Origin of the sequence: Pseudomonas sp. NPDC096917 (assembly GCF_044762555.1) — a bacterium.
In the GTDB taxonomy this organism is placed as follows: domain Bacteria; phylum Pseudomonadota; class Gammaproteobacteria; order Pseudomonadales; family Pseudomonadaceae; genus Aquipseudomonas.
Map to the genome: position 1 here is coordinate 364,897 of NZ_JBIWEO010000002.1, position 84,340 is coordinate 449,236.

Sequence of the window (84,340 nt, forward strand, 5' to 3'; positions counted from 1 at the left end):
TTCATATCCGCAATTAGAAGGTCAACGTACAGAACCTCAGGATGTTCCTTAAGGAACGCGTTCGCTTCATTCAGCTGAACGGCACGCGGGGGTACCGACATGATGCAACACCTTTGTTGTTAAAAATATCAATCATTGAGCGCTACGGGTTTCAGTCAACCCGAACGGCATTCCGAAGTCAAGCAGCCTCTTTTTTGCCCTAAAAAAGCGCTGAAAGGGCATTTTTGACGCATTTTAGGGCGAATTTCGCCCTTAGAACGTTGTAGCACCCGCAGGCTTGAGCGGGGCGTGTTGTATTTTTTACGGGGGTGTTGTGTAAAAAAATGAACGAGGCTAAGCTCGATTCAAACCCATAACAGCAATAATACCGGGGTGTTACATGTCACGCCTGCCGTTAATCGGCGTCACCGCCTGCACCAAGCAGATCGGTTTGCATCCTTATCACATCACTGGCGATAAGTACGTGCGAGCAGTCGCGGTGGCCGCCAAAGGCTTGCCTCTGATCCTTGCGTCACTGGCGGAACTGATTGATCCGACCGATATTCTGGACAGTCTGGACGGCCTGCTTTTTACCGGGTCACCCTCCAATATCGAACCTCATTTGTATCACGGCCCCGCCAGCGCGCCTGGCACCCTGCATGACCCTGACCGTGATCGCACCACCCTCCCCCTGATTCGAGCCGCACTGGCGGCGGGCGTTCCGGTGCTGGGCATTTGCCGGGGCTTTCAAGAATTAAATGTAGCCCTGGGTGGCTCACTTCACCAGAAACTGCACGAAGTCGAAGGCTTTATCGAGCACCGCGAAGACCCCAGCGCCCCCGTCCAAGTGCAGTATGGCCCAAGCCACACCGTGCACGTTCAGCCGGGCGGTGTGTTGGCAGCCTTGGGCTTGCCGAAGGCGTTCGAGGTCAACTCGATTCACACCCAGGGCGTTGATCAATTGGCCCCGGGGCTGCGGGTTGAAGCGCTTGCGCCGGACGGCTTGGTCGAGGCGGTTTCGGTGCAAGGCGGCAAGGCTTTTGCTTTAGCTGTTCAATGGCACCCTGAATGGCAGGTAAGCTCTAACCCGAATTACCTCGCCATCTTCCAGGCATTTGGAGATGCCTGCAGACGGCGCGCAACACAACGCGACGCCGATGCGTCAGAAAACGCCTGACTTATTCAAGTCAGGAAACTCAGCCCAGAGGCATTTATGAGTAACAACCTCGACCAGCTCACCGATTGGTTGAAAGACCACAAGATCACAGAAGTCGAATGCATGATCGCCGATCTTACCGGGATTACACGCGGGAAGATTTCGCCGACCAACAAGTTCATTGCCGAAAAAGGCATGCGCCTGCCCGAGAGCGTATTGCTGCAGACCGTTACGGGCGACTACGTCGAAGACGACATCTATTACGAACTCCTCGATCCGGCAGACATCGACATGGTCTGCCGTCCCGACCAGAACGCAGTATTTCTCGTGCCGTGGGCCATCGAGCCAACCGCTCAGGTGATTCACGACACCTACGACAAGCAGGGCAACCCGATTGAGTTGTCGCCGCGCAACGTGCTTAAAAAGGTCCTCAAACTCTATGCCGACCACGGCTGGCAGCCGATCGTGGCACCAGAAATGGAGTTTTACCTGACCAAGCGCAGCGACGACCCGGATTACCCGCTGCAGCCGCCGGTGGGCCGCTCCGGCCGCCCGGAAACTGGCCGCCAGTCGTTCTCTATTGAAGCCGCCAACGAATTCGATCCGCTGTTTGAAGACGTTTACGACTGGTGCGAGCTGCAAGAACTGGATCTGGACACCCTTATCCATGAAGACGGCACGGCGCAGATGGAAATCAACTTCCGTCACGGCGACGCCCTGTCGCTGGCTGACCAGATTCTGGTGTTCAAACGCACCATGCGTGAAGCCGCGCTCAAGCATGACGTCGCCGCAACGTTCATGGCTAAACCCATGACCGGCGAGCCAGGCAGTGCGATGCATTTGCACCAGAGCATCATCGACATCGAAACCGGCAAAAACGTCTTCTCGAATGAAGACGGCACCATGAGCCAGCTGTTCCTTAATCACATCGGCGGCCTGCAGAAGTTCATTCCCGAACTGCTGCCTCTGTTTGCACCGAACGTGAACTCTTTCCGCCGCTTCCTGCCCGACACCTCAGCGCCGGTAAACGTGGAATGGGGCGAAGAGAACCGCACCGTGGGCTTGCGTGTGCCCGATGCTGGCCCGCAAAACCGCCGAGTCGAGAACCGCTTGCCGGGCGCCGACGCCAACCCGTACCTGGCCATTGCTGCCAGCCTGCTGTGTGGCTACATCGGCATGGTCGAAGGCATCAACCCAAGCGCGCCGGTAGTGGGCCGCGGATATGAGCGCCGCAACCTGCGCCTGCCGCTGACCATTGAAGACGCGCTGGAGCGGATGGAAAACAGCAAGACCGTCGAGAAATACCTCGGTACCAAGTTCATCACCGGCTACGTGGCTGTAAAACGTGCCGAACATGAAAACTTCAAGCGCGTCATCAGTTCGTGGGAGCGGGAATTCCTGCTATTCGCCGTCTGACACGTCGGGTGTCGCTGCACCGGGAGCGGCGACACCCCAACTGAATAAAGGAGAGCTGTATGACTAGCAAAACCCCGCAAACCCTCGAATGGCAACAACTGAGCAACGACCATCACCTGGCACCGTTCAGCGACTTCAAACAATTGAAAGAAGTCGGCCCACGCATCATCACTCACGCCAAAGGCGTGTACCTGTGGGACAGCGAAGGACACAAGATTCTCGATGGTATGGCTGGCCTGTGGTGTGTGGCCATTGGTTATGGACGTGACGAGCTGGCCGACGCCGCCAGCAAGCAAATGCGCGAACTGCCGTACTACAACCTGTTTTTCATGACCGCCCACCCGCCGGTTCTTGAGCTGTCCAAAGTCATCGCCGAGATCGCGCCAGAGGGCATGAACCACGTGTTCTTCACCGGCTCCGGCTCTGAAGGCAACGACACGATGCTGCGCATGGTTCGCCACTATTGGGCGATCAAAGGCCAGCCGAACAAGAAAGTCATCATCAGCCGCAAAAACGGTTACCACGGTTCGACCGTGGCCGGCGCCAGCCTGGGCGGCATGACCTATATGCACGAACAGGGCGACTTGCCGATTCCAGGCATCACGCACATCGCGCAGCCGTACTGGTTTGCTGAAGGCGGCGATATGACGCCGGAAGAGTTCGGCATCTTCGCGGCCAATCAGCTGGAAGAACGCATTCTGGAAATCGGCGTCGACAATGTGGGTGCCTTCATTGCCGAGCCGATTCAAGGCGCCGGTGGCGTCATTATTCCGCCCGACACCTACTGGCCGCGTATCAAAGAGATCCTGGCCAAGTACGACATTTTGTTCGTGGCCGATGAAGTGATCTGTGGTTTTGGTCGCACCGGGCAGTGGTTCGGCAGCGATTTCTACGACCTCAAGCCAGACATGATGACCATCGCCAAGGGCCTGACCTCGGGTTACATCCCCATGGGTGGCCTGATCGTGCGCGACGAAGTCGTGGCAGTGCTCAATGAAGGCGGTGATTTCAACCACGGCTTCACCTATTCCGGTCACCCGGTAGCGGCCGCCGTAGCGCTGGAAAACATCCGCATTCTGCGCGAAGAAAAAATTATCGAGAACGCGCACAACGAAACGGCACCGTATTTGCAAAAGCGTTTACGCGAACTGAACGATCACCCGTTGGTGGGCGAAGTACGCGGTGTGGGTCTGTTGGGTGCCATTGAACTGGTGCAGGACAAAGCCACTCGCAAACGTTATGAAGGCCGTGGTGTCGGCATGATCTGCCGCCAGTTCTGCTTTGATAACGGCCTGATCATGCGCGCCGTCGGCGACACCATGATCATCGCGCCACCGCTGGTGATCAGCAAAGACGAGATCGATGAGCTGGTGACCAAGGCTCGCAAGTGCCTGGATCTGACTTTGGAAGCACTGCAAAGTTGACTGCTAGGCTCTGAGCGCAAGACAACTGCAATTTTAATGTAGGCAATAGTGCTTGGAGCCTTAGGAATCAAGGCTCTTCCCTTGAAAGCCTGCCCCGGATCTTGCCAGACTAGCCGCCGGCTTTGGTTACCCTGACAACAGGTCACTGAATCGGTGGTTTAAAAGAACAATTGGAGCATTACAGATGAAGGCATCAGGTTTTAAAAAAGCGGGCATGACCCTTCTCGCCCTGTCCTTGATGGGTGTGATGGCCGGGGCAGCACAGGCAGCCGATAAAGTGCTGCACATTTACAACTGGTCCGATTACATCGCACCCGATACCGTCAAAAAGTTTGAAGACAAGACAGGTATCAAAGTGGTTTACGACGTGTTCGACAGCAACGAGACCCTTGAGGCCAAATTGCTCGCGGGCAAGTCCGGCTACGACATCGTCGTGCCGTCCAACAACTTCCTGGCCAAGCAGATCAAGGCCGGGGTTTACCAGGAGCTGGACAAGTCCAAGCTGCCTAACTGGAAAAACCTCGATCCTGCGTTGCTCAAAGCCGTTGGCGATGCCAGTGACCCAGGCAACAAATATGCGTTCCCGTACATGTGGGGCACCATTGGCATCGGCTACAACCCTGAAAAGGTCAAAGCCGCTCTGGGTGTCGACAAAATCGATTCCTGGGACGTGCTGTTCAAGCCAGAAAACGCTGAGAAGCTGAAAAGCTGTGGCATCAGTGTTCTCGACTCGCCGACCGAAATGCTGCCTGTAGCGCTGCATTACCTGGGTTACCCGACCAATTCGCAAGACAAAAAACAACTGGCTGAAGCCGAAGCGCTGTTCCTTAAAGTTCGCCCTTCGATTGCCTACTTCCACTCCTCCAAATACATCTCTGACCTGGCCAACGGCAACATCTGCGTCGCTGTGGGTTACTCGGGCGACCTGGAGCAATCCATCACCCGCGCTAAAGAAGCCGGTGACAAGGTCAAACTCAAGTACACCATCCCTAAAGAAGGTGCGGGTAGCTTCTACGACATGGTCGCCATCCCTAAAGATGCCGAAAACGTCGAGGCGGCTTACGCCTGGATGAACTACCTGATGGAACCAGAGGTGATGGCTGAAATCACTAACAGCGTGCGTTTCCCGAACGGTAACAAGGCTGCAACACCACTGGTGAATAAAGACATCTCGGGCGATCCGAGCATTTATCCACCAGATGACGTCAAAGAGCACTTGTACGCGATCAGTGACCTGCCGCCAGCCACTTTGCGCTTGTTGACCCGCAGCTGGACCAAAATCAAGTCCGGTAAGTAACGGGCTGTAGTCGCTGCCGAAGGCTGCGAAGGGTTGCGCAGTAATCCGCTTCTTGAAGTCCCCACGGACCTCATCGCAGCCTGCGCCAGCGACTACACAATTGGGGCTAGACCGATAAAAATCCGGGTTTTAAGGCAATAAATCGCAGAAAACTTTGCTGTGCAGGTTCATCGAGGGTAAGTTGCGCGCCGGTTTTGTCTTTGGCGGCTCAACTGCCGTGTGACGCGGGCCACTGAGGCCCAACTATTTAGAGGACCACCACGTGTCTATATCTTTGTTTCGCAAGACCTTGATGGTCGGAGCGGGTTTGACGCTTGCCGTCAGCGTACAAGCGGCACCTACCGTACACATTTACAATTGGTCGGACTACATCGCACCGAACACCCTGACGGACTTTGAAAAGGCCACCGGGATCAAACCGGTGTATGACGTGTTCGACTCCAACGAGACTCTGGAAGGCAAGCTGCTGGCTGGCCGTACCGGTTATGACGTGGTCGTTCCGTCTAACCACTTCCTGGGCAAACAGATCAAAGCGGGCGCGTTTCAAAAGCTCGACAAGTCGCAGCTGCCCAACTATTCCAACCTGGACCCTGCCTTGCTCAAGCGCCTTGAGCAAAACGATCCGGGCAACCTGTATGCCGTGCCGTACCTGTGGGGCACCAATGGCATCGGTTACAACGTCGACAAGGTCAAGGAAGTCCTTGGCGTCGACAAAATCGATTCTTGGGACGTGGTTTTCAAACCCGAGAACATGAAAAAGCTGACCCAATGTGGTGTGGCCTTCCTGGATTCGGCCGATGAAATGATGCCGACCGTGCTCAATTATCTGGGCCTGAATGCCAACAGCACCAACCCGAAAGACTACAAAAAAGCTGAAGAAACCCTGTTGTCGGTGCGTCCTTACGTCACCTACTTCCACTCTTCCAAATACATCTCCGACCTCGCCAACGGCAACATCTGCGTAGCGATCGGTTTCTCGGGTGATGTGTTCCAGGCCAAGGCACGTGCCGCCGACGCTAAAAAGGGCGTCAACATCGCCTACACCGTTCCCAAGGAAGGCGGCGCCCTCTGGTTTGACATGCTGGCGATTCCAAAAGACTCCAGCAACGTCAAGCAAGCCCACGCCTTCATCAACTACCTGCTCCAGCCTGAAGTGATCGCTCAGGTCAGTGATTATGTTGGCTATGCCAACCCCAATCCTGCGTCCGACAAGGTGATGGAAGAGTCCATTCGTAACGACGAATCGGTTTACCCAACCCAGGCGGTGCTGGACAAGACTTACGTTTCGACCGAACTACCCCCGAACATCCAGCGTCTGATGACGCGTTCGTGGACCAAGGTCAAGACGGGTAAATAGCTCGCAAGACCACCTATCCAAGGCCTGAGCATCTTGTTCAGGCTGCTAAATTTGTTGGGAGTTTCGTAAATGGCTGTTGCCTCCGGCGCCTATAAGAAAGCCCTCGAGGGCGACCAGACACCTAAACAGGTGCTGGTCAAAATCGACCGGGTCACGAAAAAATTCGACGAGACGATTGCCGTGGACGATGTGTCCCTGGAAATCAACAAAGGCGAAATCTTCGCCTTGCTCGGCGGATCGGGATCGGGCAAATCCACCTTGCTGCGCATGCTCGCCGGTTTCGAGCGCCCAACAGAAGGTCGTATTTTCCTGGATGGCGTAGACATCACAGACCTGCCGCCCTACGAGCGGCCGATCAACATGATGTTTCAGTCCTACGCCTTGTTCCCGCACATGACCGTGGCTCAAAACATCGCTTTCGGCCTCAAGCAGGACAAAATGTCCAACGCCGAGATCGATGCCCGCGTGGGCGAAATGCTCAAGCTGGTGCACATGACCCAGTACGCCAAGCGTAAGCCGCATCAATTGTCTGGCGGTCAGCGCCAGCGTGTGGCCTTGGCCCGTTCGCTGGCCAAACGCCCTAAATTGCTGCTGCTCGACGAGCCGATGGGAGCACTGGACAAAAAACTGCGCTCGCAGATGCAACTCGAACTGGTGGAAATCATCGAGCGCGTTGGCGTGACCTGCGTCATGGTGACCCACGATCAGGAAGAGGCCATGACCATGGCCCAACGCATCGCAATCATGCACCTGGGCTGGATCGCCCAGATCGGCAGCCCGATCGACATCTACGAAACCCCGGTCAGCCGACTGGTGTGTGAGTTCATCGGCAACGTCAACCTGTTCGAAGGTGAAGTGGTCGACGACGCCGAAGGTTACGCGCGCATCAAATGCCCGGAGCTGGAGAACGACATTTACGTCGGTCACGGCGTGACCACCTCGGTGGAAGACAAGCACACCACCTACGCGATTCGGCCGGAAAAAATGCTGGTCACCACCGAAAAGCCGACCTACGAATACAACTGGTCGCGCGGCAAGGTGCACGACATCGCCTACCTGGGCGGGCACTCGGTGTTCTACGTTGAATTGCCTGGCGGCAAGTTGGTGCAGTCGTTCGTGGCCAACGCCGAACGCCGGGGCGCACGTCCGACCTGGGACGATGAAGTCTACGTGTGGTGGGAAGACGACAGCGGCGTGGTACTGCGCTCATGAACATGCGAAAACTTAAACGCCGACTGCAACGAATAACCCCCGGTGGTCGCCATATGGTCATCGGGATTCCATTCCTGTGGCTGTTTCTGTTTTTCATGCTGCCGTTCTTCATCGTTCTGAAGATCAGCTTTGCTGAGGCAGACGTCGCGATTCCGCCTTACACCGAGATCTATAGCTACGTTGACCAGAAAATTCAGCTGCTGCTGAACCTGGGCAACTACGCCATGCTGGGCGACGATGAGTTGTACATCGCCGCTTACCTGGGCTCGCTGAAAATGGCCTTCTTCAGCACGCTGTTGTGCCTACTGATCGGTTATCCGATGGCCTACGCCATCGCCAATGCGCGCAAAGAGATGCAGACCGTCCTGGTGCTGCTGATCATGATGCCGACCTGGACCGCGATCCTGATCCGCGTTTACGCGTGGATGGGCATCCTCAGCAACAACGGCTTGCTCAATGGTTTCTTGATGTCGATGGGGTGGATCGACCAACCCTTGCAGATCCTCAATACCAACATCGCGGTGTACATCGGCGTCGTGTATTCGTACCTGCCGTTTATGATCCTGCCGCTGTACGCCAACCTGGTAAAACACGACCACAGTTTGCTGGAAGCCGCGTCTGACCTGGGTTCGAGCACCTTCAACAGCTTCTGGAAAATCACCGTTCCGCTGTCCAAAAACGGCATCATCGCCGGCTGCATGCTGGTGTTTATCCCGGTGGTCGGTGAGTTTGTGATCCCGGAACTGCTGGGCGGCCCGGAAACCCTGATGATCGGTAAAGTGTTGTGGCAAGAGTTCTTCAACAACCGTGACTGGCCGGTAGCCTCGGCGCTTGCCGTGGTCATGCTGGCAATCCTGATCGTGCCCATCATTCTGTTCAACCGCAGCCAGGCTAAAGAGCTGGAGGGCAAGATATGAACCGCATCCGTTTCTCTAGCTTTATGTTGGTGGCGGGGTTGTTGTTCATCTACCTGCCGATGCTGATCCTGGTGATCTACTCTTTCAACGCCTCCAAACTGGTGACGGTATGGGGCGGCTGGTCGCTGAAGTGGTACACCGGCTTGCTCGACAACACCCAACTGATGGGCTCGGTCATGCGCTCGCTGGAAATTGCCTGCTACACGGCGATTGCAGCGGTCGCACTGGGCACCTTGGCGGCGTTCGTGCTGACGCGCATCAGCCACTTCAAGGGCCGTACGCTGTTCGGCGGCCTCGTGACCGCGCCGCTGGTTATGCCTGAGGTGATCACCGGTCTTTCGCTGTTGCTGCTGTTCGTGGCCATGGCGCAGATGATTGGCTGGCCGCAAGAACGCGGCATCGTCACCATCTGGATCGCCCACACCACGTTCTGTGCGGCCTACGTAGCAGTCGTAGTCTCGGCACGTCTGCGTGAGCTGGATCTGTCGATTGAAGAAGCGGCCATGGACCTGGGCGCCAAACCCTGGAAAGTGTTCTTTCTGATCACCATCCCGATGATTGCCCCATCGCTGGCGGCAGGCGCCATGATGTCCTTTGCCCTGTCGCTGGACGATCTGGTACTGGCCAGCTTCGTGTCCGGCCCGGGATCCACCACCTTGCCGATGGAAGTGTTCTCGGCGGTACGTCTGGGGGTTAAACCCGAGATCAACGCCGTGGCCAGCCTGATCCTGCTGGCGGTGTCGTTGGTGACCTTCCTGGTCTGGTTCTTCAGCCGCCGTGCCGAAGAACACCGCAAAAAGGCCATCCAGCAAGCCATCGAAGAATCGGCGGCCGAGTCTTGGAAGCAACCTGATTTAGGCCGTCCAAAGTCGCCTAACGCGGTTTAAGACAGCGCGAAAAAAAACCTCGCCTCCTGTGACAGGGGGTGAGGTTTTTTTTCGTCGTTAGAAACCTTGTCGCTGCTGCCGAGGGCTGCGATAAGGGCGCAGGGCCTTCAAGTCACAGCCTGTGCAAGCGCAGAGAGGGCTTAGTTGGCTAGGGTTTGGCCACTTTCCACGCGCCATCCATTTTGCCTTCGCCGGTCATGTCGCCCGCTTTCTTGTCCATGACAAAGGTGTACAGCGGCTTACCGTCATGTGCCCACTGTTTGGAACCATCGTCGCGTGTCACGATGCTCCACTTGCCCATATCTTTATGGTCACCTTGCACCATCAACGGCGGCCAGTTCGTGGCGCACTTGTCATTACACATCGATTTGCCGCCCGCATCCTTGGCAAAGGTGTAGAGCGTCATACCGTTGTGGTCAACGAGCATCCCGTCCTTGGTCATCGCTGGATCAGCCGCAAATGCCAGCCCCGGCAGAGCCAGTGCGGCAGCGACCAGCAATGCTTTGAGGGAAAAACTACTGTGAGTCATGGGAATCGTCCTTTTTGTGGTTGTACGATTTGAACTCAAAGCGTAGTTCACTATGCTGCCAAGCGTATTCCCCCTCAAAGCTGTCACACGACTGCAATAATTCCGTTATCTAATGCGCCACAAGACAGTTAAATGACACGAGGGTTACGGCATGGTTGGCAGGAGCATTTTGATCGTTGATGACGAGGCCCCGATCCGCGAGATGATCGCCGTGGCCTTGGAGATGGCTGGTTATGACTGCCTTGAAGCCGATAATGCCCAGGACGCCCATGCCATTATCGTGGACCGTAAACCTGACCTGATTCTGCTCGACTGGATGCTGCCCGGCGGCACGTCGGGTATCGAATTGGCCCGGCGCCTCAAACGCGAAGAGCTGACCAACGATATTCCGATCATCATGCTCACCGCCAAAGGCGAAGAGGACAATAAGATCCAGGGTCTGGAAGTGGGTGCCGATGATTACATCACCAAGCCTTTTTCGCCGCGTGAACTGGTGGCCCGCCTCAAGGCCGTCTTGCGCCGCGCAGGCCCGGCCGATAACGAATCACCAATTGAAATCGGCGGCTTGCTGCTCGACCCGATCAGCCACCGCGTGACCATCGACGGCACCCCGGCTGAAATGGGTCCGACCGAATATCGCCTGCTGCAATTCTTCATGACCCACCAAGAACGCGCGTATACCCGCGGCCAACTGCTGGATCAGGTATGGGGCGGCAACGTGTACGTCGAAGAACGTACCGTGGACGTGCACATCCGCCGCCTGCGCAAAGCACTCGGCGAGGCTTACGAAAATCTGGTACAAACCGTGCGCGGCACCGGCTACCGGTTTTCCACAAAAGCATAAGAGCAGCTGCAAGCTACCCGCTTCAGGCCGCGAGTTTGAAACCACTCGGCCTTTAACTTGGCGCTTGAAGCTTGCAACTTGCCGCTCACAACAGGACGTGTGACTTTGAATCAAAACTGGCATGGCACTCTGATTCGTCATTTGTTGCTGTTGATTACCGGCTGTCTGTTAGTCGGGCTGATCAGTGGTGACTACGGCTGGAGTCTGGCCGCTGGCCTTGGCCTCTATCTGGGCTGGACCCTCAAACAATTGCTGCGTCTGCACGATTGGCTGCGCCATCACAAACCCGATGAAGCGCCACCGGATGGTTATGGATTGTGGGGCGAGGTGTTCGACAGCATCTATAACCTGCAACGCCGCGACCTGCGGGTACGCGGGCGCCTGCAAGCGGTGATTGATCGGGTGCAAGAGTCGACGGCCGCGCTCAAGGACGCTGTGGTCATGCTCGACAGCGATGGCAACCTCGAATGGTGGAACCGCGCCGCAGAGACCTTGTTGGGGCTCAAGACGCCACAAGACAGTGGCCAGCCGGTCACCAACCTGGTGCGCCATCCACGCTTCAAGGAATACTTCGAAAACAACAACTACAACGAGCCGCTGGACATTCCTTCGCCGGTCAACGATCACCTGCGCATCCAGCTCTACATCACCCGCTATGGCAATAACGAGCACCTGATGCTGGTGCGCGACGTCACGCGCCTCCACCAACTGGAACAAATGCGCAAAGACTTCATCGCCAACGTATCCCACGAGCTGCGCACGCCATTGACCGTGATCTGCGGCTATCTGGAGACCCTGCTCGATAACGTCGAAGAGGTGAACCCGCGCTGGAAACGCCCGCTGTCGCAAATGCAGCAACAGGGCGAACGCATGCAGACGCTGCTCAACGACCTGCTGCTACTGGCCAAGCTCGAAGCCACCGACTACCCCTCAGACAACCAGCCGGTGGCCATTGACGTCTTGCTACGCTCGATCAAGAGCGACGCACTGGCGTTGTCCGGACAGCGTAACCAGACCATCACCCTCGACCTTGAAACTGATGTCGCGCTCAAGGGCAGTGAAGCCGAGTTGCGCAGTGCGTTTTCCAATCTGGTGTTCAACGCCGTTAAATACACCCCTGACGGTGGCTCTATTCGTATTCGCTGGTGGGCAGACCACTTGGGTGCGCACCTGAGCGTGCAGGATTCCGGCGTCGGCATTGACAACAAACACCTGCCGCGCCTGACCGAGCGCTTCTATCGCGTCGACTCCAGCCGCAACGCCAACACCGGCGGCACCGGGCTGGGGCTGGCCATTGTCAAACACGTGCTGCTTCGGCACCGGGGGCATCTGGAGATCAGCAGCGTACTGGGACATGGCAGCACCTTTACCTGCCAGTTCGCCCCGGTCCAGGTCATAAAAGCCAACACCCGGGCGTCGATCAGCTGACACATGCGGCAACAGCCCACTAGGCAAGTGCCGCGTCAGCCGCTACATTGCTCGGCCGGGGCCTGTTTTTACAGGCCTCGAAACCCTCCACTATTTGAAATAACGGAACCCGTAAAACTCCATCATGGACCCTTCCCCTGGCTTGACCCTCGCAACACTCTTTGCCGACTTCGGCATGATTCTTTTTGCTCTGATCCTGGTGTTGCTCAACGGTTTTTTCGTTGCGGCTGAATTTGCCATGGTCAAACTGCGCTCGACCCGCGTTGAGGCCATCGCAGACGTGAACGGTTGGCGCGGTCAGATCCTGCGCACCGTGCACAGCCAACTCGACGCTTACCTGTCCGCCTGCCAGCTGGGTATTACGCTGGCCTCTCTGGGCCTGGGCTGGGTCGGCGAGCCGGCGTTCGCGCACGTGCTGGAGCCGCTGCTCGGTGCCCTGGGCGTTCAGTCGCCTGAAGTGATCAAAGGCGTGTCGTTCTTTACCGCCTTCTTCATCATTTCCTACCTGCACATCGTGGTGGGCGAACTGGCCCCGAAATCGTGGGCCATCCGCAAACCCGAGACGCTGTCCCTGTGGACTGCCGTGCCGCTGTACCTGTTCTACTGGGCCATGTACCCGGCGATTTACCTGCTCAATGCCAGCGCCAACACCATCTTGCGTATTGCTGGCCAAGGCGAGCCCGGCGCTCATCACGATCACGCCTACAGCCGCGAAGAACTCAAGCTGATCCTGCACTCCAGCCGTGGTCAGGACCCGAGTGACCAAGGCATGCGCGTACTGGCCTCGGCCGTCGAAATGGGCGAGTTGGAAGTGGTCGACTGGGCGAACTCGCGCGAAGACCTAGTGACCCTGGACTCCAAGGCCCCGCTCAAGGAAATCCTGGCGCTGTTCCGTCGTCACAAGTTCAGCCGCTACCCGGTCTACGACGCCGAGACCAACACCTTCCTGGGGCTGTTGCACATCAAGGACTTGCTGCTTGAGCTGGCGGATCTCGAACACTTGCCAGAAACCTTCAACCTTGAAGAACTGACCCGTCCGCTGGAGCGTGTATCGCGCCACATGCCGCTGTCGCAGTTGCTGGAGCAGTTCCGTAAAGGCGGCGCGCACTTTGCGCTGGTCGAAGAAGCCGACGGCAAAGTGGTCGGCTACCTGACCATGGAAGACGTGCTCGAAGTACTGGTGGGCGATATTCAGGACGAACACCGCAAGGCTGAGCGCGGCATCCTCTCGTACCAGCCCGGCAAACTGCTGGTGCGTGGCGACACGCCGCTGTTCAAGATCGAACGCCTGCTGGGCGTCGACCTGGACCACGTCGAAGCTGAAACCATTGCGGGCCTGATCTACGACACCCTCAAGCGCGTGCCCGAAGAAGAAGAGCAACTGGAAGTCGAAGGCCTGCGCATCAACATCAAAAAGATGAAAGGCCCGAAAATCGTCTTGGCCAAAGTGCTTAAGCTCGATTAATGCTGTGGGAGCTGCCGCAGGCTGCGATCTTTTGATTTTCAAGGTCAAAAGCGCGCAGCCTTCGCCAGCTCCCACGCTATTTTCAACCCTGCCCCCTCAGATTTTCCCCCGGCGAAAGCTGGCTGAAAGCATTCCCCTCTAGCATCCCGTCACCCCCGGCATTAGACCGGCTGGCATGACCGCCATACGCGGCCAGTGCCTTGTGCACAACAATAAAAATGGTGATTGTTATGATGCTGACCTTCCTTGGCTTTGCCATGGTCATTACGTTCATGTACTTGATCATGACCAAGCGCTTGTCTGCCCTGATCGCGCTGATTCTTGTCCCTATCCTGTTTGCAATTTTCGGTGGCTTTGCCACAGAAATCGGCCCGATGATGCTCGCCGGCATCACCAAACTCGCCCCCACAGGCGTGATGCTGATGTTCGCCATCCTCTACTTCGCCCTGATGATCGACTCCGGGCTGTTTGACCCCGCCGTGCGCAAGATCCTCAAGCTGGTCAAAGGCGACCCGCTAAAAGTGTCGGTCGGTACCGCCGTACTGGCGCTGGTGGTGTCTCTGGACGGCGACGGCGCAACCACCTACATGATTTGCGTGGCGGCCATGCTGCCGCTCTACAGCCGCATCGGCATGAGCCCGCGGATCATGGCTGGCTTGATCATTCTGGCTGGCGGCGTGATGAACATGACCCCGTGGGGCGGTCCGACGGCACGCGCTGCCAGTGCGCTGCATGTCGACCCTTCCGACATCTTTGTGCCGATGATCCCGGCCATGCTGGCCGGAGTGCTGGCGATTCTGGCGATTGCCTGGTTTTACGGCAAACGTGAGCGTGCCCGTCTGGGTGAGCTGCACCTGCAAGGCGACGAAATCGACCACAGCGAGATCAGCGTGTCGCAGTTCCCGGACGCCCGCCGTCCTAAACTGATCTGGTTCAACGGGGCGCTGACCTTACTGCTGATGATCGCCCTGATCGCCGGCCTGCTGCCATTGCCGGTGCTGTTCATGGTCGCGTTCAGCATCGCCATGATCGTCAACTACCCGTGCCTGCAGCAGCAAAAAGACCGCATTGCAGCCCATGCGGGCAGCGTGTTGGCAGTGGTCGGGTTGATCTTCGCAGCGGGTATTTTCACCGGCATTCTGTCCGGCACGGGCATGGTCGATGCCATGTCGAAAAGCTTGCTGGGCGTAATCCCGCCTGCCCTGGGCCCTTATCTGGCAGGGATTACAGCGCTGGTGAGCATGCCGTTCACTTTCTTCATGTCTAACGACGCGTTCTACTACGGCGTATTGCCGGTACTGGCCGAAGCGGCCAGCCACTACGGCATTACAGCCGTTGAAATGGCCCGCGCCTCGATTGTTGGTCAGCCGGTCCACTTGCTCAGCCCGCTGGTGCCATCGACCTACTTGCTGGTGGCTTTGGCCGGAATCGAGTTTGGCGAACACCAGCGCTTCACCCTCAAATGGGCGATTCTGGTGTGCCTGTGCATCCTGGTCGCGGCGCTGGTGCTGGGCACCTTCCCGCTGTACAGCACCGTATAAAACACCCTTGCTCGTGGGAGGTGCCGCAGGCTGCGATCTTTTGAACGTCAACGTCTAAAAATCGCAGCCTGCGGCCAGCTCCCACGAGGCCGTGTTCGGATCAAGTGTTTCAACGCTGCACGAGCTATGCGATGCTGGCGCTCTGCTCAATTTCCGTCTACAGATTAAGAAACATCTGTAAGAACGACCTGCAGCTATTTGATCCTTCGGAATTTCCAATACAGGGAGCCAGCATGCTGACCCTGCTCAATCTGCTTTCCGCCGTGACCTTGCTTATTTGGGGCACGCACATCGTACGAACCGGCATCTTGCGGGTCTACGGCACCCACCTGCGTCATGTCATCGGGCAGAACGTGTCCAAACGCATGCTGGCCTTTGTCGCCGGTATTGTGGTCACGGCCATGGTGCAGAGCAGCAACGCCACCGCCATGCTCGTCACCTCTTTTGTTGGCCAGGGATTGATGGCGCTCACGCCTGCGTTGGCGACCATGCTGGGGGCCGACGTCGGCACCGCACTGATGGCCCGCGTTCTGACCTTCGATTTATCGTGGCTGTCACCGCTGCTGATTTTTCTCGGTGTGATCTTCTTTCTGTCGCGCAAACAAACCCGTGCGGGGCAACTGGGCCGGGTCGGGATTGGCCTGGGGCTGATTATTCTGGCGCTGCAACTGATCGTCGAAGCCGCCGCGCCCATCACCCATGCCCAAGGCGTGAAAGTGATTTTTGCCTCGCTGACCGGCGACCTGCTGCTCGATGCCTTGGTCGGCGCACTCTTTGCGATGGTCTCGTACTCAAGCCTGGCCGCCGTACTGTTGACCGCGACTCTGGCCGGCGCCGGAGTGATCAGCTTGCCGGTAGCGATTGGCCTGGTGATCGGCGCCAACATCGGCAGCGGCGTGCTGGCGTTTCTCAGTACCAGCATGCAGAACGCCGCCGGCCGCCAAGTGGCATTGGGTAGCCTGCTGTACAAACTGATTGGTCTGGTGTTGATCATGCCCGTGCTCACGCCGCTGGTGCACTGGATGGACAACCTCAGCTACAGCCCCCAAGAACTGGTGATCGGCTTCCACTTGCTCTACAACACCGCCCGCTGCTTTTTGCTGTTACCCACTGTTGGCCCTATGGCCCGGCTGTGCGCCTGGCTGCTGCCCGAGCGCGAACTCGCCAACGCCAGCGTAAAACCTCGCCACCTCGACCCGGCAGCACTGGACACACCCAGCCTGGCACTGACCAATGCCGTGCGTGAAACCCTGCGCATTGGCGACCTCATCGACACCATGCTGGTCAACATGCTCGACGTGTTGCGCGGCAAACAAACGTCCATGACCCAGCAAATGCGCACCCTCAGCGATGACGTCGAAGTGCTGTACAGCGCGGTCAAACTGTACCTGGCGCAAATGCCTCGCGAAGACCTGGGCGAGCACGACAGTCGGCGCTGGGCAGAAATCATTGAGCTGGCGATCAACCTCAAACTCGCCAGCGACCTGATCGAACGCATGCTGCGCAAAGTCCAGCAGCAAAAAACCTCACAGCGCCGTTCGTTTTCAGAGACCGGGCTGGAAGAACTGGTAGGCCTGCAAACTCAGCTGATCGAGAACTTGCGCTTGGGTCTGACAGTCTTCTTAAACGCTGACCCGGAAAGCGCACGCCAATTGCTTCGTGAGAAACGCCGCTTTCGTGCTCAGGAAAGGCGGCTGGCCCACAACCACGTGAAACGCCTGCAACTCAAAATCACCCAAAGTATCGAAACCAGCTCCATGCACCTTGAGCTGATTGCCGACATGCAGCGCCTGAACTCACTGTTTTGCGGCAGCGCCTACGTGGTGCTGGAAAACACCGACACCGGCGCTCTGGAACCCGATGAAAGCATCGACACTGTGCATTCGCCTTGAACGTTGCACGCTGGGCTGGTGTCAGTCTGTAAACAGCGTCTAACCTGCACAGGCTGGATCAGGGATTCGGGGATTAAGGGACTTTTTATGCGTTGCCTGCTGTTCATCTGCTGGCTGCTTGGTGCAGCTCAGAGCTTTGCCCTCGACCGCTACAGCGTTGAGGGGTACCAACTGCCAAATGGCCTGCAACTGATCCTCAAGCCCGGCTATGAACACGGCCATGTGTCCATTCGCTTAGTGGTCGGCGTGGGCCTGGATGACTTCAGCTGTGCCGACCAACAACTGCCACATCTGCTGGAACACCTGTTGTTCAGCGGCATTGACGACACCGGCGAAGGCGGCCTGGAGGCGCGCATGCAGGCCTTGGGTGGCGAGTGGAACGCCTACACCAGCAACGCCGACACCACGTTTGTGATCGAAGCACCGGCGAAGAACCAGCGCAAAATCCTCGACCTGCTGCTGAGCCTGCTGACCCGCACGCAACTGACCGAACAGCGCATCAGTGAAGCCAAGCAAGTGGTTGAGCGCGAAGACGGCGGCCATTACTCGCACTTGCAACGCTGGCTCGACCGTCAGGATCTGGGCCACAGCGCCAGCAACCAATTGGCCGTTGAATTGGGCCTTAAATGCGCTGAACGTGCCGAGGTGCATGCGCTCACCCGCCAACAACTCGAAGCCGTGCGCAGCACCTGGTACGCCCCCAACAACATGACCCTGATTGTGGTCGGCGACCTTGACCGTTTGCTGCCCGCTTATCTGGAGCGAACTTATGGCGCACTCGAGCCGGTTGAGCCCAGCGAGCACATCCCGTTGCCGGACATCGAAGCCAAAGCGGATACCGAACGCACCCTGGTGCGTGGTGTGGTCGGCGACACCGCCAAACTGCACTGGCTGTTGCCGGAACCGGTGATCGACGACCAGAGCGATGAAACCTGGGACCTGCTGCGTGATTACCTGGAATGGTCGTTGTACAGCGAACTGCGGCTCAAGCACGGTGTGTCGTACGGGCCGTGGGCCGAGCGCGAAGTGTTTGGCGGTGTCGGCTTTTTAAGCCTGAATGCCGACCTCGCCCGCGATGATGTGTCCAAGGCCCGGCAGGTCATGGCACAACTCAAGGCGCAATTAGTCAAGAATGGCCTCGACCCAGAAGTCTTTGTGCGCCTCAAAAATGCGGCCGTGGTGCGCCAGGCCTGGGCCGTCCAGGGCAACAGTGCGTTAGCCGACTACTACTGGAGCGCCTTGGGCGACTACGACAAAGGCCGCTTCGCCGACCCGTCCAGGCGCTTACAAGCCGTGACGCTTAAGCAAGCCAATGCCGCACTGCGCCAATTGTTCGCCGAGCCGGGCTACATGCGCATCGAAAAGCCCTTGTTCAGCTACAACACCCTGAGCGTAGCGATTGGCGTCGCGCTGGGCGTCATATTACTGATTGCACTGGGCTGGCGAGTCTGGCGTCGGCGTTAAGCTTTAATTGGCCGAGTCTGAAACTGTTTGATACCGTAAAATCATTGCCAATTCGCGGCTGATCGATCAGCCGCCAGCGTGCGGAGAATTCATCGTGAGTGATCGTTCCAATCCTTGGCAATTGCAGACCATCGTCAGCCAGTTGCGCACCGCCCGTAATCAATGGCGTGCGCAAAACGGGCGTGTCAGCGGTGAGTTGGGAGGCCGTGAGCTGCCGTCACGTGCCGCGATGGCCGAGATTCTTGAAGCCCTGTGCGGCGCCTTGTTTCCGATGCGTCTGGGCCCGGTCGACCTTCGCGAAGAGAGCGAAGACTTCTATGTCGGCCACACGTTGGACGTTGCACTTAACGCGCTGCTGGCTCAGGCACGGCTGGAGCTGCGCTATGCCGCGCGCCAGGCGGGCCTGCCGGATGACGGCGTCGATGCCACGGCAACCATCCTGATCCAGGACTTTGCTCTGGCGTTGCCACGCCTGCGTAGCATCCTCGACACCGACGTACTGGCCGCTTACCACGGCGACCCGGCGGCGCGCAGTGTTGATGAAGTCTTGCTGTGCTACCCGGGCATTCTGGCGGTGATCCATCACCGACTGGCGCATCACATGTACCGTGCCGGATTGCCATTGCTGGCGCGCATCAGCGCTGAAATCGCGCACTCATCCACGGGTATCGACATCCACCCCGGCGCGCAGATTGGCCGCAGCTTCTTCATCGACCATGGAACCGGTGTCGTAATTGGTGAAACCGCGATCATCGGCGAACGTGTGCGTATCTACCAGGCAGTGACCTTGGGAGCCAAACGCTTCCCGGCAGACGAATCAGGCCAACTGCAAAAAGGCCACCCGCGCCATCCGATTGTTGAAGACGACGTGGTGATCTATGCCGGGGCGACCATTCTGGGGCGCATCACCATCGGCAAGGGTTCGACCATCGGCGGGAATGTCTGGCTGACACGCAGCGTGCCAGCGGGTTGCAACCTGACCCAGGCCAACCTGCAACACGATGACGGAGCGCAGAAGTAAGACCGCGTGAAACGCTGGCCCTCTCCCCAAACCCTCCCGCAGAGAGAGGGCCAGGGTGAGGGGCTTTTGATTTTCAGCGGGCCTTGCGCACGCCTTCTGCCAGTGCCGCGCACAAGCTCAGCACGCCATCCACTGCCTGCTCAGGCGTGGCCGCATTTTCAATCTTGTCGATCAACGCCGACCCCACCACCACGCCATCCGCCAAACGGGCAATGGCCGCGGCTTGCTCAGGGGTACGAATTCCGAAGCCGACGCTGATCGGCAAGTCGGTGTGACGGCGCAGGCGCGCAATCGCTTCGCTCACTTGTTCGGTGGTCGCAGAACCGGCACCGGTCACGCCAGCCACCGATACGTAGTACACGAAGCCCGAGCTGCCATTGAGCACTTTGGGCAGGCGCACGTCGTCGGTGGTCGGGGTGGTCAGGCGGATAAAGTCCAGGCCCGCCGCCTGCGCCGGGTCGCACAGTTCTGAGTTGTGCTCAGGTGGCATGTCGACCACGATCAAGCCGTCCACGCCCGCTGCCTTGGCTTCAACGATGAAGGCCGGCACACCGTAACGGTGGATCGGGTTGAAGTAGCCCATGAGCACCAGCGGCGTGTCGTTGTTGCCTTCACGGAACTCGCGGACCATTTGCAGGGTTTTCGCCAGATCCTGCTTGCCAGCCAGCGCACGAATGTTGGCCAACTGAATCGCCGGACCATCCGCCATCGGGTCGGTGAAAGGCATGCCCAACTCAATCACGTCAGCGCCAGCGGCAGGCAGGCCCTTGAGGATCGCCAGCGAGGTGGCGTAGTCCGGATCACCGGCGGTGACGAACGTGACCAGCGCTGCGCGGTTCTGTTCTTTGAGTTCGGTAAAACGTGTTTGCAGGCGGCTCATCAGTGTTTCTCCTGCTGGGACTGTTCGAGGTGATGCATCACAGTTTGCATGTCTTTGTCGCCTCGGCCAGACAGGTTGACCACCATCAGGTGATCGGCTGGCAGGGTGGGTGCACGTTTGAAAACCTCGGCCAGCGCGTGGGCGGTTTCAAGGGCCGGGATGATGCCTTCTAGGCGGCAGCATTTGTGGAACGCAATGAGGGCTTCTTCGTCAGTCACCGAGGTGTACTCAACCCGACCAATGTCGTGCAACCACGCGTGTTCCGGACCAATACCGGGGTAGTCCAGGCCCGCCGAGATGGAGTGGGCGTCGATGATCTGGCCATCGTTGTCTTGCAGCAGGAAAGTGCGGTTGCCGTGCAACACACCCGGCACGCCGCCGTTGAGGCTGGCCGCGTGTTTGCCGGTTTCAATGCCGTAACCAGCCGCTTCAACGCCGATGATTTGAACGCGGGTGTCATCCAGAAACGGGTGGAACAGGCCCATCGCGTTGGAACCACCGCCGATGCACGCTACCAGGCTGTCCGGCAGGCGGCCTTCCTGGGCGAGCATCTGATCACGGGTTTCCTTGCCGATCACGGCCTGGAAATCGCGCACCATCGCTGGGTAAGGGTGTGGCCCGGCCACGGTGCCGATCAGGTAGAAAGTGCTGTCGACATTGGTCACCCAGTCGCGCAACGCTTCGTTCATCGCGTCCTTGAGGGTGCCCGTGCCGGACACGACCGGGATCACTTCGGCGCCCAGCAGTTTCATGCGGAACACGTTGGCCTGTTGGCGCTCGATGTCGGTGGTGCCCATGTAGATCACGCATTGCAGGCCAAAACGCGCCGCCACGGTGGCAGTGGCCACGCCGTGCATGCCCGCGCCGGTCTCGGCGATGATGCGTTTTTTGCCCATGCGCCGCGCCAGCAGGATCTGGCCGATGCAGTTGTTGATCTTGTGCGCGCCGGTGTGGTTCAGCTCTTCGCGCTTGAGGTAGATCTTGGCGCCGCCACAGAACTCGGTCAGGCGTTCAGCGAAGTACAGCGGGCTTGGACGACCCACGTAGTCGCGCTGGAAGTAAGCCAGTTCTTTGATGAACTCAGGATCGGTCTTGGCCAGTTCGTACTCACGGTCCAGTTCCAGGATCAGTGGCATCAGGGTTTCAGCGACGTAGCGGCCGCCAAATGAGCCGAACAGGCCGCTGTCGTCAGGGCCGTTACGCAATGTGGATTGAGTCATGTGACGCTCCAGATAAAGAGGTGCGAAGGTCGATGGGCCTGACTCTACGCGTGACAGCGCAGGATTAAAACCGATAAGATCGCCGCAACCTGTCAGGAAAACTCACAGATACCATGAGCCGCGACCTCCCCCCTCTGAACGCCCTGCGCGCGTTCGAAGCCACCGCCCGCCTGAACAGCGTCAGCCAGGCGGCTGAGCAGCTTAACGTCACCCACGGCGCCGTTAGTCGGCAACTAAAAGTGCTGGAGGAACATTTGGGCGTGAGTCTCTTCGTCAAGGAAGGTCGCGGCCTGAAGCTTACAGAGGCCGGTATTCGCCTGCGCGATGCCAGCGGTGAAGCCTTCGACCGCTTGCGCAACGTGTGCACTGAACTCACGCAAAGCCATATCGACGCGCCCTTTGTGCTCGGCTGTTCGGGCAGTTTGCTGGCGCGCTGGTTTATTCCGCGTCTGGGCCGTTTAAATGCCGACTTGCCAGACCTGCGCCTGCACCTGTCGGCCGGTGAAGGTGACCTGGACCCGCGCCGCCCAGGGTTAGACGCCCTGCTGGTATTTGCCGAGCCGCCATGGCCAGCCGACATGCACGTATACGAATTAGCCAGCGAGCGCATCGGGCCGGTGCTAAGCCCGCGTTACGAGCATTACCCACGCTTGAGTCAGGCGCCCGTCAGCGCCCTGCTGGAGGAGCCTTTACTGCACACCACCTCGCGCCCACAGGCGTGGCCGAGCTGGGCACAGCAAAACGCTATCGATGCCAGGGATTTGAAATATGGGCAGGGCTTTGAGCATTTGTATTACTTGCTCGAAGCGGCGGTGGCGGGATTGGGTGTGGCGATTGCCCCCGAGCCGTTGGTGGCTGAAGACCTGCGGGCCGGACGCCTGGCTGCGCCGTGGGGCTTCAAGGAAACCCCGGCACAGCTGGCGTTATGGCTGCCCAAGCGCGCCGCAGACGGGCGCGCTCGGCAACTGGCGCAATGGCTCAAGGCTGAGCTTGCGCGTGGCGCGGTTTAATGGCCGCGTTTGCACAGTAAAAAGGCTGCCAACAGACCCAGCGCGCCAATCGCAACACCTGCCGTGGCATACGGATGCTCTTGAGCATAATCACGGGTTGCAATCGCGGTTTCGCGAGTTTTGTCTTTCACCTCTTCGTACGCGTCACTGAGCAGGTGACGCGAGTGCTTCAGTGCGTTCTCAGCGTTATTTTTGAGGGCACCAAGGGTTTTCTTGGACTCGTCTGAAGCGTCGTGCTTAAGGCTTTCCAGAGACTTGAGCAGGCTCTCGATCTCTGCTTCCATGCTTTGCAATGAGGCTTTACGTAGGGAATTGCTAGCCATTTAGGGCTCTCCTGCATTGATGAGTGAGGGTGCGTGTTAAGTCCGACTCCGGCGTTTCCCAAAAGTGCAAAAAACCTGAACTTTTCCTTTAGAACAGCCCACGAAGTATTCAGCAGATTCGCTGCTAGGCTTTGATCTACGACAAAAGGAGAACGTTATGTCTGACCATCACACCTACAAGAAGATTGAACTCGTAGGCTCGTCCCCGAGCAGCATAGAAGACGCCATCGCGAATGCACTGGCCGAAGCCCACAAAAGCATCAAGCACTTGGAATGGTTCGAAGTCATCGACACCCGCGGGCACATCAAAGACGGCAAGGTGGCGCACTATCAGGTCACGCTCAAGGTCGGTTTCCGGATCGCCAGCAGCTAAGGCACAAAAAGTCTTTTTGAACTTACGGGCTGGCCGTTTGCCATAAAGTCCGCTACACCGTCTGGGTGCGACGTGGTCAAGCGTGTCGCACCCTTTTTGTTTTGATCTGGGGATCTGACCGATGAAAAAGATTTTAGTGGCTGTAGGTTTACTGAGTCTCGCAGGCACTGCCTTCGCAGCGGGCAAGCCTTGCGAGGAACTGAAAAGCGAAATCGCCGCAAAGATTGATGCCAAGGGCGTCCCGCATTACTCGCTGGAAGTGGTCGATAAAGGCACTTCATCAGGCACCCAAGTGGTGGGCACCTGTGAAGGCGGCACCAAAGAAATCGTCTACAAGCGCGGCTGATTGCAGCGCTCTCATCGCTGGCAAGCCAACGCTCCCACAAGGTTCATGCAACGCTGTGGGAGCTGGCGTGCCAGCGATGGTTTGCGTTACGCCTCTTTCATCACCTGAGACAGCAGTTCGTAGGAGTGAATGCGGTCTGCATGCTCATACAGGTCACAGGTGAAGATCAGCTCATCGGCTTGAGTCTGCTCCACCAGCACTTGCAGTTTGGCGCGGATTTTCTCCGGGCTGCCGACCATCGCCAGGCCCAAAAAGCTCATCACCGCTTCTTTCTCGTGCGCCAGCCACAGCCCGTCCATGGTCTTGACCGGTGCGCGCTGCACCAGGCTTTGCCCACGCATCAAGGCCAAAATTCGTTGCAACACGGAAGTGGACAGGTATTGAGCCTGCTCATCGGTGTCGGCCGCAACCAATGGCACACCCAGCATCACGTACGGCTTGTCGAGTACTGCAGAAGGCTTGAAGTGATTGCGGTACACGCGGATCGCTTCGTGCATCAAGCGCGGGGCGAAATGTGAGGCGAAGGCATACGGTAAGCCACGCTCTCCGGCCAGTTGTGCACTGAACAAACTGGAACCCAGCAACCATACCGGTACATTGGTGCCTGTGCCGGGCATGGCGATGACGCGTTGATCCGGGGTGCGCGGGCCCAAATAGCGCACTAACTCGGCCACGTCTTGCGGGAAGTCATCGGCGCTGCCCGAGCGCTCACGGCGCAGGGCGCGGGCGGTCATCTGGTCGGAACCCGGCGCCCGGCCAAGGCCCAGGTCGATTCGCCCCGGATAGAGACTCTCGAGCGTACCGAACTGCTCGGCAATCACCAGCGGGGCATGATTGGGCAGCATCACCCCACCCGAACCGACGCGAATCGTCGACGTACCACCGGCCAGATAGCCGATCAATACCGCAGTGGCAGAACTGGCAATGCCGTCCATGTTGTGGTGTTCAGCCACCCAAAAGCGGTTATAGCCAAACTTTTCTACGTGTTGGGCCAAATCCAGCGAATTGTGCAACGACTGGGCCGCGCTGCCATCTTCGCGCACAGGCACCAGGTCGAGGGTCGAGAATTTGACATCAGACAAGCGTTTCATCAGCCGGCTACTCCAAGTGGGATGCAGGTTCAGGCACTCGCCAAAAACCCGCCAGTGATTACAGCAATATGGGCATATACCCGAGTTTCAATGGCACCAATGATTTGGGCTACTAAAAAGTGCGATTTGTCCGACAGGATGAACTTTATGCAGCCGTCTACTCTCACAACTCTCAACAAGGCGTGAAACCTTCACGCCGTTTTCAGGAGGCACGCATGAGTATTAAAAAGAAAGCATCGGCTCATTGGGCAGGCGACCTTAAGACCGGCATTGGCTCCATCTCTACCGAGACCGGCGTACTGCGCGAAGCCCCGTATGGCTTCAAGGCACGCTTTGAAGGCGGCAAGGGTACCAACCCTGAAGAGCTGATCGGTGCCGCACATGCCGGGTGTTTTTCCATGGCGCTGTCGATGATCCTGGGTGATGCCGGGCTCAAAGCTGAGAGCATCGACACCACCGCAGAGGTCACGCTGGATCAGGTAGACGGCGGTTTTGCGATCACGGCAGTGCATCTGGTCCTAAAAGCCAAAGTGCCGGGCGCAACCCAGGAACAATTCACAGAGCTGACCACAAAGGCCAAAGAAGGCTGCCCGGTGTCCAAGGTGCTGAACGCTAAAATCACCCTCGACGCGACCTTGGTGGCGTAATTGAAGTAACCGCACGCCCCGTTCACGACGAGCGGGGTGGCGTTGGCCCGGACAGTTCGCAGATCACACACCCTGTGATCGAATGATCGCCAGTGGCGTCAGACCATGACTTTGCGTACTGAATGAAGGGAGTCTCATCATGAAACGTTTTGCTCTAGCGGTTATCGCCTGCGCCCTCACCACGTCGGTGCTGGCCGCACCCAAGCCTTGCGAAGAGTTGAAGGCTGAAATCGAAACCAAGATTCAGGCCAACAACGTGTCGTCTTACACGCTCGAAATCGTGACCAATGACGAAGTCCACGACCAGAATCTAGTCGTTGGCTCGTGCGAAAACGGCACCAAAAAGATCATTTACCAGAAAAACGACACCTGAGTTTCAAGGCAGGCAGTTCACCAGTCGCTCCTCGGCCAACACCTTGCCTTCGGCGTTATAGAGCCGGGCGTAGGCGTTAAAGCCCAGCGAGCGCGCCTGCAACCGGTAGCGTTGGCCGGGCTGGAAGTCTGCGTAGTTGACTGATAGATAGCACAGCCGTTCTTGCGGCTCGCTGAACATCCCCATCCCGCCGATAAATACCTCGTAATCGAAGCGCACCATCAACTCGTGACTGCCCGGCGTCACCTGAAAATAGCGGCCGTCGTTCAGGCGCTGGTTATCCAGGCGCTCAGCCATAATCAATTTTCCGGTTTGAGTGTCGAGGTCGATCCACGCCATTTTTGGATCGTGTTGCGGCAATGGCGTGCTAGCGCAAGCGCTCAACAGACAGGCCATCAGTAACAGCAGGGACGTGCGCATGATGAAGTTCCACAAAGGGATGAAGCATAAGCATAGCGCCACACAGCCCGTGGGCGCTGGCGAAGGCTGCGATCTTTTGATCTGAGGGTTGTGTAAAAGGTCAAAAGATCGCAGCCTTCGCCAGCTTCCACTGGACCGCCCTATGCCGCTGATGACCCGTTGTCTGCTCACCCTCTTGATGTTGGCGCTGCTCAATGGCTGCTCAAGTGCACGCTATTACTCGCAACTGGCCACAGGCCAGTTGCAGTTGCTACAGGCACGCGAACCCGTGGCCAAGGTGATGGCGGACCCGCAACGCGACCCTGTGCTGCGCGAACATCTGGCCAAGTCGCAGGCCGCACGCACCTTCGCCAGCCAGCATTTGCTGTTGCCCGAGAACCCAAGCTATCGCCGGTATGCCGACCTTAAACGGCCCTACGTGGTGTGGAATGTATTTGCCACGCCTGAGTTTTCTCTTAACCCGGTCACGTATTGCTTTCCGGTTGCCGGGTGCGTGGCCTACCGAGGTTATTACGCACAGGGCGGCGCCCGCGGCGATGCTGCGCTCAAGCGCGAGCAAGGCCTGGATGTCTTTGTCAGCGGGGTTGAGGCCTATTCCACCTTGGGCTGGTTTGACGACCCGATCCTCAACAGCATGTTGCATTGGGGAGATGAGCGACTGGCCACGCTGATTTTTCATGAACTGGCGCATCAGCGCTTTTACGTGAAGGACGACTCCGAGTTCAATGAGTCATTCGCCAGCTTTGTGGAGCAGGAAGGCACCCGCCAGTGGCGCGCTTACCAAGGCTTGCCGCCTGCCAGTGTCGATGGCCTGGTGCAACGCGATCAGTTTATTGCCTTGGTGCTGAACACCCGCCAGCGCCTGCAACAGCTATACGCGCAGCCTTTGGTGGCGACGCAAATGCGTCAGCGCAAGGCGGCAGAGTTTGATCGAATGCGCCGCGAATACCGTGAGCTTCGAGACCAGCAATGGGCCGGAAACAATCGCTATGACGCGTGGGTAAACTCGCCAATCAACAACGCCAAGCTGCTGCCCTTCGGTTTGTATGACCAGTGGGTGCCTGCTTTTGCAGCGTTGTTTAAAGACTCCAACGGTGATTGGGCCGTGTTTTATACCCACGTAGAATGCTTGGGCAAACTCGCGCCGCCCCTACGTAAAGCGGCGTTGCAAGAGTGGGCCGATCGAGCTTTGAAAGCTTAAGCGCGTGAGCCCCTGACCGGGGTCAAGGGCACCTGCGGGAAGGCTGCGAAATGTCAGGCCTTGCCCGAGATCCAGTTTTTCACCACACAAGTAGCAAACGGGCTGGTACTGCAAGCGCCACGGCTCAAGGCTGTGCGCAGTGCAGGGATGTCCGCGTCCATCATGTATTTGGCGCCATCCTTGAAATGAGTGCTCTGGCCGAAACCGCCCTGAGTCATTTCTTTGAGGGCATCTTCTTTGCTCCAACCCTCTACCACCACGCGGTACATCGCAGACATCAAGCCGGTGCGATCCGAACCGTGTTTGCAGTGCATCAACACCGGGCCTTGGGCTTGCGCGGTCTGAATCGCGCGCAGGGCAGCCAGCACGTCTGTGTCATCCACATGGTTGGTGCGGTACGGCAGTTGTATTTGCGTGACACCTGGGGTTTTCAACCAAGTGTTATCGGCTTCCGGCAAAAAATTGATCACGGTGGCGATGTGAAGCTTTTCCAGCAACGGCTGGGCTGCGGTGTCAGGCAAGGCGCTGCGATACAGCGTGGGCGACATTTGATACAGGTTGTACTGCGCATCAACAGGCTGGGCCCATTGCGCCGGGCGTGCCACAGAAAGGTCATCGGCCTGAGCCTGAGGCAGCGCGAAGGCAGCCAGTAATGTCAGGCACAGGGCAGGAAAAAACCGGGCTTTGGGCATGTCAGTTCGACCATTTGGACAGAGTTTCAGGATGTCGCGTCAGGTTGGGTTAAGACGGATCAAAACTGTGTGAGCCAATTGTCAAAAATTCGTGATGTGTCAACCAGAACATCGCCTCCGGGTGCGACAAAATTACGCATGAATCGATTCAGCTAAGCACCTGACCTGCTAGTATTTGTAACCTCTGATTGCTGCTCCCTATTTTTTAGGTCATCTGCGACGCTGGTCGCTGCCAAAACGAAAGTTGCCACTGAGCAACTGCTACCCGTGAATGTCTGAAGAGGTGCCCCTCCCATGTCTGAGCAAGACAACCCGCGGCGTGAGTTTCTGCGCAAAACCCTGACCCTGATTCCGGTGGTTACCGTGGCCAGCACTGGCCTCGGCGGTTCTGTGCTGATGGCCACACCGGCTGCGGCCGCCCCTGGCGCGGCTGAACCAGCGGGGCACACGTCTTCCCCTGCCGTACTCTATGAGCCGACGTATTTCACCGCCGAAGAATGGGCATTCTTGAACGCCGCTGTGGCGCGTCTGATCCCTGCAGACGAACAAGGTCCTGGCGCCCTGGAAGCGGGCGTTCCGGAATACATCGACCGTCAAATGCACACCCCATACGCCAGCGGCGCACTGTGGTTCATGCAAGGCCCATTCAATGCGCACGCTGCGCCCGAGATGGGCTGGCAGAGCAAACTGGTGCCAAAACAGATCTACCGCCTGGGCATTGCTGCCACGCAGGCGCTGTGCAAAAAACGCTATAACTCAACATTTGCTGAGCTAGACAGCGCTACCCGAGACGAAGTGCTCAAACAACTGGAAGCGGGCACCCCACAATTCGAGAACGTGCCGGCCAAGATGTTTTTCAGTTTCTTGCTGCAAAACACCAAGGAAGGGTTCTTCTGCGACCCGATCCATGGTGGCAACAAAGGCATGGTTGGCTGGACCATGATCGGCTTTCCCGGCGCACGCGCCGACTTCATGGACTGGGTTGAACGCAACGAGCAATACCCCTTCCCGGCAGTTTCCATCCGCGGCGAAAGGGCTTGAGCATGTCGACCGTTATGAAAAAAGTAGATGCAGTGATCGTTGGTTTCGGCTGGACCGGCGCGATCATGGCAAAAGAGCTGACCGAAGCCGGTCTGAATGTTGTAGCCCTTGAACGCGGCCCCATGCAGGACACCAACCCAGACGGTAACTATCCACAGGTCATCGACGAACTCACCTACAGCGTGCGCAAAAAGCTCTTTCAAGACGTATCGAAAGAAACCGTGACCATTCGCCACAGCGTCAATGACGTTGCCTTGCCCAATCGCCAACTGGGCGCCTTCTTGCCTGGCAACGGCGTGGGCGGCGCAGGTTTGCACTGGTCGGGCGTACATTTTCGGGTTGATCCGATAGAGCTACGTATTCGCAGCCATTACGAAGAGCGCTACGGCAAAAACTTTATCCCCAAGGACATGACGATCCAGGACTTCGGCGTGAGCTATGAAGAGCTGGAGCCGTTCTTTGATTACGCTGAAAAAGTCTTTGGCACCTCGGGTCAGGCCTGGACCGTCAACGGTCAATTGGTCGGCGAAGGCCGTGGCGGCAACCCATACGCACCCGATCGCTCCAACCACTTCCCGCTGGAGTCGCAGAAGAACACCGTGTCGGCACAGTTGTTTCAGAAGGCCGCCAATGAGGTGGGCTACAAGCCCTACAACCTGCCGTCCGCCAACACGTCGGGGCCCTACACCAACCCGTATGGCGCGCAAATGGGGCCGTGCAACTTCTGCGGTTTTTGCAGCGGCTATGTCTGCTACATGTATTCCAAAGCCTCGCCCAACGTGAACATCTTGCCGGCACTCAAACCGTTACCGAACTTTGAGCTGCGGCCCGATGCCCACGTAATTCGGGTCAATCTGGACAGCACCAAAACCAAAGCCACCGGTGTGACGTACATCGATGCGCTGGGCCGTGAAATCGAACAACCGGCTGACTTGGTGATTTTGGGGGCGTTCCAGTTCCACAACGTGCGTCTGATGCTGCTTTCGGGCATCGGCAAGCCGTACGACCCGAAAACGGGCGAAGGCGTGGTCGGCAAGAACTTCGCGTACCAGAACATGGGCACTATCAAGGCCTATTTCGACAAAGAAGTACACACCAACAACTTTATCGGCGCAGGCGGGAATGGCGTGGCGATTGATGATTTCAACGCCGACAACTTTGACCACGGGCCGCATGGCTTTGTGGGTGGCTCGCCGATGTGGGTCAACCAGGCGGGCAGCCGCCCGATTGCCGGCACTTCCAACCCGCCCGGCACACCGGCCTGGGGCAGCGCCTGGAAAAAAGCCACGGCCGATTACTACACCCACCAAGTGTCGATGGACGCCCACGGCGCGCATCAATCCTACCGGGGCAACTACCTGGATCTCGACCCTGTGTATCGCGATGCCTACGGCCAGCCGCTATTGCGCATGACCTTCGACTGGCAAGAAAACGACATCAAGATGAACCGCTTCATGATGGAAAAAATGAGCAAGATCGCCGAAGCGATGAGCCCCAAGGCTATTGCCCTGATGGGTAAAAAAGTCGGCGAGCATTTCAACACCGCGTCCTACCAGACCACTCACCTCAATGGCGGCGCAATCATGGGCACCGACCCTAAGACCAGTGCGCTGAACCGTTACTTGCAATCGTGGGACGTGCACAACGTGTTTGTGCCTGGAGCGTCAGCTTTCCCGCAAGGCTTGGGTTACAACCCGACCGGTCTTGTGGCTGCGTTGACCTACTGGTCGGCGAGAGCGATCCGCGAGCAGTACCTGAAAAACCCCGGGCCACTGGTTCAGGCATAAGGAGCGATGACCATGAAAGCAGTTGTTATCGCGACCCTGAGCTTGCTGGGCAGCTTTTCGGTGGTGGCCGCCCAAATCGATCAGCCTGCATTGATCAAACAAGGCGAATACCTGGCGCGGGCCGGTGACTGTGTGGCGTGTCACACGGCCAAGGACGGCAAACCGTTTGCCGGGGGCCTGGCGATGGAAACCCCGATCGGCATGATTTACTCGACCAACATCACGCCGGACCCAACCGGGATCGGTGCCTACAGCTTTGACGATTTCGACAAGGCCGTGCGTCATGGCGTGGCCAAGAACGGCAACACGCTGTACCCGGCCATGCCGTACCCGTCATACGCGCGGGTCAACCAGGCCGATATGCAGGCGCTGTATGCCTACTTCATGCAAGGGGTTAAGCCGGTCGCTCAAGAGAATAAAGCGGTCGATATTGCGTGGCCGTTGAGCATGCGCTGGCCGTTGGCGATGTGGCGCTGGACGTTTGCCCCCGCGGTGGCCGACTTTACACCCGTGCCGGGACAAAACCCGGTGGTGAGTCGCGGCGCCTACCTGGTCGAAGGCCTTGGGCATTGCGGCGCCTGCCACACGCCACGGGGGCTGACCCTGCAGGAAAAAGCGCTGAGTGCGACTGACGGCAGCACATTTCTGTCGGGCAGCGCGCCGCTGGAAGGCTGGATCGCGAAGAACTTGCGCGGCGACCACAAGGACGGGCTGGGCAGTTGGAGCGAAGAACAACTTGTGCAGTTTCTCAAGACCGGCCGCAGTGATCGCAGCGCCGTGTTCGGCGGCATGAGCGATGTGATCGTGCATAGCATGCAATACATGTCCGACGCTGATTTGACGGCCATCGCTCGCTACCTGAAGACGTTGCCAGCGGTCGACTCGACCGACACACCGCATCAATACGACCCGGCGGTCGCCGACGCCCTGTGGAACGGTGACGACAGCAAGCGCGGCGCGGCGGTGTATATCGACAACTGCGCGGCCTGCCATCGCACGGATGGTCACGGCTACACCCGCGTATTCCCGGCGTTGGCGGGCAACCCTGTGTTGCAGTCAGATGACCCGACGTCGCTGATTCATATCGTGCTCAACGGCGGGACATTGCCCGCGACGCAGACCGCGCCATCGACCTTTACCATGCCGGGATTTGACTGGCGACTGTCGGATCAGGAAGTGGCCGATGTGGTCAATTTCGTTCGCACCAGTTGGGGCAATAACGGGGCTGACGTGAAGCCTGCGGATGTGAAGGAGTTGCGCACTAAGGATTAAGAACCCTCAAGCCCTCAGCCTCTGCCGGAGGGTGAGGGCGTTTTTGATTTGGCCCTTACGGACTGTGGGTAGCGTCCATCTGCAACCACTTCTCGGACAAGGCGGCCAACCGACCGTCCGCCTTGATCCGCTGCAACGCCTTGTCCAGGCTAGCCCGGAACGCCGGATTGCCCTTCTGAAAAGGAATCGCCAATGGCAATACCGCACTGGGCGTTTCTACTTCCTCAACCGGCAATGGTTTTTCCACCACCACCAACGGCTGATGTTCGACAAACTGATTGCTCTGGGCTACGCCTAAAAGCTGACCCTTGAATGTTTCAAGGCTGTTGACCGGACGCGGCTCTTCTCGTTGCAAGAGCAACTGTGCAGGTGCATAAGAATAAGGTTCGCTGAAATCGAACCGATTCTGAAGTTCGGGAGTCAAAGCGATGTGATTGATTGCAACGTCGTACTTGCCGCTTTCAACCCCCGGCAATACGTCGTTGCTGTCCGTGACGAGGATGGACGGATGCACCTCCAGCTCCTGAGCCAGCAACTCGCCCAGCTCGACGTCAAAACCGGTTAAATGCCCGTCTTGCTTGAAGCTGAAAGGCGGTAAGTTGCCCTCAAGAGCGATGCGCAACTCACCACGGTCGTTAACGTCATCAATCAGTTCGGCGTGAACAATAGGACTCGCCAATGGCAATAGAAGTATCAGGCCCGGAAAAAAACGCATGGTCACTCCTTTGATCTTGTTGCAAGCGATTCGCAATTGGCGTCCGCTTTGCTTTATGTTGGTCAGTTGCGGCGTTGGACAGCAAATCATCTGAAAGTTGTCGTAACCCCACAGAATTAGCGAAAAAACTGGAGAAAAAATGAAAACCCTACTGTCTCGTGTTGCGTTGGCTTCTGTGTTGATGGGTGCTTCGGTGATGGCCTTTGCTGCCACTCCAGCCCCCGAAGGCGCAAAAGTGTCCATTATTTCCCCCGCAGATGGCGCCACTGTGGATAAAACCTTCACCGTAAAGTTCGGCATTGAAGGCATCGACCTCAAGCCCGCCGGCGATGTCTCCCCGCATTCTGGCCACCACCACTTGTTGATCGACGTCGACCAGCCGATTGCGCCGGGCCAGGTCATTCCGGCAGATGCTCAACACGTGCATTTCGGTAAGGCGCAAACCGAAACCGAACTCACCCTGACGCCAGGCAAACATACCTTGCAATTGGAACTGGGTGACACAGGCCACATGGCGTTTGACCCGGTGATCGTGTCGAAGAAAATCACGGTGAATGTGAAGTAAGTTTTAAAGGCATAAAAAAGGGAGACCCGAGGGTCTCCCTTTTTATTCACGCCTGTCTTAGAACAAGACGCGGCAACGGATAGTACCGTTGATGGTTTGCAGCTTCGCCTGCGCCAGGTCGGAAGACTCGGCGTCGACGTCGATCACGACATAACCCACTTTGTCGTTGGTTTGCAGGAACTGACCGGAGATGTTGATCCCGTTTTCGGCGAAGACCTTGTTGATCTCGCTCATCACACCCGGAATGTTCTCGTGGATGTGCAGCAAACGGTGCTTGCCAGGGTGAGCCGGCAAGGCCACTTCCGGGAAGTTCACGGACGATACCGAAGTCCCGTTGTCGCTGTACTTGACCAGCTTCTCTGCCACTTCCAGGCCAATGTTGGCTTGGGCTTCAGCAGTAGAACCGCCGATGTGCGGGGTCAGGATCACGTTGTCCAGGCCACGCAGCGGGCTTTCAAACACGTCGTCGTTGGAACGCGGCTCAACCGGGAACACGTCGATAGCGGCGCCGATCAGGTGCTTGTCCTTGATCGCGTCAGCCAGGGCGTCCAGTTCAACCACGGTGCCACGTGCGGCGTTGATCAGAATGCCGCCCTTCTTGATGGCGCGGATTTCTTTCTCGCCGATCATCCATTGGGTGGCTGCGGTTTCAGGTACGTGCAACGTCACGATGTCGGACATGCCCAACAGGTCGTGCAAGTTGGCGACTTGAGTCGCGTTGCCCAATGGCAGTTTGGTCACGGTGTCATAAAAGAACACCTGCATGCCCAGACCTTCAGCCAGTACCGACAACTGAGTACCGATCGAACCGTAACCGACGATGCCCAGCTTCTTGCCGCGAATTTCGAAGGAGTTGGCCGCACTTTTGATCCAGCCACCACGGTGGCAGGAAGCGTTCTTCTCAGGGATGCCACGCAGCAACAGGATCGCTTCAGCCAGCACTAACTCGGCCACCGAACGGGTGTTGGAGTAGGGGGCGTTGAATACAGCGATACCGCGTTCGCGAGCGGCGTTGAGATCGACCTGGTTGGTGCCTATGCAGAAACAACCAACAGCGACCAGTTTCTTGGCGCAGTCGAACACTTCTTCGGTCAGCTGGGTACGAGAACGGATGCCGATAAAGTGGGCATCAGCGATCTTTTCCTTCAGCTGGGCTTCAGGCAAGGAGCTGGTGATGTACTCGATACTGGTGTAACCAGCAGACTTCAGTACTTCAACAGCCGATGGGTGGACGCCTTCTAAAAGAAGGAACTTGATCTTGCTCTTATCGAGAGAAGTCTTGCTCATCTGCGTAAACCTGTGTCCCAGAGAAAAAATGGCAGGGAATGGACAGCCTGAGCTGACCTGGCCGGCGTGAAGACCGGCACCGAGAATCGTCCTACGGCTCGATTCTACGGGGGGGTCGTATGCTAGCATAAGCGCCCCGCTAAACACCCATTCCTGCGACGTGAAGCGTTCTCAGGATGACCATGAATTGTTCGAGAGTTCTGTTGATGACCCATCCTGCCGTGATTGATGAGCTGAAGACCCTGGTTGAGCCTGGCAAGGTTTTGACCGACGCCGACTCCCTTAATACTTATGGCAAGGACTGGACCAAACACTTCGCCCCTGCCCCGATTGCCATCGTGTTCCCGAAAACCACTGAACAAGTGCAAGCCATCGTGCTGTGGGCCAACACCCATAAGGTCGCGCTGGTGCCATCGGGTGGCCGTACCGGCCTGTCGGCGGCGGCCGTGGCGGCGAATGGCGAAGTGGTGGTGTCATTCGACTACATGAACCAGGTGTTGGACATCAACCTCACGGACCGCACCGTGGTCTGCCAGCCGGGCGTGGTCACGGAGCACCTGCAAAATCTGGCCGAAGAAAACGGCCTGTACTACCCGGTGGACTTCGCCTCGGCCGGGTCTAGCCAGATTGGCGGCAACATCGGCACCAACGCCGGCGGGATCAAGGTGATTCGCTACGGCATGACCCGCAACTGGGTCGCGGGCATGAAAGTCGTGACCGGCAAGGGCGACGTGCTGGAGCTGAACAAAGACCTGATCAAAAACGCTACCGGCTATGACATGCGCCAGTTGTTTATCGGCGCAGAAGGCACGCTGGGCTTTGTGGTTGAGGCCACCATGCGCCTGGATCGCGCGCCGAAAAACCTGACGGCGATGGTGCTGGGCACGGCCGACTTCGACTCGATCATGCCGGTGCTGCACGCGTTCCAGAACAAGCTTGATCTGACGGCGTTTGAGTTCTTCTCCGACAAGGCGCTGACCAAAGTCATGGGCCGTGGCGACGTGCCTTCTCCGTTTGAGACCGACTGCCCGTTCTACGCGCTGCTCGAATTTGAAGCGACCACTGAAGAGGTGGCCACTGCAGCGCTGGAAACCTTCGAGCACTGCGTGGAACAAGGTTGGGTGCTGGATGGCGTGATGAGCCAGAGCGAAACCCAGCTGCAAAACCTGTGGAAACTGCGCGAATACATCTCCGAGACCATTTCGCACTGGACGCCGTACAAAAACGACATCTCAGTCACCGTGTCGAAAGTGCCAGCCTTCTTGAAAGAAATTGACGCGATCGTCGGCGAACACTACCCGGACTTCGAAATTGTCTGGTTCGGCCACATTGGCGACGGCAACCTGCACTTGAACATCCTCAAGCCGGACACCCTGAGCAAGGACGAGTTCTTCGCCAAGTGCGCGACGGTCAACAAGTGGGTGTTCGAGACGGTTCAAAAGTACAACGGCTCGATCTCTGCCGAGCATGGCGTGGGCATGACCAAGCGCGATTACTTGACCTACAGCCGTTCGCCGGTTGAGATTGAATACATGAAAGCGCTCAAGGCCGTGTTCGACCCGAACGGCATCATGAACCCAGGCAAGATTTTTGCGGTTTAAGTAACGCCACAACCTTTGCAGGAGCGAGCTTGCTCGCGATCTTTTGACTGTTAAAAGATCGCGAGCAAGCTCGCTCCTGCAGAAAACATGAGCAACTCACAGCGGAGTCGATCCATGAGCTATCAGCACCAATATGTCGACGGTACCCGGATTCACTTTCCTATCGGCAAAGTGGTGTGCATCGGCCGTAACTACGCCGAGCATGCAAAAGAGCTGGATAACCCGATCCCGTCTGAACCGCTGCTGTTTATCAAGCCCGGCAGTTGCGTGGTAACAGCTGAAGGCGGTTTTGCGATTCCGACCGAGCGCGGCTCGGTGCATTACGAAGCAGAAATCTCGGTGCTGATCGGCAAACCGCTGTCGAACAACCCAAGCGCCGAAGAAGTGCTGGACGCCATTTCCGGCTTCGCTCCCGGGCTGGACCTGACCCTGCGTGACAAGCAAGCCGAACTCAAGGCCAAAGGTTTGCCGTGGGAAATCGCCAAGTCGTTCGACGGCGCCTGCGTCCTCGCGCCGTTCGTGCCGAGCTGCACGTTCACCGATCTGGCCGACATTGGCATTCGCCTGACCATCAACGGTGAAGTGCGTCAGGACGGCACTAGCGTCCTGATGCTCAACCCGATTGTGCCGATGATTCAGCACATGGCGGCGTGTTTCTCGCTGCAAGCGGGCGACGTCATCATGACCGGCACCCCGGCCGGTGTTGGCCCGCTGAACGTGGGCGACAAGCTGGTGCTGGAACTGCCAGGCGTGAGCCGCTTCGAAAGCAGCGTGCGCTAACGCTGAACGGCACAAAACCTGTGGGAGCTGGCCGGTATTTCAGAGGTACCGAGTGGCTATCATCGCTGGCGAGCCAGCTCCCACAGGATGCAATCAACCCAGACGCCAGCCTCGGTAAAACGCTATTCTGTCCGGGATTTTTCCTACGCAGAATGTGAACCGCCGAATGCCAAACTGGAACCACTACGTACAGCGCATCCTTGAGCTGATGAAGCGCTATCCAGGGCTGATCGCACTGTTCGGTTTTTGCTCGGGCGTGGGCAGTTTTATTCTGGTGGACCGCCAACAAGGCATGGCCCGCTGGATCGCCGTGATCCTGCTGGTGAGCTGGGTCTGGCTGATGCTCGAAAACACCCTGACCCAATGGTTCGCCCGGGTGTTCAAACGCGAAATCCCCCCGCCTCTGCTGCGTTATGCAACGCAGATGATCCATCAAGAAAGCCTGTTTTTCGTCCTGCCCTTCTTCTTTGTCACCACCACCTGGAACAGCGGCCAACTGGTGTTTACCGGCCTGCTCGGTGCCGCCGCGCTGGTGACGATCACCGACCCGCTGTATTACAAGTGGCTGGCCCCACGGCGCTGGCTGTACTTGGGCATGCACACGCTGGCCTTGTTCGCGGCGCTGCTGACAGCACTGCCGATCATCCTCAACCTGACCACCGCCGAGAGCTACAAACTGGCGCTGGGTACCGCTGTGCTGCTTTCCATCCCCAGCATGGCGGTCAGCCTGCCGCTGAAAACCTGGCGCGGCTGGCTGATACTGCCACTGATCGTCCTCGCGCTCGGCGGCACGGGCTGGCTGCTGCGCTCGTGGGTGCCCCCCGCGACGCTGTGGATGACCGAAGTGGCGGTGACGACTCAGTTGCAAGACCGCACACCAGGCGAGAGCATCGAGCAGATCAGCGTCAATCAATTGCGTAGCAATGGGCTGTATGCCTACACCTCAATCAATGCCCCGCGTGGCCTGAACGAGCGGATTTACCACGTTTGGAAACTCAATGGTCGAGAGGTTGATCGCATTGCCCTGGATATTCGCGGCGGGCGCAAGGAGGGCTACCGGGCCTGGACCCACAAGCTGAACTTCCCGCCCAATTCGGTCGGACGCTGGCAAGTGCAGGTACTGACCGAGGACGGACAAATGATTGGTGTGCTGCGCTTCGAAGTGACTGACACCCATCAAGCCCCCGCGAGCGATGTGCAGGCAAACTGAAACACCTTTACAAGATTGTGCTATTACATAAGGTCTGCGTTTAAGCGTATTGAGCATGGAGCCTACGACTATCACTGCCATTGCGGGCGATGCCCAACTAGATACGTCAAGCAATCCGACGCGGCTGAGAATCAGTGGCGAGTGGACGCTGGCCAACTATGCCCGGCTAAAACTGCTCACCGAACAGCTTGCGGGCAAGTACGACGCGGGCACCCACATTGACCTCGATGACGTCTCGCGGCTCGACACCGCAGGCGCGTCGCTGCTGGTCGAGCTACTGGGCGCCGAACGCGTCGCTCAACTGGCCAACTGCGCAACCAAACTCCCCGCCGCTGATCGCGCCTTGCTGCAAACCGTTTATTCCTCCATGCGCGATTTCTGTGTGCCGGTGAAAGCCGTCGAAGTGAACCTGGGCATCCAATTGCTGAGCCGCATCGGTTGCTCGGTCGACAAGTTATGGCAAGACACCCTGCAACTGCTGGGGTTTATCGGGGTGATCCTGCAAACCCTGGCCCGCAATTTCTTTCGCCCCAAACAATGGCGCATCACCCCGGTGGTGGCCCAAATCGAGCAAATCGGCCTTAACGCCGCGCCCATTGTGGCTCTGCTGACCTTCATGGTGGGCGCCGTGGTGGCGTTTTTGGGGGCTACGGTACTGGCCAACTTTGGCGCAGGTATTTACACCGTCGACTTGGTGGCATTTTCATTTCTGCGTGAGTTTGGCGTGTTGCTCACCGCCATTCTGATGGCGGGCCGTACGGCCAGTTCCTTTACCGCCCAGATCGGTTCAATGAAGGCCAACGAAGAAATCGATGCAATCCGAACGCTGGGCCTCGACCCGATGGATTTGCTGGTATTGCCACGGGTGCTGGCCCTCTTGATCGCCCTGCCGCTGCTAACCTTTGTCGCCATGATGGCCGGTATTCTCGGTGGCGCTGTGGTGTGCGTGGTATCCATCGGCATTTCCCCGGACATGTTTATTTCGATGCTGCACTCTGACATCGGGGTCAAAAACTTTCTGGTGGGCATGGTCAAAGCGCCTTTCTTTGCCTTTCTGATCGCGGCTGTCGGCTGCCTTGAGGGCTTTAAAGTCAGCGGCAGCGCCGAGTCAGTGGGCGCACACACCACCTCCAGCGTGGTGCAGTCGATCTTTATCGTGATCCTCCTCGACGCGGTGGCCGCATTGTTCTTTATGGAGATGGGCTGGTGAGTACTCCTGCGAAGACGCCCCGCGAGGCGGTGATCGAAGTACGCGGCCTGTGTAATCGCTTTGGCAGCCAAAGCGTGCACGAGAACCTCGACCTGGACGTGTACAAAGGTGAAATTCTCGGCGTGGTCGGCGGTTCTGGCACGGGTAAATCGGTGCTGTTGCGCAGCATTGTCGGCCTGCGTCGACCCAGTGAAGGCGAAGTGCGGGTATTTGGCAAAGACTTGCTTAGCCTGCATGAAGCCGAGCGTTCGCTGATTGAACGGCGCTTTGGCGTGCTGTTTCAGAAAGGCGCTCTGTTTTCTTCGCTGACGGTGACAGAGAACATCGCCCTGCCCTTGATCGAGCACGCCGGGCTAAGCCGCCCCGACGCCGAGCACCTGGCGTGCGTCAAGCTGGCACTGGCTGGGCTGCCACTGTCTGCCGCCGACAAATACCCGTCTTCGTTATCCGGCGGGATGATCAAGCGCGCCGCACTGGCCCGTGCGCTGGCCCTGGACCCGGATATTCTGTTTCTTGACGAACCCACTGCCGGGCTCGACCCGATTGGCGCAGCGGCGTTCGACCAACTGATTCTGACCCTGCGTGATGCGTTGGGTTTGAGCGTGTTTCTGGTCACCCATGACCTCGACACCCTGTACACCATCACTGATCGGGTGGCGGTGTTATCGCAAAAACGGGTGTTGGTGGCAGCGCCTATCACCGAAGTCGAAGACTTCGACGACCCGTGGATTCATGAGTATTTCCATGGCCCCCGTGGCCGCGCCGCGTATGAAGCGGCAACCCAGCGTAAGGAGCAATAACATGGAAACCCGTGCCCATCATGTGTTGATCGGCCTGCTCAGCGTATTGGTCGTCGCCGGGGCCATGCTTTTTGGCCTGTGGCTGGCCAAATCGAGCATGGACAACACGTTCAAGGACTACGAAGTGGTGTTCAACGAGGCAGTCAGTGGCTTGTCCAAGGGCAGCTCGGTGCAATACAACGGGATCAAGGTCGGTGACGTGATCGAGTTACGTCTGGACGACAAAGACCCGCGTCGCGTGCTGGCGCGTATTCGCCTCGCGGCGGGCACACCGGTCAAGGTCGACACCAAGGCCAAGCTCGCGCTGACCGGCGTGACAGGCACCTCGATCATCCAGCTCAGTGGCGGTGACCCAAACAGCCCGATGCTCACCGGTAAAGACGGCAAGCTGCCGGTGATTGTGGCCGCGCCCTCCCCGATTGCCCGGTTGCTGACCGATGGCAACGACATGCTGGCCAACATCAACATACTGCTGCACAACGCGAACCGGCTGTTCTCCCATGAGAACGTCGACCGTGTGAGCAAAACCCTGGATAACCTCGAGCAAACCACCACGGCGATTTCCAGCCAGCGTGGAGACATTGCCCAAACCCTCAAGCAGTTGTCACAGGTGGGCAAACAGGCCTCCGCAACGCTTGAGCAAACCACGGCACTGATGCGCAATGCCAATGGCTTGCTCAATGACCAGGGCAAGCAAATGTTCGCCAGCGCCGAGCAAGCCATGAAGTCGCTGGAGCACAGCACTGCGACCATCAACACCTTGATCAACAACAACCAGGACTCGCTCAACAGCGGGCTGCAAGGGCTTAATCAGTTAGGCCCTGCGGTCAATGAGCTGCGCGAAACCCTCGGCACGCTGCGGGGCATTTCGCGGCGTCTGGAAGCCAACCCGAGCGGTTACTTGCTGGGCCGCGAGCAGAACAAGGAATTCACGCCATGACCCGTACTTATCGCCTGGCAGGCTCCCTCTTCCTGGCCGCCAGCCTGAGCCTGATCAGCGCTTGCTCGATTTTGCCCAAGCCTGAGGTCGTTGATGTGTATCGGTTGCCTGATGCCCAAACGCCAATTGCTGCCAGCCAAGGCGCGCCAGTGACGTGGTCATTGCGTCTGGACAAGCCAATGGCCAGCAACGCACTCAACAGCCAGAACATTGCCGTGATACCCGAGGGCAACCTGATCAGTAACTACAAAGGGGCACGCTGGAGCGACCCGGCCCCGGCCCTGCTGCGCAATCGGTTGCTGGATGCCTTCTTGCAAGACGGTCGAGTCAAGGCCTTGAGCACCGACGACAGCAACTTGCAGTCCGATTACGAGTTAGGCGGCGAGCTGTTAGCGTTCCAGACCCATTACAACGGCAAAAGCCCTGAAGTCATCGTGCAATACAATGCCCGACTGGTGCGCACCAGCGACCAACGGATCATTGGCTCCAGGCGCTTCGAAGTTCGCCAGCCGCTGACGAATCCAATGGTGCCGGCGGTTGTGGCAGGGTTTGGACAAGCGACTGACACCCTGATGCCGCACGTGGTGCAGTGGGTGGTGCAACAAGGGCAGGCGCAACGCTGAAGAGGGATGACTGATACCTCACGCAGGCTGCGATCGTTTGGTCTTTAAAAGATCGCAGCCTGCGCCAGCTCCCTCGCGAGTACGGTGATGTGGCGTGTTAACCGAAGAACCAGTAGCACACGCCAATCGCCGCCACCACGCCTGTAAACTCCGCCAACAAGGCGCAGCCCACGGCATGCCGGGCACGCTGGATACCGACCGCACCGAAGTACACCGCCAGCACGTAGAACGTGGTTTCAGTACTGCCTTGCACGGTCGCTGCAACCAGCGCCGGGAAGCTGTCCACGCCCTGGTTCTGCATGGTTTCAATGAGCAATGCCCGCGCCGCACTGCCGGAGAACGGCTTGACCATCGCGGTCGGCAGCGCATCCACAAAACGCGTGTCCCAGCCCAGCCACTCGACCACATGGCGAATGCCGTCCAAACCAAAGTCCAGCGCGCCCGAGGCCCGCAGCACGCCGACCGCGCATAGCATCGCCACCAGGTACGGCAGCAGGTTCTTGGCCACGTCGAAGCCTTCTTTGGCCCCTTCGACGAACGCTTCGTAGACTTTGACCTTGCGCAGCGCTCCGATCACCAGAAACAGCATGATCAGTCCAAATAACGTCAAGTTGCCGAGGATTGACGACAAGCTGGCCAACGCCGTAGCCGACAAGGTTGCCAGCAACGCCATGAACCCGCCCAGAACCAGCGCACCCGGTATCAGATAGGCCAGCACCACCGGGTCCCACAGCCGCAGACGCTGCATAAAGGCCACCGAGAGCAGCCCCATCACGGTCGAGGCACTGGTCGCCAGCAAGATCGGCAGGAACACCAGCGTCGGGTCGGCCGCCCCTTGCTGGGCGCGGTACATAAAGATGGTTACGGGCAACAGGGTCAACGAGGAGGCGTTAAGCACCAGAAACAGGATTTGCGCATTGCTCGCGCTGGTCGGGCTGGGATTGAGCTCTTGCAGTGCACGCATGGCCTTGAGGCCAATCGGCGTGGCGGCATTGTCCAGCCCCAGGCCGTTGGCAGCGAAGTTCAGGGTGATAAAGCCGAGCGCCGGGTGACCCGCTGGCACTTGCGGCATCAAGCGCTTGAACAGCGGTCCCAGCGCCTTGCCCAGCCAGTCGACAATGCCGGCTTTCTCGGCAATACGCAGAAAGCCCAGCCACAAGGTCAGGGTGCCGAACAGCAGAATCATCACTTCGACCGACAGCTTGGCCATGGCGAAGATGCTTTCAACGATGGCTGCGAAGATCCCGGCATTGCCACCCACCAGCCATTGGGCGAGGGCCGACACGGCTGCGACAACGAAAAAGCTGAGCCATAGGCCGTTAAGCATCAGAAAACTCCCGGAATAGACGGCGAATGATAACGGCCAGACCCCAGAAACAACAAACCCCGGACACGTCCGGGGTTTGTGGGAGTAACGCTGCCTGAATCAGGGGGTTAGCCTTTAGGCAGAGCATCCTTGCTGCGCCAGTGCGGCAGAGAGTTCCAGTAGCGCTCACCCTTGGCCTGGTCGTACATGCCTTCCCAGCGCGAGATCACCAGCACCGCCAACGCGTTACCAATCACGTTCAGCGCGGTTCGTGCCATGTCCATCACGCGGTCAACACCTGCGATGAAGGCCAGACCTTCCAACGGGATACCCACGCTGCCCAAGGTGGCCAGCAGCACCACGAAGGACACGCCCGGTACACCGGCGATACCTTTGGAGGTAACCATCAGGGTCAGTACCAGCAGCAGTTGCTGGCTGATCGACAGGTCAATGCCGTACAGCTGGGCAATGAAGATGGCCGCGATGCTTTGGTACAGGGTCGAACCGTCAAGGTTGAACGAGTAACCGGTTGGCACCACAAAGCTGCAAATTGCTTTCGGGCAGCCGTAGGCTTCCATCTTCTCGATCACGCGCGGCAGCACGGTTTCGGAGCTGGCGGTGGAGTAAGCCAGGACCAGCTCATCTTTGAAGATGCGCATCAGCTTGATCACCGAGAAGCCGAACAGCTTGGCGATCAGGCCCAGTACCGCGAAGGCAAAGAAGAGGATGGCCGCGTAAACCAGAATCACCAGCTTGGCCAGTGGCACCAGCGAGGCAAAACCGAAGTTGGCAACCGTCACTGCGATCAGCGCAAACACCCCGATTGGTGCGTAGTTCATGATCATGTGAGTGACTTTGAACATCGACTCGGACACGCCCTGGAAGGTTTTCACCAACGGGTCGCGCAGTTCGGCATTCAGGCTCGACAAGCCGAGACCGAAGAGTACCGAGAAGAAGATGATCGGCAGCATCTCACCGCGCGCCATGGCCGCGAAGATGTTGGACGGGATCAGGTTGAGGATGGTTTCGATGAACGCATGTTCATGCTGAACTTCAGCGGCCGTGGCTTGATATTTGGAAATATCAACCGTACCGAGCGTGCTCATGTCGATCCCGGCGCCCGGATGGAACACGTTGGCCAGTACCAGACCGACCAAAATCGCGATGGTGGTAACCACCTCGAAGTAAATGATTGTTTTAAAACCGATGCGACCGAGTTTCTTCGCATCCCCCACGCCTGCAATCCCGACAACCAGTGATGAAATCACGATTGGGATTACGATCATCTTGATCAGACGGATAAAGATATCGCCAGCAGGTTGCAGAACGTTACTGATCCACCAGGCCTTTTCAGCGCTGAAATGGTTGAGCAGTGCTCCGATTGCAATCCCGAGGACCAGACCGATTAGGATCTGCCAGGCGAGGCTAAGTTTTGCCTTCTTCATGTCATTACCCTTACTTCAAGTGGACTCGGGCACAGGTTCGGACTAGAGCGCTGAAAAGCGCAAAAAACCGAACCTGTACCCCCGTAGAAGGTCGCCCAAATCGAGCCCAAGAGGCTCTTTGGCAGGCGAAAAAAGGCGCAACTATTCCCATGCATGGCGTAACCGTCTAATGCCGTAAACGCCTACCCTATGCCGAATCGGCATGCGTTTTGTCGGACAAGACATCAAAAACCAGAGGGGGTGTAGTGACAGAATAGACGACATAACCGCCGTAGACAGGCTGTTTCAAGGTCTTTTTGGGGCAGAAGAAGGGTCAGAAACGGCGCAGATATTTAAGAAATATCCCACAACACAAATCGGAAATTGCGAAGCAATCATTTTGCCTGCAGTCGATATACGGTCGACGTTTAAGAGGGGGGTTCAGGCCACAAACTTTTGAAAAAAATGAACGGTAATAAGCAATTACCGACGAAAGGAGGTTATGCAACAAACAGACAATTGATCATTTTGTAGCCGCTGCCGCAGGCTGCGAAGCGGCTACAGGTTTGAATCCCATCAACCTCGACCGCGACGACCGAAGATGAAGGACACAATGAACATCACCAAAAACACGACAAAGAGGATCTTGGCGATGCCGGTGGCGGTGCCTGCGATACCACCGAAGCCCAGAACAGCAGCGATGATGGCGATAATCAGGAAGGTAACTGCCCAGCTCAACATGGTGAATCTCCTTATTACTGTCTGAAAGGGTGAAGCCGTTTTTCTAATCAAGGCCCGGCAAGGGCCTCAAAGTTGTGAACACTTAAAACACCCAACGTTCCGGTGCCGGTTGGGAATGTGCAATTTGGGTGTCTTCTGCCGCAGTAAGGTCATAGCGGCCAGTCATTTGGCTTGAGCTCTGCAGGCTGGAGCGAATCGCGCCGAAGTGCTGCTGTTGCGTCACGACATGCTGAACCGGCGTTGCCACCGGTTGCTGCATCTGTTCCCAACGCCCCCATTGTTGACCACCAATCAGCGTGACCACGAGCGCAAGGCTGGCGAACAGGCCTTGCTGCAGGTTCAGAGATGAAACACGCATGCTGGCGAAACCTTGACGATTCATGCTCAAACTCCTGCCACTGGGTGGTCGTTTGGGTGAGGACTGCTGCACGCCCGGCTGGCTGTGCGACTTAGATACAGGAGATATTGCAGGCTGCATGCCAGCTTTCATATTTCAATTTAAACCTTATAAATCAACGACTTGGATACACTCTAAAAACTCACTAACACGCAGATTGCACGATACGTGCGAGCCTCACCGTGCGTTCTGCACGATCGATCAAAGCACTGTAGAGTGGTTTCTTGGCGAACCAGGCCCAAACGTCCACGACGAGAAATAATAAGCACGAGAGAACTTCGATTAATCTGGATTAAATCCATTAAAATCAGATGGTTACGGAAATAACGACGAAGCTTTCCTACTCGCCTCAGAATCATTAGTGAATAATCATGCAACTTGCCCGATGATTGCGACACTAACCAAGACACTCATAAAGGAGCGCCAGATATGGAATCAGCCAAAGATCAACAGGGCCGCATTCTGCTGGTCGACGATGAGTCCGCGATCTTGCGCACTTTCCGGTATTGCCTCGAAGACGAAGGCTATACCGTCGCTACTGCCAACAGCGCGGCTCAAGCCGATGCCTTGCTGCAACGCCAAGTCTTCGACTTGTGCTTTCTGGACCTGCGCCTAGGCGAGGACAATGGCCTGGACGTGCTGGCCCAAATGCGTATTCAAGCGCCCTGGATGCGGGTCGTTATCGTGACCGCACACTCCGCCGTCGACACCGCGGTGGATGCTATTCAAGCCGGTGCGGCTGACTATCTGGTCAAACCGTGCAGCCCGGACCAACTGCGTCTGGCGACCGCCAAACAACTGGAAGTACGCCAACTGTCGGCCCGACTCGAGGCACTCGAGGGCGAAGTACGCAAGCCCAAAGACGGTCTCGACTCTCATAGCCCAGCGATGATGGCGGTGCTGGAAACCGCCCGCCAAGTGGCAGGCACTGACGCCAACATCCTTATTCTCGGCGAATCGGGTACCGGCAAAGGCGAGCTGTCACAGGCGATTCATGGCTGGAGCAAACGGGCCAAAAAGTCCTGTGTGACCATTAACTGCCCCTCGCTGACGGCAGAGCTGATGGAAAGCGAGCTCTTCGGCCACACCCGCGGCGCGTTTACCGGTGCCAGTGAAAGCACCTTGGGCCGGGTCAGCCAGGCCGACGGCGGAACGCTGTTTCTGGATGAGATCGGCGACTTCCCGCTGGCCCTGCAGCCTAAGCTGCTGCGCTTTATTCAGGACAAAGCCTACGAGCGCGTTGGTGACCCGGTGACACGCCGTGCGGATGTGCGGATTCTGGCCGCCACCAACCTCAATCTTGAAGACATGGTCCGCGATGGGCGCTTTCGCGAGGACTTGCTCTACCGTCTGAATGTCATCACCTTGCACTTGCCGCCGTTGCGCGAGCGCAGCGAAGATATCCTCACCCTGGCTGATCGCTTTCTGGCCCGCTTCGTTAAAGAGTACGCGCGCCCTGCCCGCGGCTTTAGCCAGGAGGCGCGTCTGGCGCTGTCAAACTACCGATGGCCGGGGAACATTCGTGAGCTGCGCAACGTGGTTGAACGCGCGAGTATCATTTGTCCGCAGGAAGTGGTCGAAGTCAGCCACCTGGGCATGGCTGAGCAAACCGTCACGAACGCCCCGCGCATTGGTGCCGCACTGAGCCTGGACCAGTTGGAAAAAGCCCACATCGGCGCAGTTCTGGCCACCAGCGACACCCTGGATCAAGCAGCAAAAACCCTCGGCATTGATGCATCGACGCTCTATCGCAAGCGCAAGCAGTACAACCTGTGAGCCCTATCTGATGAAACTGGCTATCAAGCTGCGCACCCGGTTGTTCCTCAGCATTTCGGCATTGATCACCGTCGCGCTGCTCGGGCTGTTGCTCGGCGTCGTCAGCGTGATGCAAATGGCCAAATCCCAGGAAGCGCTGATCCGCAACAACTTCATCACCCTCGATCTGGGCCTCAAACTGCGCCAGACCTTGGGTGACCAACTGATCCTGATGCTGCGCAATCAGCAAGACCCCAAAGCACTGGAGGCATCCGCACAGGCGTACCTCAAGCTGCTCGATGAAGGCATGCAGCATGAACGCAATAACAACCTGCAAAATGGTTTTGCCCAAGCGCGTAAAGACTACGAACTTTTTTTAGACGCGTTCAAACAAGCCCATGCCCATTCGCTTGATCTGAGCACTGACAAGACACTCGCCGACCGTTTCAACCAATTGCGCAATGGCCTGATCAGCGAGCATCGCGAGGCGCTCGACAACATTTATACCGCGCAAGCTGCCGCCCGTGATCGGGCCATCATCATCGCCTCGCTGCTGGGGTTAGTCGGGCTGGCGGTGTTGATTATCGGCTTTATTACAGCCCACGGGATTGCCCGTCGATTTGGTGCCCCGATCGAAGCGTTGGCCAAGGCCGCCGACAATATCGGCAAAGGGAACTTTGAAGTGGTGTTGCCGCTGTCATCCGCTACCGAGATGAACCTGCTGACGCGCCGTTTCGGGATCATGGCCGAAGCCCTGCGCCAGCATCAGGCAACCAATATCGACGAGCTGCTGGCCGGCCAACAACGGCTCCAAGCAGTGCTCGACAGTATTGATGACGGCTTGCTGATGATCGACCAGCAGGGCCGCCTTGAGCATTTAAATCCCGTCGCTCAACGCCAGTTGGGCTGGAACGAAGCGAAACTAGGTCAGCCGCTGGGTGCAGCGATGGAACGCCCTGAGCTCGACCAGCAATTGCTCACGGTGCTGCGTGGCGGCAACCTTGATCGCGCCCCCGAAGACTTGAGCGTCGACATTGAAGGCGAAACCCGCCTGCTGACTTATAGCCTGACGCCCGTGAGCCAGCCCAAAGGACCGATTTTGGGCGCGGTGATGGTGCTGCATGACGTGACCGAACAGCGGGCCTTTGAACGCGTGCGCAGCGAGTTTGTGTTGCGCGCCTCCCATGAGTTGCGGACCCCGGTCACCGGTATGCACATGGCGTTCGGCTTATTTCTGGAACGTGCACGCTTTGACCCGCAATCACGCGAAACCGACTTGCTGAACACCGTCCACGAAGAAATGCAGCGGCTGATGCAGTTGATCAATGACCTGCTCAATTTCTCGCGTTATCAGAACGGCATGCAAAAGCTGACGCTGGCCCCGTGCGATCTTGAGCAGATGCTTGAACAGGCACGCGCTCGTTTTGCAGAGCGAGCTGGCGCTAAAAATATCGAATTGATGATCGACCTCCAGTCGCCACTGCCAAGCCTCAATGCCGATCAGGCCCAATTGGAGCGCGTGCTGGATAACCTGCTGGGCAATGCCTTGCGCCATACCGCCAGTGGCGGGCTGATCCGCCTGCAAGCTCGGCGCCATGGAGAACGGATCATTATCAGCATCGAAGACAATGGCGAAGGCATTGCCTATGGCCAGCAGGGCCGTATTTTCGAGCCCTTTGTGCAAGTGGGCCGCAAAAAGGGTGGGGCCGGCCTTGGGCTGGCGTTGTGCAAGGAGATTGTGCAACTGCATGGCGGCCGTATCGGCGTGTATTCACGCCCCGGGCAGGGCACGCAGTTCTATATGGCGTTGCCGTTGTAGGCGCTGGCAAAGGCTGCGACCTGTCGCGGCTAACTCGGCGTCAGAGGCACCGCCATACTTGCGCCCCGCTATTTCTGTGTATTGAGCACTTTCAATATGGCCGCGGTTTCAGCATCGGGCGTGCCGTCGAAACGCGATGGACGGAAGTGCATCTGAAAGGCCGCCAATACATGGCGCGTAGCAACGTCGAGTTCGCCCGTTTGTGGCGTCTCGTACCCCAGCAACGCTAGCTGCTGCTGAAACCAGGTGATGCTCGGCAGGCCGTTGGCAAACTGTGCCTGCTCATGCGCAACAGCCTGAGCGTTGGGCCAGATACCGAAGCCTGCTTCAGCCAAGCGTTTCCAGGGGAACAATGGGCCTGGATCAAGTTTGCGAAGGGGCGCAATGTCGCTATGGCCGATGATGTTGTGCGGGTCGATCTTGTAGCGCGTCGAAATATCTTTGAGCAGCGCGATCACTGACTGGATCTGTCCTTCGGTGTAGGGATACCAGACACGCCCGGTCGGGGTATCACGGAAGCCCGGATTAACGATTTCTATGCCAATTGAGCTTGAGTTGAGCCAGGTGCGGCCTTTCCATTGGCTTTCACCGGCATGCCACGCACGCTGGTTTTCATCGACCAGCTTGTAGATAGTCGGCGGGGTATCACCAATCAGGTAATGGCTGCTGACAGGCCCGCTGGTCAATAACTGCAGCGAGCGTTCAAGCGAGGTAGAGGTGTAGTGCAGCACCACAAACTGCACGCGACTGTCATGGTTGACCGAAGGATGGCGGGTGTCCATGCGCAAACCGTTGGCACAACCAGCCAGCAGTGCAAGAGACAAAACAAGCATAGAAAATTTCATGGGCAGCGATCGCACAAAAGCAATTAATGCGCCAGCATACCTTACTGTCCCTGCCTGTATCAGAACGTAACCTCTGTCTCACGGGGTGGGTTGACCCATGTTGTAAATGGATGGAAACGCCTATAGGCACCGCCCACCTATAACTGCCGAACGACACCAACGCGCACTGACACTTAAACACGGCTGCACTCTATTCGGTTTCGGCCATTATGTTTAGCTCGGTACAACGCTTCGTCTGCCCGCTTAAGTACATGCTCGCTGCGATCTGCAAGTTTGAATGGCGCCAGACCAATAGAGCAGGTGAGCGTCACAGGCTCGCCCTTGAAATGGAAAGGGCAGGCCGCGATGGCCGCTCGCAGTTTTTCGAGCAACTGCAAACCCGCTGCCAAGGTTGTATTGGGAACTAACACAACAAACTCTTCCCCCCCAAATCGGGCGATGAAGTCATTGGGCCGCAAGTGTTTGCGAAGTTGCGCGGCCACAATTTTGAGCACTTTGTCGCCCGCCAGATGGCCATAGCCATCATTGATGCGCTTGAAGTGATCGAGGTCGAGCATGGCTATCAGCAACGGATTGCCGTGGGCTTGCCACTGTTGAACTTCAATCGCCAGCCGTTCGCCCCAGGCCGCCCGATTGGGCAAGCCGGTCAACGGATCGATCAGCGCTTTGAGACGCTGCTCTTCAAGGTGCTCGCGGTAGTTCTGGGCTTCCTGCTCCATGACGGCCACACGCTCGGCCAACCCCTGGAGGTGGCTGGAAAGTTCTTGCTCACGAGCATCACGCTGTTGCTGATGCTCGTTCATCGTGCCCAGCAAACCTTCAAGGCGGGCTTCAAGGATGTGCTTGAGGCTGTTGAGGTCGACGGCGTCCTGCACACTGCTCTGCAAGCCATCAACGTGCTCGCGCAATTGGCTGTCCAGCTGCGCCGCAGCCGATCGCCCTTGGGTATGGCCATCACTGGCGGCCTGCAGGTTGTTTTGAAACGATTCGAGCCGCTCATTGAGCTGTTTGAGGTAAGTCTCAAACTCTTGCTGGCCGCCGTCGGTGATGGCCAGCATCAAAACAGCCAGATCGTCGAGAATCGGCAGTAATTCGTACCAGTTCAGACCTTTTTCGAGACGACGACGCATGGCCTCGGCTTGTGGCTGATGATGTTCGGGCAACGACAGATCGTTCAGCAAACCCAGCAAGGTCGATTCAATGTGCTCCGCGACCGAGCTGTAGGTGGGCTCGGGGCTTTCCGGGAGGGCATACACCGTATCGACTGCCACCGCCGGTTCAGGCTCGGCCTCTGGCTCCCTGTCGGGCTCAGACTGTTCAGGCGCCTCCCGTTCCGACTCAGGCGCCGGATCGGGTTGATCCTGACGCGTTTTTTCAGCGTCCACCAACGCCACCACCGACTCAAGGGCGCCACTTGAGGTCTCTTCAGTGAGCAAGTCGGGCGCAGCCGCTAAGGGCGCCTCGGGAGCCTCTTGATCAGGAACGGGCGGTGCATCAATGGCTTGAGGACAAGGCGCTGCAACCGGCTTCGATGCAACCAAGGGCGCCGCAACGTTAGGTGCCGGGGCAGGGAGCTGTGCCTCGCTGGCTTGCGAGGTGGCCTTGTCGGCATCTTGAGCGCCAAACAGCCGCTGCAAAAGGTTCGGTTTCGGCGGCTCGGCTTCATTGAGCTGGGGCGCCAGTGCAAGGCCCTGCAAGTTGCTCAGCTCACTCAGCAACAACGGTATTTCGCGGGCCTGGGTCACTCGGTTATCGAGCTGCCTGGCGAATGTTTTCAGCGCCTTGCTGACTTCGCGCGGCTGGGGCAGGGCTTGCAGTTGGGTGACCAGCGCATTGAGCGCAACACTCATTTGATCAATGCGCGTTTCGCGGCGCTGTTCGGAATCGAGTACGGCTTTTTCGAGCCGAGGCAGCAAGGCCGCCAAGGCCGCGTCCATGTCATCGGTGCGCACCGCCTCGCGCATTTCTTTCATGCACTGGTCAACGGTTCGGTCCGTGCCTTCTGCCGCCAAAGTGCTACGCACCAGTGCGCGACGTAACAAGTCGAGACGGACGTTCCAGCGGCGTTCGAGCTTGTCTTGCTGCTCAACACGCTTTAGATATTTCTCTTTCCAGCGTTTGGCATCGTCAGCAGTCATGCCAGTGGCTCACCCGCAGAACTCAACACAGGCAATGAGTCAACACCGACAGAGCCCGGCAAGCGGATTTCAACCGCCACCGGCAAGTGATCAGAAATAGGCTGATCCAGCACTTGTACACGCTCAAGGGTCAGGCCCGGGCTGAGCAAAATATGATCAAGGCAACGCTGCGGGCGCCAGCTGGGGAAGGTCGCTTCCATTTGTGGCGCCAGCAAACCGAGGTCTCGCAGAGGCGAGGCCTGCAACAGGTCGTTGGCGTGGGTGTTCATGTCGCCCATCAACACCTGATGCTGATAGCCGCCAATCAATTCGCGAATGTACGCCAACTGCAGGGTGCGGGTTTTCGTGCCTAAGGCCAGGTGCATGACCACCACGACCAGCGCATCGGGGCCCTCCCCGAAGCGCACTAAAATTGCGCCACGACCCGCTGGGCCGGGCAAGGGGTGATCTTCAATCGCCGTTGGACGCAAGCGGCTGAGCACGCCATTGCTGTGCTGGGCCAGACGACCAAGGTTGCGATTGAGTTGTTGATACCAGTAAGGGAATTCGCCCTGCTGGGCCAGGTATTTGACCTGATTGACGTAGCCGGAGCGGAGGCTGCCGCCATCAACTTCCTGTAACGCGACCAGATCGAAGTCGCTCAACAAGTCGCCAATTTTCTCCAGGTTACCTGCCCGCCCTTTGTGTGGCAGCAGGTGCTGCCAGCTGCGGGTCAGGTAATGACGGTAACTGTGCGTGCTGTTACCAACCTGGATATTGAAACTGAGCAAACGCAAACGCCGATCATCCGGCAGGCCACTGGCCGCCACATGATCTTCGTTGACCTGCGCTTCGTGCAGGCCAACTATTCGTTCGCTCTTCCAACGCCGCATGGGAAGGGGCCGCCGCTTAGTTTTTAACTGCCGGCGCCGCTTTTTCTTCTGCTCGCTCTTTGGCGATCAGTTGGTCAGCGACGTTCAAAGCTTGCTCAGGGCCGCCTGTTGAGCCGATGTCGAAGCGGTACTTGCCATTAACAATCATGGTCGGTACGCCTGAAATCTCGTACTTCTTGGCCAGTTCTTTAGCCTTGACGATCTGGCCTTTAATGGCGAAGGAGTCGAAGGTTTGCAGGAACTTGTCTTTATCTACGCCCAAAGTGGCCACGAAATCAGCCATGTCTTGTTTGTCAGTCAGACGCTTACCTTCTTTCTGGATGGCGTTGAAGAACGCTGCGTGAACCTTGTTTTCCACGCCCATGGCATCCAGGGTCAGGAACAATTGACCGTGCGCATCCCATGGACCGCCAAACATGGCTGGCATACGGACAAAATGCACATCGGCAGGCAGCTTCTCTACCCATGGATTGATCACAGGCTCAAACGCATAGCAATGCGGGCAGCCGTACCAGAACATCTCAACGACTTCGATCTTGCCAGGCACCGCAACCGGAACAGGGTTTGACAGTTCTACATAGGTCTTGCCGGCTTCCAGCGGTACATCAGCAGCTTGAGCCGTCATGCCAAACAGAGTGGCAGTAACGAGAGCGGCGCTGAGAATCAGATTACGCATGCTTTACTCCTGGACAAATAAGGTCGCCTGACGTGACCTGCGTTCAGACAGATCCGTGGGGCTTTGAGTTCGGTAGTGTAGCGGCAGATAGCATGAAAAAGGGCAGCCTCGGCTGCCCGTTCACACTTACATTCAAAGATTAAACGATTGTTAACGTCAACCGCCCCCGGCAAGACTGTTGGCGCCGACGGCACACCTTCTAGTGCAAGCCTTGAATATAGCTGGCCAGGGCCTTGATGTCCTTGTTGCTCAGCTTGGCGGCAATACCGCGCATGATCATCGAGTCGCCGTCGTTGGTACGTGCGCCTTCACGGAAATCAGTAAGCTGTTTCTCAATGTAACTGGCGTGTTGGCCACCCAGATGCGGGAAGCCGGCAGCGGCCAGGCCCTGCCCATCGGGTGAGTGACAGCCGGTGCAGGCCGGCATGCCTTTTGACAGGTCACCGCCACGAAACAGCGCCTCCCCGCGGGCAACCAGTGCAGGGTCAGCAGCACCGACGGAGCTCTTTTGGCTGGAATAGTAAGCGGCGATATCCGCGAGGTCCTGATCGTTCAGGTTGGCCAGCAAACCGGTCATTTCAAGAACCTGGCGCTTGCCGTCCTTGATTTCATGCAGTTGCTTGAGCAGGTAGCGATCACCTTGCCCGGCCAATTTGGGGAAGTTAGGGGCCATGCTATTGCCGTCTGGACCGTGACAAGCGCCACATACAGCGGTTTTTGCCTGACCTGCTGCGGCATCACCTACAACGGTGGTGCCTGCGGCCTGAGCGATACCACTAACGCCCAAGGTCAACAGCAGACTCACGAATAGTTTGTTCATCAGCTAATCCAACTACGGCTAAGGGTTAAGAGTTATGGCCGGGCTTACTCATTCATCCACTGGATGGTTGGCTGGTAATCCTCGACACTGCAGTCCGTGCACACACCACGCGGCGGCATCGCCTTTACACCCTGGGCCACGTGTTGCACCAACGCCTGCTTAACTTACCCATGGCCTTTACACCCGATTTCGGTGTTATGAATCGCTGACCTTCATGGCAGGCAATACAAACGCGGTTGTACACGGCCTCCGGATCCTGTGTAGCCTGAACGCTGTTCAAGCGGCATCAAGACACCGCAAGCAGCCATCTCGTCATAAAACGATTCTTTCAGGGTTGGAGCTTGTTGCGTTCTAATGCGCAACCTAGGTCTACAGCTCCCGCGTACTTCGTCCTACGCTGGGACAAAGCACACACAAAATCTGCGGCATTATATACTGGCGCCACTGAAACGGAAACGACACGCTCGCCGCGTCCATTCCTGACGCCGCTCACATCGGATATCCCATGCAACTCAAGAACCCCATTCTCGGTCTGTGCCAACAGGCTACCTTCATGCTCAGCGCTGCCAAAGTTGACCAATGCCCCGATGACGAAGGCTTTGAAGTCGCCTTCGCCGGGCGCTCCAACGCTGGCAAGTCCAGCGCACTCAACACGTTGACTCACGCCAGCCTGGCCCGCACGTCGAAAACACCAGGCCGTACTCAACTGCTGAACTTCTTTCAATTGGACGAAGATCGTCGCCTGGTCGACCTGCCGGGTTATGGCTACGCGAAGGTGCCGATCCCGCTGAAAATGCACTGGCAGCGTCACCTCGAAGCTTATTTCGGCAGCCGCGAAAGCCTCAAAGGCGTGATTTTGATGATGGATATTCGTCATCCAATGACCGATTTCGACGTATTAATGCTCGACTGGACCGTCTCCAGCGGCATGCCGATGCATATTTTGCTGACCAAGGCCGACAAACTGACGTACGGCGCAGCCAAGAACACGCTGCTCAAAATCCAGGCTGAAATTCGCAAGAAGTGGGGTGATAGCGTCACCATCCAACTGTTCTCCACCCCTAAACGCTTGGGCCTGGAAGAGGCGTACACCGTGCTGGCTCGCTGGCTGGAACTGCCGAACAAAGGCGAAGAAGAAAGCACCGAGTCATAAATCGCAGGCAAAAAAAACCCCGGACTTCGTATGGGGGAGGGAAGTTCGGGGTTCAAGTACTGGACCGCTAGGGCGGGGCCCAGAATTCTGCCAACACTTAACACAACAATAGGAGCATTGAAGGGCTTTACCTAAGCCATTCAAGTTATCTGAGTCGTGTCAGACAGAATTAGTTCCTGGGCCCTAAAACTATTTAGAACAAACCCCGCCTGCGGCAGTGGCTACAGACTTGCATTAGTGCGCCTCGTCCCAGTTATTGCCCACGCCCACTTCGACCACCAGCGGTACATCAAGCTTGGCCGCCTCACTCATGTGCACACGCAGTTCGTCACGCACCAGGTCCACCAGGTCTTCACGCACCTCCAGCACCAATTCGTCGTGTACCTGAAGGATGACACGCGCATCGAGGCCTGAAGCCGTCAACCAGTTATCCACAGCCACCATGGCTTTCTTGATGATGTCTGCCGCGGTGCCCTGCATCGGGGCGTTGATCGCCGTACGTTCTGCGCCTTTGCGCAACGCGGGGTTTTTCGCATTGATCTCCGGCAGGTACAGACGGCGACCGAAAATAGTCTCGACATACCCTTGTTCAGCCGCCTGGGCGCGTGTGCGCTCCATGTAGTCCAGCACGCCCGGATAACGCGCAAAGTAGCGGTCGATATAGGCTTGCGACTGCTTGCGGTCCACGCCAATCTGCTTGGCCAAGCCAAAAGCACTCATGCCATAGATCAACCCGAAGTTGATCGCCTTGGCGCTGCGACGCTGGTCGGTCGTGACGTCGCCCAGTTCGACGCCAAATACCTCGGCTGCCGTGGCGCTGTGCACGTCCAGGTCATTGCGGAAGGCGTTCAGCAGCCCTTCGTCCTTGGCCAGGTGCGCCATGATCCGCAGTTCGATCTGCGAGTAGTCCGCCGCCAACAGTTTGTAGCCTTTAGGCGCCACGAATGCCTGACGGATCCGACGGCCTTCGGCGGTGCGAATCGGGATGTTCTGCAGGTTTGGATCGCTGGACGACAAACGTCCGGTCGCCGTAACGGCCTGGTGGTAAGACGTGTGAATACGCCCGGTGCGCGGGTTGATCTGCTCTGGCAAACGGTCGGTGTAGGTGCTTTTCAGCTTGCTCATCGAACGGTACTGCATCAGCACTTTTGGCAGCGGGAAATCCTGCTCAGCCAATTCAGCCAACACGGCCTCGGCGGTCGAAGCCTGACCTTTGGCGGTTTTGCTGATGACCGGCAGACCGAGTTTTTCGTACAGGATCACGCCCAGTTGCTTAGGTGAGCTGAGGTTGAATTCCTCACCAGCGATAGCAAAAGCCTCGCGTTCAAGGGCAACCATCTTGTCGCCCAGCTCAACGCTCTGTACGCCCAGCAGCTTGGCGTCCACCAGAGCACCTTGGCGCTCAATGCGTGCCAGAACCGGCACCAGCGGGATTTCAATGTCCGTCAGCACGCTGTTCAGGCTTGGAATCGCTTGCAGCTTTTGGTGCAGCACATGGTGCAAACGCAGGGTCACATCAGCGTCTTGCGCTGCGTACGGCCCGGCCTGCTCCAGCGAGATCTGGTCAAATGTCAGCTGTTTGACGCCTTTGCCGGCTATATCCTGAAAACTGGTGGTGCTGTGACCTAAGTATTTGAGCGCCAGGCTGTCCATGTCATGGCGGGTGGCCGTGGAATCGAGTACGTAGGACTCCAGCATGGTGTCGAAAGCAACACCTTGCACCATGATGCCGTTGGTCTGATCGCCGCCGATGGCACAGTTGGCCAGAATGTTGATGTCGAACTTGGCGTGCTGACCGACTTTGGCCTTGTTCGGATCTTCGAGCAGCGGCTTGAGCGCTCGCAGCACCGTGTCGCGGTCCAGTTGTTCCGGCACGCCCATGTAGGAATGGGTCAACGGTATGTAGGCCGCTTCGCCGGGCTTGACCGCAAATGACACCCCCACCAATTGCGCCTGCTGCGCATCCAGACCGGTGGTTTCCGTGTCAAAGGCTATCAGCTCGGCGTCGTTGAGCTTTTTCAGCCATACGTCAAAACGGGCTTGATCGAGGATGGTTTCGTACTGCTGCTCTTCGGTCGGCGCCGGCGGCTCTTCATGCACGATCACCTGACCGGCGCGTTTGGCTTCACGCTCGACTTCAGCGATCCAGCTTTTGAACTCCAGCTCGGTGTACAGCTCCATCAGCTTTTCGCAGTCAGGCGCTTTGAGGTGCAGGTCTTCCAGACCGATATCCAACGGCACATCGACTTTGATCGTGGCCAGTTGGTAGGACAAAAACGCCATTTCTCGGTGTTCTTCGAGCTTCGCGGGCAGGTTTTTAGCGCCGCGAATCGGCAAGGTCGGCACGATGTCGAGCTTTTCATACAGGTCGACCAGACCGCCGCCTACGCCAACCAACAAACCAGAAGCGGTTTTCGGACCGATGCCCGGAACGCCAGGGATGTTGTCGGACGAGTCGCCCATCAGCGCGAGGTAATCGATGATCTGCTCGGGCGAGACGCCAAATTTCTCTTTGACGCCTTCGACGTCCATCGCGCTGCCGGTCATGGTATTGACCAGCGTGATGTGGCCATCGACCAGTTGCGCCATGTCTTTATCGCCAGTCGAGATGACCACTGGTCGGTTCGCAGCAGCGCTGCTACGCGCCAATGTGCCGATCACATCGTCTGCTTCAACGCCTTCGACGCACAATAAAGGGAAGCCCAGGGCGATCACACTGGCGTGCAGCGGCTCGATTTGCACCCGCATGTCATCGGGCATGCTCGGGCGGTTGGCCTTGTATTCGGCGTACATGTCATCGCGGAATGTCCCGCCCTTGGCGTCGAAAACCACCGCAAACGGGCTGTCCGGGTACTGTTTTCGCAGACTCTTCAGCATGTTCAACACACCCTTCACGGCGCCAGTTGGCAGGCCCTTGGAGGTAGTCAGCGGTGGCAGCGCATGGAAAGCGCGGTACAGATATGAAGAACCGTCCACCAGGACGAGGGGAGCTTGGCTCATGAGCAGGATCAACCTTTTCGGCGAGTCCGGCGCTAGAATGTCCGGACCAATGACGACAAAGGGACAAGGTTATCATGCGCACACTCAATCGCCTGTTGCTGACCGGCTTGTTTGCAATCACTCCGCTGGTAACCTTTGCGGCTGACAGCTCACCTACCGGTGATCCAGAAGTAACCATTCGCACGGAAGGCGATAAAACCATTCAGGAATACCGTCAAAACGGGTTCCTCTATGCCATCAAGGTGACCCCAAAAGGAGCGCCGCCGTACTTTTTAGTACGTGCTGATGGCACTGATGCCAATTTCATCCGTTCCGACCAGCCGGATATGCTGATTCCTTCGTGGAAAATCTTCGAATGGAAATAGCGTCTTAACTTTAATTGGCGCCGCCTCGGCGGCGCCCGCACTGGCAATTTAAACAATGTCTGTATTCACCCCACTGACTCGCCCGGAGCTGGAGACTTTTCTTGCGCCTTACGAACTCGGCCGTTTGCTCGATTTCCAGGGGATTGCCGCGGGTAGCGAAAACACCAACTATTTCATCAGCCTGGAACAGGGCGAGTTTGTCCTGACCTTGGTTGAACGCGGCCCAATTAAAGAAATGCCCTTCTTTATCGAGCTGCTTGATGTGCTACACGACGCTGACCTGCCGGTGCCTTTCGCCCTGCGCACCGTCGACGGCCAAGCCCTGCGCGAACTCAAAGGCAAGCCAGCCCTGCTGCAACCGCGCCTGGCCGGCAAGCACATTCGTGAAGCCAATGCCCAGCATTGCGCGCAGGTCGGCGAATTACTGGGCCACTTGCATGTCGCCACACGTGACAACGTGCTGGAACGCAAGACGGATCGCGGCCTGGACTGGATGCTGGCGGAAGGGCCAACATTAATGGCCGGGTTGTCGCCTGATGCGGCCAATTTGCTGCAAAAGGCTCTGGATGAAATCACCGCACTCAAGGCGCAGATTCTGACGCTGCCTCGGGCTAACCTGCATGGCGACCTGTTTCGCGATAACGCGATGTTCGAAGGCACGCACCTGACGGGGCTGATCGATTTTTACAACGCCTGCTCCGGTCCAATGCTGTACGACGTGGCCATTGCCCTGAACGACTGGTGCGCTGACGAAGAGGGCCAGCTTGACGGCCCGCGTGCCCGTGCACTGCTGGGTGCGTACGCCGCCCTGCGCCCCTTTACCGCCAGCGAAGCCGAGTTGTGGCCGACCCTGCTGCGGGTAGCCTGCGTACGGTTTTGGTTGTCGCGCTTGATTGCAGCCCATACGTTTGCGGGCCAGGACGTGTTGATCCATGATCCGGGTGAGTTCGAACGCCGCTTGGCATTGCGCCAAAGCATCAGCGTCCAACTGCCGTTCGCGCTGTAACCCCATGCTCTATAGCCGCTGCTGCAGGCGGCGATAAGGGCCGCACGACCTTCGCTGTCCACTTAGAAGCGGGGTCGCTGCGAGACCCATCGCAGCCTGCGGCAGCCGCCACAGTGTTGTATTACAAACTCTCCAGGCACCCCGCCAGGTCATTGCCCAGTTTTTCCAGCAACTGCTCGTAACCCTGCGCTGTCGCTTGGGTAAAGCCGCCCAATGCATCCAACTCAGCCAGTTTGACCGGCAAACCCGCAGTCAGCGTTTGCGCCAGGCGCGGGCGCAGCGGTGGATCGCTGAATACACAGGTCTTGCCCACTTCCTGCAAGCGCTGGCGCATTGCCGCAACGTGCTGGGCACCCGGCTGGACTTCTGATGCCACGCTGAACACGCCCGTGTGCTTAAGGCCGTAAGCGCTTTCGAAGTAGTCGTAGCCTTCATGGAACACAAAGAACGGCTTGCCCGCAATCGCCGCCATACGCGTTTTGAGGCGCGCATCCAACGCATCCAGACGCTCATTGAAGGCCTTGAGGTTGCTTTGGTATTTCGGCGCATTGGCCGGGTCTTTCTCACTCAAATCTGTCGCCATTTTTTCTGCGATCACCCGAGCGTTCTCAGGCGCCAGCCACAAGTGCGCATCCAACGTGCCGGGTCGATGATCGTGATCATGTTCGGCGGCATCGTCCGCGTCATGGGAATGACTGTCCTGGGTGAAATGGCGCAGCTTCAAACCCGGCAGGGTTTGCACGGCCACTGAAGGCAAGGTGCGGGTTTTAATCACCCGCGGCAGAAAACCTTCCATGTCCGGGCCGATCCAGTACAACAAGTCCGCAGACTGAACGCGCCGTACGTCGGAAGGGCGCAACGCATAGTTATGCGGCGAAGCATTCGGCGGTAGAAGCACCTCGGGCTGGCCCACGCCGTCCTGTACGGCTGCGGCAATGAGCTGCAAAGGCTTGATACTGGTCAGCACGTTGACCTCGGCCTGAGCCGGGCCAATCACCAACAAACTGGCAGACAAAGCAATAAAAATCGCAAAAATACGGGGCACGATGAGCACTCAGGGTGGCTTAAACGGGTAACATAATAACGTCTCTCTCGGAAATCGTCGCCGCCCATGCCTATAACACCGCTTGCCAGCCGTCCCCATGACCACTCCCATTGTGTCCACAGCGCGCTCTCTGAGGCCGATGTCTTGTGCGCGCAGAAGGGCTTGCGCCTCACGGCCTTGCGTCGTCGGGTACTTGAGTTGGTGTGGCAAAGCCACAAGCCGCTGGGCGCTTATGACATTCTGGCCGTGCTCAGCGAGCAAGATGGCCGCCGCGCCGCGCCACCGACTGTTTACCGGGCACTGGACTTCCTGCTCGACAACGGCCTGGTGCACCGCATTGCCTCGCTCAACGCCTTTATCGGATGCAGCCATCCCGAACACGCGCATCAGGGCCAGTTCCTGATCTGCCGCAACTGCCACGCGGCCATTGAGCTTGAACAAAAAATCATCAGCGATGCAATTATCAGCAGCGCTCAGGACGTGGGCTTTACTGTTGAAGGGCAAACCGTCGAAGTCGTCGGGTTGTGTTCGGGTTGCCGGGAGGCTTGATGAGCACTGCACTGATTCGTCTTAGCGAGGTCTGCGTGACCTTTGCCGGGCAAAACGTGCTCGACAACATAGAGCTGAACGTTGAGCCGGGCCAAATCGTGACCCTGATCGGCCCCAACGGCGCGGGCAAAACCACGCTGGTCAAGGCGGTACTCGGCCTGCTCAAGCCCACCAGCGGCAGCGTATGGCGCAAACCCAAGCTGCGTGTGGGCTACATGCCGCAAAAACTGCACGTTGATCCAACGCTGCCGCTCTCGGTACTGCGCTTTCTGCGCTTGGTGCCGGGTGTGGACCGGGTCCAAGCCCTCGCGGCACTGAAGGAAGTCGGCGCCGAAAAAGTCATCGACAGTCCGGTGCAAAGTGTTTCTGGCGGCGAAATGCAGCGTGTCCTGCTGGCCCGCGCCCTGCTGCGTAAACCCGAGTTGCTGGTCCTCGATGAGCCGGTGCAAGGCGTGGACGTGGCGGGTCAGGCCGAGCTCTACAGCTTGATCACCCGCCTGCGCGACCGTCACGGCTGCGGCGTGCTGATGGTGTCCCACGATTTGCATCTGGTCATGAGCACCACCGATCAGGTGGTCTGCCTCAATCGCCATGTGTGCTGTTCGGGTCACCCGGAGCAGGTCAGCGGCGATCCGGCATTCGTCGAACTATTCGGTAAAAACGCACAAAGCCTGGCGATTTATCACCACCATCACGACCACGCCCATGATTTGCATGGCTCGGTGGTCAGCGAAGACGCCCCCGCGGCGCACGCCCACGTTCATGGAGAAGGCTGCAAGCATGGCTGATTTTCTGTTTTACGCCCTGCTGGCAGGTCTTTCTTTGGCGGTGGTTGCAGGGCCTTTGGGTTCGTTTGTGGTGTGGCGAAGAATGGCTTATTTCGGCGATACCTTGTCCCACGCCGCCTTGCTCGGCGTGGCGATGGGCTTCTTGCTGGATGTCAGTCCGACCATTGCCGTGACCGTGGGCTGCCTGTTGCTGGCGATGCTTCTGGTCATGCTGCAACAACGCCAGCCACTGGCTTCCGACACACTGCTCGGAATTCTCGCACCCAGCACCTTGTCCCTCGGGCTGGTGGTACTAAGCTTCATGCATGAAGTGCGAATCGACCTGATGGCCTACTTGTTTGGCGATCTGTTGGCGATCAGCCCGACTGACTTGATGTGGATCATGGGCGGCAGCGCTGTGGTTCTGGCATTGTTGGTGGCGCTGTGGAGGCCGCTGCTGGCGATTACGGTGCATGAAGAGCTGGCCACCGTCGAAGGATTGCCGGTTGCGGCGCTGCGTATGACGTTGATGCTGTTGATCGCCATAGTGATTGCGGTAGCGATGAAGATTGTCGGCGTGCTGCTGATAACCTCACTGCTGATCATCCCCGCAGCTGCCGCTCAACGCCACGCCCGCTCCCCGGAGCAAATGGCCTTGGGGGCGACGTTGCTGGGAATGCTGGCCGTGTGTGGTGGTCTGGCGCTGTCTTGGTTCAAAGACACGCCTGCCGGACCGTCGATTGTGGTGTGTGCCGCTGCACTGTTTCTGCTGAGTTTTGTTCTGCCCCGTCGAGGGGTGTAGACTTGCTCGTTTTTTGCGCACTTAGAGAGCCGCAGGAATGAAGCTGTTTAACTCCCGTTATTTGCTCCTGGCCGCAGTTTGCTTGCTGCTGGGCGCCTGCCAAAGCACATCTTCGGTCAACAATGAAGTCGACCAGACGCGTGCGGCGGCCATTGCACAGCTGGAGCAAAACCTGGCCAGCAGCGAACTCGCGACCGCCGAAGATGAATTGGCCGCCTTGCAGGCTCAGACGCCAGATGACCCGCAATTGGTGCAGTACCAGCGCCAATTGGCTGAGGCCTACCTGCAACGCAGCCAGATTGTGCTGCAAAAGGGCGATGTCAACGCAGCCGCTACGGCGCTGAGCCGTGCCCGCGCCCTGATGCCTAAAGCGCCAGCCCTGACAGGCGGCGTCAACAGCGCCATCGCTCAGGCACGCAAAGCCGAACTGGAGAAAGCCGAGGAGGCGCTGAAAGCGGCTGAAGCCCGCCCCGCAGCCAAGGTCATTGATCCGACAGCGGAACACACCACCGTTACGCTCAACATCACCGATATGACGAAACTTCGTCATCAACTGGATTTGATCGCGCACGACATCGTCAATTATCAGTGCGCCGTGATCCTGCAGGTTCCACGCACAGCCGATTACCCGTGGCTGTCCACATTGGTGAGCAAGCGCGTCAAAAAGCTCGACCCAGGGTTTGACTTGAGCCTGGAGCGGCAACTGATTCGCCGTGTACCTGCACAAATCGTATTGATTCCGAGCAAGCCGCAATAATCAGACGCAAGCTGCGATAAGTGAGTGATGCTCCCTATCGCAGCCTGATTCAACGATGACTCGTCTAGCCCCGCATTAAGCCGGAATAGCCTTAGCCTTGGTCTCCCGCGCCCACACTCGGTGCTGGGCGATGGCCGCAAAGAACGCCTTCAACTCCTTGGCGTCTTTAAGCACCAACAGCCCTTCATCACCTTGCAGATGCAGAACATCCAGCAACCCTTTCGCTTCGCCGTGAAGCGCAATCGCCTTGAGGTGCTTATAGGCTTCAAGCACGTAATGCAGGGCGACCCCATCGCCGCTCAACGCCTTGATCGACGCAGCCCCACCCGGTACAAAAACAGCATCAAAGATCACCGATGGCATGCCTTCCATTGAGGCATCCACTGGCAATGACTTCCCGTCGGCCGTTTTCACCGGCGCTGAGGTTGGCCCCAACAACTTGGCATGGGCACCCGCGGCCTCAAGCGCCTGCTTGAGCTCATCGATCGCCTTACCATCAACGCCATCCGCGGCCAGAATGGCCACTTTGCGCGTCTTGATGTCGCCTGGCAGCAAATTAGCCTGACTCAAAGCTGGCGACTGACTGACACTGGTTTTGCGTGCCGGCACAGTGCCTGCCTTAGGCACAGGCAGCCCCAGGTTGGTGGCCACGCGCTTGGCCAGCTCCAGGTCGATATTGGCCAGAATCTCATTCACCTGCCGCGCCCGAATATGTTCACGCTCAACCTTGCCCAACTCAAAGCTGTAGGCAGCGATGATGTGCTCTTGCTCATGCTTGCTCATGCTGTGGAAAAACAGCCTGGCTTGAGAAAAGTGGTCGCTGAATGAATCACTGCGCTGACGTATCTTGTTGGCGTCAATGCGCTCCGGATAAGACTCAAAACCGCCGTCTTTAGCCGCAGGCGGGGTCTCTTTCGGCCAGCCACCGTCGATAGAGTTGGGCTCGTAAGAAGCTCGGCCCTTATGAATAGTGCTGCGATGCTGGGCATCGCGCTGGTTATTGTGAAACGGCGCCACCGGGCGGTTGATCGCAATTTCATGAAAGTTCGGACCACCCAATCTGCTGATTTGAGTGTCGGTGTATGAAAACAGACGACCTTGCAGGAGTGGATCGTTAGAAAAGTCGATACCCGGCACGATATGCCCTGGGCAGAAAGCGACTTGCTCAGTCTCGGCGAAGAAGTTATCAGGATTGCGATTGAGCACCATCTTGCCCAGCGGGGTGATCGGCACCAGTTCTTCCGGGATCAGCTTGGTGGGGTCAAGAATATCGAACTCAAATTTATGCTCGTCTTCTTCCGAGATAATCTGCACCCCGAACTCCCATTCAGGGTAATCGCCTGTTTCAATCGATTCCCACAGATCACGGCGATGGTAATCAGTGTCTTTGCCCGCCAGCTTTTGCGCTTCATCCCACACCAGAGAGCAGGTACCTACACTCGGACGCCAGTGAAACTTAACAAAGTTGGACTTGCCCTCAGCGTTGATCAAGCGAAAGGTATGCACCCCAAAACCTTGCATGCTGCGCAGGCTTTTCGGTATGGCGCGGTCAGACATGGCCCAAATGACCATGTGCGCAGACTCTGGCACCAGCGAAACAAAGTCCCAGAAGGTGTCATGGGCCGAACCGCCTGTAGGTATTTCGTTGTGAGGTTCGGGCTTAACCGCGTGAACGAAGTCAGGAAACTTGATCGCGTCCTGAATGAAAAATACCGGCATGTTATTACCGACCAGGTCGAAGTTACCTTCATCGGTAAAAAACTTAACAGCAAAGCCACGCACGTCCCGCACGGTATCGCCTGAGCCCCGTGGGCCTTGAACGGTAGAAAATCGCACGAAAACAGGCGTTTTCTTATCGGGATCTTGCAGAAAGCCGGCCTTGGTCAAGGCGCTGTGGGCTTTGTAGGTCTGGAAATAGCCATGAGCACCCGTGCCTCGAGCATGCACAATGCGCTCGGGAATTCGCTCATGGTCAAAATGCGTGATTTTTTCACGCATGATGAAATCTTCCAGCAATGACGGCCCTCTAGCCCCTGCTTTCAAGGTGTTTTGATTGTCCGCAATCTTCACCCCTTGATTGGTACGCAGGGCCTGATCGGTTGCGTCGTCACGGAAGACTTCGAGAGAATCCAATTTGACGTTGGTGTTGCCACGATCCAAGGTGTCGGTGCCAGCCATCTGGCTCTTGCTTGAAGACGGCTTTTTCGTACTCATCAGACTAAGCTCCTTGTTGATGAAAGCCCCATGGTTAGGGCCTCTTAGACAAATATCCCGTGGCGGGATGAGAGGTGCTGTTAGTACTGACTTATGCCCTCGGTGGTCGTTCCTTATTTCTGACCATCAGTCGTCTTATTGCCAAATCAAAGGTCTTTGCTCAAATAAATGCTAAGAACCTCTATACGGACAGGCTAAAATGCGCGCCCGGCTAACCGCTGATCTTCTATTTACGCGCCTCACAAGGTCCGCTACGTGATTGAGTTTCATAACGTTCATAAAACTTACCGGGTTGCCGGTAAGGACATTCCCGCGCTGCACTCCACCAGTTTGCGTGTTGAGAGCGGCCAGGTTTTTGGCCTGATTGGCCATTCCGGTGCGGGTAAAAGTACATTGCTGCGCCTGATCAACCGCCTCGAAACCCCGAGCGGCGGTCAGATCATCGTCGACAACGAAGACGTGACGGCCATGGACGCCAACGGCCTGCGGCGTTTTCGTCAGCAAGTCGGGATGATCTTCCAGCACTTCAATCTGCTGGCGTCCAAGACCGTTGCCGACAACGTAGCGATGCCTCTGACGCTGGCTGGTGAATTGTCCCGCAGTGAAATCGACCGACGTGTTGCCGAACTGCTGGCACGCGTTGGCCTGTCAGATCACGCCAAGAAATACCCGGCGCAGCTTTCAGGCGGCCAAAAACAACGCGTCGGCATTGCCCGCGCGCTGGCCACCAAGCCCAAAGTATTGCTGTGCGACGAGGCCACCAGCGCCCTGGACCCGCAAACCACGGCGTCGGTGTTGCAATTGCTGGCCGAAATTAACCGCGAACTGAAGCTCACCATCGTGCTGATCACCCACGAGATGGATGTGATCCGCCGGGTGTGCGACGAAGTGGCGGTGATGGACGCTGGCGTCATCGTCGAGCAAGGCCCGGTGTCACAGGTGTTCTTGCACCCTAAGCACCCGACCACCAAGCGTTTTGTGCAGGAAGACGAGCAGATCGACGAAAGCGAACAGCGCGACGTTTTCGCCCATGTGCCGGGCCGCATCGTGCGCCTGACCTTCCAGGGCGAAGCGACCTACGCGCCGTTGTTGGGCACCATCGCCCGCGAAACCGGCGTCGACTACAGCATCCTGGCTGGCCGTATCGACCGCATCAAAGACACCCCGTATGGGCAACTGACCCTCGCCATCACCGGTGGCGACATGGAAGCAGCTTTTGCACGCTTTACAGCGGCTGACGTACATATGGAGGTGCTGCGCTGATGGACACTTTAGTGAGCTTTTTCGCCAACATTGATTGGCTCGAAATCTGGCTGGCTACAGGCGACACCATGATGATGCTCGGCGGTTCGCTGCTGTTCACCATCCTGCTCGGCCTGCCGCTGGGCGTGCTGCTGTTCTTGTGCAGCCCGCGCCAACTGTTCGAACAGAAAGCCGTCTACGCCTTGCTGTCGCTGGTCGTGAACATTTTGCGTTCGCTGCCGTTCATCATCCTGCTGATTGTGATGATCCCGCTCACCGTTCTGATTACCGGCACCTCGCTGGGCGTCGCAGGTGCCATTCCGCCACTGGTGATCGGTGCTACGCCGTTCTTCGCCCGTTTGGTGGAGACCGCCCTGCGCGAAGTCGATCGCGGGATCATCGAAGCCACACAGGCAATGGGCGCCAGCACGCGTCAGATTATTACCAGCGCGTTGCTGCCTGAAGCGCGGCCCGGCATCTTTGCTGCGATTACCGTGACCGCGATTACGCTAGTGTCCTACACCGCCATGGCCGGTGTGGTTGGCGCCGGTGGCCTGGGTGACCTGGCGATTCGTTTCGGTTACCAACGTTTCCAGACCGACGTGATGATTGTCACGGTGGTGCTGTTGCTGATTCTGGTGCAAATTCTGCAAACCGTTGGCGATCGGCTGGTGGTGCACTTTTCGCGCAAGTAAGCTCGACCTCTCGTTAATAAACGTAACCGCCAGCACGCGCTGGCAAACACCTGAAATCAGGTGTTAACAAGGAGTTGCTGAATGAAGAAGTTATTTGCTGCTGTGGCCGCTGTGGCGGCATTTTCGGCACACGCGGGCGACCTGTCGGTAGCGGCGACCCCGGTGCCTCACGCAGAGATCCTGGAATTCGTGAAACCTGCACTGGCCAAAGAGGGTGTAAACCTCAAGGTCAAAGTCTTCACCGACTACATCCAGCCTAACGTGCAGGTGGCCGAAAAGCGTCTGGACGCTAACTTCTTCCAGCACCAGCCGTACCTGGACGAGTTCAACAAAGCCAAGGGCACCGACTTGGTCAGCGTTGCGGCCGTTCACCTTGAGCCGCTGGGCGCTTACTCCAGCAAATACAAAAAGCTTGATGAACTCAAAGACGGCGCCACCGTGGTGATCCCGAACGACGCCACCAATGGCGGCCGTTCGCTGTTGCTGCTGGACAAGGCTGGCCTGATCAAGCTCAAGGACTCGACCAACATCCTGTCGACGCCCAAAGACATCGTTGAAAACAAGAAAAACCTTAAATTCCGCGAACTGGAAGCAGCCACCATTCCTCGCGTGCTGACCCAGGTTGATCTGGCACTGATCAACACCAACTACGCGCTGGAAGCCAAGCTGAATCCGGAAAAAGACGCGCTGATCATCGAAGGCAGCGACTCGCCTTACGTGAACATTCTGGTTGCACGCCCGGATGACAAAGACTCCGAAGACATGAAGAAACTGGTTGCTGCCTTGCACACACCAGAAGTGAAAGCCTTCATTCTTGAGAAGTACAAAGGCGCCATCGTTCCAGCGTTCTAAGCACTCCCTGTAGCCGCTGCCGCAGGCTGCGATAAAGGCCCCTTCACTATTTCGGGGTCGCTACGCAGCCCATCACAGACTGCGGCAGCGGCTACATTGTTTTGCCATCGCCTCACTTCCTCTCGACCAACCCCGGCAACTGGGCAATCATTTTCTGATTGTTGAACGGGGCGCGGATGAAACCTCGCTGAGTACCGTCCGGGCCGATCAAAGCCAGGTTACCGCTGTGATCAACGGTGTAATTGGGCTTGCGGGTATCGGCAGGGATAAACGGAATGCTCACGGCATTGGCCAATGTTTGCAGCTCTTCGACTGAACCCGGCGTCAGGCCCACAAACTGCGGATCGAAATAGCCCAGGTACTGCTTAAGTTGCTGGGGGGTATCGCGGTTTGGGTCGACACTGACCAGCACGATTTGCAATTTGTCCTGCACCTCTTTCGGCAGCTCGCTTTTGATCTGACGCAGCTGCGCGAGGGTGGTTGGGCAAATGTCCGGGCAGAAGGTGTAACCAAAAAACAGCAGGCTCCACTTGTCTTTAAGCTCGTTCATAAGCACGGGCTGGCCATCCTGATTGGTCATTTTTATGGCTGGCAGATGGCGGCTTTGCGGCAGCAAAATAATCCCGGCATCAATCAGTGCCGTGTTATTGCCCTGGTTTGTGCTCGACATCAGGCTGTTAAACACCACCCCCATCACCAACGCCAACAACGCAACTAAAATGAAAACGGTTTTTTGGGTTCTAGTCATAAGTTCAACGCTACGTAGTGGTTGATAAACAACGTGAAATACAGCGTACGTGAAGATGATGATCGCGGTATGCGGCGCAGTGCCACGGCAAAACCTGACTCCCGCGACAAATGGCACTCACTGCCCGATCACAAAATGAATAACAATACGCCCCCTGAAAAAAAGTCCTTCCTTTGTTGAGGGCTATTTTTGAAGCTTTCCCTTGGTTCAGCGCCCTCCTGGAGTTCCCATGAACACCGTCGCCATTCGCGCGCAGATCCTGCGTGCCCAAGACCTTGAGGCCGAAACAGGCCTGCTTACCAAGCATCTGACCGTTCAACTCCCACACCTTCACAAGGCGATTCAGCTGCCTGAAGTGGAAAAGAACGCAGTGCTGACCCGCTTTATCAACGCCTATATCGAGCAGGTGCCTGACTTGCTTGATGCCGCCCATGACGTCGCTCGCGAAGCCGGTATCGAATCACAAATCAAACCGGTGCTGAAAATTGCAGAACATTTTTTTGTTCAGCCGCCCGAGCTGCTCAATGGTCACGAAGGGCTTGAAGGCCTGCTGGATGAAGCCTATCTGGCACACCGGCTGGTCGAAGAAGTGAACGATCTGTACATCAAGCACTTTAAGCAGCCACTGATTCCGCTGGACATGACCGTGGCCAACTTGATTGCGCACCAGTTGATTGGTGAAGACTTTGCCAACCAGCTCGACGAAGCCGTGCATCACGCCGTCGACCAGATGCTCAATGATGAAAGCTTTGCTCTGGAGTCAGTCGAAACCTACCGCGAGCGCCTGACCAGCCCGCAAACGGGTGCCGCCTGGAAACGCTGGCCATGCCTGTCCAAGCAACTGGGCGTCGAACTGGCGCTGTAACCAGGTAGCCGCTGCCGCAGACTGCGATAAGGCCGCAAGGGTCTTAACATCAGGGTTGCTGAGCAACCCATCACAGCATTCGGCAGCGGCGACAGCATTTTGCTGGTTTTAAAACCGCGCTTTAGGCGTCGCACTCGGGATCGGATTGGTCCCGTCCAGCGGCAGGAAGCAGCCTTTATCAGCGTCGTAAGCTTTGATCTCGCTGGTCTCGATGTCGTAGACCCAACCATGAATGAACAAATGCCCGCTGGCCATGCGCGACGCCACGGATGGGTGAGTGCGCAAGTGTTGCAGTTGGGCGATGACATTCTCTTCCGTCAGCACGTGCATGCTTTCGGATTCATTGGCGCAGTTGCAGTTGTCCTGGACCATGGTTTTCGCGACTTCAACATGGTGTAGCCAAGCTTTTACCGTCGGCATCTTTTTAAGGGTGCCGGGGTTAAGCACGGCGCGCATCGCGCCACAATCCGAATGCCCGCAAATGATGATGTGTTGCACGCCGAGTGCCAGCACTGCGTACTCAATGGCGGTCGAAACGCCCCCGTTCATTTGCCCGTAAGGCGGCACGACGTTGCCGACGTTACGCGTCACGAACAAATCGCCGGGGGCACTTTGAGTGATCAGCTCTGGGACAATGCGCGAGTCGGCGCAGGCAATAAACATCGCACGAGGGCTTTGCGCCGTGGCGAGTTTTTTGAAGAAGGCTTCTTGTTCAGGGAAGATTTCGTGATGGAAATGTAAAAAACCATCAACGATATGGTGCAAGGCTGCATCAGCGCTTTCGGCGGGTGAAGGGCTGGCGGTAGAGGCAGTGAGTTGTGGTTTCTGCTTGTCGCTCATATGAATCCCCTGGGCAAAGTGGCACAGAATATTACACGCTCATCCCCTAAAACTGTAGCCGCTGCCGCAGGTGGCTATAAGGGCCGCAGTCCCTTCACCAGCGGGTCGCTGCGCACGCGATCGCAGCCTGCGGCAGCGGCTACAGAATCATGAGGAAATTTCGGCCAGCGCCTGGGCAGCCTCAGTTAACTCCAGCTCGTTGAATACCTGAACCCCGGCCGCGCTGAGCAACGCAGCGGTCACGCCCTGGCCTTCGACTTTGGTCCCGCTGAACGTGCCGTCATAGGTCAACCGATTGCCGCAAGACGGGCTGTTGGCCTTGAGGACAGCAATACGAATGTTGTGTTGCTTGACCAGCGCCAGCGCCTGATTGGCACCCGACACAAACGCCTCGGTCACGTTCTCACCCTCGGTGGTGATCACCTGAGCGCTGCCGTTGAGCACATCAAGCCCTTGGCCACCGGGGATTTCAGCCGCTGCGCGCGGTATCGGCAAACCACCCGCCACTTCGGGGCACAAGGCAATCACTCGACCTTCGTCCTGCCACTTCGCCAATTGGTCATAAGGGCCACTGGCCCCAGCGTCGTAGCGCACGCGATGACCCAACAGGCACCGACTGATCAATACTTTAGAACTCATACAAGCACCTCGGTGGCTCGCCGACGGAACCAGCCGGTCAACGACAGGCGGTCACGCGTGGCGGGCATCACTTCATGGGGGATTTCCCCAGAGAGAAAGACCACCAGGCAACCACCTGTTGGCAGCACGTCGTAATCGACGCCACCCTCAAGGTACATGCGCAAATGGCCGCCGTGCTCTGGCAGCCAGGCCTGATTGAGGTACACCACCGCCGAAACCATGCGCCGGTCATCATCACGAAAACGGTCCAGGTGCTTGAGGTAAAAGGCGCCGGGTGGGTAGAGCGCGAAGTGACTCTCAAAGTCCTCCAGGCCCAAAAAAAGCCTGCGATTCATGGCGATTCGCAGGCTTTCCATCAACCCTAGATAACTGTCGCAGGCTAGGGCTTCTCCCGGCTCCAGCCATTGAATATGGTCGCCGCGAATACCCTCACGGACCTCTTGCGCCGGTCCACGCCCCACTGCAGCCGGGGTCAATTCCCCCTGGGCGGAACGTTTACGGCACTCAGCCGCCAGTTCGAGAGTCAAAGCCTCGGGCAGAAAGATGTTTTGCTGTGACCAACCCTGTGCATACAGGTCGTCGACGATGCGTAGCAACAGCGGGTGATCAGTGGGTATTTGCATGCCGCGCATAATATCGACACGCCTTAAAATCTGACAGCTCCGTCTAGCCGGACACCTAGAAATATTTCAGTTGGTCATTTAAAGCCTTTGGTGCAAGACGAATTCTCGACAAGTCCTACGCCACACCCGGACAATAGCGCCCTGCTGACAGGAGTCCTTCATGCGCCGCTTGTTTTTACTGTTAATGATGTTCTGTACGTTACCCGCATGGGCAGACAACCTCGATGACCTGTTCGCCGTCGCTGGCTGGCCCGAGCAACGCGCGCATTTCAATGACGCCCTCACCGCCGCCCAGGAACGCTACCGCAACAACTTGCCCCCTGCGGTTTATCAGGCACTGGTCAATAACAGCAGCCAGCGTTTTGCCGCTGACGCTATGGATCGACGGGCCAAGGCGCAAATGCGCAAACACTTACCCAACCCCAACCCGGCACTGGCTTTTTTCCAGTCCCCGCTGGGGCGCAAAATTGTGGCCGCCGAACTCCTGGCCACCCGTCGTGATCAGCTGGCCAAGTACGCACAAGGCTTGCCGCGCATTGAAGCCAGCGCCACCCGTCAGTTGCTGATCAACCATTTATCCAACGCCTTGCCTGCGCGTGAGGCGGGCGCGGAAGTGACGCTCGCCATTGCCGGGGTCGCCGCTGATAGTTTGAGCTCGATGATCCCTGGACTGCTGGGCAGCGGCCAGTCTCAAAGCATGTTGAATGGTCAGCGCCAGCGGCTGATGGAGCAAATCGCCGGCGAACTGGATAACACCTTGCTCTTTGTGTACCGCGACTTGTCTGATCCGGAGCTTGAAGAATTTGCCACCTTCGCTGAATCGACGGACGGCAGATCCTATTACCAGGCTGCGCTGGCAGCGATCAGGGCAGGGCTGGCGGTGGGCCAAAGCACGTCTAGCCTGACCCAATAACCCGCGCGTTAAACCAGCACTTGCCGGGTACTGGCGATGTACTCATGCACCAACTTCTCGGCGCTGGGATGAATCATCTCCACCGGACGACGGCCATTGGGGCAGGGCAAGGTCGGTGTGGTGCCGAACAGACGGCAGATTAGCGGGCGCTCTTCATACACCGTGCAACCGTTTGGTCCCAGGTGCACACAGTTCAACTCGTCCATCGCTGCTTCTTGCTCGGCAGCCGTTTTACGCGGCAGGCGGGCCATTTCTTCAGATGACGTGGTCACAGGCCCACAACAATCGTGGCAGCCCGGCACGCAATCAAATGAAGGGATTTGCTGCCTGAGAAAGCGAATTTTGTGACTGTTACAGCTCATCCACGGCTTCCCGGCTTTGAAAAAGGGCCCAGAGTCTGCCTGAAATCCCCCGCCCTAGACAGCACCGTACGGCTGTTCTTGCCCCTCGGGATTGGCACGGCTTATGCTCCGTAAAATTTTCCAAACATAAATAATCAGGATTACGCACATGAGCGCCCCGGATCAGCGCAGCCAGCACACCGCTTCTTATTACGCCGCCAGCAGCCTGCCGCAGCCCGACCATCCGGTGTTGCAAGGTGAGCGGGTGGCGGACGTGTGTGTGGTCGGGGGTGGTTTTTCCGGGCTCAACACGGCGCTGGAACTGGCTGAGCGCGGCATGAGTGTCGTCCTGCTCGAAGCCCACAAAATCGGCTGGGGCGCCAGCGGACGTAACGGCGGGCAACTGATTCGCGGCGTCGGTCATGGCCTGGATCAGTTCGAAGGGGTGATCGGTAAAGAGGGCGTACGGCAGATGAAACTGATGGGGCTGGAGGCGGTGGAAATCGTTCGCCAGCGCGTCGAGCGTTTCAACATTGCCTGCGACCTGACTTGGGGTTACTGCGATCTGGCCAACAAACCTCGCGACCTTGAAGGCTTTGCCGAAGAGTCCGAAGAGCTGCGTGGTCTGGGCTATCGCCATGAAACCCGACTGCTGCAAGCCAACGAAGTGCGCAGCGTGGTGGGCTCGGACCGCTATGTCGGCGGCTTTATCGACATGGGCTCGGGCCACCTGCACCCGCTTAACCTCGCGCTGGGCGAAGCCGCCGCTGCGGCGCAACTGGGCGTGCAGTTGTTTGAAAACTCCACCGTCACGCGCATCGATTACGGCCCCGAAGTGCGCGTACACACCGCCCAAGGATCGGTGCGGGCCAAAAGCCTGGTACTGGGCTGCAACGCTTACCTCAAGGACTTGAACCCGCAACTCAGTGGCAAGGTGCTGCCGGCGGGCAGTTACATCATCGCCACCGAGCCGTTGAGCGAAGCCCAGGCCCACGCCTTGCTCCCGCAAAACATGGCGGTGTGCGATCAGCGCGTGGCACTGGATTACTACCGGTTGTCGGCTGACCGCCGTTTGCTGTTCGGCGGCGCATGTCATTACTCGGGCCGCGACCCGCAAGACATTGCCGCCTATATGCGGCCCAAGATGCTGGATGTGTTCCCGCACCTTAAAGACGTACGAATTGATTACCAATGGGGCGGCATGATCGGCATCGGTGCCAACCGCTTGCCGCAGATTGGTCGCCTGAGCGATCAACCCAACGTGTATTACGCACAGGCGTACTCAGGCCACGGAGTGAATGCCACGCACCTGGCGGGCAAGCTGCTGGCCGAGGCCATCAGTGGCCAGCACAGCACGGGGTTTGACCTGTTTGCCAAAGTCCCGCACATCACCTTCCCTGGGGGCAAATACCTGCGTTCGCCCTTGCTCGCGCTGGGCATGCTGTGGCACCGCCTGAAAGAACTGGGCTAACTAAAAAACCCCGTGGGAGCTGGCTTGCCAGTTCCCACAAGGTCACACGTCGCGCACAATTTTGTGCTCATGGACGCCAAAACGGTTTGCAGCCTTCGTGCCGAGCCATTTCGGCACTCAACCCCACGTCCCGCAGTTGCTGCGCGTCCAGCTTAAGCAAGTCACGGCGGGTACGGGCGCGGTGCCAAAACAAGCCCCAACGACCCAGACCGTTGGGCACCCTGACGATTTGACGGGTCTCGTGCTCGGCCAGCAATTGCGGGCCGTGCAGCGTCAGACGTTCATCGCTCAAACCATTCATCGCGCAGCTCCTTTTGACTCCATTGCTTGGAGTCAGCATCATGGCCTTGCGCCGAAAACCATGACAGATTCAGCAATACGCTTTTACTTGCATACAGATAACCGCTTTTACGGGCTGAATCCTCCGTTTTTGCCCCATCTGTACTGGTCGCCCTTTCGAGAGTCCTGCTATGACCCTTTACGTTAATCTCGCCGACCTGCTTGGCACACGCATCGAACAGGGGTTTTATCGACCGGGCGACCGCCTGCCTTCGGTGCGGGCGTTAAGCGCCGAGCACGGCGTGAGTTTAAGCACGGTGCAGCAAGCGTATCGGCTGCTGGAGGACAACGGCCTCGCTTCGCCGCGGCCCAAATCAGGCTACTTTGTGCCGATGGACCGCGAACTCCCAGCCTTGCCGGGAATGGGCAAACCGGCGCAACGGCCGGTTGAGATTTCGCAGTGGGAACAGGTACTGGAGCTAGTGCGCTCGGTGCCACACAAAGACGTGATTCAGTTGGGGCGTGGCATGCCGGACGTGACCACGCCCACCATCAAGCCGCTGTTGCGCAGCCTGGCGCAGATCAGCCGCCGCCTGGACTTGCCTGGTCTGTATTACGACAACGTATACGGGGTACTGGCCCTGCGCGAGCAACTGGGGCGCTTGTTACTCGACTCAGGCTGTCAGTTGGGGGCGGACGACTTGGTGATCACCACCGGCTGCCATGAAGCGCTGTCGTGCAGCATTCGGGCGGTGTGTGAGCCGGGGGACATTGTGGCGGTCGACTCACCGAGTTTTCATGGCGCCATGCAAACCCTCAAGGGGCTGGGCATGAAGGCGCTGGAGATCCCCACCGACCCGCTGACCGGTATCAGCCTCGAAGCCCTGGAGCTGGCGTTGGAACAGTGGCCGATCAAGGCCATTCAGCTCACGCCCAGTTGCAACAACCCGTTGGGCTACATCATGCCCGAGTCGCGCAAGCGAGCGCTGGTGACGCTAGCGCAGCGCTTCGACGTGGCGATTATCGAAGACGATGTGTATGGCGAACTGGCCTACACCTACCCGCGCCCGCGCACCATCAAGTCATTCGACGATGATGGCCGGGTGTTGCTGTGCAGCTCGTTTTCCAAGACATTGGCGCCCGGCTTGCGAGTGGGCTGGGTCGCGCCCGGGCGTTATCTGGAGCGGGTGCTGCACATGAAATACATCAGCACCGGCTCTACGGCACCGCAGCCGCAGCTGGCCGTTGCCGATTTCTTGAAAAACGGCCATTTCGAACCGCACTTGCGCAAGATGCGCACCCAATACCAGCGCAATCGCGACGTGATGCTGGGCTGGGTCAGTCGCTATTTTCCTGCCGGCACCCGCGCCAGCCGTCCTCAAGGCAGCTTTATGCTATGGCTTGAGCTGCCGGAAGGGTTTGACAGCTTGCGTCTCAACCGCGCACTGCTGGGGCAAGGGGTGCAAATTGCCGTGGGCAGTATTTTTTCGGCTTCGGGCAAGTACCGTAACTGCTTGCGAATGAACTACGCTGCCAAACCTACGCAACAGATTGAAGACGCAGTGCGCAAAGTCGGCGCAACAGCCAGCACGCTGTTGGCTGAAGCCGCTGATCACTAAACGGGGCGCCACACGTTGAAATCACTGTGCATGTTGCTGTTTGCGTTGTGCCTTGGGGGTTGTAGCACGTTGGAAGTAAACCGCGCACCGAGCCAGGCGCTGCCAGCCTCGGACTCAGCCTTTGGTCGTTCGATTCAGGCGCAGGCGGCAGCCTATCAAGGCCGTTCCGGGTTTCGTTTGCTGCCCAACAGCAGCGAAGCGTTCAGGGCGCGCGCCGAGCTGATACGCAACGCGCAAACCAGCCTCGACTTGCAGTACTACATCGTCCATGACGGTTTGAGCACGCGCATGCTGGTGGATGAGTTACTCAAGGCCGCAGATCGCGGCGTGCGGGTGCGTATCCTGCTCGACGACACCGCCAGCGACGGCCTGGACGACATCCTGGCAACCCTCGCGGCCCATCCCAACATCCAAATCCGCCTGTTCAACCCCTTGCAACTGGGCCGCAGCACCGGCGTGACCCGCGCCGTCGGCCGACTGTTCAACCTTTCGCGCCAGCACCGGCGCATGCATAACAAGCTATGGCTGGCCGACAACAGCGCGGCGATTGTCGGCGGGCGCAACTTGGGCGATGAGTATTTCGATGCCCAGCCTGATTTGAACTTCACCGACATCGACCTGCTCAGCGTCGGCCCTGTGGCCGAGCAGCTGGGGCACAGCTTCGATCAATACTGGAACAGCGCGCTGAGTCAGCCGATTGGCGATTTTGTGTCTTCGCGCCTGTCGCATCGAGAATTGTCCGAAGCGCGCGCGGCACTGCAAGCGTCGCTGAAAAAGTCGAAACGGGCCAACCAAGCGTTGTTCCAGCAATTGGCTGCCTATGAAACCCACCCACAGATGGACGTGTGGCGCAAAGAGCTGATCTGGGCCTGGAACCAGGCGCTGTGGGATGCGCCCAGTAAAGTGCTGGCCAAGGACGAGCCCGACCCGCATCTGCTGCTGACCACCCAACTGGCTCCCGACCTCGCGAGCGTCAACAAAGAGCTGATATTGATTTCGGCGTACTTTGTGCCGGGCAAAACCGGGCTGGTGTACCTGACAGGCCGCGCAGATGCCGGGGTCGATGTGCGATTGTTGACCAACTCGCTGGAAGCCACCGACGTGCCTGCCGTGCATGGCGGCTACGCGCCGTACCGCAAGGCGCTGCTGGAGCACGGGGTCAAGCTCTATGAACTGCGCCGCCAGCCGGGCAGTACGGGTGGCAGCGGGTTGCACCTGTTTCATCCAGGCATGAGTTCGGACTCAAGCTTGCACAGCAAGGCGATGATCTTCGATCAGCAAAAGTCGTTTATCGGCTCGTTCAACTTCGACCCGCGCTCGGGGTTGTGGAACACCGAAGTCGGCGTGCTGGTCGACAGCCCTGAACTGGCCGCAGAGGCGCGCAAGCTGGCCCTGCAAGGCATGGCGCCAGCGCTGAGTTATGAGCCCACGCTTGAACAGGGGAAGATCGTCTGGGTGACTGAAGACAACGGCCAGATGCACACCCTGACCCGAGAGCCGGGCAACTGGTGGCGCCGGCTGAATGCCTGGGTCAGCAAAACCGTGGGCCTGGAGAAAATGTTGTAATTTTTACTCATACGCAGGCTGGCTGGGTACATATCCCTTTCATGCGCAACGGCTTTTTACCGGTTCCGGCCTTACGCCGCGGGCACGCCGCGATCGGCCAGCTAGGCTGCAGTGGGCTCGGCGCCAAATGCACCCTGGCGCAGCACCAATATCACCAGGCCAAAGGCCCCGGCAGCCATGAACAGTGGCAAGGCATGCCCACTGATCCACTGGCTGCCTGCGCCAGCGGCTAATGGCCCGATCAGGCAGCCAATGCCCCACAACTGCGCGACGTGCGCGTTAGCCCGCACCAGTGCGTCGTCGCGATAGCGTTCGCCAATCAAAATCAACGACAAGGTGAACAACCCCCCCGCGCTGGCGCCAAAGATCACCCACAACGGCCAGATCAACAGGGTGTTGAGCAAGAATGGCACCGCCAGGCTCGACAGCATCAGCAGCACGGCGCAGCCGGTAAACAGTGATCGCCGGGACAGGCGATCGGCCAGCGCGCCAATCGGCAGTTGCAACAAGGCATCGCCCACCACCACGGTGCTGACCATCGCCAGTGCGATGTCGGCGGTGAACCCTTGGCGCAGACAGTAGACGGGCAACAATGTCAGGATCATCGCCTCAAAAGCTGCAAACAGCGCTACAGCCCACGCAATAGCGGGCAGCCCCCGGCAGAACTCCAGCAAATCCTTGAAGGTGACGCGGTACGCTTCGGTGACCGGTGCGCCGTCACGTCCCAGCAACAGCAAGGGCGCCAGGGTCAGCAGTGCCACGCCGATCCAGAAACCGTAGTCGTCCTGCGAACCCACGACGCCCAGCAGCAGCGGCCCGGACAGTTGGCTCAGGGCATATGAGCAGCCATACAGCGCCACCAACCGACCGCGCCATTGCTCGACCACCAGTTGGTTGATCCAGCTCTCGCCGAGAATAAAAATAACCGTGAGCACGACGCCGATCAGCAGCCGTAATATCAGCCACACCGGGTAGCTGGGCAATAATGCCAGCAACCCGATCGACAGGGCTCCGCACCACAGGCACAAACGCATCAGGCCGGGCGTGCCAAAGCGCGCCGCAAGCTTGCTGGCCACGCTGGCCCCGACCAGTACGCCAATAGCAGGCATGGCTGCCATCACGCCAATCGCGAACCCGCCATAGCCCCAGCTTTCGAGCCGAAATGACACCAGCGGCATGCTCACGCCCAGCGCCAGGCCGACGCTGAGCACCGAGGCCAGCACGGCGAAATAAGTCGCCCAACGCATGTATGTGCTCCTGTGGATAACCCATCTTGTTGTCATAAAACCACTGTGGGAACGGGCTTGTCCGCGAATCCGACACCCCAGTCTGATCGACAGACTGAGGTGACTTCATCGCGGGCAAGCCCGCTCCCACAGTAGAGTGCTGCGTTTAGGGTATTACAGCTTGATCCAGGTGGACTTCAGCTCGGTGTACTTGTCAAAGGCGTGCAGCGATTTGTCACGACCGTTACCCGACTGCTTGAAGCCACCAAACGGAGCGGTCATGTCGCCGCCATCGTATTGGTTGACCCAAACGCTGCCAGCGCGCAGGGCTTTGGCGGTCAGGTGAGCCTTGGAAATATCCGCGGTCCAGACCGCAGCAGCCAGGCCGTAGGGCGTGTCGTTGGCAATCTGGATCGCTTCGGCAGCGGTGTCGAAGGCAATCACCGACAGCACGGGGCCAAAGATTTCTTCCTGAGCGATTTTCATGGCATTGCTGACGCCGTCGAAAATAGTCGGCTCAACGTAGGTGCCACCGGTTTCCTGCAGGATTTGGTTCCCGCCAGCCACCAGTTTTGCGCCTTCGCTGTGGCCAGACTTGATGTACGACAGCACAGTGTTCATTTGCTGCGTGTCGACCAGTGCACCCACGGTGGTGGAAGGGTCTAGCGGGTTGCCAGGCTTCCAGTCTTTGAGAGCGGCGATGACCAGAGGCAAGAAGGTGTCTTTGATCGAACGCTCGACCAGCAGACGCGAACCGGCGGTGCAGACTTCGCCCTGGTTGAAGGCAATGGCGCTGGCAGCCGATTCAGCAGCAGCTTGCAGGTCGGGAGCATCGGCGAAGACGATGTTCGGGCTCTTGCCACCGGCTTCGAGCCAGATGCGCTTCATGTTGGATTCGCCGGAGTAAATCAACAATTGCTTGGCGATTTTGGTCGAACCGGTGAACACCAGCGTATCGACGTCCATGTGCAAGGCCAGGGCCTTGCCGACGGTGTGGCCGTAGCCCGGCAGCACGTTCAACACACCTGCTGGAATGCCGGCTTCAACCGCCAAAGCAGCGATGCGGATGGCCGTCAGCGGGGATTTTTCGGACGGCTTGAGGATGACCGAGTTACCGGTCGACAGCGCAGGGCCAAGTTTCCAGCAGGCCATCATCAACGGGAAGTTCCACGGCACGATGGCAGCGACTACGCCGACCGCTTCACGGGTCACCAGACCCAGTTGGTCGTGCGGGGTAGCTGCGACTTCATCGTAAATCTTGTCGATGGCCTCGCCGCTCCAGCTCAGGGCACCGGCGGCACCCGGCACGTCGATGTGCAGGGAGTCGCTGATTGGCTTGCCCATGTCCAGGGTTTCAAGCAGGGCCAGCTCTTCGGCGTTTTGCTTAAGCAAACCGGCAAAGCGGATCATGGCAGCTTTACGCTTGGCCGGAGCCAAACGCGACCAGACACCCGATTCGAAGGTTGCGCGCGCATTTTCGACAGCGCGCTGGGCGTCTGCCGCATCGCAACTGGCAACCTTGCCCAGCAAACGGCCATCGACCGGGCTGAGGCACTCGAATGTTTCATTGGAGACCGCGTCGGTGTATTCACCGTTGATGTAGGCGCGACCTTCGATTTTCAGCTGTTGGGCCCGTTGTTCCCAGTCAGCACGCGTCAGGGTGGTCATTCGAGTGTCCTCCACTTTTATTGAAATACATTCGCCACAGCCTTTTTAGCGTGGCGTGTCAGGAATGCTGTCCAATCTTCTAGCGTGATCGGCACGAGGCATGCGCCACCCTAAACCAGTGGCCCAGGGACTTTCAATATATTTGACACTGTGGTCGCAAACGCCATGGCTTGTTCGTTTTAATAAACATAGACTTTGGCTTTCCTGGCTACTCACACTGCAATTTCGGGGGGACAAAAACAATGAGCATCAAGAACGTCGTCGACTTCAGCACCGCCAACACCCAGGCCGAACGCTACCATCTGCCCCCGGAAAAGGTCATGAAGGGTAATCCCGAGCAAGTTCTGCATAACCATTACGCCAGCCCATGTGGACAGTTGAACGCCGGCATGTGGGAAAGCGACGTTGGCCAATGGGATGTGAATTTCACCGAGCACGAGTACTGCGAGATCTTGCAGGGAGTTTCGGTTTTGCGTGACAGAGAAGGTAACGCCAAGACCCTGAGAGCCGGTGATCGCTTTGTCATCCCGGCGGGTTTCAAAGGCACATGGGAAGTGCTGGAGCCTTGTCGGAAAATGTACGTGGCATTTGAGCAGAAAGTCTAAACGACTGTTCCTGAGCGCTTGAAGCCCTGCTTTCGGGAGATGGCAGGGCTTTTTTGTTTTGGCTCTGGCATTAGCGGCACTCAACTATTTGAAATACCTCGAGCCGTTCTGAAAAACGCATTTGAGCCATGCTTTGAGAACGGGGCACGAGGTGCTCATCAAATGAGCCGGTGTTGCCAGTCAATGCTGCATTTAAATCGAATTCACATCTTCACGGCTGATAAACACAGGCAGGGAGCCTTTATGAGTTTTCAATACAAGCAAGCGTACAGTTTCAGAGTGGAGCTTTACTGGCGTGACAGGCACGAAGGTGACGACACGTTGCATCGAATAGGCGCGAGCTACGATGCCAGCACCCCTTTTAAAACCAACGACGGCTGGTTATTTGCAGGTAAAGACAACTACACCAAGTACAACAACGTAGTGCGCGTCAGAGAGGTCATGAAAATGGACTTCTGGTTCGGCTGCTATGTTGATGATGGGTTCTATGGTTATGACGTGCGTGCTATCTGCCTGACAAAGGAGGAGCTCTTTTATGGCGCGCGAATCGATACCAGTCGTAATGGATTTCTGGGGTTGTACATCGCAGAAAACGACAGACGAGGACCGTATGACAAAGAACTGTGGAGGCTGGATGAAGTCGATCCCGCGTCGATCAAGGCAGGTGAGTGGCTTTACAACATGAGATTCAGGAACTCAGATGACGTGGTAGCCCACAGGAAGTACCAGGACGGATTCCCTTATCTGGTCTGCAGTGGTGAGGGTTTTCACGGCCTCAGTGCACGGGTAATACAAACCGGGCAGCCGTACCCATATTAATTCAGCCCGGAGCTGCTTGTTCGGGACAAGGATGACCCCATTGGTTTGAAAAATGCTGCGCGCGCATGCATGTCAAAGGACTGACATTCAGACGCAACAAAAAAGCCCCGGCTCGTGAGAGTCGGGGCTTTTTTGTAGAAGAAAAACCAATTACTTGATTTTTGCTTCTTTGTAGATCACGTGCTTGCGAACCCGCGGATCGAATTTTTTGATTTCGATTTTGTCCGGAGTGGTGCGCTTGTTCTTATCTGTGGTGTAGAAATGGCCTGTACCAGCGCTCGACACCAAACGGATCAATTCACGCATGATTAGCTCCCTTAGATCTTGCCAGCGCGACGGATTTCGGCCAGCACGACAGTAATGCCACGCTTGTCGATAATACGCATGCCTTTGGCAGATACGCGCAGACGCACGAAACGTTTCTCTTCTTCAACCCAGAAGCGGTGATGCTGCAGGTTCGGCAGGAAACGACGACGGGTTTTGTTATTTGCGTGGGAAATGTTATTCCCAGTCACCGGCCGCGTACCGGTAACTTGTCAGACTCTCGACATGCCTCGGCCCGCTACAGCCACATGCGCGGCCCGGCATGGGGTGGCCGGTTGGGCTCTCAGTCGTTTGGCGCTGGGCGCGGCGGGGCTGTAG

82 protein-coding genes and 2 pseudogenes are annotated in these 84,340 nt (G+C 57.8%); 51 read left to right on the forward strand and 33 right to left on the reverse strand.

Features of this window, described 5'->3' with window-relative positions; all coding sequences use genetic code 11:
• On the reverse strand, window positions 1-101 hold a 101-nt coding region (locus ACIQYF_RS03855; RefSeq protein WP_331149834.1), incomplete at its 3' end, for a hypothetical protein.
• Between the two features lie 278 nt (window positions 102-379).
• Here ACIQYF_RS03855 and ACIQYF_RS03860 point away from each other — a divergent pair.
• From ACIQYF_RS03860 to ACIQYF_RS03895, 8 genes are all read left to right on the forward strand, one after another.
• A complete protein-coding gene (locus tag ACIQYF_RS03860) occupies window positions 380-1,156 on the forward strand; it encodes a gamma-glutamyl-gamma-aminobutyrate hydrolase family protein (RefSeq protein WP_402857028.1) in 777 nt (258 codons plus the stop codon).
• Window positions 1,157-1,192: 36 nt separating this feature from the next.
• Complete coding sequence (locus tag ACIQYF_RS03865) at window positions 1,193-2,551, forward strand: glutamine synthetase family protein (protein ID WP_402857030.1); 1,359 nt, start codon at window positions 1,193-1,195, stop codon at window positions 2,549-2,551.
• Between the two features lie 59 nt (window positions 2,552-2,610).
• A complete protein-coding gene (locus ACIQYF_RS03870) occupies window positions 2,611-3,975 on the forward strand; it encodes an aspartate aminotransferase family protein (protein WP_402857032.1) in 1,365 nt (454 codons plus the stop codon).
• 184 nt (window positions 3,976-4,159) lie between these two features.
• Entirely contained in the window at window positions 4,160-5,272 is a 1,113-nt protein-coding gene (locus tag ACIQYF_RS03875; protein ID WP_402857034.1) for a polyamine ABC transporter substrate-binding protein, read from the forward strand.
• 262 nt (window positions 5,273-5,534) lie between these two features.
• Window positions 5,535-6,629 carry a polyamine ABC transporter substrate-binding protein gene (locus tag ACIQYF_RS03880; protein WP_402857036.1) on the forward strand — a complete coding sequence of 365 codons (1,095 nt, stop codon included), beginning with the start codon at window positions 5,535-5,537 and terminating at the stop codon, window positions 6,627-6,629.
• A 69-nt stretch (window positions 6,630-6,698) separates the two neighbouring features.
• Window positions 6,699-7,841, forward strand: coding sequence for an ABC transporter ATP-binding protein (locus ACIQYF_RS03885; RefSeq protein WP_402857038.1), 1,143 nt, complete (start codon window positions 6,699-6,701; stop codon window positions 7,839-7,841).
• Complete coding sequence (locus ACIQYF_RS03890; protein WP_402857040.1) at window positions 7,838-8,758, forward strand: ABC transporter permease subunit; 921 nt, start codon at window positions 7,838-7,840, stop codon at window positions 8,756-8,758. Before ACIQYF_RS03885 ends, ACIQYF_RS03890 begins: the two co-directional genes overlap by 4 nt.
• Entirely contained in the window at window positions 8,755-9,645 is an 891-nt protein-coding gene (locus tag ACIQYF_RS03895) for an ABC transporter permease subunit (RefSeq protein WP_402857042.1), read from the forward strand. The genes ACIQYF_RS03890 and ACIQYF_RS03895 overlap by 4 nt, the downstream gene beginning before the upstream one ends.
• 148 nt (window positions 9,646-9,793) lie before the next feature.
• Here the strand turns inward: ACIQYF_RS03895 and ACIQYF_RS03900 are convergent, their stop codons facing one another.
• Window positions 9,794-10,174 carry a hypothetical protein gene (locus ACIQYF_RS03900; RefSeq protein WP_402857044.1) on the reverse strand — a complete coding sequence of 127 codons (381 nt, stop codon included), beginning with the start codon at window positions 10,172-10,174 and terminating at the stop codon, window positions 9,794-9,796.
• 151 nt (window positions 10,175-10,325) lie between these two features.
• On the opposite strand from ACIQYF_RS03900, the gene phoB reads away from it, so the two are divergent.
• The 7 genes from phoB to epsC all read left to right on the forward strand — a co-directional run bounded on the left by phoB (window position 10,326) and on the right by epsC (window position 19,829).
• Window positions 10,326-11,018 carry a phosphate regulon transcriptional regulator PhoB gene (gene phoB, locus ACIQYF_RS03905; RefSeq protein ID WP_019409226.1) on the forward strand — a complete coding sequence of 231 codons (693 nt, stop codon included), beginning with the start codon at window positions 10,326-10,328 and terminating at the stop codon, window positions 11,016-11,018.
• A gap of 105 nt (window positions 11,019-11,123) precedes the next feature.
• The gene (phoR, locus tag ACIQYF_RS03910) at window positions 11,124-12,446 is read left to right on the forward strand and encodes a phosphate regulon sensor histidine kinase PhoR (RefSeq protein ID WP_402857047.1); all 1,323 of its coding nucleotides are present in this window, start codon (window positions 11,124-11,126) and stop codon (window positions 12,444-12,446) included.
• A 124-nt stretch (window positions 12,447-12,570) separates the two neighbouring features.
• Window positions 12,571-13,911: a hemolysin family protein gene (locus ACIQYF_RS03915; protein ID WP_402857049.1), complete on the forward strand. Its 1,341-nt coding sequence runs from the start codon at window positions 12,571-12,573 to the stop codon at window positions 13,909-13,911.
• A 233-nt stretch (window positions 13,912-14,144) separates the two neighbouring features.
• A complete protein-coding gene (locus tag ACIQYF_RS03920; protein WP_402857184.1) occupies window positions 14,145-15,452 on the forward strand; it encodes a CitMHS family transporter in 1,308 nt (435 codons plus the stop codon).
• A gap of 233 nt (window positions 15,453-15,685) precedes the next feature.
• Window positions 15,686-17,344, forward strand: a complete 1,659-nt coding sequence (locus tag ACIQYF_RS03925; RefSeq protein WP_402857050.1) for a Na/Pi cotransporter family protein — start codon at window positions 15,686-15,688, stop codon at window positions 17,342-17,344.
• 87 nt (window positions 17,345-17,431) lie between these two features.
• Window positions 17,432-18,808 (forward strand): M16 family metallopeptidase, encoded by a 1,377-nt coding sequence (locus tag ACIQYF_RS03930; RefSeq protein WP_402857052.1) that lies wholly within the window; start codon window positions 17,432-17,434, stop codon window positions 18,806-18,808.
• A gap of 94 nt (window positions 18,809-18,902) precedes the next feature.
• Window positions 18,903-19,829, forward strand: a complete 927-nt coding sequence (epsC, locus tag ACIQYF_RS03935; RefSeq protein ID WP_402857054.1) for a serine O-acetyltransferase EpsC — start codon at window positions 18,903-18,905, stop codon at window positions 19,827-19,829.
• Window positions 19,830-19,902: 73 nt separating this feature from the next.
• Here epsC and trpA read toward each other — a convergent pair whose 3' ends face one another.
• On the reverse strand, window positions 19,903-20,709 hold the full coding sequence (gene trpA, locus ACIQYF_RS03940; protein ID WP_402857056.1) for a tryptophan synthase subunit alpha: 807 nt from the start codon (window positions 20,707-20,709) through the stop codon (window positions 19,903-19,905).
• On the reverse strand, window positions 20,709-21,929 hold the full coding sequence (gene trpB, locus ACIQYF_RS03945; RefSeq protein WP_402857058.1) for a tryptophan synthase subunit beta: 1,221 nt from the start codon (window positions 21,927-21,929) through the stop codon (window positions 20,709-20,711). The genes trpA and trpB overlap by 1 nt, the downstream gene beginning before the upstream one ends.
• 113 nt (window positions 21,930-22,042) lie before the next feature.
• On the opposite strand from trpB, the gene ACIQYF_RS03950 reads away from it, so the two are divergent.
• A complete protein-coding gene (locus tag ACIQYF_RS03950) occupies window positions 22,043-22,939 on the forward strand; it encodes a LysR family transcriptional regulator (RefSeq protein ID WP_402857060.1) in 897 nt (298 codons plus the stop codon).
• On the opposite strand, the gene ACIQYF_RS03955 is transcribed toward ACIQYF_RS03950, so the two are convergent.
• Window positions 22,936-23,262 (reverse strand): YqjD family protein, encoded by a 327-nt coding sequence (locus ACIQYF_RS03955; RefSeq protein ID WP_402857062.1) that lies wholly within the window; start codon window positions 23,260-23,262, stop codon window positions 22,936-22,938. The genes ACIQYF_RS03950 and ACIQYF_RS03955 overlap by 4 nt on opposite strands.
• 157 nt (window positions 23,263-23,419) lie before the next feature.
• Here ACIQYF_RS03955 and ACIQYF_RS03960 point away from each other — a divergent pair, with 157 nt between their 5' ends.
• Both ACIQYF_RS03960 and ACIQYF_RS03965 read left to right on the forward strand, forming a co-directional pair.
• Window positions 23,420-23,635: a dodecin gene (locus ACIQYF_RS03960; RefSeq protein ID WP_402857064.1), complete on the forward strand. Its 216-nt coding sequence runs from the start codon at window positions 23,420-23,422 to the stop codon at window positions 23,633-23,635.
• A 121-nt stretch (window positions 23,636-23,756) separates the two neighbouring features.
• Window positions 23,757-23,981, forward strand: coding sequence for a DUF1161 domain-containing protein (locus tag ACIQYF_RS03965; RefSeq protein WP_402857066.1), 225 nt, complete (start codon window positions 23,757-23,759; stop codon window positions 23,979-23,981).
• Between the two features lie 86 nt (window positions 23,982-24,067).
• Here the strand turns inward: ACIQYF_RS03965 and ACIQYF_RS03970 are convergent, their stop codons facing one another.
• Complete coding sequence (locus tag ACIQYF_RS03970) at window positions 24,068-25,072, reverse strand: LLM class flavin-dependent oxidoreductase (RefSeq protein ID WP_402857068.1); 1,005 nt, start codon at window positions 25,070-25,072, stop codon at window positions 24,068-24,070.
• A 215-nt stretch (window positions 25,073-25,287) separates the two neighbouring features.
• Between ACIQYF_RS03970 and ACIQYF_RS03975 the strand changes: the two genes are divergently transcribed.
• Both ACIQYF_RS03975 and ACIQYF_RS03980 read left to right on the forward strand, forming a co-directional pair.
• Window positions 25,288-25,719, forward strand: a complete 432-nt coding sequence (locus tag ACIQYF_RS03975; protein WP_402857070.1) for an OsmC family protein — start codon at window positions 25,288-25,290, stop codon at window positions 25,717-25,719.
• Between the two features lie 139 nt (window positions 25,720-25,858).
• Window positions 25,859-26,092, forward strand: coding sequence for a DUF1161 domain-containing protein (locus ACIQYF_RS03980; protein WP_019409241.1), 234 nt, complete (start codon window positions 25,859-25,861; stop codon window positions 26,090-26,092).
• Between the two features lie 3 nt (window positions 26,093-26,095).
• Here ACIQYF_RS03980 and ACIQYF_RS03985 read toward each other — a convergent pair whose 3' ends face one another.
• Entirely contained in the window at window positions 26,096-26,512 is a 417-nt protein-coding gene (locus ACIQYF_RS03985; RefSeq protein ID WP_402857072.1) for a hypothetical protein, read from the reverse strand.
• A gap of 142 nt (window positions 26,513-26,654) precedes the next feature.
• Between ACIQYF_RS03985 and ACIQYF_RS03990 the strand changes: the two genes are divergently transcribed.
• Window positions 26,655-27,713, forward strand: a complete 1,059-nt coding sequence (locus tag ACIQYF_RS03990; RefSeq protein ID WP_402857074.1) for an aminopeptidase — start codon at window positions 26,655-26,657, stop codon at window positions 27,711-27,713.
• Between the two features lie 53 nt (window positions 27,714-27,766).
• Here the strand turns inward: ACIQYF_RS03990 and ACIQYF_RS03995 are convergent, their stop codons facing one another.
• Window positions 27,767-28,405, reverse strand: coding sequence for a dual specificity protein phosphatase family protein (locus tag ACIQYF_RS03995; RefSeq protein WP_402857076.1), 639 nt, complete (start codon window positions 28,403-28,405; stop codon window positions 27,767-27,769).
• Window positions 28,406-28,699: 294 nt separating this feature from the next.
• On the opposite strand from ACIQYF_RS03995, the gene ACIQYF_RS04000 reads away from it, so the two are divergent.
• From ACIQYF_RS04000 to ACIQYF_RS04010, 3 genes are read left to right on the forward strand one after another with little or no spacing between them, the layout of a single operon-like run.
• Window positions 28,700-29,446, forward strand: coding sequence for a gluconate 2-dehydrogenase subunit 3 family protein (locus ACIQYF_RS04000; protein WP_402857078.1), 747 nt, complete (start codon window positions 28,700-28,702; stop codon window positions 29,444-29,446).
• Between the two features lie 2 nt (window positions 29,447-29,448).
• The gene (locus ACIQYF_RS04005; RefSeq protein WP_402857080.1) at window positions 29,449-31,233 is read left to right on the forward strand and encodes a GMC family oxidoreductase; all 1,785 of its coding nucleotides are present in this window, start codon (window positions 29,449-29,451) and stop codon (window positions 31,231-31,233) included.
• 12 nt (window positions 31,234-31,245) lie between these two features.
• Window positions 31,246-32,505 (forward strand): c-type cytochrome, encoded by a 1,260-nt coding sequence (locus ACIQYF_RS04010; RefSeq protein WP_402857082.1) that lies wholly within the window; start codon window positions 31,246-31,248, stop codon window positions 32,503-32,505.
• Window positions 32,506-32,560: 55 nt separating this feature from the next.
• Here the strand turns inward: ACIQYF_RS04010 and ACIQYF_RS04015 are convergent, their stop codons facing one another.
• Entirely contained in the window at window positions 32,561-33,220 is a 660-nt protein-coding gene (locus ACIQYF_RS04015) for a transporter substrate-binding domain-containing protein (protein WP_402857084.1), read from the reverse strand.
• Between the two features lie 139 nt (window positions 33,221-33,359).
• Here ACIQYF_RS04015 and ACIQYF_RS04020 point away from each other — a divergent pair, with 139 nt between their 5' ends.
• Window positions 33,360-33,785 carry a DUF4399 domain-containing protein gene (locus tag ACIQYF_RS04020; RefSeq protein ID WP_402857086.1) on the forward strand — a complete coding sequence of 142 codons (426 nt, stop codon included), beginning with the start codon at window positions 33,360-33,362 and terminating at the stop codon, window positions 33,783-33,785.
• A 57-nt stretch (window positions 33,786-33,842) separates the two neighbouring features.
• On the opposite strand, the gene serA is transcribed toward ACIQYF_RS04020, so the two are convergent.
• Complete coding sequence (gene serA, locus ACIQYF_RS04025; RefSeq protein ID WP_402857088.1) at window positions 33,843-35,072, reverse strand: phosphoglycerate dehydrogenase; 1,230 nt, start codon at window positions 35,070-35,072, stop codon at window positions 33,843-33,845.
• Window positions 35,073-35,278: 206 nt separating this feature from the next.
• On the opposite strand from serA, the gene ACIQYF_RS04030 reads away from it, so the two are divergent.
• The 7 genes from ACIQYF_RS04030 (at window position 35,279) to ACIQYF_RS04060 (ending at window position 42,236) form a co-directional block, all read left to right on the forward strand.
• Window positions 35,279-36,673, forward strand: a complete 1,395-nt coding sequence (locus ACIQYF_RS04030; RefSeq protein ID WP_402857090.1) for an FAD-binding oxidoreductase — start codon at window positions 35,279-35,281, stop codon at window positions 36,671-36,673.
• 114 nt (window positions 36,674-36,787) lie between these two features.
• Window positions 36,788-37,453, forward strand: a complete 666-nt coding sequence (locus ACIQYF_RS04035) for a fumarylacetoacetate hydrolase family protein (RefSeq protein ID WP_402857092.1) — start codon at window positions 36,788-36,790, stop codon at window positions 37,451-37,453.
• A 166-nt stretch (window positions 37,454-37,619) separates the two neighbouring features.
• Window positions 37,620-38,663 (forward strand): DUF5924 family protein, encoded by a 1,044-nt coding sequence (locus ACIQYF_RS04040; RefSeq protein WP_402857094.1) that lies wholly within the window; start codon window positions 37,620-37,622, stop codon window positions 38,661-38,663.
• A gap of 55 nt (window positions 38,664-38,718) precedes the next feature.
• The gene (locus ACIQYF_RS04045; RefSeq protein WP_402857096.1) at window positions 38,719-39,873 is read left to right on the forward strand and encodes an ABC transporter permease; all 1,155 of its coding nucleotides are present in this window, start codon (window positions 38,719-38,721) and stop codon (window positions 39,871-39,873) included.
• Entirely contained in the window at window positions 39,870-40,673 is an 804-nt protein-coding gene (locus ACIQYF_RS04050; protein WP_402857098.1) for an ABC transporter ATP-binding protein, read from the forward strand. The genes ACIQYF_RS04045 and ACIQYF_RS04050 overlap by 4 nt, the downstream gene beginning before the upstream one ends.
• 1 nt (window position 40,674) lies before the next feature.
• On the forward strand, window positions 40,675-41,613 hold the full coding sequence (locus ACIQYF_RS04055) for an MlaD family protein (RefSeq protein WP_402857100.1): 939 nt from the start codon (window positions 40,675-40,677) through the stop codon (window positions 41,611-41,613).
• Entirely contained in the window at window positions 41,610-42,236 is a 627-nt protein-coding gene (locus ACIQYF_RS04060) for an ABC-type transport auxiliary lipoprotein family protein (protein ID WP_402857102.1), read from the forward strand. Before ACIQYF_RS04055 ends, ACIQYF_RS04060 begins: the two co-directional genes overlap by 4 nt.
• 97 nt (window positions 42,237-42,333) lie before the next feature.
• Here ACIQYF_RS04060 and ACIQYF_RS04065 read toward each other — a convergent pair whose 3' ends face one another.
• The 4 genes from ACIQYF_RS04065 to ACIQYF_RS04080 form a co-directional block, all read right to left on the reverse strand.
• Window positions 42,334-43,563, reverse strand: a complete 1,230-nt coding sequence (locus tag ACIQYF_RS04065; protein ID WP_402857104.1) for a nucleoside recognition domain-containing protein — start codon at window positions 43,561-43,563, stop codon at window positions 42,334-42,336.
• Window positions 43,564-43,670: 107 nt separating this feature from the next.
• Window positions 43,671-44,987: a glutamate/aspartate:proton symporter GltP gene (gltP, locus tag ACIQYF_RS04070; protein ID WP_402857106.1), complete on the reverse strand. Its 1,317-nt coding sequence runs from the start codon at window positions 44,985-44,987 to the stop codon at window positions 43,671-43,673.
• A gap of 555 nt (window positions 44,988-45,542) precedes the next feature.
• Entirely contained in the window at window positions 45,543-45,707 is a 165-nt protein-coding gene (locus ACIQYF_RS04075; RefSeq protein ID WP_019409262.1) for a DUF1328 domain-containing protein, read from the reverse strand.
• An 82-nt stretch (window positions 45,708-45,789) separates the two neighbouring features.
• Entirely contained in the window at window positions 45,790-46,089 is a 300-nt protein-coding gene (locus ACIQYF_RS04080) for a hypothetical protein (RefSeq protein ID WP_402857109.1), read from the reverse strand.
• A 444-nt stretch (window positions 46,090-46,533) separates the two neighbouring features.
• Here ACIQYF_RS04080 and algB point away from each other — a divergent pair, with 444 nt between their 5' ends.
• Both algB and ACIQYF_RS04090 read left to right on the forward strand, forming a co-directional pair.
• Complete coding sequence (gene algB, locus ACIQYF_RS04085) at window positions 46,534-47,880, forward strand: sigma-54-dependent response regulator transcription factor AlgB (RefSeq protein WP_402857111.1); 1,347 nt, start codon at window positions 46,534-46,536, stop codon at window positions 47,878-47,880.
• A 10-nt stretch (window positions 47,881-47,890) separates the two neighbouring features.
• The gene (locus tag ACIQYF_RS04090) at window positions 47,891-49,678 is read left to right on the forward strand and encodes a KinB sensor domain-containing domain (RefSeq protein WP_402857113.1); all 1,788 of its coding nucleotides are present in this window, start codon (window positions 47,891-47,893) and stop codon (window positions 49,676-49,678) included.
• 68 nt (window positions 49,679-49,746) lie between these two features.
• On the opposite strand, the gene ACIQYF_RS04095 is transcribed toward ACIQYF_RS04090, so the two are convergent.
• The 6 genes and pseudogenes from ACIQYF_RS04095 to ACIQYF_RS04120 form a co-directional block, all read right to left on the reverse strand.
• Complete coding sequence (locus ACIQYF_RS04095) at window positions 49,747-50,523, reverse strand: N-acetylmuramoyl-L-alanine amidase (protein WP_402857115.1); 777 nt, start codon at window positions 50,521-50,523, stop codon at window positions 49,747-49,749.
• A 173-nt stretch (window positions 50,524-50,696) separates the two neighbouring features.
• A complete protein-coding gene (locus ACIQYF_RS04100; RefSeq protein ID WP_402857117.1) occupies window positions 50,697-52,661 on the reverse strand; it encodes a diguanylate cyclase in 1,965 nt (654 codons plus the stop codon).
• Window positions 52,658-53,533 (reverse strand): endonuclease/exonuclease/phosphatase family protein, encoded by an 876-nt coding sequence (locus ACIQYF_RS04105; protein ID WP_402857119.1) that lies wholly within the window; start codon window positions 53,531-53,533, stop codon window positions 52,658-52,660. Before ACIQYF_RS04105 ends, ACIQYF_RS04100 begins: the two co-directional genes overlap by 4 nt.
• A gap of 16 nt (window positions 53,534-53,549) precedes the next feature.
• Window positions 53,550-54,209 (reverse strand): thiol:disulfide interchange protein DsbA/DsbL, encoded by a 660-nt coding sequence (locus ACIQYF_RS04110; RefSeq protein ID WP_402857121.1) that lies wholly within the window; start codon window positions 54,207-54,209, stop codon window positions 53,550-53,552.
• 199 nt (window positions 54,210-54,408) lie between these two features.
• Window positions 54,409-55,029: a c-type cytochrome gene (locus tag ACIQYF_RS04115; RefSeq protein ID WP_402857123.1), complete on the reverse strand. Its 621-nt coding sequence runs from the start codon at window positions 55,027-55,029 to the stop codon at window positions 54,409-54,411.
• Between the two features lie 25 nt (window positions 55,030-55,054).
• Window positions 55,055-55,309: pseudogene (locus ACIQYF_RS04120) on the reverse strand (c-type cytochrome).
• Window positions 55,310-55,534: 225 nt separating this feature from the next.
• Here ACIQYF_RS04120 and yihA point away from each other — a divergent pair.
• Complete coding sequence (yihA, locus tag ACIQYF_RS04125; RefSeq protein WP_402857125.1) at window positions 55,535-56,182, forward strand: ribosome biogenesis GTP-binding protein YihA/YsxC; 648 nt, start codon at window positions 55,535-55,537, stop codon at window positions 56,180-56,182.
• 234 nt (window positions 56,183-56,416) lie between these two features.
• Here yihA and polA read toward each other — a convergent pair whose 3' ends face one another.
• Complete coding sequence (gene polA, locus ACIQYF_RS04130) at window positions 56,417-59,182, reverse strand: DNA polymerase I (protein ID WP_402857127.1); 2,766 nt, start codon at window positions 59,180-59,182, stop codon at window positions 56,417-56,419.
• 74 nt (window positions 59,183-59,256) lie between these two features.
• On the opposite strand from polA, the gene ACIQYF_RS04135 reads away from it, so the two are divergent.
• The gene (locus ACIQYF_RS04135) at window positions 59,257-59,547 is read left to right on the forward strand and encodes a DUF2782 domain-containing protein (RefSeq protein ID WP_322236677.1); all 291 of its coding nucleotides are present in this window, start codon (window positions 59,257-59,259) and stop codon (window positions 59,545-59,547) included.
• A gap of 55 nt (window positions 59,548-59,602) precedes the next feature.
• Window positions 59,603-60,553 carry a homoserine kinase gene (locus ACIQYF_RS04140; RefSeq protein WP_402857130.1) on the forward strand — a complete coding sequence of 317 codons (951 nt, stop codon included), beginning with the start codon at window positions 59,603-59,605 and terminating at the stop codon, window positions 60,551-60,553.
• 121 nt (window positions 60,554-60,674) lie between these two features.
• Here the strand turns inward: ACIQYF_RS04140 and znuA are convergent, their stop codons facing one another.
• Entirely contained in the window at window positions 60,675-61,607 is a 933-nt protein-coding gene (gene znuA, locus ACIQYF_RS04145; protein ID WP_402857131.1) for a zinc ABC transporter substrate-binding protein ZnuA, read from the reverse strand.
• 57 nt (window positions 61,608-61,664) lie between these two features.
• On the opposite strand from znuA, the gene ACIQYF_RS04150 reads away from it, so the two are divergent.
• Genes ACIQYF_RS04150 through ACIQYF_RS04165 form a run of 4 tightly spaced genes read left to right on the forward strand, consistent with a single transcriptional unit; the run spans window position 61,665 to window position 64,473 of the window.
• Window positions 61,665-62,147 (forward strand): Fur family transcriptional regulator, encoded by a 483-nt coding sequence (locus tag ACIQYF_RS04150; RefSeq protein WP_402857133.1) that lies wholly within the window; start codon window positions 61,665-61,667, stop codon window positions 62,145-62,147.
• A complete protein-coding gene (gene znuC / locus ACIQYF_RS04155; RefSeq protein WP_402857135.1) occupies window positions 62,147-62,935 on the forward strand; it encodes a zinc ABC transporter ATP-binding protein ZnuC in 789 nt (262 codons plus the stop codon). The genes ACIQYF_RS04150 and znuC overlap by 1 nt, the downstream gene beginning before the upstream one ends.
• Window positions 62,928-63,716 (forward strand): zinc ABC transporter permease subunit ZnuB, encoded by a 789-nt coding sequence (gene znuB, locus ACIQYF_RS04160; RefSeq protein WP_402857137.1) that lies wholly within the window; start codon window positions 62,928-62,930, stop codon window positions 63,714-63,716. The genes znuC and znuB overlap by 8 nt, the downstream gene beginning before the upstream one ends.
• Before the next feature lie 37 nt (window positions 63,717-63,753).
• Complete coding sequence (locus ACIQYF_RS04165) at window positions 63,754-64,473, forward strand: PA5502 family lipoprotein (protein WP_402857139.1); 720 nt, start codon at window positions 63,754-63,756, stop codon at window positions 64,471-64,473.
• A 75-nt stretch (window positions 64,474-64,548) separates the two neighbouring features.
• On the opposite strand, the gene katE is transcribed toward ACIQYF_RS04165, so the two are convergent.
• A complete protein-coding gene (gene katE / locus ACIQYF_RS04170; RefSeq protein ID WP_402857186.1) occupies window positions 64,549-66,741 on the reverse strand; it encodes a catalase HPII in 2,193 nt (730 codons plus the stop codon).
• A 201-nt stretch (window positions 66,742-66,942) separates the two neighbouring features.
• Here katE and ACIQYF_RS04175 point away from each other — a divergent pair, with 201 nt between their 5' ends.
• From ACIQYF_RS04175 to ACIQYF_RS04185, 3 genes are all read left to right on the forward strand, one after another.
• The gene (locus ACIQYF_RS04175; RefSeq protein WP_402857141.1) at window positions 66,943-67,950 is read left to right on the forward strand and encodes a methionine ABC transporter ATP-binding protein; all 1,008 of its coding nucleotides are present in this window, start codon (window positions 66,943-66,945) and stop codon (window positions 67,948-67,950) included.
• Complete coding sequence (locus tag ACIQYF_RS04180) at window positions 67,950-68,624, forward strand: methionine ABC transporter permease (RefSeq protein WP_402857142.1); 675 nt, start codon at window positions 67,950-67,952, stop codon at window positions 68,622-68,624. The genes ACIQYF_RS04175 and ACIQYF_RS04180 overlap by 1 nt, the downstream gene beginning before the upstream one ends.
• An 81-nt stretch (window positions 68,625-68,705) precedes the next feature.
• Entirely contained in the window at window positions 68,706-69,476 is a 771-nt protein-coding gene (locus ACIQYF_RS04185) for a MetQ/NlpA family ABC transporter substrate-binding protein (protein ID WP_402857144.1), read from the forward strand.
• Between the two features lie 112 nt (window positions 69,477-69,588).
• Here the strand turns inward: ACIQYF_RS04185 and ACIQYF_RS04190 are convergent, their stop codons facing one another.
• Window positions 69,589-70,224, reverse strand: coding sequence for an SCO family protein (locus ACIQYF_RS04190; RefSeq protein ID WP_402857146.1), 636 nt, complete (start codon window positions 70,222-70,224; stop codon window positions 69,589-69,591).
• A 229-nt stretch (window positions 70,225-70,453) separates the two neighbouring features.
• Here ACIQYF_RS04190 and ACIQYF_RS04195 point away from each other — a divergent pair, with 229 nt between their 5' ends.
• The gene (locus tag ACIQYF_RS04195) at window positions 70,454-71,089 is read left to right on the forward strand and encodes a hypothetical protein (protein WP_402857148.1); all 636 of its coding nucleotides are present in this window, start codon (window positions 70,454-70,456) and stop codon (window positions 71,087-71,089) included.
• Between the two features lie 108 nt (window positions 71,090-71,197).
• Here ACIQYF_RS04195 and ACIQYF_RS04200 read toward each other — a convergent pair whose 3' ends face one another.
• The 3 genes from ACIQYF_RS04200 to ACIQYF_RS04210 all read right to left on the reverse strand — a co-directional run bounded on the left by ACIQYF_RS04200 (window position 71,198) and on the right by ACIQYF_RS04210 (window position 73,200).
• The gene (locus ACIQYF_RS04200; protein WP_402857150.1) at window positions 71,198-71,929 is read right to left on the reverse strand and encodes a carbonic anhydrase; all 732 of its coding nucleotides are present in this window, start codon (window positions 71,927-71,929) and stop codon (window positions 71,198-71,200) included.
• Window positions 71,930-72,076: 147 nt separating this feature from the next.
• The gene (locus tag ACIQYF_RS04205; RefSeq protein ID WP_402857152.1) at window positions 72,077-72,568 is read right to left on the reverse strand and encodes a DUF523 domain-containing protein; all 492 of its coding nucleotides are present in this window, start codon (window positions 72,566-72,568) and stop codon (window positions 72,077-72,079) included.
• Entirely contained in the window at window positions 72,565-73,200 is a 636-nt protein-coding gene (locus tag ACIQYF_RS04210) for a 2OG-Fe(II) oxygenase (RefSeq protein WP_402857154.1), read from the reverse strand. The genes ACIQYF_RS04205 and ACIQYF_RS04210 overlap by 4 nt, the downstream gene beginning before the upstream one ends.
• A gap of 151 nt (window positions 73,201-73,351) precedes the next feature.
• Between ACIQYF_RS04210 and ACIQYF_RS04215 the strand changes: the two genes are divergently transcribed.
• Window positions 73,352-74,104: a hypothetical protein gene (locus ACIQYF_RS04215; protein WP_402857156.1), complete on the forward strand. Its 753-nt coding sequence runs from the start codon at window positions 73,352-73,354 to the stop codon at window positions 74,102-74,104.
• Window positions 74,105-74,112: 8 nt separating this feature from the next.
• Here ACIQYF_RS04215 and ACIQYF_RS04220 read toward each other — a convergent pair whose 3' ends face one another.
• Window positions 74,113-74,466, reverse strand: a complete 354-nt coding sequence (locus ACIQYF_RS04220; protein WP_016782682.1) for a YkgJ family cysteine cluster protein — start codon at window positions 74,464-74,466, stop codon at window positions 74,113-74,115.
• A 148-nt stretch (window positions 74,467-74,614) separates the two neighbouring features.
• On the opposite strand from ACIQYF_RS04220, the gene ACIQYF_RS04225 reads away from it, so the two are divergent.
• The gene (locus ACIQYF_RS04225; RefSeq protein WP_402857158.1) at window positions 74,615-75,916 is read left to right on the forward strand and encodes an NAD(P)/FAD-dependent oxidoreductase; all 1,302 of its coding nucleotides are present in this window, start codon (window positions 74,615-74,617) and stop codon (window positions 75,914-75,916) included.
• Between the two features lie 67 nt (window positions 75,917-75,983).
• On the opposite strand, the gene ACIQYF_RS04230 is transcribed toward ACIQYF_RS04225, so the two are convergent.
• Window positions 75,984-76,217, reverse strand: coding sequence for a DUF1127 domain-containing protein (locus ACIQYF_RS04230; RefSeq protein ID WP_402857160.1), 234 nt, complete (start codon window positions 76,215-76,217; stop codon window positions 75,984-75,986).
• Window positions 76,218-76,386: 169 nt separating this feature from the next.
• On the opposite strand from ACIQYF_RS04230, the gene ACIQYF_RS04235 reads away from it, so the two are divergent.
• A complete protein-coding gene (locus tag ACIQYF_RS04235) occupies window positions 76,387-77,814 on the forward strand; it encodes a PLP-dependent aminotransferase family protein (RefSeq protein WP_402857162.1) in 1,428 nt (475 codons plus the stop codon).
• A 30-nt stretch (window positions 77,815-77,844) separates the two neighbouring features.
• On the forward strand, window positions 77,845-79,380 hold the full coding sequence (locus tag ACIQYF_RS04240; RefSeq protein WP_402857188.1) for a phospholipase D family protein: 1,536 nt from the start codon (window positions 77,845-77,847) through the stop codon (window positions 79,378-79,380).
• A 101-nt stretch (window positions 79,381-79,481) separates the two neighbouring features.
• On the opposite strand, the gene ACIQYF_RS04245 is transcribed toward ACIQYF_RS04240, so the two are convergent.
• Window positions 79,482-80,627 carry an MFS transporter gene (locus ACIQYF_RS04245; protein ID WP_402857164.1) on the reverse strand — a complete coding sequence of 382 codons (1,146 nt, stop codon included), beginning with the start codon at window positions 80,625-80,627 and terminating at the stop codon, window positions 79,482-79,484.
• Between the two features lie 153 nt (window positions 80,628-80,780).
• A complete protein-coding gene (locus ACIQYF_RS04250; RefSeq protein WP_402857166.1) occupies window positions 80,781-82,274 on the reverse strand; it encodes an aldehyde dehydrogenase in 1,494 nt (497 codons plus the stop codon).
• Between the two features lie 242 nt (window positions 82,275-82,516).
• Here ACIQYF_RS04250 and ACIQYF_RS04255 point away from each other — a divergent pair, with 242 nt between their 5' ends.
• Window positions 82,517-82,879: a cupin domain-containing protein gene (locus ACIQYF_RS04255; RefSeq protein ID WP_402857168.1), complete on the forward strand. Its 363-nt coding sequence runs from the start codon at window positions 82,517-82,519 to the stop codon at window positions 82,877-82,879.
• Between the two features lie 243 nt (window positions 82,880-83,122).
• The gene (locus ACIQYF_RS04260; protein ID WP_402857170.1) at window positions 83,123-83,698 is read left to right on the forward strand and encodes a hypothetical protein; all 576 of its coding nucleotides are present in this window, start codon (window positions 83,123-83,125) and stop codon (window positions 83,696-83,698) included.
• A 150-nt stretch (window positions 83,699-83,848) separates the two neighbouring features.
• On the opposite strand, the gene rpmG is transcribed toward ACIQYF_RS04260, so the two are convergent.
• Both rpmG and rpmB read right to left on the reverse strand, forming a co-directional pair.
• Window positions 83,849-84,004, reverse strand: coding sequence for a 50S ribosomal protein L33 (rpmG, locus tag ACIQYF_RS04265; protein WP_003437824.1), 156 nt, complete (start codon window positions 84,002-84,004; stop codon window positions 83,849-83,851).
• 11 nt (window positions 84,005-84,015) lie between these two features.
• A pseudogene (gene rpmB / locus ACIQYF_RS04270) lies at window positions 84,016-84,234 on the reverse strand (50S ribosomal protein L28); the annotation flags it as partial.
• Window positions 84,235-84,340 lie beyond the last annotated feature (106 nt).

Excerpts from the sequence above, each read along its gene's own strand:
- ACIQYF_RS03960 (WP_402857064.1), top strand. The coding sequence starts at position 23,420 with ATGTCTGACCATCACACCTACAAGAAGATTGAACTCGTAGGCTCGTCC.
- znuB (WP_402857137.1), top strand. The coding sequence starts at position 62,928 with ATGGCTGATTTTCTGTTTTACGCCCTGCTGGCAGGTCTTTCTTTGGCG.
- ACIQYF_RS04045 (WP_402857096.1), top strand. The coding sequence starts at position 38,719 with ATGGAGCCTACGACTATCACTGCCATTGCGGGCGATGCCCAACTAGAT.
- ACIQYF_RS03895 (WP_402857042.1), top strand. The coding sequence starts at position 8,755 with ATGAACCGCATCCGTTTCTCTAGCTTTATGTTGGTGGCGGGGTTGTTG.
- ACIQYF_RS04055 (WP_402857100.1), top strand. The coding sequence starts at position 40,675 with ATGGAAACCCGTGCCCATCATGTGTTGATCGGCCTGCTCAGCGTATTG.
- ACIQYF_RS04060 (WP_402857102.1), top strand. The coding sequence starts at position 41,610 with ATGACCCGTACTTATCGCCTGGCAGGCTCCCTCTTCCTGGCCGCCAGC.
- ACIQYF_RS04240 (WP_402857188.1), top strand. The coding sequence starts at position 77,845 with ATGTTGCTGTTTGCGTTGTGCCTTGGGGGTTGTAGCACGTTGGAAGTA.
- ACIQYF_RS03915 (WP_402857049.1), top strand. The coding sequence starts at position 12,571 with ATGGACCCTTCCCCTGGCTTGACCCTCGCAACACTCTTTGCCGACTTC.
- ACIQYF_RS04095 (WP_402857115.1), bottom strand. The coding sequence starts at position 50,523 with ATGAAATTTTCTATGCTTGTTTTGTCTCTTGCACTGCTGGCTGGTTGT.
- ACIQYF_RS04190 (WP_402857146.1), bottom strand. The coding sequence starts at position 70,224 with ATGACTAGAACCCAAAAAACCGTTTTCATTTTAGTTGCGTTGTTGGCG.
- ACIQYF_RS04180 (WP_402857142.1), top strand. The coding sequence starts at position 67,950 with ATGGACACTTTAGTGAGCTTTTTCGCCAACATTGATTGGCTCGAAATC.
- serA (WP_402857088.1), bottom strand. The coding sequence starts at position 35,072 with ATGAGCAAGACTTCTCTCGATAAGAGCAAGATCAAGTTCCTTCTTTTA.
- ACIQYF_RS03875 (WP_402857034.1), top strand. The coding sequence starts at position 4,160 with ATGAAGGCATCAGGTTTTAAAAAAGCGGGCATGACCCTTCTCGCCCTG.
- ACIQYF_RS03870 (WP_402857032.1), top strand. The coding sequence starts at position 2,611 with ATGACTAGCAAAACCCCGCAAACCCTCGAATGGCAACAACTGAGCAAC.
- ACIQYF_RS04220 (WP_016782682.1), bottom strand. The coding sequence starts at position 74,466 with ATGAGCTGTAACAGTCACAAAATTCGCTTTCTCAGGCAGCAAATCCCT.
- ACIQYF_RS04015 (WP_402857084.1), bottom strand. The coding sequence starts at position 33,220 with ATGCGTTTTTTTCCGGGCCTGATACTTCTATTGCCATTGGCGAGTCCT.
- ACIQYF_RS04135 (WP_322236677.1), top strand. The coding sequence starts at position 59,257 with ATGCGCACACTCAATCGCCTGTTGCTGACCGGCTTGTTTGCAATCACT.
- ACIQYF_RS04250 (WP_402857166.1), bottom strand. The coding sequence starts at position 82,274 with ATGACCACCCTGACGCGTGCTGACTGGGAACAACGGGCCCAACAGCTG.
- gltP (WP_402857106.1), bottom strand. The coding sequence starts at position 44,987 with ATGAAGAAGGCAAAACTTAGCCTCGCCTGGCAGATCCTAATCGGTCTG.
- ACIQYF_RS03955 (WP_402857062.1), bottom strand. The coding sequence starts at position 23,262 with ATGGCTAGCAATTCCCTACGTAAAGCCTCATTGCAAAGCATGGAAGCA.
- ACIQYF_RS04040 (WP_402857094.1), top strand. The coding sequence starts at position 37,620 with ATGCCAAACTGGAACCACTACGTACAGCGCATCCTTGAGCTGATGAAG.
- yihA (WP_402857125.1), top strand. The coding sequence starts at position 55,535 with ATGCAACTCAAGAACCCCATTCTCGGTCTGTGCCAACAGGCTACCTTC.
- znuC (WP_402857135.1), top strand. The coding sequence starts at position 62,147 with ATGAGCACTGCACTGATTCGTCTTAGCGAGGTCTGCGTGACCTTTGCC.
- ACIQYF_RS03865 (WP_402857030.1), top strand. The coding sequence starts at position 1,193 with ATGAGTAACAACCTCGACCAGCTCACCGATTGGTTGAAAGACCACAAG.
- ACIQYF_RS04245 (WP_402857164.1), bottom strand. The coding sequence starts at position 80,627 with ATGCGTTGGGCGACTTATTTCGCCGTGCTGGCCTCGGTGCTCAGCGTC.
- ACIQYF_RS04200 (WP_402857150.1), bottom strand. The coding sequence starts at position 71,929 with ATGAGCGACAAGCAGAAACCACAACTCACTGCCTCTACCGCCAGCCCT.
- ACIQYF_RS04225 (WP_402857158.1), top strand. The coding sequence starts at position 74,615 with ATGAGCGCCCCGGATCAGCGCAGCCAGCACACCGCTTCTTATTACGCC.
- ACIQYF_RS04105 (WP_402857119.1), bottom strand. The coding sequence starts at position 53,533 with ATGCGGCGTTGGAAGAGCGAACGAATAGTTGGCCTGCACGAAGCGCAG.
- ACIQYF_RS04090 (WP_402857113.1), top strand. The coding sequence starts at position 47,891 with ATGAAACTGGCTATCAAGCTGCGCACCCGGTTGTTCCTCAGCATTTCG.
- ACIQYF_RS03900 (WP_402857044.1), bottom strand. The coding sequence starts at position 10,174 with ATGACTCACAGTAGTTTTTCCCTCAAAGCATTGCTGGTCGCTGCCGCA.
- ACIQYF_RS04185 (WP_402857144.1), top strand. The coding sequence starts at position 68,706 with ATGAAGAAGTTATTTGCTGCTGTGGCCGCTGTGGCGGCATTTTCGGCA.
- ACIQYF_RS04080 (WP_402857109.1), bottom strand. The coding sequence starts at position 46,089 with ATGAATCGTCAAGGTTTCGCCAGCATGCGTGTTTCATCTCTGAACCTG.
- ACIQYF_RS04195 (WP_402857148.1), top strand. The coding sequence starts at position 70,454 with ATGAACACCGTCGCCATTCGCGCGCAGATCCTGCGTGCCCAAGACCTT.
- ACIQYF_RS04000 (WP_402857078.1), top strand. The coding sequence starts at position 28,700 with ATGTCTGAGCAAGACAACCCGCGGCGTGAGTTTCTGCGCAAAACCCTG.
- ACIQYF_RS03965 (WP_402857066.1), top strand. The coding sequence starts at position 23,757 with ATGAAAAAGATTTTAGTGGCTGTAGGTTTACTGAGTCTCGCAGGCACT.
- ACIQYF_RS04260 (WP_402857170.1), top strand. The coding sequence starts at position 83,123 with ATGAGTTTTCAATACAAGCAAGCGTACAGTTTCAGAGTGGAGCTTTAC.
- trpB (WP_402857058.1), bottom strand. The coding sequence starts at position 21,929 with ATGACTCAATCCACATTGCGTAACGGCCCTGACGACAGCGGCCTGTTC.
- ACIQYF_RS04010 (WP_402857082.1), top strand. The coding sequence starts at position 31,246 with ATGAAAGCAGTTGTTATCGCGACCCTGAGCTTGCTGGGCAGCTTTTCG.
- ACIQYF_RS04255 (WP_402857168.1), top strand. The coding sequence starts at position 82,517 with ATGAGCATCAAGAACGTCGTCGACTTCAGCACCGCCAACACCCAGGCC.
- ACIQYF_RS04035 (WP_402857092.1), top strand. The coding sequence starts at position 36,788 with ATGAGCTATCAGCACCAATATGTCGACGGTACCCGGATTCACTTTCCT.
- ACIQYF_RS03985 (WP_402857072.1), bottom strand. The coding sequence starts at position 26,512 with ATGCGCACGTCCCTGCTGTTACTGATGGCCTGTCTGTTGAGCGCTTGC.
- ACIQYF_RS04075 (WP_019409262.1), bottom strand. The coding sequence starts at position 45,707 with ATGTTGAGCTGGGCAGTTACCTTCCTGATTATCGCCATCATCGCTGCT.
- ACIQYF_RS04205 (WP_402857152.1), bottom strand. The coding sequence starts at position 72,568 with ATGAGTTCTAAAGTATTGATCAGTCGGTGCCTGTTGGGTCATCGCGTG.
- ACIQYF_RS04165 (WP_402857139.1), top strand. The coding sequence starts at position 63,754 with ATGAAGCTGTTTAACTCCCGTTATTTGCTCCTGGCCGCAGTTTGCTTG.
- ACIQYF_RS03995 (WP_402857076.1), bottom strand. The coding sequence starts at position 28,405 with ATGCCCAAAGCCCGGTTTTTTCCTGCCCTGTGCCTGACATTACTGGCT.
- trpA (WP_402857056.1), bottom strand. The coding sequence starts at position 20,709 with ATGAGCCGCCTGCAAACACGTTTTACCGAACTCAAAGAACAGAACCGC.
- ACIQYF_RS03920 (WP_402857184.1), top strand. The coding sequence starts at position 14,145 with ATGCTGACCTTCCTTGGCTTTGCCATGGTCATTACGTTCATGTACTTG.
- ACIQYF_RS04020 (WP_402857086.1), top strand. The coding sequence starts at position 33,360 with ATGAAAACCCTACTGTCTCGTGTTGCGTTGGCTTCTGTGTTGATGGGT.
- polA (WP_402857127.1), bottom strand. The coding sequence starts at position 59,182 with ATGAGCCAAGCTCCCCTCGTCCTGGTGGACGGTTCTTCATATCTGTAC.
- ACIQYF_RS03980 (WP_019409241.1), top strand. The coding sequence starts at position 25,859 with ATGAAACGTTTTGCTCTAGCGGTTATCGCCTGCGCCCTCACCACGTCG.
- ACIQYF_RS04215 (WP_402857156.1), top strand. The coding sequence starts at position 73,352 with ATGCGCCGCTTGTTTTTACTGTTAATGATGTTCTGTACGTTACCCGCA.
- ACIQYF_RS04235 (WP_402857162.1), top strand. The coding sequence starts at position 76,387 with ATGACCCTTTACGTTAATCTCGCCGACCTGCTTGGCACACGCATCGAA.
- rpmG (WP_003437824.1), bottom strand. The coding sequence starts at position 84,004 with ATGCGTGAATTGATCCGTTTGGTGTCGAGCGCTGGTACAGGCCATTTC.
- ACIQYF_RS04100 (WP_402857117.1), bottom strand. The coding sequence starts at position 52,661 with ATGACTGCTGACGATGCCAAACGCTGGAAAGAGAAATATCTAAAGCGT.
- ACIQYF_RS03925 (WP_402857050.1), top strand. The coding sequence starts at position 15,686 with ATGCTGACCCTGCTCAATCTGCTTTCCGCCGTGACCTTGCTTATTTGG.
- ACIQYF_RS03885 (WP_402857038.1), top strand. The coding sequence starts at position 6,699 with ATGGCTGTTGCCTCCGGCGCCTATAAGAAAGCCCTCGAGGGCGACCAG.
- ACIQYF_RS03975 (WP_402857070.1), top strand. The coding sequence starts at position 25,288 with ATGAGTATTAAAAAGAAAGCATCGGCTCATTGGGCAGGCGACCTTAAG.
- ACIQYF_RS04140 (WP_402857130.1), top strand. The coding sequence starts at position 59,603 with ATGTCTGTATTCACCCCACTGACTCGCCCGGAGCTGGAGACTTTTCTT.
- algB (WP_402857111.1), top strand. The coding sequence starts at position 46,534 with ATGGAATCAGCCAAAGATCAACAGGGCCGCATTCTGCTGGTCGACGAT.
- ACIQYF_RS03950 (WP_402857060.1), top strand. The coding sequence starts at position 22,043 with ATGAGCCGCGACCTCCCCCCTCTGAACGCCCTGCGCGCGTTCGAAGCC.
- ACIQYF_RS04065 (WP_402857104.1), bottom strand. The coding sequence starts at position 43,563 with ATGCTTAACGGCCTATGGCTCAGCTTTTTCGTTGTCGCAGCCGTGTCG.
- ACIQYF_RS03860 (WP_402857028.1), top strand. The coding sequence starts at position 380 with ATGTCACGCCTGCCGTTAATCGGCGTCACCGCCTGCACCAAGCAGATC.
- ACIQYF_RS04230 (WP_402857160.1), bottom strand. The coding sequence starts at position 76,217 with ATGAATGGTTTGAGCGATGAACGTCTGACGCTGCACGGCCCGCAATTG.
- ACIQYF_RS04150 (WP_402857133.1), top strand. The coding sequence starts at position 61,665 with ATGCCTATAACACCGCTTGCCAGCCGTCCCCATGACCACTCCCATTGT.
- ACIQYF_RS04115 (WP_402857123.1), bottom strand. The coding sequence starts at position 55,029 with ATGAACAAACTATTCGTGAGTCTGCTGTTGACCTTGGGCGTTAGTGGT.
- ACIQYF_RS03990 (WP_402857074.1), top strand. The coding sequence starts at position 26,655 with ATGCCGCTGATGACCCGTTGTCTGCTCACCCTCTTGATGTTGGCGCTG.
- ACIQYF_RS04030 (WP_402857090.1), top strand. The coding sequence starts at position 35,279 with ATGACCCATCCTGCCGTGATTGATGAGCTGAAGACCCTGGTTGAGCCT.
- ACIQYF_RS03890 (WP_402857040.1), top strand. The coding sequence starts at position 7,838 with ATGAACATGCGAAAACTTAAACGCCGACTGCAACGAATAACCCCCGGT.
- ACIQYF_RS03970 (WP_402857068.1), bottom strand. The coding sequence starts at position 25,072 with ATGAAACGCTTGTCTGATGTCAAATTCTCGACCCTCGACCTGGTGCCT.
- ACIQYF_RS04005 (WP_402857080.1), top strand. The coding sequence starts at position 29,449 with ATGTCGACCGTTATGAAAAAAGTAGATGCAGTGATCGTTGGTTTCGGC.
- ACIQYF_RS04110 (WP_402857121.1), bottom strand. The coding sequence starts at position 54,209 with ATGCGTAATCTGATTCTCAGCGCCGCTCTCGTTACTGCCACTCTGTTT.
- ACIQYF_RS03930 (WP_402857052.1), top strand. The coding sequence starts at position 17,432 with ATGCGTTGCCTGCTGTTCATCTGCTGGCTGCTTGGTGCAGCTCAGAGC.
- ACIQYF_RS04210 (WP_402857154.1), bottom strand. The coding sequence starts at position 73,200 with ATGCGCGGCATGCAAATACCCACTGATCACCCGCTGTTGCTACGCATC.
- phoB (WP_019409226.1), top strand. The coding sequence starts at position 10,326 with ATGGTTGGCAGGAGCATTTTGATCGTTGATGACGAGGCCCCGATCCGC.